Origin of the sequence: Streptomyces sp. NPDC017890, assembly GCF_044328675.1 — a bacterium.
GTDB lineage: Bacteria > Actinomycetota > Actinomycetes > Streptomycetales > Streptomycetaceae > Streptomyces.
In genome coordinates this window covers 272,310-387,652 of sequence record NZ_JBIRHU010000001.1, presented here as the reverse complement: position 1 = coordinate 387,652, position 115,343 = coordinate 272,310, and the positions used below count along the sequence as shown (strand labels likewise).

Sequence of the window (115,343 nt, the reverse complement as noted above, 5' to 3'; positions counted from 1 at the left end):
CCTGCGCATGCTGATGGGCCTGATCACACCGGACGGCGGCGAGATCCGCGTCTTCGGCCACGCCATCGCGCCCGGCGCCCCGGTGCTCTCCCGCGTCGGCGCGTTCGTGGAGGGCGCGGGCTTCCTGCCGCACCTGTCCGGCCGCGAGAACCTGGAGCTGTACTGGAAGGCCACCGGCCGCCCGCCCGAGGACGCCCACCTCGACGAGGCCCTGGAGATCGCCGGCCTCGGCGACGCGCTCGCCCGCGCGGTGCGCACCTACTCCCAGGGCATGCGCCAGCGCCTCGCCATCGCCCAGGCCATGCTGGGCCTGCCCGACCTGCTGATACTGGACGAGCCGACCAACGGCCTGGACCCGCCGCAGATCCGCGAGATGCGCGAGGTGATGATCCGCTACGCGGCGGCCGGCCGCACGGTGATCGTCTCCAGCCACCTGCTGGCCGAGGTCGAGCAGACCTGCACCCACCTGGTGGTCATGGACCACGGCAGGCTCGTCCAGGCCGGCCCGGTCGGCGAGATCGTCGGCTCCGGCGACACCCTGCTGGTGGGCACCTCCGCGCGCGTGGACACGCCGCTCGTCGAGAAGGTCGCCGCCCTGCCGGGCATCGCCTCGGCGACCGCCACCGACGGCGGCCTGCTGGTCCGGCTCGACGCCCAGGGCACCGCACGGGACCTGATCGCCGAACTCGTACGCCTGGACGTGCCCGTGGAGTCGGTGGGCCCCCACCGGCGCCTCGAGGACGCCTTCCTCACCCTGATCGGAGAACCGGCATGAGCACGCTGGCCGAACGCGCCGCGCCCGCCGGCCCCCAGGAGGTCGCCGAGGGCTACCGCGCGGGCCGCACACTGCCCGTCCGGGTCGAGCTGGTCCGGCAGCTGAAGAGGCGGCGCACCCTCGTCACGGGCGGCATCCTGTTCGCCCTGCCGTTCGTCCTGCTCGTCGCCTTCCGCGTCGGCGGCGAGCCGGGCGGCGCGAGCAACCAGGTCAGCCTCATGGACTCGGCCACCGCGTCGGGCGCCAACTTCGCCGCGGTCAACCTCTTCGCCTCCGCGGGCTTCCTCCTAGTCGTGCCCGTCGCCCTGTTCTTCGGGGACACGGTCGCCTCGGAGGCCGGCTGGTCGTCCCTGCGCTACCTGCTGGCGGCACCCGTACCCCGCGCCCGCCTGCTCTGGTCCAAGCTGGTCGTCGCCCTCATCCTCAGCCTGGCCGCGATCGTCCTGCTGCCGCTGACCGCGCTGGCTGTGGGCACGGCCGCCTACGGCTGGGGGCCACTGGAGCTGCCCACCGGCGGCAGCCTGGCCGGCGGCACCGCGGCCGAGCGCCTGGCCATCACGGTGGCGTACGTCTTCGTCTCGCAACTGGTCACCGCCGCCCTGGCGTTCTGGCTGTCCACCAAGACGGACGCGCCGCTCGGCGCGGTCGGCGGCGCGGTCGGCCTGACCATCATCGGGAACGTCCTGGACGAGGTGACCGCCCTCGGCGGCTGGCGCGACTTCCTGCCCGCGCACTGGCAGTACGCCTGGCTCGACACCGTCCGGCCCGAGATGGACTGGACCCGCCTGCTCCAGGGCGCGTCGCTGTCGGTGACGTACGCGCTCGTGCTGTTCGCCCTGGCCTTCCGGGGGTTCGCGGGCAAGGACGTCGTGTCCTAGTTCCAGGGGTGACGGGATGCCGCCGAGGTCACCGGAGGATCACCCACCGGTCTCGGCGGCCCGCCGCCGTGCCCACTTCGAGACGCACCCGTGACGCCCCGTGCCGCACGTTCCGCCCCGCCGCGCCGTCACAGTCACGTACACCGGCGTCAACGGAACCAGGGGGCACGGACGATGAAGCGGTACCGGACACGAAGGCCGATCGGCGCGCTGCTCGCGCTCACGGCGGCGGGCGGCCTGCTGCTCACCGGCTGTCAGGGCGGGGACGACACGGATCAGGGCGCGAAGGACGCCGCGGCCGACTCCCGGGGCGGCTCGGCCGCGCCGCCCGCGCCCGACCGCCCCCGCGGCGAGGGCGAACAGCGCTACGACGGCGGCACGACCACCGGCGGGACGGGGGAGACGGGGCAGACCGGGGACTCCCGCGATGTCGCCCCCGCCCCCGACCACCTCTCCACCTTCGCCCTCGACGTCGACACCGCCTCCTACGGCTACGCCCGCCGCACCCTCGCCGAGGGCCGGCTGCCCGACCCGTCGACGGTCCGCCCCGAGGAGTTCGTCAACAGCTTCCGCCAGGACTACGGCCGCCCCGACGGCGACGGCTTCACGGTGACCGTGGACGGCGCCCGCACCGACGCGGAGGACTGGTCGCTGGTACGCGTCGGCCTGGCCACGCGGAGTGCCGAGCGGGAGGACGAACGCCCGCCCGCCGCCCTGACGTTCGTCATCGACGTCTCCGGGTCCATGGCCGAACCCGGCCGGCTCGACCTCGCCAGGGAATCCCTCGGCACGATGACCGACCGCCTCCGTGACGACGACTCGGTCGCGCTCGTCACCTTCAGCGACGAGGCCGAGACCGTACTGCCCATGACCCGGCTCGGCGACCGCCGCGGCCGCGTCCACGACGCGATCGACAGCCTGGAGCCCGCCGAGTCCACCAACCTCGGCGCGGGCGTCGAGACCGGCTACGCGACTGCCGTCGAGGGCCGCCGGGAGGACGCCACCAACCGCGTCGTCCTCGTCTCCGACGCCCTCGCCAACACCGGCGACACCGACGCGGACGCCATCCTCGAACGCATCGCGGACGCCCGCCGCGAGCACGGCATCACCCTCTTCGGCGTCGGCGTCGGCAGCGACTACGGCGACGCCCTGATGGAACGCCTCGCCGGCAAGGGCGACGGCCACACCACGTACGTGTCGACCACCGAGGACGCCCGCGAGGTCTTCTGCGAGCAGCTCCCGCGCCACATCGAGCTGACCGCCCGCGACGCCAAGGCCCAGGTCGCCTTCGACCCGGAGACGGTCGCCGAGTTCCGCCTCGTCGGCTACGACAACCGCCGGGTCGCCGACGACGACTTCCGCGACGACCGCGTCGACGGCGGCGAGGTCGGCCCCGGCCACACCGTCACCGCCCTGTACGCCGTCCGCACCCGGCCCGGCGCCGACGGCCACCTCGCCACGGCCACCGTCCGCTGGCTCGACCCCCGCACCCGGGCCCCGCACGAGGAGTCCGGCGCCGTGGAGACCGACACCCTCGACGGCTCCCTCTGGGACGCGGACGACGACTCCGTCCGGGGCGCGGACCGCGGCCTGCGGGTCGCGGCCACCGCCGCCTACTTCGCCGACGCGCTGCGCGCCCCGTACGACGGTGACGGCTCCCTGCCCGGCGCACCGCGCCTGGGCGAACTCGCCGAACGCGCCGGCGCGCTGGCCGACCGCACGGAGGACCCGGAGATCGGGCAGCTCGCCGAGGCGGTCCGGCAGGCGGACCGGCTGACCTGAGCACCCGCCAACCAGTTACGCATCAGTAAGTTTACTTCCAAGTAAGTAGCGGGAAGAGGCAGCGCGACACCACTTTGATCCGCGACCGGGAGCCGACATGGGCGTACGCAGGGACCTGAAACGGGCGAGGAGGCGCGGAGACCTGGTCTCCCGCGCCCGGACCGAGACCGTCCGGGACGAGCACGGCACCGTCCGCGAGGCCCGCACCGCGCCCCTGGCGTCCCGCCCCACCACGGGCAGCACCGCCGACATCCCGTTCACCAACGCGGCCGAGGCCCCCGACGCGGTGGTCCTGCGCCGTGAGGTGAACGGCGTCTGGCGGCCCGTCACCGCCGCGGAGTTCGCCCGCGAGGTGACCGCCGTGGCCAAGGGCCTGATCGCCGCCGGCCTGGAACCCGGCGGGCGGGTCGCCGTCATGTCCCGCACCCGCTACGAGTGGACGGTCCTGGACTTCGCGATCTGGGCGGCCGGAGGCCGGACCGTCCCCGTCTACGCCACGTCCTCCGCCGACCAGGTCGAGTGGATCGTCCGCGACTCCGGTGCCCGCCACGTCGTCACCGAGACCGCCGCCGACACCGCCACCGTCCTGACCGGCACCGCCGCCCACCCCGAGCGCCCGCGCGTCTGGGAACTCGACGCCGGTGCGCTCACCGACCTCACCGCCCTCGGCCTGGGCGTGAGCGACGAGGAGGTCACCGAGCGCCGCACCGCCCTGACCCCGGACTCGGTGGCGACCGTCTGCTACACCTCCGGCACCACAGGCCGCCCCAAGGGCTGCGTCCTCACCCACGCCAACCTGCACGCCGAGGCCGCCAACACGGTGGAACTGCTGCACCCGATCTTCAAGGAGGTCACCGGCCAGGCCGCTTCGACCCTCCTCTTCCTCCCGCTCGCCCACATCCTCGGCCGCACCATCCAGATCGCCTGCCTGCTGGCCCGCATCGAGATCGGCCACTTCCCGAGCATCAGGCCCGACGAGCTCCGTCCGGCGCTGAAGACGTTCCGCCCGACCTTCCTGGTCGGCGTGCCGTACCTCTTCGAGAAGATCCACGACACGGGCCGCGCCACCGCCGAGAAGATCGGCCGCGGCGCCTCCTTCGAGCGGGCCCACCGCCTCGCCGTCCGCTTCGGCGCCGCGCACCTGGAGCGGTTCCTCGGCCGCGGCAAGGGCCCCGGGCCCGGCCTGTGGGCCGGCTGGGCCCTGTACGACCTGCTGGTCTACCGACGCGTCCGGGCGGAACTGGGCGGCCGTGTGCGCTACGCCATCAGCGGCGGCTCCCCGCTCGGGAGCGACCTCAACCTGTTCTTCTACGCCGCCGGAATCATGGTCCACGAGGGCTACGGACTCACCGAGACCACCGCCGCCGCCACCATCGTGCCGCCGCTGGGGCCCCGCCCCGGCACCGTCGGCCCGCCGGTCCCCGGCACGGCCGTGCGCATCGCCGACGACGGCGAGGTGCTCGTCAAGGGCGGGATCGTCTTCGGCTCCTACCGGAACAACCCGCAGGCCACCGACGCCGCCCTCGCCGACGGCTGGTTCGCCACCGGCGACCTCGGCTCCCTCGACGCCGACGGCTACCTCACCATCACCGGCCGCAAGAAGGACCTCCTGGTCACCTCCGGCGGCAAGAACGTCTCGCCGGCCGTCCTGGAGGACCGCCTGCGCAGCCGCCCGCCCGTCGCGCAGTGCCTCGTCGTCGGCGACAACCGCCCCTTCGTCGCGGCCCTGGTCACCCTCGACCCGGACGCCGTCGCCCACTGGCTGTCGGTGCGGGGGCTGCCCGCCGGCACCCCGATGTCCGAGGTCGTACGGGACGAGCGGATGCGCGCCGACGTGCAGAAGGCCGTCGACCACGCCAACGCGGCCGTCTCCCGGGCCGAGGCGGTCCGCGCCTTCCGGATCGTGGAGGGCGAGTTCACCGAGGAGAACGGGCTGCTGACCCCGTCGCTCAAGGTGAAACGGCACGCGGCGGTGGCGGCGTACGCGGACCAGATCGAGGCGCTGTACGCGTCGGGCCGCTGACGTCGGGCCGCTGACCGGGGCGGCACACCTTTTCCGCCTCCGCCCCCCGCGGCCCTCCGCGTGCCGTGCGGCATTCGGGTGAAATCGTCGGCGTTTCTCGTTTCTTCGTTTCTCCGGTCGTCGAATTCTCGTTGGCAGGCTGCAGGTCATGGTGCGAGCCGTCAACTCTGGGCTCGCGCGATTTCCGCGGTCGTTCACGTATGACCGCGGAGAAGGGAGAGTTCATGAAGAAGAACGTTGCTGCCGTCGGCTCCCCGGGGGCCCTCTCCGGCAACGCGGTCCAGGTTCCCGTGCGCATTCCCGCCAACCTGCGCGGCAACACCAACAACGTCGTGGGCCTGCTGAACGAGGCGTCCGACAACGTGTGCGTGAACGGCTGACGTCGTTTTGCACCAGCCGACCGGCTGCGTCACGGCCGGCCCGGGCCAACTCGTTTGGTTCAGGGCCGGCTTTCCTCCTTTTCGCAGCCGTTGTGCAGTTCATCCTTCAGTCATCTCTTCAAGTAGGAAGACAACCAGAGTGCGACAGACCCTGAGCAGGGGGATGGTCGCGGCTGCCGCCGCGACGAGCATCCTGACCCTGTGCGGCAGCCCCGCCCTTGCCACCTCGTCCGCGGACGGGGCGGCCAAGAACTCGTCGGGCGCCGCGTCCGGCGACGCCGTCCAGACCCCGGCCGACGCGCCCGCGACCGTCTGCGGCGACACCGCCGACGGCGCCGGCCTGTTCGGCGCGGTCTCCGGCAACGACTGCGAGAACCACTCGGACGAGGAGGCCGACGGCTCCGGAACCCACCGCGCGCCGCACGGCGACGACGTCTCGGGTTACGGCTCGGACACGGACGGCGGACACGACGGGAATCTCGGCGAGGACGGCAAGGCCCTGTCCGGCCTGTTCGGGTCCCACGCGAGCGGCGAAGCCGAGGACTCGTCCGGCACCGGCTCCGGCAACAACGCCAAGGCGGTGATCGAGATGCCGTTCGACTTCTGCGGCGAGACCGCCGGTGTGATCGCCGCGCTCAACCCCGTCTTCGGCGACCTCTGCGACCACGAGACCCCGGGCGGCTACGGCGAGGACGACACGCCTCAGACCACTCCGCCCGTCGAGGAGGAGAAGCCGCCCGTCAAGGAGGAGAAGCCGCCGGCCGAGGAGGAGAAGACCCCGCCGGCCCACGAGGAGAAGACCCCGCCGCACACGGGCAAGGAGCAGCCGCCCGTCCTGGCCGAGACCGGCAGCGAGGTCGCGCTGGGCACCGCGGCCGCCGGCGCCGCGCTGATGGCGGGCGGTGCGATCCTGTACCGCCGGGGCCGGGCCGCCTACCGCCGCTGACCCCGGGCCTCGCCCGTTTCCACCGCCCCCGGCCGACCCCCCTCGGTCTGCCGGGGGCGTCGTGGTGCCCGGTTGCTGGTGCCGGTGCCGGTGCCGGTGCTGGTGGTGTTGGTGGCGTGGCGGCGGTGGCGGGACGGCACCCGCCCGCGACCGTCCCGCCGGGCGGCCCGTCAGTGGCTGCCCGCCCTCTCGTCGTCCGGGCGGTCGGCACGGTCGGTGGCGGGAACGGTCGCCTGGCGGACCACGCGGGCCCGGGCCGGCCCCCCGGCACCCGGGCGCCGGCTCCTCGGGTGCAGGCGGTGCAGCAGCCGGGTGGTCACATGCCGGCCCCACAGGGTCCACAGGGCCCGGCCGGGGGCCCGGTCGTCCGCGGCGTGCCAGGCCAGTTCTCGTCCGTCGGGGGCCGGACGCAGGGCGCTCAGCGGCGCGTAGTTCTCCACCACGAACGTCCGCCCCGGCCGCGCCGCCCCCTCCGGCAGCGGGCGGCCGGTCAGGTCCAGGTGCAGGGCCCGTACGACGTCCAGCCCGGCGGTGTCGGTGAAGAGCCGGAACTGGGCGCCCGGACGGGGGTTGAAGTCGAGCAGGTGATAGCGGCCCGTCGTACCGCAGCGACGGAAGTCGAGGTCGAAGATGCCCCGGTAGCCCAGCTCCCCGGTGATCCGCTCGGCGAGCGCCCGCACCTGGGGGTTCGGCGTCCAGCGGCCGACCGCCGTCAGCCCGGCGCCGCGCGGTCTGGCGCGCGTCTTGCGGCCGGCACCGCCGGCCCGGACCGCGCCCGAGCGGTCGGCGTACCCGTGGAAGAACCAGTCGCGGTCCGTGCCCGGCGGCAGGAAGGCCTGGAGCAGCAGCCGGCTGCCCGCCTCGTCGGCCCGGCGGTACAGCTCCCCGGCCTCCCGCGCCGAGTGCACCAGCACGGTGCTGCGCAGTCCGCTGCCCGGGGGCACCAGCCACGGCCGGCTCCACTTCGCCACCAACGGCAGCCCCAGCCGCCAGGCGGCACGCGCGGCCTCGGCCGGGCCCTCCGGAACCAGCGTCTCGGGGTGCGGGACGCCCAGGGACGCGCACACGCCGGCCAGTTCCGCCTTGTCGGCCACCCGCTCGGTCAGCGCGCCGGGCAGGTCGGGCAGCAGATAGGCGGGCGCCGGCTCCGTACGCATCCGCCCCACCGCGACGGCGCTCGCGTCGTCCATCGGGATCAGCACGGCGGGACGTGCGATCCGCGCGGCGACGCGGCGCAGGACCGCCGCGATGTCGGCGGGCGACGCGCCGGGCGGCGGGGGAGTGTGCAGCCGGCTCACATAACGGGAGACACCCAGTGGGCTCCGAGCGCAGTCGGCGACCACGTGCACGTCCACCCCCGCGCGGCCGAGCGAACGCACGGCTCCCAGTGTTCCGTGGTGAAAGGGATTCCGGTCGATCCGCAGCAGTACGGCGGGGACGCGGGTGTCGAACAGCGACACGGGGAACTTCCTTCGTATTCGTTTCGGGTCACCGAAGCGGTCGATCGGCACACTCGAAAGCCGTAATGGCGGTGGCGTGATGGCATTTCATATGACTGAGTGTCAGTAGCTATTCGACGAGAAAGAGGAAAGAGGCCGGCATGGTCGTACGGCAGTCACGGGCCCGGTCCAGGCGGCGGCCGGCATGCGTAGCGGCGGCGGCGATCGCGGCGGCGGCGCTCCTGGCGGCCGGCCCGGGTGTCGCCGCCGGTGGACCGGTCACACCTCCGGCACCCCCGCCCGCCCCCGGTGCCCTGCCGGGAACCGCCGCGGGGGCTGCCCCGGGAACTGCCGCGGGGGCTGCCCCGGGAACTGCCGCGGGGGCCGCTGCCGGCGTCGCCCCCGCGTTCGGCGCGTACCTGGACTACGGCCCGCGCGGCGTGGTCCGGATGGAGCGGCTCAGCCACTGGCTGGGCGGCGCCGAACTGCGCGTCGGCCACACCTACCTGCCCGGTGACCGCTGGAGCAACATCGAGGGCGCCCCCGGCTTCCTCGACGTGTGGGCCGACTGGCGCACCAGCGAGCCCGACCGGACGCTCGTCCTCAACGTGCCCATGATGGAGCGCAACGAGGAGGGCGTCGGCGACGACGAGGTGCGCGAGCTCCTGCGCCGGGGCGCCGCCGGGCACTTCGACCACCACTTCAGGGCCCTCGCCGAACGGCTGGTCGAACTGAACGTGCCGGACACGGTCCTGGTGCTCGGCTGGGAGATGAACGGAGTCACCTACACCCACCGCTGCGGGCCCGACCCGGAGGCCTGGAAGACGTACTGGAACAGGATCGTCACCACCATGCGGGCGGTGCCGGGCCAGAAGTTCAGGTTCGACTTCGCCCCGAGCCGCGGCCGGGACGCCGTCCCCTGGACCCGGTGCTATCCGGGGGACGCCACGGTCGACATCATCGGCATGGATTCGTACGACCAGCCGCGCGGAATGACGTTCGACGAACAGGTGAGGGAACCGTACGGACTCCAGGCGCACGTGGATTTCGCCAGGGCCCACAAAAAGCCCATCTCCTATCCCGAATGGGGGCTCTTCCGCAACGGCGACAACGCCGAGTACATGCGGCGCATGCTCGCCTGGATGGACCAGCACAAGCCCGTGTACAACACGGTCACCGACTACTGCCCGCACGGCGTGTGGCAGTGCGACGACAATCCCCGGTCCACCGCGGTCTACCGGTCCGTGCTCTTCGGCCGCGCCGAGGAGCCGGCCCCCACCGTCCCGGTGCCGACCACGCCCACCGCACCCACCATGCCGCCCGTGCCGGCGGTGCCGTCCGCCACACCCGAGCCCTCGGCCGACTGCTCGCCGCTGGAGCTCGGCGACTGGGTCGAGTACTGGCTCGGCGGGAAGCTGTGCATGCGTCTCGCCTGGTTCTCGCGCGACGAGTAGCGGCTCGCGGTGGCGGCGGGGCCGGTCAGGTTCTGCCGCCACCACCGGACTCCTTCCGTTCCCGCCGGCGGTTCAGCAGCTCCTTGCCCCACCGCCGCGCGGCGACGTCGCACAGGGCCGCCGACAGCAGCGGGGCCGTGCGCCGGCGGGCCAGCAGCAGCCGCTGGTTCCACGCCGGCTCCGGGCGCCAGTGGTGCTTGTACGGCTCGTTGCCCCGCAGCAGGCTCAGCGTGCCGCGCTCCGGGGCGCGGGTGTGCTCGGCGCACGCGCCCAGCAGCATCACCGCCACGTCCGCCTTCCGCTCCCGCAGCCGGGGATGGGCGCCGTACAGGTAGCCGCCCGCCAGCCGCCGCGACAGCAGCGTCACGTCCACGGCCACCACCTCGTCGTCCATCCGGAACTCGGTGACCACCGCGTCCCCGGAACGCACCATCGGCCCCACCGCCCGCACCAGGTGCTCGCTGAACCGCGTCCGCAGGTGCTCACCGGTCACCTGCCGTCCCTGCCACTGCAGCCGGTGCAGCTCCAGCAGCCTGCGCAGCGCCGCGTCCACCTCGCCGGGGAGGACGGCCCGGCTGCTGACGCCGAGCGCGTCCAGCCGGCGCAGCTTGGCGCGCACCCGCTGCTGGGCCTTGGCCGAGGGCAGCCGGGTGATCAGCTCGTCCATCGGGAGGGCGGGCAGTTCCAGGCAGAGCGAGCCGGGCACCCGGCGCCGGGGTCCGCGCCAGTGGTCGTAGACCCGTTCGGCGGCGGCGCCCGGCCGTACCTCGCGCAGGTCGATCAGCGCGGTGCGGGCCGCCGCGGACAGGCCCTCGGTGAGCGCGGCCACCGCGTCCGGTCCGCGCTCGTCGTCCAGGAGGACGTCCCCGTAGTCGGAGATCGCCCCGCCCAGCGGCACCAGTGCCGGCACCGGACGCCGTACGAGCGTCAGCGGCGCGGCGGCTACCAGTTCGCGGCCGTCGCGGACCAGCAGCAGCCGCAGCCGGCCCCGCCCGCCGTACGACCGCCACCACGAGTGCAGCCAGGCGTGGCTCTGGAACGGCGTCGCGGCGGCGCACCGGCGGTACAGCCGCCCCCAGTCCGCCGCCAGCTCGGCGAAGCCGCGTTCGTCGGTGACCAGCTCGGTCGTGTACGTCGCCGGGGGCGGCGTCCGGCCCGCCTGCGGGTGCGCGCCCGGACACGTCGTCGGATGCGTTGCCGGACACGTCGTCGGGGACGTCGTCGGGGACGCCGGGGGGTACGTCACAGCTGTCCGCGGACGTCGGCCGCCGAGGCGGGTCCGGGTACGGCCGTCGCCGTGCGGCCGGGTCCCCGCGCGGCCCGGCGGGGCCGGACCAGCAGCGCCAGCCCGCCGAGCAGACCGCCCGCGCTCGCGCCCACCAGCCCCGTCACGGCGGGTGAGGCCGAGGACGCCTCGGTGGGCGCGGTGGCGCGCGCGAACTGCCGCAGCTCCACGTGGGTGTCGTCGGCGGAGGTCTCCGCGTGCCGGGTCAGTGCGCGGGAGACCGCGTTGGCCATGTCGGCCGCGTCGCCGGGCCGGGAGGAGGTGGCCGTCACCGAGACCATCGGCGCGTCCGGGGAGGTGGCCGTGCGGACGCTCTCCTTCAGCGTCGCCACGGGAACGCCCGCCCACATCTGCGCGTCCCCCAGTACCGCGAGCTGCGTGGCGACCCGGCCGTAGGCCTGCGCGAAGCCCAGCGCGGACGCCGGGTCGGACTCGTCGGTGGGGACGGCGACGACGTAACTGGTGGCTGTGTACTGCGGGACGGTGACCAGGCCGTAGCCGGCGCCGAGGAGTCCGCCGGCGAGGGCACCGGCCGCGAGCGCGGCCCCGGACGGGAGAGTCCGCGTCCGGGTCCGGACGCGGCGCAGGGCGGTGCGTGCGCGGGCCGGACGGGTGGGCCGGCCGGCGGGGATCGCGGCCGCCGGGTCGGCCGGTGGCCGGGTGAGGGGCTCGGTCATGCGGAACTCACTCCCTGGGATGCCGGGGACGACGGGTGCGTGAGGGTGGTCGCGTACACGCCCATCAGCTGGGCGGCGCTGCGGGTGACGCAGTAGTGGCGGGCGGCCTCGGGCACGGTGCGCGGGCCGGGGCCCGGACCGGCGGCCGCGCGGACCTCGGCGAGGGCGCGGGCGAACTCCTCCTCGCCGCCCCTGACCTGCCGGGCCGTGGGCGCGGCCGCCGGGGGCAGGTCCTCGATCGCCGGGCAGGAGGCGTACAGCACGGGCAGCCCGCAGGCCAGGCCCTCCACGGCCGCCAGGCCGAAGGCCTCCTCCGGCGACGGCGAGGCCAGGACGTCCATCGCGGAGGCGAGCGACGGCAGGTCGGGGCCCGGCGAGCCGTCGCCGGCGTAGGGGCGTTCGCCGGTGAGCAGGACCCGGTCGGCGACCTGGGCCTCGTGGGCGGTGCGGCGCAGGGCGTGTTCCTCGGGGCCGCCGCCGACCAGCAGCAGCCAGCAGTCGTCCGGCAGCCGGGCCAGGGCGCGGACCAGTACGTCGAACCGTTTGCCCTCGGTCAGCCGGCCGACGCCGCCGACGACGTACGCGCCTTCGGGCAGGCCGAGGCGGCGGCGGGTGCGCAGGCGGGCGACCGGGTCGAAGCGGAAACGGGCCAGGTCGATGCCGTTGGGGACGACCTCGATGCGGGGCGCGGGCACGCCCCAGCGCCGCAGCCGGCCGGCGACGGTGGGGGAGACGGCGACCGTGGCGCTGCCCAGCCGCTCCCCGGCCAGATACAGGGCGCGGACGCCCCGGGTGAGCGGACGGCCCTCCATCTGGGAGTCGCCGAGGGAGTGTTCGGTGGCGACGACGGCGCGGACGCCGGCCAGGCGGGCGGCGAGCCGGCCGTAGAGGCAGGCGCGGTAGAGGTGGGTGTGCACGAGGTCGTAGCCGCCGGTGCGGACGATCCGGGTCAGACGGGGCAGTGCGGCCAGGTCGCGGTTGCCGGTCATGCCGAGGTGGACGACCTTGACGCCGTCGGCCAGCAGCCCGTCGGCGACCGGGCCCGGGTTGGTGAGGGTCACGACGTCGCAGTCGACGGGGAGGTGGCGCAGCAGCAGCCGCAGTTGCTGTTCGGCGCCGCCCACGCCGAGGCCGGTGATGATGTGCAGGGCCTTCACTTCACACCCCCGTCGCGCAACGGCGGCGCAGGCGGTGCAGCCGGGTCTTCAGCAGCAGGCGTACGGTCGTGTCCCGCTGGCCGACGTGCACACGGGGCAGGGCGTGCGGGCCGGTCAGCGGGCCGGGGTCGATCGCGCAGCCGTAGGCGTATCCGGCTGCCCGTACGGCGTCGGCGGCGCGGGCGTCGACCGTGCCGTACGGGTAGCAGAAGCCGCTGACCGGAGCACTGATCAACTCCGAGAGCAGTGATCTGCTGTCGGCGGTCTCGGCCTTCAGCGCGGTGTCGTCCGCCTTCGTGAGGTCGACGTGGGTGAGCCCGTGCGAGCCGATCTCGATGCCCTCGGCGGCGGCGTACCGGATGCCGTCGGCGGTCAGCAGCGGCTTGCGCGGGCCCAGCGGGTCCCAGGCGTTGTCGCCGCCGAGCCGGCCCGGCAGTACGAAGAGGGTGGCCCCGCAGCCCCAGTGGCGCAGGCGGGGCAGCGCGTGCTCGATGAAGTCGGCGTACCCGTCGTCGAAGGTCAGCCCCACCAGATCGCGGCCACCGCCCCGGGCCCGGGCGGCCAGCAGCTCGGCGACCGACACCCCGCGCAGCCCGCGTCGCCGCAGCCAGCCGAGCTGCGCGTCCAGCCGGTCGGGCGTGACCGTGATGCGGTACGGGTCGTCCGAACAGTCGCCGACCGAGTGGTACATCGCGATCCAGGGGACGACGCCGGGGCGTGTGCGTGGGTCGGTGCGTGGGTCGGTGCGGGTGCGGGTGCGGGTGCGGGTGCCGGGGTGCGTGCGGGCGTCAGCGGAATCTACGGAATCGGGCGCGGGCGCGGGGACGGGGGCGGAGGCGGGGACGGGGGCGGAGGCGGATGCGGCCATGGGGGAGCCTTTGTGTGACGGAGCGGACGAAATCGAGGGCCGGCGCGACGCCTTGGACGCGCAGGACCCGGCCGAGCAGGACGAAGACGCCGACGACGGTCGCCACGCCGGCGGCGAGGGAGGCGGCCGGAGAACCGGCAGGAGCGGCGAAGCGGTCGGCGACCAGCGCGCCCGCGACGGTCGCCACGGCCGCCGCCACCACCGGCCTGCCCAGGTCGCCGAGGACGCGCCGGACGCGGACCGGGACGCTGCGCGGGCCCATCCCGGCGATCAGCAAGGCGGCGGTGACGGTGATGCCGGCGGCGTTGGCGGCGGCGATGCCGGTCACACCCCACGGGCCGACCGCGCACGCGCCGACGCCGGCGGTGGCGGCGATGCCGACGGCCATCGCGCCGAGCGGGTACCAGCTGGCGCGGCCCGCCGAGAAGTAGGAGCGGGCCAGCGCGCCCACCACGGTCTGCCCGAGCAGCCCGAGGGCGTACACGCGCATGACGCTCGCGGTCGCCGCCGTGTCGGCCGCCGTGAAGGCGCCGCGCTGGAAGAGGAGCCCGGCCAGCTGCGGCGCGCAGGCGACGACCGCGGCCGCGCCCAGCAGCACCAGGCCGGCCGCCAGCGCCACGTCCCGCTCGACGCGGTCGCGGGCCCGTTCGGTGTCGCCGTCGGCCATCGCCCGGGCCACCACCGGGAAGGTGACCGTGCACAGCATCAGCGACAGCGTCATCGGGATCTGGGCCACCTTCTGCGCGTAGTTCAGGTGCGAGATGGCGCCGGAGGGGAGCCCGGAGGCGAGGAAGCGCTCGATGAGGACCTGGGACTGCCGGCACAGGGCGAAGAGCAGGACGGTCGTGAACAGGGCGAGGGCCAGCGGACGGGCCTCTTCCCCGACGGCCGACGGCTGCTCGCCGCCGTCCCGGCGGCGCAGCTGCCGCAGCAGTGACGGCAACTGCGCCGCCACCATCAGGAAGCCGCCCGCCGCGACCCCGACCGCCGCCGAGCGCACCCCCCAGCGCCCGCCGAACAGGAACATCGCGGTGATGATGCCGGTGTTGTAGGCGACGTAGATCGCCGCCGGCGCCAGGAACCGGCGGTGCGCCCGCAGGGCGGCGCTGCAGTACCCGGCCAGCCCGAAGCTGACGACGCAGGTGGCGGTGAGCCGGGTGCAGTCCACGGCGAGGGCGTGGTCGGGCAGCCCCGGCGCCAGGGCCCCGACCAACTGGGGTGCGCAGGCGACGACCAGCGCGCCGACCGCGACGAAGGCAGGCGCCAGCCGGGGCAGGGTCGAGGCGACCAGTGCGCGGACCGGGTCGCCGGGGGCGCCCCGCGCGCGGCGGGCCAGGGCCAGGCTGAACATCGGGACCAGTGCGAAGGCCAGCCCGTCCTCGATCAGCAGCGTCGCCGCGAACTCCGGCACCGTCCACGCCACGAGAAAGGCGTCCGTCTCGCTGCCGGCCCCGAACAGCCGGGCCAGCGCCTGGTCCCGGGCCAGTCCGAGCACCGACCCGGCAACCGACAGTACGGCCGTGAGCAGCGCGGCCCGGGCGAGGAAGCCCTGGGAGGACCGGCCCTCGGCGGCCGCCGCGGTGTCCGCGGGCGGCGCGACGGCCCGGGCCGGGGGGACGGACGCCCCGCCCGCCGAGGGAAGCCGGGTCGCCTTCACCGCGCCGGCACCTCCTCCGCTCCGGACCCGTGACCGGACCCGGAGTCAGCGTCGTGCCCGGACCCGGAGTCAGTGCCGTGCCCGGCCCCGGAGTCAGTGCCGGAGCCGGCCCCGGAATCGGCGCCGTAACCGGTCCCGGACCCGAGCGCCCACCACGCCGCCAGCCCGAGACACACCGCCGTCAGCACGGTCGAGGGCCCACCGATGTCGGCGTACGCGAAGTCGGTCAGCTGCCACACCAGCAGCCCGCAGGCGACCAGGGCGCAGTCCGGCGCTCCGGGCCGCGCGGAACGCCGGACCGCACGGAGCCTGCGCAGCCCCAGGACGAGCAGCGCCAGCCAGCTCCCCGCGAGCGCCAGCAGCCCGAGCAGCCCCTGTTCGGCCAGGACCAGCAGGTACATGTTGTGCGGGGACAGCAGCGGCTGCCTGCGGTATCCGGCACCGGCGCCGTCGGTCTCGCTGCCCGAGGACAGCGCCAGCGACGCGTGTCCGTCCCGGTGTTCGGGGAAACCCTTCAGGCCCGTGCCGGTCAGCGGCCGCTCGCGCCACATGCCGGCCGCCGCCGCCCACATCGTGTAGCGGTCGGTCACCGACTGGTCGGGCGCGTCGGTGACCTGCGTGATGCTGCCGACCCGCTCCTGGAGCATCGCCGTACCCACCCCGAACCCGCCCACCAGCACCACCCCCGCCGCGACCACGGCAGCCCCCACCGTGAGCGCCCTGCGCACCCCGGCGAGCAGCAGCTGCGCCGCGCACGTCACCGCCGTGGCGATCCACGCCCCGCGGCTGAAGGACAGGGCGAGCGGCAGCAGCAGGGCGAGCGCGCACCCGGCGGCGAGCGCGCGCTGACGTACGGACGGCGTGAACGGTGTCGACGGCGTGGAGGACGCCGATGGTGTGGAGGGCGTGGAGGACGCCGATGGTGTCGACGGCGTGGACGGCGTGGAGGACATCGATGGTGTCGAGGGCGTGGACGGCGTGGAGGACATCGATGGTGCCGATGGAGTGGAGGGCGTCGATGGACCGGATGTCCCCGGATGCCGCCCCAGCGCCAGCCCGACCGCGCAGACGAGCCCCAGGGAGACCACGGTGGCCATCCCCATCACGTCCTGCGGCCCGAAGGTGCCCACGGCCCGGATCTGCTCGCCCTGGTACGAGGCACCGGTCCCGGTGACGTACTGGTGTACGCCGACCGCCCCCTGCCACACCGCCAGCCCCACCATCGACCAGGCGAGCAGCCGTACGTCGTCCCGGCCGCGGATCAGCAGCAGCACGGCGGCGGGGACGAGGACGAAGACCTGGAGGTAGCGGCCGAGCCCGGTGAGCCCGGCCCCCGGCGACACCGCGCCCATGGCGGCGACAGCCAGCCCGAGCACGGGCAGGCCCAGCACCACGGCCGCCGTGCGGGACAGGGGGCGCCGCCGGTCCCGTACCAGGCGCAGCGCGCAGTACAGCACCACCAGCGCGGAGACCGCGTCGGCCGGGTGCGCGCCGCCCACGCCGCCCGGTGCGACCGGCAGGGCGAGCAGCGCGACGACCGCGGCCACGGCCAGCACGGGCGGCAGCCGCCGTACGCGCGCGGCGGACCACCGGGGCAGGGCCTGGGACACCTCGCTCAGCTCCCGGTGGGGCGCACGAGCGCGACGGCCGTGCGCAGCAGGATGCAGACGTCCTGCCACAGGGACCAGTCGTCGATGTAGGCGTTGTCGAAGCGGGCCCGGTCCTCGATGGAGGTGTCGCCGCGCAGCCCGTTGATCTGGGCCAGGCCCGTGATGCCGGCCGGGGCCCGGTGACGGGCGGCGTAACCGGGATAGGTCCGGCTGAACTGCGTCACGAAGTAGGGCCGTTCCGGGCGGGGTCCGACCAGGCTCATGTCGCCCCGGAAGACGTTCCACAGCTGGAGCAGTTCGTCGAGGGACGTGCGGCGCAGGAAGCGGCAGAACCACGGCATCCGCCGTTCGTCCGCCACGCTCCACCGGGTCGCCGACTCGTGCTCGTCGGCCGGGCGGTGGGTCCGGAACTTCAGCAGCGTGAACGGCCTGCCGTCCATGCCGACGCGCTCCTGCCGGAACAGTACGCCGGGGCCGCCGACGACCCTGAGCACCGCCGCACACGCCACGAGCACCGGGCTCAGCAGCAGCAACAGCGCTCCGGACACCGTCACGTCCAGCACCCGCTTGCCGGCCCTGCCCGGCCGCCGCGCGCCCGGGTCCGGACACCGGAAGGAGAACCCGGCGATCCGGTCCCGGCCCGGGTACGCGGGGGTGTCCGCGTCGACCTCCCACACCACGCAGCCGGACTCGGCCAGCGCCCGCAGCAGCGGCCCCTGCCGGGACGGTACGGAAGGGTGCACGGCCAGTACGTGCCGTACGCCGTTCTGCACGACCGCCCGCCGCACCTCCTCTCCCGTGGTCAGCTCGGGCAGGCCGGTGGTGCCGCCCGGGTCGTCGGTGACGATCCCGACGGGGCGCACCCCGCAGCGCGGATGGCGCAGCACCGCCGAGGCCACGCGCTGCGCGGTCACGGCGGGGCCGACGACGAGGGCCGGGTGCGGGTGGTTCAGCAGCGCGGTACGCCGCCGCCGGTGCACGACACCCCGGCCGGCGCAGCCCGTCGCCGCGTGCAGCAGGAAACCGAGGAGCAGCGTGCGGGCGGACAACGCGTGCGGTGGGGCGTACGCCGCGACGAGCGCCGCCAGCGCCAGCCAGACCACCGCGATCCGGCCGCACAGGGCGGGCAGGTCGTCCAGCAGGCCCGGCAGCCGTCTGCGCGGGCGCGGTCGCAGCAGCAGCGCGGCGGCGACCAGCAGGGCCGCGAGCAGCGGTTGGTGCGGGACGCCGGTCAGGACCAGCGGGCCCGGCAGCGCGGCCGCCGTGCCGTCCGCGACGAGCAGGGGCAGCGGGGAGTCCGGCCGCGGTGCGGGGCGCCCGGCGGAAAACCGGAGGCCCGCGGCGCCGGCCCGCGGCGGCAGTACGGAGACGGGGGACGAAGAGCCCGGGTCGCCCGGCCGGCCGGCGGGGGCGGGGACGGTGCTTTCCGCGGTCATGGGTGCGTGGACTCCCTGTACTCGATGGGCACGACGGACGACCGCCCCACGGCCGCCGGCCGGTCGCCGGAGAGGTGGGGCGCCGTGGATGCCGGCCGGTGGCCGGGGAGGGGGCGCGGTCCGGCCGTCCGCCCGTCGCGGAGGAGGGCGCGGTACACCGCCGCGACGGCCCCGGCCGTGAGCCGTACGTCGTGCGTCGACAGGACGTGCGCACGCCCGCGGCGGCCGAGCGACGCACGCAGCGGAGCGTCGAGCAGCAGGCCGCTGACGGCGCCGGCCAGCGCCGTCGGATCCTCCGGCGGTACCAGGCAGTGCGGCGCGAGAGCGGGCGGCAGGCCCTCGCGGGCACCGTCCACGTCGGTCACCACCACGGGCCGTCCGCAGGCCATCGCCTCCAGCGGGGCCAGCGCCATGCCTTCCCAGCGGGAGGGCAGGACGACCAGGTCGGCGGCCCGGTACCAGGGGGCGGCGTCGGCGACGGCACCCGCGAACAGCACGGACGCCGCGGCGCTCGCACCCCCGTCGCCGAGGAATCCGTACGCCGAGGCACGCGCGGCGAGCCGGGCGTGCTCCGGTCCGTCACCGACCAGTACCAGGCGGGCTCCCGGCACGCGCGCGAGGACCGGCCCCCACGCAGCCAGCAGGACGTCCTGCCCCTTCTGCCGGCACAGCCGGCCCACGCAGACCACCAGCGGGCTGTGCGGGCCGGCGCCGGCCCGCAGCCGCGCCGGCTCCGCGTCCTTCGCGCCGCCCCGGCCTCCGACGGCGTCGTCGCGGAAGGCGGTGAGGTCGATGCCGTTCGGGATCACCGCCCACCGTCCGCGGATCCCGGCCCGCGCCCCTCGCAGCCGCTCCGCCTCGCTCACGCACACCGTCCGCGCCGCCCACCGCGTCCCCCACCGCTCCCAGCCGAGCGCGAGGGCCGCGGCGGGCCCTCCGACGGCCTCGAACGACCAGGCGTGCGGCTGGAAAACGGTCGGAACACGGCCTCGTACGGCGAGCCGGCCGGCGAGACCCGCCTTCGCGCTGTGCGCGTGCACCAGGTCGGGCCGCACGTCCGCGATCACGCCCGCGAGTCGCCGCACCTCCGGCACCAGCGGGGGGCCCGGTGACCGCGTCGCCGGCCAGTGCCGCACGTCGGCGCCCAGCGACCGGAGTCCGTCCGCGAGGGCCCCGTCGGGACAGGCGACCGTGACGCGCATCCCGGCGGCGACCTGAGCCCGTGTCAGGTCTTTGACGACTCGGGCGACCCCGCCGTCCACCGGCTGGGTGACGTGCAGAACCCGTGGCGGGGAGTCGGTCGGTGGCAGGTGCATACGCGTTTCCTCGCTCAGGGGAAATGCTCGGGGCGGGCGGGAACGCGTCTCACCGCAGGGCACCGGTCGCGACAAGGAGCTTCGGAGAGCCTTTCGGAGGGTGCCCTTGGCCGATGTCCCGCAGGGCTGCACGGGGTTGCGCCGGATGGTGTGGGACTCTAGCCGCTATCCGCGCCAATCCGGTGAAACCGGATGAGTGTGTTGGATCGGTGAATGTCGCCCTCCCCTGAGATCACTCGTTCGGCGGACGGCTCACGCCGGCGGCACGCGTCGGCGGCCGGTGCGCGTCGCCGCGCGGCGGCCGCCGCTCGGACGGCGGTGCGCTGCCCCGAATGGGGGGTGCGGGTGGCGACACGGCGCGCGGACCTTGACAGGGCGTCTCACCAGGTAGAACGCCGACACGGGGGAAATCGGGCCGACGCTCCCGGTCACCGCTCGGTTGCAGAGCGCCATGGGCGCTTCCACGGTGGGCACAACACCCGACGCACCACCGAAAGGAACCCCCATGCGTCTGTCCGCACGGCGAATCGCCACCTCCGCTCTCTGCGCCGGCCTGCTGATCGGCCTCTCCGGTCCGGCGGTGATGGCGGCCGACGGCGAATCGGTCCGGGAACACACCCGCGCGGCGTCCCAGGCCCCCCTCCCCGACACCGCGGAACTGCTGAACCAGGTCGGCAGTCTGGCCGGCCTCGGCGGAGTGATCACGCCGGTCACCGACCTGCTCAACGCCGTACTCCAGGCCGACGACGGCCGTCTGTCCACCGAGGAGGCGGACAAGCTCGCCGCCGCCGTGAAGGAGGCCCTCGCCAAGGCCGAGGGGGCGGACACGGACGCCGACGAGGTGGTGACCGCTCCGGGCACCACCACCCCCGGCACCACCACGCCGGGCACCACCACGCCGGCCCAGCCGCCGGCCGTGACCGCGCCCCAGACGCCGGTCACCCTGCCGGCGCCCGTCGCCGCGCAGAACAGTGACGGCACCGCGGCGGCGGCCGAGCTGACCGCCACCGCGAACGCTGCCCTGCAGGAGCAGATCGACGCCCTGCTCAAGGCGACCGTCTCCGGCACCGCCGCACAGGTGGGTCCGGCCATGGAGGAAGTGGTGACCGGCGTCGTCAACGTCGTCGCCGCCACGCTGGTCGGCAGCGGGCTGCCCGCCGCCGACCTGGCCGGGCTGCCCGCCCTGCCGAGCGCGCCGGAAGCCGCCGCGCCGGAAGCCGCGGTACCGGCGAACCCGCAGCCGGCGAACCCCTCCTGACGCCCGCACGGCGAACCGGGCCGTTGCGTCGCCCTTCCGGGGGCGGCGCAACGGCCTTCTCCGTTCCGGTGCCGGCGGTTCCCCGCACTCTGCGCAGTTCGATATCTCATATGTCTTCCGAGCACGGGGTTTCCACGCCCGACGGAGGTCGTTGGGCAGGGCGTCAGCATTTCCTCGGGCGACGTGAGTCGCCGAAGAAAGGAACACGATGAAGTCCCTCAAGGCCGTCGCTGTCGTTGCCGGGTCCCTGGTCATCGCCGGCTCCGCCGCGCCCGCGTTCGCCCACGGCACCGCCGACCACGCGCCCAGCAACCTCGACAGCGTCGTGAACGCGCTCACCGAGGACTCCACCGACGTGAAGCCGTCGAAGCGCCGGTCGAAGGCGCCCGACACCGAGAACAAGGACTCGGTGCTGCACGCCGTGAAGGACACGACCAAGCGGCTGAACTCCGGAAAGGGACTGCTCGGCGGCCTCCCGCTGGGCGGCTGACCCGCACGGCCCTGCGATCGGTGACCGCGGGGCCCGCCGCTCCGTTAACGGAACGGATCACCGGACCGGACGAGGAGCGAGCCATGATCGTCGACGTGGGCGGAGCAGTGAGCGGCGCGGAACGGGAGGCGGCGGGCCCCGCGAGAGGGGGTCCCGGGCACGGAACACGGCGCCGGATGCTGCGGGGGCTGCTCGCCCCGGCCCTCGCCGTGACACTGACGCCCCTGATCGCGGCGTCCCGCCCCTTCCCGCCGTCCGACGCCACCGAGTGCGCGGAGGGCACGGGAAGCACGGGAGGCACGAAGCCCGCCCCCGCCGGGGCAGGTGCGCGGCCCGAGCCGCACGCCGCCGAGCCGTCCGCGAGCGCCGAGTTCGACGAGACCTACCGCGGCCGCCGCATCCGGGGCACCAGGTCCACCACGGGGCACGCCGTCGGCGCCGGCACCTGGCACGTCACCGTGGACGGCCGGCCGCTGCACCTGATGCGCCGGGCGGACGGCGGCTGGCTGAGCATGATCGACCACTACCGGTCGTACCCCACCCCCCTTGCCGCGGCCCGAGGCGCCGTCGACGAACTCGGCCCCGGCGAGTACCCGCGCGACGCGCCGGCCGGTGGCGGCCTGCACCACTCCGGGGGGCGCCGTGGCGTACACGCGTAAGGACGTCAGCACACTGACCCGCACCGAGAAGCGGCGGTTCGTCGACGCGCTGCTGGAGACGAAAAGGCGCGGTGAGTACGACGAGTTCGTGCGCACCCACCTCGCGTACTACGTCTCCGACGGCGAGAACGGGCTGCGTACGGCCCACATGGCCCCGTCCTTCCTGCCCTGGCACCGCAGGTTCCTGCTGGATCTGGAGCAGGCGCTGCGCAGGGTCGACTCGTCGGTGACGGTGCCGTACTGGGACTGGACGAAGGACCGCACCACCTCGTCCTCTCCCTGGACCGCCGACCTCCTCGGCGGCACCGGGCGGCGCTCCGACCGCCGGGTGACCACCGGGCCGTTCGCCCACGCCGAGGGCAACTGGACCATCAGGGAGAACGTCACCGACACCGAGTACCTCACCCGGGACCTCGGACGCTCCGGCGATCCCATCGCGCTGCCCACGAGCAGCGACCTGAAGTGGGCGCTCGACGACCCGGTGTACGACACCGCGCCCTGGGACTCCACGGCGCGCGAGGGATTCCGGAACAAGCTGGAGGGGTGGGGGAGCGGCCGCGGCAGCGTCTCCTGGCGCAACCACAACCGGGTGCACCGCTGGGTCGGAGGGGCCATGGTCGGCGGTGCCTCCGTCAACGACCCGGTGTTCTGGCTGCACCACGCCTTCGTCGACCTCCAGTGGTCCCGCTGGCAGGCCCGGCACGCCGACACCCGCTACCTGCCGGCCGAGCCGCCCGGCCGGGGCGCCGCGCAGCACGGCCGGATCGTCGCGCGGCACGAGCGGCTGCCGCCGTGGGACGTGTCGCCGGACGACCTGGAGGACCACAGCCGGATCTACCGTTACGCCTGAGCGAACGGCGCGGACGCGGGAGCCCCGGGCCGGGAAGGCCGGGGCTGCTCAGGGCAGGCGGCGTACGGGCGAGCCCGCGAGGTAGGCCCGGATCGCCTCGACCGCCTGGCCGTAGTACGTGGCGTAGTTGGCGCGCGAGACGTAGCCGAGGTGCGGCGTCGCCAGCAGGCGCGGAGCCGTGCGCATCGGGTGGCCGGCGGGCAGCGGCTCGGTGTCGAAGACGTCGACGCCCGCGCCGGCGATCCGGCCCCCGTGCAGCGCGGCGAGCAGGGCGTCCTGGTCGACGATCGCCGCGCGCGAGGTGTTGACCAGGTAGGCGGTGGGCTTGAGCAGCGCCAGTTCCGCGGGGCCGAGCAGACCGCGGGTGCGGTCGCCGAGCGCAAGGTGGACGGAGACGAAGTCGGCGGCCCGCAGGAGCTCCTCCTTGGAAGGGGCGAGTTCCACGCCGACCTCCTCGGCGCGTTCCCGGGTGAGGTTCTGGCTCCACGCGCTCACCCGCATGCCGAAGGCGAGACCGACCTGTGCCACGCGGCTGCCGATCTTCCCCAGGCCGAGGAGTCCGAGCCGGCGACCGTGCAGGTCGGCGCCCACGGTCTGCTGCCAGGGCCCGCCCTGGCGCAGCGCGCCGCTCTCCTGGACGATGCCGCGGGCCAGCCCCAGCAGCAGGGCCCACGTCAGTTCCACGGGCGGGGCCGAGGAGGAGGCCGTACCGCACACGGTGACGCCGTGCGCGTCGGCGGCGGCGTAGTCGATGACGCTGTTGCGCATGCCGGAGGCGACGATCAGTTTCAGCCGGGGCAGCCGGGCGATCAGTGACCCGGGGAACGGCACCCGTTCGCGCAGCGTGACCACGATGTCGGCGTCGGCGAGCGCGGCGGCGAGGGCGTCCTCGTCGTCGAAATGGGTGTCGAAGGACACGACGTCCACGTCGTCGGCGACCGGGGACCAGTCGGCGGCCTCGGTCGCCACCCGCTGGAAGTCGTCGAGCACCGCGCAGCGCAGTCGCACGTCCTCCGGTCCCTCCCGCCAAACGGGCAGTGGCGCCCCCGGCAGGACTCGAACCTGCGGCCAAGCGCTTAGAAGGCGCCTGCTCTATCCACTGAGCTACGGGGGCCTGGTGTGGTGGCCTCGGTCGTGGTGCCCGGGTGCGGGCTGATCCGTGACGGTGCCGGGGACAAGGATAGGGCTCCCGGCTCCATGTCCCTGCTGCTTCCCCTCCGTGGCTCGATGTGGAGGTTCGGTGAAGCGGTCCTGATAATCGCAGGCAGGTACGAATCGTGCATCGCTTTTGGCGTCTCGCGCATCGGGTGTTGTGCACTCGTTATGCCTGGAGTCGTCTCACGTCCCAGTAGTCCCTTCCGTCCGAAGTGTCCGGTCGGCGCGCAGACATGCTCATATGCTTCAGAATTCCCCTGAAATTGGGCATTCTTCACATGTGGTGACCTTGGACGTACGGCCTCAGTTGCTCGACGCACTCTCCGCCCTGCGCGACCGTGTCGCGGCCGCACGCTTCCCGCTGCCCCTGGCGGGGGCCCCACGCGCGCGAGCCAACCGCGACGAACTGCTCGCACAGCTCGACGACTACCTGGTGCCCCGGCTGAAGGAGCCCGAAGCGCCCTTGCTGGCCGTGGTGGGCGGATCCACCGGCGCCGGGAAGTCCACGCTGGTGAACTCCTTGGTGGGGCGGCGGATCAGCGAGGCGGGGGTGCTGCGGCCCACGACCAGGACGCCGGTGCTGGTCTGCCATCCGGAGGACCACCACTGGTTCAGCGGCATGCGGGTGCTGCCCGACCTCACGCGCGTGTGGGTGCCCCACCGGGACCCGGACGACGACCTGCTCCTGCCGGGCGAGAACCCCGCGCGCGTGCTGCGCATCGAGACCGCCGACACCCTGCCGCCCGGCATCGCCCTCCTCGACGCGCCCGACATCGACTCCCTCGTCGCCGACAACCGCGTCCTCGCGGCCGAGCTGATCTGCGCCGCCGACATCTGGGTGATGGTCACCACAGCCGCCCGGTACGCCGACGCCGTGCCCTGGCAGCTGCTGCGCACGGCCAAGGAGTACGACGCCACCTTGGTCACCGTCCTCGACCGGGTGCCCCACCAGGTGGTGTCCGAGGTCTCGCGGCAGTACGGGGCGCTGCTCACCAAGGCCGGGCTCGGCGAGGTCCCCCGCTTCACCGTGCCCGAACTGCCCGAGTCGGCGTGGGGCGGCGGGCTGCTGCCGGCCAGCGCCGTGGCGCCGCTGCGGTCCTGGCTCGTCCACCGGGCACAGGACCTCGGAGCCCGGCACCACGCCATGGCCCGTACGGCGCACGGCATCCTGGACTCCCTCAAATCCCGGATGCCCGAACTGGCGGGCGCCACCGCCGCGCAGTACGCCGCCGCGCTGAGGCTCACCGCGGCCGTCGACGCCGCGTACGACGGCGAGCACGCGCGCGTGCGGGGGCGGTTGCAGGCGGGGGCCGTGCTCGCCGGGGACGCGCTGAAGCGGTGGCGGGCCTTCCCCCTCGACTGCTCCCCCGAGGAACTCCTCGACTCGCTGATGGAGAGCCTGAGCGCACTGCTGCTGTGCGCCGTCACCGCCGCCGACGAACGCGTCGACGACGCGTGGCGGCGCGAACCGGCGGCCGCCGCACCGGAACTCGCGGACCACGACCCGGCGCCGGAGAGCGCCGAGCACCGCATCGGGGTGGCCGTACGGCGGTGGCGGCGGGAGCTGGAGGAGTACGCCGAGGACGAGGTGCGCGAGCTCGACCGGAGCATGGCACCGGACCCGGGGGTGGTCGCCGCGCTGGTCGCCACCGTGCTGCTGGGCGGGCGGCGCGCGCGCAGCGCCGGGGAGCGGCTCGCCGAGCGGATCGGCGCCCACGGCGCGCTGCGGCTGCGCGACCGGGGCGGGCGTCTGCTCGACGAACAGGTGGACCGGGTCGTGCACATCGAGCGCGAGCGCCGGATGGCGCCGCTCGACGGGCTGGAGGTCCACCCCGAACCACAGGCCGAACTCATCGCCGCGCTGTCCGTACTGCAGAAGGAGAGGTGACCGCGGTGACCGCCGTCACTGACCAGGACCCCACCGAGCACACCGACCACACGACGGAGGAGGCAGGCCAGGCGGGCCAGGGAGGTTCCGGAGGCCAGGGGCGCAAGGGAGGTCAGGGAGGCCACGGGGGCACCGGGGGCGGCCGTGGTCCGCAGCGGGCCGCCGAGGAGGACGCCGCGCGACAGGACGCCACCAGGGACGCCGGGCAGGGACCGCGTCCGCGGGGCCGCGTGAGCGAGCGAGCACGCGTGCGGGACGGCGGGACGTCCCGCCGCACGGCCCGGGACCGGGACCGGGAACCCGGGGACGAGCGCGGGGATCGTACGGAGCGCAGAGCCGCCAAGGCGGACCCGGGGCGTGCGGCGGACCCGGGGCGTACGGCGGACCGAGACCGTACGGCGGGCCGGGACCGTACGGCGGGCCGGGACCGTACGGCGGACCCGGGGCGTGCGGCGGGCCGGGACCGTGCGGCGGGCCGGGAACGTACGGCGGACGTGGCCGGACGGGACCGTGCGGCGGGGTCGGAGCGCGCGCCCGGCGGTTCGTCCGGTTCCGCTACCGCCACCGCCACCGCCACCGCCCCCGGTTCCGGTTCCGTTACCGGGGACGGAGGAGGCGCCTGGGGTGACGGGCTGATCGCGCGGCGGGTGGACGAGAACGGCGGGGCGGAGCAGTTCGCCGTGGTGCCGAGCAGGCCCGCCAGTTCCGCGGCCCTGATGCCGTTGGCGTACGACGGACAGCTCAGGTCGCGGCTCGACGCGCTGCGCGAGCTGGTGGGGCTCTCCCGTACCCGGCTCGACAGCGGGACGCTGGCCGAGGCGGGCCGGGTCCTCGACGAGGCCGCCGCGCGGCGCAGGCTCTCCGGGCAGCACACCGTCGTCGCCATCGCGGGCGCGACCGGCAGCGGCAAGTCGCAGCTGTTCAACACGCTCGCCGGGGTGACGATCTCCGAGACGGGCGTCCGCCGGCCGACCACCGCCGCGCCCATCGCGTGCAGTTGGAGCGACGGCGCGGCCAGCCTCCTGGACCGGCTCGGTATCCCCGGCCGGCTGCGCCGCCGCCCGCTGCAGCACCCGGACGCCGACTCGCCGCTGCGCGGGCTGGTCCTGATCGACCTCCCCGACCACGACTCGGCGGCCGTGCAGCACCGCGAGCAGGTGGACCGCATCCTGGCGCTCGTCGACGCCGTCATCTGGGTCGTCGACCCGGAGAAGTACGCCGACGCCGTGCTCCACGAGCGCTACCTGCGGCCGATGGCCGGCCACGCGGAGGTCACCTTCGTCGTCCTCAACCAGGTCGACCGGCTGCCCGGGGAGGCCGCCGAACAGGTCCTCGACGACCTGCGGCGGCTGCTCGACGAGGACGGCATCGCCCTGGGGGAGTACGACGAACCCGGCGCGACCGTGCTCGCCCTGTCCGCGCTCACCGGCGACGGCATCGGCGAACTGCGCGAGACGCTCGGCCAGTTCGTCGCCGAACGGCAGGCCCCGGCGCGCCGGATCGCGGCCGACGTGGACGCCGCCGCCCGGCGCCTGCGGCCCGTGTACGTCACCGGGCGGCGGACCGGGCTCAGCGAGGAGGCGCGGGAGGAGTTCGCGGACCGGCTCGCGGACGCGGTCGGCGCCACCGCGGCCGGAGAGGCCGCCGAACGCGCCTGGCTGCGCAACGCCAACCGCGCGTGCGGCACACCCTGGCTGCGGCTGTGGCGCTGGCACCGCGATCGGCGCGAACCCCCCGCGCGACTGCTCTCCCTGCGCGCCCAGGCGGACGAGGAGGCCACGGCCCGGCAACGCGTCGAGCAGGCCGTGCGTACGGTGTCCGACCGGGCCTCGGCCGGGCTGCCGGCGCCGTGGGCGCAGGCGATGCGCGAGGCGGCCGTCCGGGGCGCCCAGGGGTTGCCGGAGGCCCTCGACGAGCTGGCGGTGCGCACGGGGCTGCCGCCGGGGCGTCCGCCGCGGCCGGGATGGTGGCCGGTGGCCGTACTGGCCCAGGCGTCCATGACCCTCCTCCAGGTGGTGGGCGGCCTGTGGCTGCTCGGCCAGATCATCGGCTTCATGTCGCCGAACCTGGGCGTGCCGGCGCTGCTGATGATGGCCGGCATCATCGGCGGGCCCCTCATCGAATGGAGCTGTCGCATCGCGGCACGCGGACCGGCACGGCGCTACGGCCACGAGGCGGAACGCCTGCTGCGGGAGGCGGCCGGGGGATGCGGCCGGGCCCGGGTGCTGGACCCGCTGGCGGCGGAACTGCTGCGGTACCGGGAAGTGCGGGAGCAGTACGGGCGGGTCGCGGGGGTGGGAGCCACGGCGAGATAGGTGGGGGCGGACACCCGCACGGGTGGCGGAGTTCTCCACAGGCGACGCGGTGGTCCACAGCCCTCGGCGGACCCGGCCCGGACGGGGGCAGTCTGGCCTCGCGGCGATCGCCACGGACGCGGTCGTCACGGGCGGTGGCGGTGCACTGGAACGTGGCACCGCCGCGCCGGACGCAGCCGTACGGGACGGGCCCGTACGGGAGGGAGGACTCGCGATGAACGAGACGATGATCTGCGCCGTGGGCAACGTGGCCACGCGGCCGGTGTTCCGGGAACTGGCCAACGGTCCGTCGGCGCGGTTCCGGCTCGCGGTCACCGCACGCTACTGGGACCGCGAGAAGAGCGCCTGGACCGACGGCCACACCAACTTCTTCACGGTGTGGGCCAACCGGCAGCTCGCCGCCAACGCTTCGGCGTCACTGGCGGTGGGCGAACCCGTCATCGTGCAGGGCCGGCTGAAAGTACGCACGGACGTGCGCGAAGGGCAGAACTGGACCTCCGCCGACATCGACGCGGTGGCGATCGGCCACGACCTCTCACGCGGCACCGCGGCGTTCCGGCGCACCGGCAGGGCGGAGACGGCGGTCTCCCCACCGCGGCCGGAGCCCGACTGGGAGACACCGGCCGGGCATCCGGACGACACGGACACCACCGAACAGCGGCCGGAACCCGCCGCAGCGGTGGCGTGAAGCCGACGGTCCGCCGGAACTGACCGAAGTGCGGCTTATCGACGAATGCGCCCCGGACGAACCCGGGTGGATTTGTCGATAAGCCCTGCTCACAGGCTTGTCGGCGATAACGATTCCGAGTCGGATCACCGTGTGGACGAACATCACCGGCAAGCGCGGCGCGTCACGTCCTTAGGATGCCGAACGAGCCCTGCGGGGCTGGTGATTCTGCTGGTGGGACCGTGCCCCCCACGTCAACGGGTCCTGCTCGAAGGGGAATTTGGTGTTTTCTTCGCTCGCTGCCCTGTCTCTGCCCGGTCGAGGGGTGGCGCGACTCGCCACCGCGGCACTGGTGTCCGCGCTCGCCGCCGCGGGCGTGGTGACCGGGGCAGGCCCGGCAGTCGCCGCCCAGGGCGCGGCGGCGCAGGGGCAGGGCGGAGCGACGGCCACCATCGGCGGACTCAAGACGCACGGCGTCGCGGTCGTCCACGGGGCGGACGGTGACCACGAGGTGCCGGCCGGCCTGTTCGAGATGTCCGTCGAGGGCGGCGGCATGCTGCAGACGTACTGCGTCGACCTACAGAACCCCACGCAGGCGGACGCCAGATACCACGAGACGCCCTGGAGCGGCACGTCGCTGGGCACCAACAAGGACGCCGGCCGCATCCGCTGGATCCTGCAGAACTCCTACCCCCAGGTCAACGACCTCGCCGCGCTCGCGAAGAAGGCGGGCGTCCGCGGCGCACTCACCGAGCAGGACGCGGCGGCCGGCACGCAGGTGGCCGTCTGGCGCTACTCGGACGACACGGACGTCGAGGCCGTCGACCCCCAGGCCGAGCGGCTCGCCGACTACCTGGAGAAGAACGCCCGCGACCTCGCGGAGCCCGCGGCGTCCCTCACCCTGGACCCGCCCGCGGTCTCGGGCCGCCCCGGTGAGCGGCTCGGCCCGGTGACGGTGCGTACCAACGCCGGCGGCGCGACGGTGACACCCCCGGTGGACGCCACCGCCGGGGGAGTGCGCATCGTCGACAAGCAGGGCCGGCCCGTCACCTCCGTCACCAACGGCTCCCAGATCTTCTTCGACGTGCCGGGTGACGCGGCGGCCGGCACCGCCGAGCTGGCCGTCCAGGCCTCGACGACCGTGCCGGTCGGCCGCGCCTTCGCCTCCGAGAGCCGCAGTCAGACCCAGATCCTGGCCGGCTCCAGCGAGTCCACGGTCGCGGCGACGGCCACCGCCTCGTGGGCCGACCGGGGAGCGATACCCGCCCTGTCCGCGACGGAGAACTGCGCCGAGGGCGCCCTGGACATCACCGCGGTCAACGAGGGCGACGAGCCCTACACCTTCGAGCTCCTGGACACCGAGTACACCATCGCGGCCGGTGAGACCCGGACGGTGACGGTCCCGCTGCCGGAGGACCGCGCCTACGACTTCACCATCCGCGGCCCGGCCGGCTTCGAGCGACGCTTCGCGGGCGTCCTCGACTGCCGCACCCGCAGCGCCGCCCTGGCCGACACCACCCGCCCCCTCGGCGAACCGGCCCCCGCCCCGGTCGTCACCCCCACCCAGAACCCCAACCTCGCCGAAACCGGCAGCTCCGGGGCAACGCCCCTGATCGGCGGCGCGGCCATCGGCCTGGTCGTGATCGGCGGCGCGGTCCTCCTGTTCCTCCGCAGGAAGAACGAACAGTGACAGCCGGGCGGCAGGCCGCGGGCAGGCTCCGGCGCTCCTGCCTTCCGCGACGGTCGTCAACTCACTTCTGCTCGACCGGCGGGCAGGTGCCGGTGTCCTCGCCGATGGAGTTGATCTCGGCGTTGGGGCGCGGGTCGCCCGTGTAGTCGAGCTGGTCCGTGCACTTCGTGTCGGGGTTCTTCGGTGTGCCGGTCGCCCCGTCGGACTTCTGGGCCGGCGGGCAGGTGCCGGTGTCCTCGCCGATGGAGTTGATCTCGGCGTTGGGGCGCGGGTCGCCCGTGTAGTCGAGCCGGTCCGTGCACTTCGTGTCGGACTTGGCGGGTGCGCCCGACGACTTGCCCTCCGCGGTGTCGGACTGCGCAGGGCTCGCGACCGCCGCCGATGAGCTGCTCGCAGAGGAGGAGGTGTTGCCGGCGCTGTCGCTGTCGCACGCCGTCAGCGCCAGGCTGAGGGCCACTGCGGTCATGGTCAGTACCGAGATCTTCCGAGTGCGCATGCTGGTGTCTCATTCCTCTGCGTGGGGCTTTCTGTCCTCTCGGACAGGGGGTGTGGTCGCCCCAGTTGCCTCTTGATCGCGCTCGGGACACGTTCATGACATGACAGTGACAGTGGCCGAGTCGTGGAGTCCGCACCGGCGAGCCGAGACGTGCCGCGGCGTAGGCGGAGCCATCACCGCAAGCTCATGTCACGCAAGGTCCTCGCCGCGCGCGGCGAGGCCACGCCGGGGCTTCGGCGACAGCACGAGGGGCTGCTCCGCTGTGCTGGTCACGGTCACCCGCTGAGCCGGCGCGGTGGGGGAGCGGCACCCGCGGGCTGGGTCGTCCCTGGGCCGTCCCCGGGGCGTGCGAGGGCGGACCGAGGCCGGCCGACGGCGACCGGCAGTGACAGGTGAGGCTCAGGCGCCATCCGGGAAACCCCAGGTCAGGGCCGCCGCGCCGAACGCGTTTCCTCCCAGGGGTGGCGGTGCGGCAAGATGGGGTGTATCTGCCCACTGCCTGATCAAGCTGCCGGACGGTTTCTCTTGGCTGAGTACATTTACACCATGCGCAAGGCGCGCAAAGCGCACGGCGACAAGGTGATCCTCGATGATGTCACCCTGAGCTTCCTGCCCGGCGCGAAGATCGGCGTGGTCGGACCGAACGGTGCCGGTAAGTCGACCGTTCTGAAGATCATGGCGGGGCTCGAGCAGCCGTCGAACGGGGACGCCTTCCTGTCTCCCGGTTACACGGTCGGCATCCTGCTGCAGGAGCCCCCGCTGAACGAGGAGAAGACCGTCCTGGAGAACGTCCAGGAGGGTGTCTCCGAGGTCAAGGGCAAGCTCGACCGGTTCAACGAGATCGCCGAGCAGATGGCGACCGACTACTCGGACGCCCTGCTGGAGGAGATGGGCAAGCTCCAGGAGGAGCTGGACCACGCCAACGCCTGGGACCTCGACGCCCAGCTGGAGCAGGCCATGGACGCGCTCGGGTGCCCGCCCGGCGACTGGCCCGTCGTGAACCTCTCCGGCGGTGAGAAGCGCCGCGTGGCGCTGTGCAAGCTGCTGCTCGAGGCGCCCGACCTGCTGCTGCTCGACGAGCCCACCAACCACCTCGACGCCGAGTCGGTGAACTGGCTGGAGCAGCACCTCGCCAAGTACGAGGGCACCGTCGTGGCCGTGACCCACGACCGGTACTTCCTGGACAACGTCGCCGGATGGATCTGCGAGGTCGACCGCGGCAGGCTGCACGGCTACGAGGGCAACTACTCCAAGTACCTGGAGACCAAGCAGACCCGCCTCAAGGTCGAGGGCCAGAAGGACGCCAAGCGCGCCAAGCGGCTCAAGGACGAGCTGGAGTGGGTGCGGTCGAACGCCAAGGGGCGGCAGGCCAAGTCCAAGGCGCGTCTCGCGCGGTACGAGGAGATGGCCGCCGAGGCCGACAAGATGCGGAAGCTGGACTTCGAGGAGATCCAGATCCCGCCGGGCCCGCGTCTGGGCAGCGTCGTCGTCGAGGTCAACAACCTCAGCAAGGGCTTCGGGGACAAGGTCCTCATCGACGACCTCTCCTTCACTCTGCCGCGCAACGGCATCGTCGGTGTCATCGGCCCCAACGGCGCCGGCAAGACCACCCTCTTCAAGATGATCCAGGGCTTCGAGGAGCCGGACTCCGGTTCCATCAAGGTCGGCGAGACCGTCAAGATCTCGTACGTCGACCAGAGCCGCGAGAACATCGACCCGAAGAAGACGCTCTGGGCCGTCGTCTCCGACGAGCTCGACTACATCAACGTGGGTCAGGTGGAGATGCCCTCGCGGGCGTACGTCTCCGCCTTCGGGTTCAAGGGACCGGACCAGCAGAAGCCGGCCGGGGTGCTCTCCGGCGGTGAGCGCAACCGCCTCAACCTCGCGCTCACCCTCAAGCAGGGCGGCAACCTGCTCCTCCTCGACGAGCCGACCAACGACCTCGACGTCGAGACCCTCAGCAGCCTCGAGAACGCGCTGCTCGAGTTCCCCGGGTGCGCCGTGGTCGTCTCCCACGACCGGTGGTTCCTCGACCGCGTCGCGACGCACATCCTCGCCTACGAGGGTGAGTCCAAGTGGTTCTGGTTCGAGGGCAACTTCGAGTCCTACGAGAAGAACAAGGTCGAGCGGCTCGGCGCCGACGCCGCGCGTCCGCACCGCGCCACCTACAAGAAGCTGACCCGGGGCTGATCTTGCGGCACATCTACCGCTGCCCACTGCGCTGGGCGGACATGGACGCGTACGGCCACGTCAACAACGTGGTCTTCCTCCGCTACCTGGAGGAGGCCCGTATCGACTTCCTGTTCCGCCCGGAGAAAGACTTCAAGCAGGGGTCCGTGGTGGCGCGCCACGAGATCGACTACAAGCGGCAGCTCGTCCACCGGCACCACCCGGTGGACATCGAGCTGTGGGTCACGGAGATAAGGGCCGCCTCCTTCACGCTCACCTACGAGGTCAAGGACGGCGACCAGGTCTACGTCCGCGCCTCGACGGTGATCGTGCCGTTCGACTTCGAGACGCAGCGGCCCCGCCGGATCACCGCGGAGGAACGGGAGTTCCTTCAGGAGTACACGGACGACAAGGAGGAGGCCGTCGCCGCATGACGGTGCTCCATCTGGCCGACGAGGGGGAGGCCGCGGATCTCGCGGCCTTCCTCTCCCGGCTGATCCATTACGACCGTTCGGCGGCGGTGCGTCTGCAGGCGGCCGGTACGGCCCTCGCCGTCTTCGGCCGGCCGCCCTCCTTCGAGGTCCTGGCCGTGCGTGCGGTGCGGCTGGCCAAACCGTACGAGGACGGACTCGACGTCACGCTGGACGTGACCGTGTCCGCCGGTGAGCTCCTGGAGACGGTGGATGAGCCGGCGGCCACCGCCGGTGTGCCGGGCGCGGTGACCGGGCCGCCGTGGGCCGGGGTGCTGCCCCCGCGCGGGGGCTGGCGGCCAGAGCCGGGGCTGCCCGGCCCGGACGCCCTGCGCGCGCTGGTCGCCGCGGCGGTGGCGGAGTTCCGCTCCCGCACGGCACAGCTGGCGCCCGAGCGGCGTACCAGGGCGGAGCTGGACCGGATCGGGCGGGAGATGTGGTCCCGGACGGTCGGGGACACGGGGCTGCCGGTGCGGGCCGTGCACGCGGCCCAGTCACTGGGGTTCCTGCGCCCCACGGGGGCGTCCGGCGAGGACGACGCCCCGAAGCTGTTCTCCTCGGGCGCGTGGCTGCGCCTGCGCACGCCCTACGGATCCGTCGCCCTGCGCCGGGCGGGGACCGGGGCGCTGGGCATCAGCGTGCGCTGAGCCTGCCGTGGCGCGTGGCGCGTGGCGCGTGGCGCGTGTGGCGTGTGGCGCGCGGTCGTCGACGTGCCTCCCGTCGTTCGGTCCCGGTCCCGGTCACTGTCGTCCGGGCGTACGGCGATGTGGTCGGGTTCCAGTTCGGGCGACCGGAACCCGTGCGTCACCTGCGCTGATCAGTGATCAGCGCAGGTGTACCGGTCAGCCGGGTGCGCCGGTCAGTCCGGGGTGTTGACCATCGAGGCCGCGGCGTACGTGAGGTACTTCCACAGCGTCTGCTCGTGCTCCTCGGAGAGCCCCAGCTCGTCGAGGGCGACCCGCATGTGCTTCAGCCAGGCGTCGTGCGCCGCCCGGTCGACGACGAAGGGGGCGTGGCGCATCCGCAGCCGCGGATGACCGCGGTTGTCGCTGTACGTCGTCGGGCCGCCCCAGTACTGCATCAGGAAGAGCGCGAAACGCTCCTCGGCCGGGCCGAGGTCCTCCTCCGGGTACATCGGCCGCAGAACCGGGTCCTCGGCGACCCCCTGGTAGAAACGGTGGACGAGCCGGCGGAAGGTCTCCTCCCCGCCGACCTGCTCGTAGAAGGTCTGCTCCTGAAGCGTGCCGCGCCGAATCTCATTCACGTCGTCCATGGTCTCAGACGCGTGGACATAGGACTTGAGGCTTAGGACCTCCCACCGTCCGCCACCGGGCCCGTACTGTGGAGGCATGGGCGGGCACCAGGATCTGGACGGCCTCGCCGCCTCCGCGCGGGCGGAGCTGGTGCGGGAGATCGAGCTGAGCGGCGCCTGGACGGCCGACCCGGTCTGGCGGGAGGCGTTCGAGAGGGTGCCGCGCCACCTCTTCGTGCCGTACTACTACGTCGGCGTCCTGGGTGGCTACGAACGCCGGTGGGGCGAGCATCCCGACCGTGAGGCCCGCGAACGCTGGGTGCGCGGCGCGTACGCCGACGCCCCGCTGGCCACCCGGCTGCGCGACGGCGAACTGCTCTCCTCCAGCAGCCAGCCGTCGCTGATGGCGATGATGCTGGTGGAGCTGGGAGTGACGGACGGCGACCGGGTCCTGGAGATAGGCGCGGGCACCGGCTACAACGCCGCCCTGCTCGCCCACCGGCTCGGCGACGACGACCTGGTCACCACCGTCGACCTGGACGCCGACATCACCGAGTCGGCCCGTCGGCACCTGGCCACCGCCGGGTACCATCCGGCCGTCGTCACCGCCGACGGCGCCCGAGGGGTGCCCGAGCGCGCCCCCTACGACCGGATCCTCGCCACCTGTGCGCTGCCCTCGGTCCCGCGCGCCTGGCTCGCCCAGTGCCGCCCCGGCGGCCGGATCCTGACCCCGCTCGCCACCGGGCTGGTCGTCCTCACCGTCCGCGACGCCGACCACGCCGAGGGGCGCTTCCTGCACACGCCCGCGTACTTCGTGCCGCTGCGCGGCGCGGACCGGGCCGAGCACGGGACGCCGGGCCTTGGCGGGGTGCCCCGCCGGGCCCGGGAGGACGACCTGTTCCGTTTCCTGCTCGCGCTGAGCCGGGGCCGGCTCGATCCGCAGGAGGCGTACGCGCTGTGGGACCGCGAGGACGCCCCGCGTCGCGAGCGCTACGGCATCACCGTCAGCGGCGAACGGGCCTGGGCCTGGCTGGACGACCCGGAGGGCCCGTACGCCTGGCCCTTCACCTGACGTACGGGGCGGGGACTAGCCCCGGCGGACCGTGATCGTCGTCCAGGCGCCGACGTGCACCCGGTCGCCGTCCTGGAGCGGCACCGGCACGAAGGGCTGGATCGGCTCGTCGCCGCCGTTGACCGTCGTGCCGTTCGTCGAGTTCTGGTCGACGACCGCCCAGGTGCCGTCCGGCTGCTGCACCAGCACGGCGTGCTGGTGCGAGACGCCCGGGTCCTCCGGCGGCACCGCCAGGTCGATGTCGGGGGTGTCGCCGGTGGAGTGCCGGCGGCGGCCGATGGTGATCTGGTTGCCGGTGAGCGTGCGCTGCTGCTCGGGCGAGTACGCGGGCAGGTTCAGGCCCGCGGCCTCGGGACCGGAGCGCTGCATCATCGCCATGAAGTAGTCGCGGTCCGGGCCGACGGTCGCCGTCCAGGTCGTCGGCTGCTGGGGCTGCTGGGGCTGCTGGGGCTGCTGCGGGAAGCCGTGGCCGGGCGGGGGCGGCGGGGCCTGGGTCGCGCCGGGCTGCGGGTAGCCGTAGCCGCTGCCCTGGGCCGGACCCGGGCCGTTCGGCCCACCGGGCCCACCAGGACCGCCAGGACCACTGGGACCACCAGGACCGCCACCCGGGCCTCCGTGGCCGGTGGACGACGGCGGGGAGATCATCCAGTCGTCGTCACCGCCGCCGAAGGCGGGACCGCCCTGCTGCGGCCGGTTGGTCTCCTGCGGGAAGGCGGGCGGGGCCGGCGGACCGGACTGCTGGTACCCCTGCGGAGCGCTCCCCGGCCCACCGGGACCGGGCGGCGGCGGAACGGGCCCGGGCGGGGGCGGGACCGGCCGTGACGGGTCGGCACCGAAGGCGGGCGGGGCCGGCGGACCGGAAGGCCCGTTCGGGCCGCCGGGGCCTCCGTATGCGCCAGGCCCGTTCGAGCCGCCGGGACCGTTGGGGCCACCAGGGCCACCGGGGCCACCGGGGCCGTTGGGGTTGAAGGGGCCGTTGGGGCTGTTCGGGCCGCCAGGCCCACCGGGACCGCCGCCAGGCCCACCGGGACCGCCGCCAGGCCCACCGGGACCGCCGCCAGGCCCACCGGGACCGCCGCCAGGCCCACCGGGACCGCCCTGGCCACCCGGTCCACCGGGTCCACTCGGTCCACCGGGTCCACCCGGTCCCGAGGGACCGCCGAAGGGCGGACCCGGTGGGATCGGCTCGGCGGGCCGGTTCATCTGGGACGGGCGGGAGCCCTGGTATTCGTACGAGTCACCGCCGCCGTACGACGGACCCGTCGGCGGCTGCTGGAAGTGCGGCGCCGGACCGCCGGGCGCCGGCGGGCGCGGGGCGGCCGGGGTGTAGGAGGTGGCGGTGTTGGTGAGGAAGTTCCACCGGCACTCCTCGCAGAACGGTGCCCCGCCCTCACGCGGCGTGCGGCACTGCGGGCACAGCTGCGGCTCGGCGCCGGGCGCACCGCCCGGACCACCGGGTCCGCCCGGACCGGCGGGCGGCGGGAAGCCGTAGCCGCCGCCGGGGGGCGGAGGCGGGGGAGGGGGCGGCACGGCACCGGCCATGCGGTGACCGCAGACCTCGCACCAGTCGTCGGAACCCGACTGGTGTCCGTTCGGGCAGGTCGGCATGTCGGTGCTTCCCCCTCTTGCGGGCTCGTGGAGCGCTCTTGTCCTGCGTCACTTCTTTACACGAACAGTCTTTGTCGACCGGGTCTCGAGAGTCATCTCGTCGGCCTCCTCGACCTTCGCTTTCAGTCGCACAGTACCTGCCGCCGCGTCGACCACGTCCACCACCTTCGAAAGCAGTTTCGCCGTATCGGCGTTTCCGGAGGCTCCGGCGAGCTGGACCGCACGGCCCAGTTTGGCCGTTGCGCCGTCGATGTCTCCCGCTTTGCGCAGATCCAGACCCTGTTGGATGACCTGTGCCAGTTCGGCCTGTCCGGTGTAGTGGGCCACTTGCGGGTTGATCGACGTGGATGCGGCCATGTCGTCCGTCCACACGGCCCGTACGAGACCCTGCGCCCCGAGGTCGCGGACGCTGCCCTCGGGCTCCGGGATGACCAGGGACACGCGGGCGGCCAGCATCTCCTGGCCCACGTTCGCGGCCGGTACCTCCACGCAGACGTGGTAGTCACGGGACTCGTCGCCCCAGGAACCGGTGGGGTAGTCCCCGGCGCGCGGGCCCGCCTCGGTGCGGCGGCCGGTCAGCTCCTCGACCGTGGGCGCGACCTGCTTGACGAACCTCACGGTGGTGCCGACCGGGGTCCACAGGCGCAGGGCGACGTCCGCGACCTCCTTGCCCATGGCCGTCTCCATCATCCGCGTGAAGTCGGCGGCGAGACCGGCCGGGTCGGCGACGATGTCGGCGGTCCCGAGCAGGGCGGAGGCGATGCCTGTGACTTCTTTCACTTCCCAGTCGGTGCCCACGCCACGGGTGTCACAGGTGAACCGCCCGGCGCAGGAGTCGAGTGCCGCCCTGAGGTCCTCGGGCGACTCGTGCTCGTTGCGGCCGTCGGTGAGGAGGATGCCGTGCCGGATGGCGACGTCCGCGGTGGACAGCAGCCGGTCGGCCAGCCGCAGCCAGGTGCCGATGGCGGTGCCGCCGCCCGCGCTCAGTTTGCGCAGCGCCTGCTTGGCCTGCTCCCGGGTGGTGGCGTCGGCGACCGCGAGCCGGCCGCCGCCCGGGTAGACCTCCTTGGCCACGTGGGTGCCGCCGACCACCGCGAAGTGCACGCCGTCGCGCAGGGAGTCGATCGCGGCGGCCGTCGCGTCGCGGGCATTGCGCATCTTGGTCGGCGGGTAGTCCATCGAGCCCGAGCAGTCGACCATGACCGCCACGGCCGCGGACGGGCCCTGGCCCGGCGAGTACAGGTGGGGCGCGGCCACCGCGCTCCCGATCGTGCCGCCGCCGGTCGCGGTGACCGTCACGATGGCGTTGACCTCACGGCCGCCCTCGGGCAGGTACTCGTTCTGGTAGACGTCCACCGAGAACTGCGGCACGTTCGACTTCGAGAAATTGGCCATGCCGGATCGCATCCCCCTCTACGTCCCCACGGTGGTGGGGCGATGGCTGCTGGCGCGGACCGCCCCCTGCGGCCCGCGAGACCGCCCCCGCGTGCGCACCCGTACCCGTGCCCGGGCGGGGGCCTCAGGCCGATCCTGCCCCCTGCGGCGGGGCGGGGAACGGCAGGAGGGCCACTGTTACGTTGTCGTGGCCCCCGCCGTCCAGGGCGTGGCCGACCAGGACGCGGGCGCTGTGCAGCGGGCGGGCGGCGGCGTCGAGGGGCGTGGCCTCGGCCATCTCCTGGGCCGACTCGGCGTAGTTCCACAGGCCGTCCGTGCAGACCACGACGACGCCCGCCCGGTCCGGCTTGAAGGACGCGGTGTGCGGCTCCAGTTCGTAGGCGTCGGCGCCGAGCCAGCCGGTGATCGCGTGGGCGCGCTCGTCGGCGTACGCCTCGGCCTCGCTCATCAGGTTGGCGGCGACCATCTGCGCCGCCCACGAGTCGTCCTCGGTGAGCCGGGCCGGCGGGGTGCTCCGGTCGGCCGGCACCCAGTAGACGCGGCTGTCGCCGACCCAGCCGACGACCAGCAGGCCCGCGGTCACCACGGCGCCGACCAGGGTGCAGGCGGGCGCGTTCTGGTGGGGGGCCTGCTCGCGGGCGGTGGCGGGTTCGTCCGCCAGCGCGTTGACGGCGTGCGAGGCGGCGACGATGGCGTCGTGCATGGCCTGCTGCGGGTGCGTGCCCCGCGGCAGGGCGGCGAGCAGCGACTCGCCGGCCGCCCGGGACGCGGCGAGCGAGGCGTCGTCGGGACGGGTCGCGGAGGAGACGCCGTCGCAGACGATCGCCATGGTCGCGGGGGCGCCGTCGGGCAGCGCGGTGCAGCCGACGGAGAAGGCGTCCTCGTTGCGGTGGTGGCGCAGGCCGCGGTCGCTGACCGCGGCGACCGGGCCGGACTCCTGCTCCATGTGGTCGCGTTCGCGGGGCTGGGCGTGCCCGCAGTTCTCGCAGTAGCCGTCGTCGTCGACCCGGCCCGCGCGGCAGGCCACGCAGACCTTCCCGTCGGCGGCCGGCGCGGAGGGCACCGGCGGCGCGGAGGGCACCGGCTCGGCGGCCAGCCGCGGGTCGGGCGCCTGCAGCGGGTACTCGTCGGGCTCCCGCGGGTGGTCGGGACGGTCGAACCGCACGCCGGACGCGGCCGGTTCCGGCGGTCCCGCCGGCATCGGCGGTGCCGCGGGCGGCGGCGGTGGTGGCGGCAGCGGGGAGCCGCCCGAGTCGGTGCCCGGCACTTCGGACGCCGGGTGCGCCGGGGCGGGCCGGCCGAAGCCGTCCGAGTCCCGGGCCACGGGCCAGTCCACGCCGCCGGGCGGCGACGCCGGTGCGGGCACCGAGCCGTTGACGGCGATCGGGCTGTCCACGGGCGGTGCGGGCACGGCGGACAGGTCGTATCCGCACGCACCGCAGAAACGGTCACCCGACTCGAGGGGTTCCTCGCAGCTCGGGCACTTCGGCACAGTGGCCTGCTGGGGCATCTGGGACATCAACTACACCCACGTCCGGGGGCGGTAACGATTGGCACGTTCCACCAGGTCGATCCTCTCCTCGCCGCCCCGCGCCAGCCGGGCCAGCGTGCGGTACGAACGCTCCAGGCCGAAACGCAGGCCGCGTTCGTCCAGGCTACTGCCGAGCAGCGTCCGTCCCCCGGCGGCATGGGGGTCCCCCCGCTCGGGCGAAGCCGAGGGCGGGGAAGGGACGGAACCCCGACCTCCGGAGAGTACCCAGTCCAGGGCACAGCCGAGGACCTCGGCCGACAACTGCTCGCGCCGCGCCGGATCCAGACCGTACACGTCCAACGCCTCGACCTGCCGCGCGGCGGCGACCAGATCGTCCAGGAACGCCGCGTCGCCCGCGCCCGCCGTGCGTTGCCGCAGCCGCGCCCGTACGGCCGCCACGCGCGCGGCCGTGCAGTGGACGGACGACTCCGGCACCGACTCCAGCGTCCGTACGGCACCGGTCCGGTCGCCGCCGGCGAGCTGGACGCGGGCCAGCCCGAACGCCGCGCTCACATGGCTCGGGTCGGACGACCACACCAGGCGGTAGTACTCGGCGGCGTTGTCGAGCTGCCCCAGCACCTCCGCGCACAGGCCGAGCGCCAGTTTGGGCGCGATCTCGCCGGGGAAGGCGTCGTAGATCGCGTCGAAGGCCAGCGCGGCGCCCTCGTGGTCGCCGGTCACCAGCGCGGCCAGCCCCCGGTACCAGACCACCCGCCAGTCGTCGGGCCGCTCGCCCTCCAGCGCCTCCAGAGCCTCCAGCGCGCCGGGCGCGTCGCCGTTCTCCAGCCGGGCCCGGATCTGCCGCAGCCCGGTCTCGGTCGACGGCGCCGGCGCGGCGGCCAGCGCGGTCAGCAGCTCACCCGGCGCGGACGCCATGAGGCCCGCGAGGAAACCCGCGTTGGGGTCGCCCGCGTCGACCCGGGGGACCGGCAGCGCGAGGGCGGCGACGGGCGCGTCGGCCGGCTTGACCAGGCCGCCGGAGACACCGGCGCCGGGACCGCCGGCCGCTCCGACCGCGCTCACCGCACCGACCGTGCTCACCGCGCCCGGCAGCGCGGCGCTCGCACCCGCTCCGCCGGGCTGCCGCCCGGCGCCCGTGCCACCGGAGGCCCCGTGGCCCGCGCCGGCCCCGCCCGGCGTTCCGACGCCCGCGCCGGCCCCGCCCGGCGTTCCGACGCCCGCGCCGGCCCCGCCCGGCGTTCCGACGCCCGTGCCCGTCCCGCCCGGTGCTCCGACCGCCGTGCCCGTCCCGCCCGGCAGTGCGGGCCCGGTGCCCGCGCCGCCCGGTGGCCGGGCGAGGGCCGTGCCGGCACCGCCGCGCCGCCTCGTACGGGTCGCCCGGGCCCCCAGCAGCGACACGTCGCCGTCCAGCCGGGGGAACAGCTCCGTGTCCGTCACCCTGACCTCGGGCCCGAACAGCGTGGACACGGCGGGCCGGGCGCGGCCCGTCTGCAGCGAGACGACCTCGCGCAGCACCCCCGTCAGCTGCTCGGCCATCTCCTGCGCGGAGGCGAACCGGCGGGCCGGATCGGGGTCGGTGGCCCGCACCAGCAGCCGGTAGAACGACTCGTACCGCCGGAAGACGTCGATGGTGTCGGGGTCCGGCAGGGAGTCGGCGTAGACGGTGGTGTAGCCCTGGAAGTCGAACGTCAGCACGGCGAGCGTGCGGCCGACGGTGTACAGGTCGGACGCCACCGACGGGCCGACGTCGGCGACCTCCGGCGCCTGGTAGCCCACCGTGCCGTAGATGGCCGACTCCTCGTCGTCCATCCGGCGCACCGCGCCCATGTCGATCAGCTTGAGCTGGTCCTCGGTCTGGATGGCGTTGTCGACCTTGAAGTCGCAGTAGAGCAGGTTGCGGCTGTGCAGGTGGCCGAGCGCCTCCAGCGCCTCGATGCCGTACGCGCAGGCCTGTTCGACCGGCAGCGGGTCGCGCCGTCCCTCGGGGGAGCGCCGGCCGTTGGCGATCTCCTTCAGCGACTTGCCGCCGACGTACTCCATGACGATGTACCCGTCCAGCGAACCCGTCCGCTGGTCGAGGTGCTCGACGAAGTTGTAGATCCGCACGATGTTGGCGTGCTCGATCTCGGCGAGGAAGCGCCGTTCGGAGATGGCCGCCGCCATCGCGTCCTGGTCGCCGGTGTCCAGCAGGCCCTTGAGGACCACCCAGCGGTCGGAGACCGCCCGGTCGACGGCGAGGTAGATCCAGCCGAGCCCGCCGTGCGCGAGGCAGCCCACCACCTCGTACTGGCCGTGCACGACGTCCCCGGCCTTCAGCTTGGGCACGAACGAGTACGGGTGGCCGCACTTGGTGCAGAAGCCCTCCGTGCGCCCCGGCCGCTCGCCGCGCGCCCGCCCGACCTGCGCCCCGCAGTCCGAACGCGAGCAGAACCGCTTCCGCTCGGGCACCTCGGGGTTGTCCAGGACCATCGCGCGCGGGTCGGGCCGCGGGATCGCCGGGACCTCGACCAGGCCGACGCCGAGGCGGCCGCGCGCGGAGGAACCGGCGGGCGAGCCCGAGCTGCGCACCGACACCGACCGGCTCGTCGACCGGCCCGACACCGACCGCGAGAGCCGCCCCGACACCGAACGCCGGGACTTCGACGACTGCGACGACGTGCGGGAGCTGCGGCTGCCGGACCGTGAACTCCCGCTGCCCGCCGAGCCGTGTGAACCGCGCGAGCCCCGGCCGCCGCCGGTGATCCCGGTCGGCGTCGAGCCCACCATGCCGTTGGACGCGACGACCGGCGCGAGACCGCACGTGTCGCAGTACAGCTCGCCGCCGCCCATGTCCTCGTAGGTGCCGCCGCAGCCGGGACGCTGACACGTCCGCTGTGCCTCACTCATGACGCTGCCTCCCCCTAGGGGGTGTCGTTCGGATCTTGCCGGGGTCGCGGGGTCTGACACGCGCATCTGCGGCGTTGTCGTCGGTTGCCAGGGCTCCGCCCTGTCGCCCTCCTCCGCCTTGCAGCTGCACGCACCAGACCCCGCTCGGGTCGGTCGCAGGGCACCGTTGCCTGGAGCCGGCCTGATCCGAACGACACCCCCTGTCCCTCACGCGCCGGGCCCCGTCCGGTCCACCGGCCCGCCCTGCCCGGGCACGCGCGGGGCGGAGCCGAGCAGTTCGGCCGCCGCGTGCTGGTAGCGCAGCACGGCCTGCCCGGCGACGCGCAGGTCGCACGGCGCGCTCCACAGCATGCGGCGTGCCTTCTCGTACTTCTCGACCAGCTCGGGGTCCTCGGCGTGGCCGAGCCGGGCCATCTTCGCCTTGTACGCGTCGAGCCGGCCGCGCAGCTCGGCACGGACCGCCAGTGGCGCGGTGACCGCCGTCAGCGACTCGCGGGCGCGCAGCAGTTCGTCCTCCGCCTTCTCCTCCAGGGACTCCAGGAGGGGGGACAGGCGGTGCCACTGCGCGTGTCTGCGGTACTCGGCGGCCGCCGCCAGCTGCTCCTGCAGCACGGTCGGCGGTCCGCTGACGACCGGCACCTCCGTCGCGGCGATCTTCGCCAGCACCTCGCCGCGCGCGGTACGGGCCTCGGCGAGCGTGCGGTCCGCGCGGGAGAGCACGTCCCGCAGCCGTACGATCCGCTGCTCGGCGTCCTGGCGCACGGCCAGCACGGCGTCGATCTCGCGTCGCACCTCCTCCAGGGCGCGCGCCTCCCGGTCGTACACCGTGGTGTCCGGCCGGCCGCCGCCCGGCGCCGAACTGCCCTCCGCGGGCAGCCAGAAGGCCAGCGGGTCGGACACGACCTGCTCGCGCAGTTTCGTCAGGGTGCGGGTGATCCGCTCCAGGTCGTCGCCGGCCGGGTGCTCGCCGGGGCGGACGCCCACGGAGTGCGCGAGTTCCCGGGTGCGTCTCAGCTCGGCGGCGAGTAAATCGATCCGCGCGGGCAGCGCCGACCACACGGCGTCGGCGGCGACCACCATGTCGAGGGAGGTCGCGTACAGCTGGTTCATCCGGTCCACCAGCGTCACCAGCGAGTACCGCTCGCTCAGGCGGCCCGGACCGCCGGTCGGGGTGGGCGCCGCGGCCGTGGCGGTGGCGCCGCCGGCCACCGTGACGGCCTCGCCGCGCAGCAGCTCGGTCAGCTCGGCCAGGTCCTCGCGGCTGGACCAGCGGCGCCGGGAGCGGATCTCCCGGGCCGTGCGCAGCGCGCCCGTGTACGCGTCGAAGTAGGTCCACAGCAGCGTGATCGACGCCTCCGCGGCGGCCCAGCGTTCACCGGTCACCCCCGTGAGCTCGGCGCCTTCGAGGAGTCTGCGGCCCGCGTGGTCCTGCAGGGCGAGGAGCGAGGTCTCGACCGCCTCGTGCTCCGCGCCGAGCCGCGCCAGCGCACGGTCCACCTCGTCCCGGTCCATCACCGGCCCGGTGGGTCCCGTGTCGCCCATCGATCACCTCTCGCTGTCGCGGACTCGTGCGTGCTCTTTCTTGCGGTGTGGCGGCCTTGCGGTGTGGCGGTCCTGCGGTGTGGCGGCCTTGCGGTGCGGCGGTCGTTCAGCTCGTGCGCAGGTACTGCGGGGGCGGGGGCGCCGACTTCCCCGCATCCCTGCGCATGGTCTCCGACAGCCACTCGTCGTACGAGTACTGCCAGCCCCTGGCCTTGTCCGCGCGCCACTCCACCAGGATCTGGTTGACCCGGCGTACCAGATCGTCGGCGTCCTTCTTCATCGCCACGCCGTAGTACTCGGTGGTGAAGGCGTCACCCTTCAGTTCGACCGTGGGGTCCTGTGCGGCCTGGCTCGCGGCGAGCGCGTCGTCGGTGACGACCGCGTCGACCTCGCCGAGCTGCAGCCGTACCAGGCAGTCCAGTTGGTTGGGCACGGTGGTGCCGAGGTCGGCGTCGGCGGCCAGTTCGCCGTCCCGCTGGTCCTGTTCCAGTGTGCTGAACGCCGTCGAGCCCGTCGCCGTGCAGATCTTCTTGCCGGCCAGCGTGTCGTTGTACCCGGTGATGGGCGAGGACTTGGGCGCGAGCAGTTGCTGACCGGTCTTGAAGTAGGGAGCGGAGAAGGCGACTTCCGTCAGCCGGGCGCAGTTGATGGTCATCGTGCGGACCACCATGTCGACCCGGCCGTCCTGGATCGCGGGGATGCGCTGGTCGGTGGGGATCGCCTTGAACTGCACGGCGTCCGGGTCGCCGAGGATGTCCTCGGCGATGCGGTGCACCAGGTCGATGTCGAAGCCCTCCAGCTCGGCGTCTCCGCCGCTGTTCGGGTCGCGGTAACCCCAGCCGTAGCTGTTCTGGTCGACGCCGACGACCAGCTTGCGCTTCTCGCCCTCGCGGCTGCGGATCTCGTCGATGGTGGGCCCGTCGGCATCGTCCGGGGGGAGGGTCTGCTTCTCCGGGTCCGTGCACTCCTCGGCGGCGCGCGCCTGGCTGCCGTGGGCGACACCGTGGCCGCCGGTGCCGGATCCGCCGCTCTCGCCGTGCGAGCGGACCACCGGCAGCAGCAGGGCGAAGAGCACGGCGAGGGCGCAGGCGCAGGCCATCGCCCCCACACCGCCCCAGCCCTTCAGGCCGCCCCGCAGTCGTCGTGCACGCATCCTCGCGCCTCCTTCCACGCGTATCCCTTCCCACCCGTCCGCCGGGTCCGCGCCCCGCTTCACCGGTACTCCGAGAGCCTGCGGCCGACACCCAGCAGCGCACCTGCCGCGCCGAGCCCGGCGAGGACGCCGGCGCCCTGCGGCAGGTAGCCCATGGCGTCCAGGCCGTCGCCCGCCGCCTGCCTGAACTCCCGCTTCTCGTGGTCGAGGGCGGCGGCCAGCGAGGTGTCGACGCCGTCGAAGCACTCGACCGTGGGCTCGACCGTGCTGTCCTCGCCGCCGATCACCAGGTCCAGCGCCTGCTGGTAGTTGCCGTTCTCGTCCTGCTCACGGGCCGCCGCGTGGCGCTTCTTCCACTCCGCCATGTTGCCGTTCGCCGCCGTGACCGGACGCTCGCCCGCCTCGTCGTCCGCGAGCCGCGCCGCCTCGGCCAGGCCCTTGCCGAGGGTGTCCATGTTCCTGCCGAAGTCGAAGTCGTAGGCGTCGTACGTCCTGCCGTCCACCTTCTTCGTCTCCGCGCCGCGTGCCACCAGCGTGAGGTTCTCGTTGCCCCGGGCCTTGAGGGAGGCGATGCGGGCGTCGTGCAGCACGTTCAGCGAGCGCACGCCGTGGTCGTAGGAGTCGCCCAGGTGCGACCGCGCGACGCTGTGGCCGACGACCAGCCACAGCAGGACGACCGCGGCGGTGGCCGTGGCGGCGACCAGGCCGTGGTTCAGGACGCGGTTGGTGCGCCGGTAGTTGCGGTGCTGCGCCCAGGCCAGGGCGGCGAGCGCGAGGACGCCGAGGGCCAGCGCGGCCCAGGGGTAGGGCCTGGCGTCGGCGTAGTCGGCGCGCAGCCGCTGGTTCTCCGTCGTGTAGAGGTCCTCCGCCGCCGGGAGCATCTCCTTGTGCATCTTCTCGTTGGCGTAGCGCAGATAGGCGCCGCCGACCGGGAAGCCCTGGCGGTTGTAGGTGCGGGCGCGCTCGATGAGGCCCTTGTACTCGGGCAGGAGGCGGTTGAGCTCGGTGATGGTCGCCGCGGACGGGGAGTCGGCGTCCGAGTTGGCGGCGGCCTTCACGAGCCCCTCGGCTGCGGTGCGGATGTCCTTCTCGTACCGGTCGCGGGATGCCTTGGTCTCCTGGCCGCCGGCGAGGAACCCGCTGGAGGCCGCGGTGTTGGCGTCGGCGAGGGAGCGGTAGACGTCGGCCGCGTCGGAGGTGAGCGGCTGGCTGCGGTGCAGCACGTCGTCGGCCGCCACGGACCGGTCGTGCATCTGCCAGGCGGTGACGGTGCCGAAGGCGATGACGAGCGCGGCGAGCAGCGCGCCGATGATGCGCAGCCGCCCCGGCTCGGTGACGGCCGCCGCGCGCAGCCGGTCCACGCCCTCGGCGAACGCGGTGCGCCGGGTCGACGATGGCTCGGGTGCGACGGGGGCGCCGCCGCCCGGCCGCTGCCGGGGCAACGGGTGGGGCTGCGGCTGTGGCGGTACGGCGGGCAGGGTGGGCACGCCCGCGCCCGGCGGTGGCACCGCGCTGCCCTTCGGCGGTCGAGTCACTGCTGACCTCCCCCATGGTCATCCGTCGCCGCAAGTATCGCTGCCCGCAGCGACATTCGCACGGGCCTTCACCGATCTTGGTCCGACCCAGGCGTCCGACCGAGGCGTCCGACCCCGGCGTCCGGCTCCGGGTGTTCCGATGCCGGTGTCCGGCACCCGTGCGCCGATGCCGGTGCAACGCCCCACCCCTTCCCATGAACACGCCATCGGAACCGGTCCGGTTCCCGCCCGGCCCGCCCGCTCAGACGGTGAAATGCGCCCGTGCCCGTGTGTGGGCCCCGGGGACCGCTCCCGCCCGGTCGAGTCCCAGCAGCACCGCGCCCAGCACGGGCCGTGCCGTCACCACCCGTGGTACGGCCTTGGGGGCGCGGGCGGCCAGCAGTTCCCGTATCCGGTCGTCGAGCCGCGGATGCCGTGCCGTCAGGACGCCGCCCCCCAGCAGGACCGGTGTCTCCTGAGCCAGCAGGTCCAGCCGGGTCAGCGCGACCGTGGCCATGGCCACCACCTCGTCGGCCTGCCGGTCGACGACCGCCCGGGCGAGCGGGTCGCCGTCCGCCGCCGTGGCGAACAGCACGGGCGTCAGCTCGTGGCGCCGGGCGGGCTCGATGTGCCGCAGGTGCAGGGCCTCGATGAGGGCGTGCATCGAGCCGAGCCCGAAGTGGGCCGGCAGGGTACGGGCCAGTTCCGTGGGCTGTCCGCGGCCGTCCTCCGCCCGCGCCGCGTGCCACAGCGCCTCCTCGGCCAGCGCCCAGCCGCCGCCCCAGTCGCCGGAGAGGCGCCCGATGGCGGGGAAGCGGGCGGTGCGGCCGTCGGGGCGCATGCCGACGCAGTTGACGCCGGCCCCGCACACGACGGCGACGCCCCGCGGCTCGTCGATGCCCGCCCGCAGGAGGGCGAAGGCGTCGTTGCGTACGTCCACACTCGCGCCCCACGCGCGCGCGTGCAGCGCGGCGGCCAGCTGCTCCTCCTCCACGGGCAGGTCGGCGTTGGCCAGACATGCCGAGACGTGCTCGACGGAGGTGACGCCGGCCGCCTCGAAGGCCGCCGTGACCGCCTCGGCGAGGGCGTCCACGGCGCGTTCGACGCCCACGGCGGGCGGCCGGAAGGCCCCGCCGCGCGCCGCGGCGAGCACCTCCCCGCCGGCCGTCACGACCGCCACGTCGGTCTTGCTGTTGCCCGCGTCGACGGCGAGCAGGCTCGCGGTCAGGCCCACGCCAGGTGCTCCCGGTTGTGGGCGATCAGCCGGTCGGTGAGCTGTTCGGCGTACGTGTACTGGCCGACGAGGGGGTGGGCGAGCAGCGCCCGCAGCACCCGGTCCCGGCCGCCGCGCAGGGCCGCGTCCAGGGCCAGGTCCTCGTACGCCGTCACGTTCGCGATCAGCCCCGCGTACAGCGGGTCCACGGCCGCCACCGGCAGCGGGGCGGCGCCCTTGGCACCCACCGCCGCCGGCACCTCGATCACCGCGTCGTCGGGCAGGAAGGGCAGCGTGCCCCGGTTGTACGTGTTCACCACCTGGTACGGGGAGCCCGCGCCGCCGAGCAGGGCGGCGGCCAGGTCCACGGCCGCCTCCGAGTAGTAGGCGCCGCCGCGCTCGGCCAGCAGGGCGGGCTTCTCGTCCAGGGCCGGGTCCCCGTACATCTCCAGCAGCCGCCGTTCCATCGCCGCCACCTCGGCGGCCCGTGACGGCCTGGTGCGCAGCTCGCCGACGACCTCGTCGTGCGCGTAGTAGTAGCGCAGGTAGTAGGAGGGGACGACGCCCAGGCGGTCCAGGAGGGGCCGGGGCAGGCGGAGGTCTGCGGCGACGGCGTCCCCATGATCGGCCAGCAGCCGGGGCAGGACGTCCTCGCCCCCGGGGCCGCCGAGGCGGACGCCGGTCTCCCACGTGAGGTGGTTGAGGCCCACGTGGTCCAGGTGGACATCGGCGGGGGCCACCCCGAGCAGCGCGGCGAACTTGCGCTGCAGTCCGATCGCCACGTTGCACAGGCCGACCGCCCGGTGCCCGGCCCGGAGCAGGGCGCGGGTCACGATGCCGACCGGGTTGGTGAAGTCGATGATCCAGGCGTCCGGGCTGGCCCGGCGGACCCGCTCGGCGATGTCCAGCACCACCGGCACGGTGCGCAGCGCCTTGGCGAGGCCGCCCGCGCCGGTCGTCTCCTGGCCGACGCAGCCGCACTCCAGGGGCCAGGTCTCGTCCTGTTCGCGGGCCGCCTGGCCGCCGACGCGCAGCTGGAGCAGTACGGCGTCGGCGCCGTCGACGGCCGCGTCCAGGTCGGAGGTGGTGACGACGCGGCCTTCGTGGCCCTGCCTGGCGAAGATGCGGCGGGCGAGGCCCCCGACCGGCTCCAGCCGGTCCGCGGCCGGATCTACGAGGACGAGTTCCTCGACCGGCAGGGCGTCCCGCAACCGGGCGAAGCCGTCGACGAGTTCGGGCGTGTAGGTCGAACCGCCGCCGACCACGGTGAGTTTCATGCGGTCATCAGTCCTTTGCTCATCCCTCGACTCCGGTCGGGCGTACGGGACGGGGCGGTGGTGCGGGGGAGCGGAGCCGAGGGCAGGGGTGGGGTCGACGCGGGGGAGGCAGCGAGAGGGGGCGGGGTCAGCGCGAGGTGTCGAAGACCTCGTCGCGGGTGGTCGCCAGCGCGCTCTCCAGCGCGCCGCGCAGTACGGGATGCTCGGTCACGTCACCGACGACGAGCCGGGGCCTGGACGCGGCCAGCTCCTCCAGCTCGTCCTGGACCAGGGCGCGCAGCGCCTCACCGCCGGCGGTGAGCGAGGTGCCGCTCAGGACCACGAGCTCGGGGTCCAGGACGGAGACGAGGGAGGCGAGACCGGTGGCGAGGCGGGTGGCGTAGGTCCGCAGCAGCCGGCGGTGCGGGTCGTTGTCGTCGTCGGCCTGCGCGGCCCGGGCGACGAGGGCGGCGGCGGCCTCGGGATACGGCCCCAAGCGCACGGACGTGATGCCGAGCTCCCGGGCCAGTCCCGGCAGGGCCTGGGAACCGGCCAGCTCCTGGAAGCCGCCGCTGCCCGTCCGGCTGACCTTGCGGACCAGCGGGGCGCCCGGCACGGGCAGGAACCCGACCTCGCCGGCGCCGCCGGTCCAGCCGCGGTGCAGCCGGCCGCCGAGGACCAGGGCGGCGCCCAGGCCTTCCTGGTTCCACAGCAGGACGAAGTCCTCGTGGCCCCGGGCCGCGCCGAGACGCTGCTCGGCCACGGCGGCGAGGTTCACGTCGTTCTCGTACTCGACCGGCATCGGCAGGGCGGCGGCGAGTTCGTCGAGGAGGGTGGGGGAGTGCCAGCCGGGCAGGTGGGAGGCGTAGCGCAGCCGCCCGGTGCCCGGGTCGAAGGCGCCCGGGGTGCCGATGACCAGGCGGTGCACGTCGGCCCGGGCGAGTCCGGCGGCCTTCACCGCGCCGTCGAGCGCGTCGGTGACCTGCTGGACGACCGGGGTGGCGGCGCGCCGCCCAGGGGCGGGCAGCTCGTGCCGGCCGACCGTGCGCCCGGTGATGTCGGCGACCGCGGCGAGGACGCGGTCCGGGGTGACGTCGATTCCGGCGGCGTACGCGGCGGCCGGATCGACCTCGTACAGCTGGGCGCCGGGCCCCGGGCGTCCCTCGGTCGTTCCGCCGGCCAGGACGAGTCCCGCCGCCTCCAGGCGGGCCAGCAGCTGGGAGGCGGTCGGTTTGGACAGGCCGGTGAGCTTCCCGATCCGGGTGCGGGACAGCGGCCCGTGCTCCAGCAGGAGGTCCAGGGCGGCCCGGTCGTTCATGGCGCGCAGGACGCGCGGGGTGCCGGGCATGCCGGCGGGTCCTGCCATGCGTTGTCCACACCTGCCTCTCGGCCGCTCGGCTTCTCAGTGCCCGGCGGGTGAGTCCGCCGGGTACTGGGCCCTGGGAAGATCTGTCAGGAAAGTTTCCTGTTGACTGAGGAACGTAGGGCTGCCGGGGAGGTGCCGTCAAGAGCCCGCCCCCGGGGCGACGCGGTCGTCACCTCGGGGGCGGGCGGAAAGAACGCCGGGTCCGCTACTTGGTGGTGCTCGGCGGGGTGATCGGGGACGCCGCGACGGACTGCGGCGACACGGTGCTCGCGTACGCCGACGGTGCCGCGACGCCGGCTGCCGGGTCGGGTGTCGCGGCAGCCTGCCCCGGGACCTCCGGACCGCCGACGATCTGGATGTCGGCCGCGTCGAAGGCCCGCTTGATGCGCCAGCGCAGCTCGCGTTCGACGGTGAGGGACTTGCCGGGCATGGTCTTCGCGGAGACCCGCACCACCATGGAGTCGAGGAGTACGGAGTCCAGGCCGAGGACCTCGATCGGGCCCCAGAGCATCTCGTTCCAGGGCTCCTCCTTGCTCATCCGCTCGCCGACCGCGCCGAGCGTCTCCCTGACCTTGTCCAGGTCCTCGTCGGAGCGGACGGTCACGTCCACGCCGGCCGTCGACCAGCCCTGGGAGAGGTTGCCGATCCGCTTGACCTCGCCGTTGCGGACGTACCAGATCTCGCCGTTCTCGCCGCGCAGCTTGGTCACCCGCAGTCCGACCTCGATCACCTCGCCACAGGCCACGCCCGCGTCGATGCTGTCACCGACGCCGTACTGGTCCTCCAGGATCATGAAGACGCCGGAGAGGAAGTCGGTGACCAGGTTGCGGGCGCCGAAGCCGATCGCCACACCGGCCACACCGGCGGACGCCAGCAGCGGGGCCAGGTTGATCTGGAAGGTGCCCAGCACCATCAGGGCCGCGGTGCCGAGGACGAGGAAGCTGGCCACCGAGCGCAGTACAGAGCCGATGGCCTCCGAGCGCTGACGGCGCCGCTCGGCGTTGACCAGCAGACCGCTCAGCGCGGTGCCGCCGCCCGACCCGGTCCTGCGGTTCATGCGGTCTATCAGCTTGGTGATGGCCCGCCGCACCACCGCTCTGAGTACCGCCGCTATCACCACGATCAGCAGTACCCGCAGCCCGATCGCGAGCCACGTCGACCAGTTCTCCTCGACCCAGCCGGCGGCGTTCGACGCGCTCTCCTGGGCGTCCTGGAACGAGGGCACCGCCGGGGCCGTCGGGGACGGCGTCGGGGACGGAGACGAACCGGCGGCCAGTAGGACGGCGGCGGACAGGGACACGGCGGATACCTCCAGGTGCAGCGGCCGCCCACCGCCGGTGCGGTCGGCGGTCGGTCCAAGGTCACGGACTGGTCACCGGACGGGCGGAATCACCACACTAACGGGGCACGGTGTGCGGAACGGCGCGAAGTTCACAAGAGAGACCGTCCTCACCCGTGCTTGAACTGGTCACGGTCCTGGGGATGCATTCCGTGTGGTCGAAAACACTCCCAGCCCGTTACCGGGACATGGTGGCGCTTCCACCAGGCATGAGGGGAGACTGACTACGGATCGTCCCGGCGCGAGCCACGCGCCGCCGGCGTACAAGGAGGCATCCGTGCCGCATGTCCTGGTCCTCAACGCGTCGTACGAGCCACTGGGCGTCGTACCGCTCCGCCGCGCGCTCGTCCTCGTCCTCGAGAACAAGGCCGTATGTCTCGAGGAGTCCGGCGCCTATCTGCACAGCACGACCGTGACCGTGCCCGCACCCAGCGTGGTCCGGCTCAAGCGGTTCGTGCGGGTTCCCTACCGGGGGCCCGTCCCGCTCACCCGCCGGGCGCTCTTCGCCCGCGACGGAGGCCGCTGCATGTACTGCGGCGCAGCCGCCACCAGCGTCGACCACGTCATCCCGCGCAGTCGCGGGGGCCTGCACGTGTGGGACAACGTGGTGGCGTCCTGCCGCCGCTGCAACCACGTCAAGGCCGACCGCCACCTCGGTGAGATCGGCTGGCGCCTGCGCCACAAACCCGCCCCGCCCACCGGCCTGGCCTGGCGCATCATCGGCACGGGCCACCGGGATCCGCGCTGGCTGCCGTACTTGCAGCCGTACGGCGCGGAGGACGCCATGGCCCGGATCGACGGCATTTCCGCCTGACGGTCCGGGCCTTCGTCCGCCGTGCGGCCGGGGCGGTGGGTCAGCGCACCCAGTTCTTCAGCGGCTCGGTGTCCAGGGTGATCCCGACGGGATCGGGCAGCGCGACCAGGTCCCGCCGTTCCACGCCGGAGGGCATCCGTGCATCACGGGCCCGTTCACCGTCTTGTCGTTCAATGAGACCGAGGCGATGGATGTGGTCCAGGCCGACACCATCGCGTCCAGTGTGTGGGTGGAGGACGAAGCGGCGAGCAGCGAGTACGGCGATCTCTTCGATCGCACGGCCCGACGGAGCCTCGCTCAGCGTGACTCCATCCAGCTCATCGAGGCTGTCCGACGGGAGATTCGACCGGTGTCCGAGTTCGACCGGCCGAGACCGTCGCCGTGCGCGACTCCAAGGACTCCGGCGATGGCCCGATACTCCGTCTCGGGCCGGAAGCCTGGGGGCAGTTCACGGACTGCCTCGGCTGAGCTTGGGCGACGTACCTTCCCCAAAAGCGTGAACACTTCCCCTGTTCCCGTCCTCGGCCCGCTCGTTTGAGCGCCAGAAGGACATTCGCCCGCGTCTGTTCACGCTTTTCGGAGAGGTACCCACCCCCGGCCCCGTAGCAGAACGGTCATCGGCCGGCAGGCGGGGCGGCTGCGAGGCATGCGGTCGCCCTGCGGAGCAGCGAGGCCACGGGGATGGTCCGGCCACCCTGATCAGAGGACGTCCGGCGTCCCCCGTCCGACTCGGTCCGTCACGTGTACCGCAGCTCCCCCGGCCGCACCGAGCGCCCCAGCAGCGGCAGTGCCGTCGCCGTCACCAGCAGGCAGGACGCGTACACGGCGGGCGCGACCAGCAGGGCGGTCCAGGGGAGCGAGCCGTCGCTGCCGAGGGACGAGTACCAGACGCCGACCGCCAGACCGCCGGCACCGGCCAGCAGCAGGGCGGGCGCGAGCGGGACGGCGGTTTCCATCAGCAGGGCCCGGTTCAGGACCGTACGCGGCACTCCCGCGGCGACCTGGGCGGCCAGGGTGCGGCGGCGGGTGGTCAGGGACTCGGCGGTGCCGACGGCGAGGCCGGAGAGGGTGATCGCGAGGGCGACGAGGAGGGCGGCGCCGGTCAGGTCGAGGCCCGTGGTGTAGTACGCCACGTCGGCGCCGAGGTGCCACTCCCTGGAGTGCAGCTCGGTGAGCATCGCGTGCCGGACGCACAGGAACGCCGTCCCGGCCACCGTCACCACCAGGACGGCGGCGTGGGTGCGGGCCGGGGCCCACGGGTCGTCGCGCAGTCGTTCCGCCGCGAGCAGCGGGGCCGCCGTCCGGGCCCGCGCGGACAGGAGCCGGCCGGTGAGGCGAGCGGTGGCCCCCGCCAGCCACACCGCGCCCGCGCCGAGCGCGACGACGAGGGCGAAGACGGTCAGCGGACCCTGCCAGTGCACCCGGTTGCCCGCGCTGCGACCGCCGCTCATGGCGAGCGGGGCCACCGCGACCAGCAGGACCAGCCCGCCGAGGAACAGCGTCCCCGGGCCGCGCCCCGTTCGTGGTCCCACCCGGCGCACCCACCCCAGAGGCGACGCCACGACCCGGCGCAGCGCCAGCGCACCCGCCACCGCGCCCAGCACCGGTACGCCGACGGCGACCAGCGCGACGCCCGTCCAGGTCAGCGCCGTCGGCCCGGTCCACAGGCGCAGCAGAAGCAGCACCGAGAAGACGGTCGTCACCGCCGAGCCCACCAGGCAGGCGAGCCCGGTCTCCAGCGCCGCGATCCGCCGCACCTGCCAGGGAGTCGCCCCGGCCAGCCGCAGACCGGCGAGGCGGCGGTCCCGGTGGACCGCTCCGATCCGGGTGCACTGGCCGAGGAAGGCCAGCACCGGCACCAGCAGCAACAACAGACCGGCGATCACCCCGGAACGGGTGCCGGGCTCGCTCACCAGGCCGTGGAAGACGGAGACGGTGTGACCGCCCGGGATCGAGGCCAGGGTGACCGCCGCCAGCGCGAAGCCCGTCGCCAGTGCCGCGCCCGCCGCCGTGAGCGCGATCCGCCACCACTCCCGCCGGTCCGACCCGCGCACCAGCTGCCGGGCCAGCCGGACATCCGAAGCCAGCGTGCTCACGCCGTCACCTCCACCGGCGCCACGGCACCGTCCCGCAGCCGGACCTCGCGGTCCGCGTACGCCGCCACCTGGGCGTCGTGCGTGACCAGCAGGACCGCCGTGCCCGACTCCCGGGCCGTGTGCGCGAGCGCCGCCATCACCTGCTCGCCCGCCAGCGAGTCCAGCGCCCCGGTCGGCTCGTCCGCGAACACCACCTTCGGTGCCGTCACCAGCGCGCGGGCCAGCGACGCCCGCTGCGCCTGCCCGCCGCTCATCTCGCCCGGCCGCAGCTCCTCATGCCCGCGCACCCCGAACCGTTCCAGCCACTCGACGGCCCGCGACCGCGCCTCGGCGCGCCCGGCGCCGGCCAGCATCAGCGGCAGTGCCACGTTGTCCAGCACCGTCAGTTCCGGGATCAGCTGCCCGAACTGGAAGACCACCCCGAAGTCGGTGCGGCGCAGCTCGCTCAGCCGCTTCTCGGGCAGTTCCTCCAGCCGCTGACCGGCGTACGTCACCGAACCGGCGTCCGGCCGGACGATCCCGGCCAGGCAGTGCAGCAGCGTGGACTTGCCGCTGCCGCTGGCACCGGTGAGGGCCAGAATCTCACCGGCCCGCAGGTCGACCGAGGCGCCGCGCAGGGCCTCCGTCCTGCCGTGTGCCTTCACCAGGCCGCGGGCCGTGAGCAACGGCTGTGCCACGGTCCCGTTCGTGTCCCCGTTCGTCATGGTGTGCGGACCTCCGCGGTCAGGGTGGTGAGTCGGGCCGCCGTGGTCGTCATCCAACGGAGGTCGGCGTCGAGGTGGTCGATGGCGTAATCGGCCGACAGCACGGTCGTCAGGTCCGTGTCCGGGGCCGTCTTGACCGCCGTGAGCTCCCGCATCCGGCCCATGTGCGCGGCGCGCTGGGCCAGCAGATAGGCGCCCGCGTCGCCGCCGGCGAGGATCGAGACGACGACCTTGGCGAAGATCTCGTTCGTCACGAACGGCGCGGGCGGTGCGATCTCGCCCGCCCACCGCGCCAGTTCACGCGCGCCCTCGTCCGTCGCGCGATACACGGTCCGCTCCGGACCGCCGTCGGACGCCGTGCCGTCGACCTCCGCGAGACCGTCCCGGACCAGGCGTTGCAGGGTCGTGTAGACCTGCCCGTAGGCCAGCGGGCGGGCCTGGGGGAAGCGTTCGTCGTGGCGTCGCTTCAGGTCGTAGCCATGGCTCGGCCCCGAGGCGAGCAGCCCCAGCAGGATGTGACGGGTGCTCATGAGGGCCAGTATTCACCGAATACATGTACTGAGTGAATAGCTGGGTGGTGTTCCGGAGGTCGCCGCCACCGGTTCGGGTGATCCTGGGACGGGTCAGGTGATTCTTTTGCGCTGGTTGGCGGGGATTTCGTCGACGTGAAGCGTGACCAGGGTCACCTTCTCGGTGTCTGGGCGTCTGTCCTCGCGCGGACTGGGTAGGGCTGCCGTAACCCGCCAAAAGCGTGCTCGGCACAAGTCGACGAATCTCGACGAAGCTCGACGAAGTACTACGAAGGAGACCCCCGTGGCTGCACTGGCACCGCTTCTGCTCCCGGCCCCGTCCAAACCCGTGGCGGAGCCGTCCACCCCCTGGGCGGAGCCCTCCGCCGCCTCCGACACCCCGCACTACTGCGTCTTCGGCGCCACCGGCAGCTGCGCCGAGACACCGCTCACCAGTGAACCGCCGCTGCCCGACGCCGAGCCCCTCACCAGTGAGTCGCCGTTCGCCGACGCCGTACCGCTGACCAGCGAGTCCTCGCCCGAACTCACGGCGGACGTACCGGAGCAGGGCGGTCCCTCCTTCGCCGTCCCGGAACCCACGAGGTCGTAGAGGTCACAGATGCCAGCAGCCCGGCCGGCCGAGCCCCCCACCGAGGACCTTCCCGAGGATCTGACCCGGCTCGCCGCCCTGCACGGCGTCGCCACCTCCTACAGCCCGTCCCCGGACCGCACCGTCACGGCCTCGACCACCGCCGTCACCCTCGCGCTGGCCGCCCTCGGGGTGGACACGAGCACTCCCGGGGCCGTGCGCGCCGCGCTCGCCGCCCGCGAGGACGAGGTGCGCGCACGCCTGCTGCCGCCCACCGTGGTCGGCCGGCAGGGCGGCGGCGCACCGGCCGCCCTGGCCGCCCTCCCCGAGGGCACCCGGCTGCGTGTGGACACCGAGCAGGGCGAGACCCGCGCCGACGCCGGCGGGCTCCCGGCCGGCGTCCACCGACTGACCGCCGTCGCGCCCGACGGCCGCACCGCCCGCGCCCACCTGATCGTCGCGCCCGCCCGGCTGCCCGCCCCCGCCACCCGCTCCTACGGACTCCTCGTCCAGCTCTACTCCCTGCTCTCCCGCCGCTCCTGGGGCATGGGCGACCTCGGCGACCTCGGCGAACTGGCCGCCTGGGCCGGACGCGCCCTCGGAGCCGGGTTCGTCCAGGTCAACCCGCTGCACGCGGCCGTGCCCGGAGCCCCCACCGACCCCTCCCCGTACCGGCCCTCCTCGCGCCGTTTCCCCGACCCCGTGCACCTGCGGATCGAGGACGTGCCCGAGTTCGCGTACGTCACCGACCAGGCGCGCACCCGGGCCCTCGCGGAGCGGGCCGGGCGGCTGCGCGAGGCCGTCCTGGAGAAGGGCGCCCTGATCGACCGGGACGCCGTGTGGGAGCTCAAGCGCGACGCCCTCGAACTGCTCCACGAAGTCCCCCTCGGGCCCGGCCGCCGCGCCGCCTACTGCGACTACCTCGCCGAACAGGGCACCGCCCTGGAGGACCACGCCACCTGGTGCGCGCTCGCCGAGGTCCACGGCTGCGACTGGCAGCAGTGGCCCGCCGGCCTGCGCGACCCCCGCTCGGCCGACACCGACCGGGCCCGCACCGAGCTGATGGACCGCGTCGACTTCCACTCCCGCCTCGCCTGGCTCACCGACACCCAGCTCACCGCCGCCCAGCGCACCGCCCGCGAGGCCGGCATGCCGGTCGGCATCGTCCACGACCTCGCCGTGGGCGTGCACCCCCGCGGCGCCGACTCCTGGGCCCAGCAGGAGTACTTCGCCGCCGGCATGTCGGTGGGCGCACCGCCCGACGCCTTCAACGCCCGCGGCCAGGACTGGGGGCTGCCGCCCTGGCGCCCCGACCGCCTGGCCGAGTCCGGCTACGCGCCCTTCCGGCACCTGCTGCGGGGCCTGTTCCGCTACGCAGGAGCCCTGCGCATCGATCACGTCATGGGCCTGTTCCGGCTCTGGTGGGTCCCCCAGGGCCACCCGCCCACCGAGGGCACCTACGTCCGATACGACGCCGAGGCCATGCTCGCCGTCCTCGTCCTGGAGGCGTCCCGCGCCGGCGCCGTGGTCATCGGCGAGGACCTGGGCACCGTGGAGCCCGGCGTGCGCGAGGCGCTGCGCGAACGAGGGGTGCTCGGCACCTCCGTGCTGTGGTTCGAACGGGACTGGGCGGGCGACGGCCGCCCCCTGCCCCCCGAACGGTGGCGCGCCGACTGCCTGGCCACCGCCACCACCCACGACCTGCCGTCCACCGCCGCCCGCCTCACCGGCGAACACGTCGAACTCCGCGACCGGCTCGGCCTGCTCACCCGCCCGCTCGAGGAGGAACGTGCCGAGGCGTCGGCGGACGCGGCGGAGTGGCTGGACGTGCTGGCCCGGCTCGGTCTGCTGCGGGGCACCGGCGGCGACACCGGCGCCCCCTCCGAAGAGGCCGGCATCCAGGCAGTCCACCGCTTCCTGCTGCGCACCCCCGCCCGCATGACCGGCATCTGGCTCCCGGACGCCGTCGGCGACCGCCGCCCGCAGAACCTCCCCGGCACCTGGGACCAGTACCCGAACTGGCGCCTGCCCGTCGCCGACGCCGAAGGCCGTCCCGTGACCCTGGAGGACCTGGCCGTCTCGCCCCGGCTGCACGGCCTGATCGACGCCGTACGGGACCGCGCCGGCGACTGAGCGGCCCACCCGGGGTGCCCGCACGGTCCCCGTACGGGCACCCCGGGCGCGCGTCCCCTCCGGCCGTTCGCTAACTTTGCACCGTGGACAAGAAGAACGCCCTGCGCGCCGGCGCCCTGGCAGCCGGTACGACGCTGATGATGCTGCTCATGTCGTCCCCCGCGCTCGCGCTGACCCGCGACGACGGCGACGACCCCGGTCCCGGCCTCAGCGTCATCGAGACGGTCGGCCTCTACGTCGTGGCCCCGATCGCGCTGTTCGCGATCATCGCCGCCCTGGTCATGGTCCTGGACAGGTCCAAGGAGGAGCACCGCGTGACCTCCCGGAACATCAAGACCCGGCCCAAGGCCGACGCCAAGGTCTGACGGGTCCGAGGCCTGACGGGTCCACAGCCTGACGGGTCCACAGCCTGACGGCGCTCACCTCAGCTTCACCGAGGGCGCCGGTCCCACCGCACGCACGCGCGTCAGCCGTGCCCGGGCGGGACCGGCGCCCTCGGCATGTGGTGGCACCGTCGGCCGCTGGGGCCGCCGCCTACTTCTCGGTGCCGGCGAGGAGTTCCCGCAGCAGGCCCGCCAGTTGGCCCGCGCGTTCGTCGTCGAGGGCGGACAGCGCCTCCGTCTGCGCGGCCAGTCCCGCGCCGACCGCCTCGTCGATCAGCTCCAGCCCCCGGTCGGTGAGCGTGACGTGCAGTGCCCGGCGGTCGTGCGGGTCGGGGGAGCGGCGCAGCAGCCCGGCCCGTTCGAGCTTGTCCAGCCGGCCGGTCATACCGCCGGTGGTGAGCATCAGCGTGGCCGAGAGCTGCCGGGGGGAGAGCGTGTAGGGCTCGCCGGAGCGGCGCAGGGTGGCCAGGGCGTCGAACTCCCCGCGGGAGATCCCGAAGGGTGTGTACGCCTTCTCCATCCGGTCGCCCATCGCGCGTGCGAGCCGGAAGACGCGGCCGAACACCTCCATGGCGGCCGTGTCCAGGTCGGGCCGCACCGCCGCCCACTGGCCGATGATCGCGTCGACGGGGTCCTTGCGCGGTTCGGGCCGCTGCTCGGGGCGTTCAGTCATGGCACGAGTATCGGGACGGTTCCGCTCGGTCGCAAGAAAGTAGCTTGACGGAAACTTGCTTGGAGCTAAGCTACTTGCCATTGAGCTTTCGCGCCGTCTTCCCTGAACGGAGCCCTCATGGCCGCCGGCCGCCCCGCCCTCATCGCGCTCACCGCCCTCGCCCCCGTCTCCTGGGGCACCACCTACGCCGTGGCCACCGAGTTCCTGCCGGCCGACCGGCCCCTGTTCACCGGGCTGATGCGCGCCCTGCCCGCCGGTCTGCTGCTGCTCGCCCTCGCCCGGGTGCTGCCGCGCGGCGCCTGGTGGTGGAAGGCGACGGTGCTGGGCGCGCTGAACATAGGGGCCTTCTTCCCGCTGCTGTTCCTCTCCGCCTACCGGCTGCCGGGCGGTACGGCCGCCGCGGTCGGCTCGGTCGGCCCGCTGTTCGTCGTCGGCCTCTCGGCGCTGCTGCTCGGGCACCGGCCCACCATGCGGTCCGTACTCACCGGCGTCGTCGCCGCGTTCGGCGTCAGCCTGGTGGTGCTGAAGGCGGCCGGGGCGCTGGACGCGCTCGGCGTGTCGGCGGCCCTCGCATCCACCGCGTCCATGTCGGCCGGCACCGTGCTCACCCAGCGGTGGGGCCGGCCCGACGGTGTCGGCCCGCTCGCGCTCACCGGCTGGCAGCTGACCGCGGGCGGCCTGCTCATCGCGCCGCTCGCCCTCCTGGCCGAGGGTGCCCCGCCCGCCCTGGACGGCCCGGCGGTCGGCGGCTACCTCTACCTGGCCCTGGCCAACACGGCGCTGGCGTACTGGCTCTGGTTCCGTGGCATCGGCCGGCTCTCCGCCACCCAGGTCACCTTCCTCGGCCCGCTCTCGCCGCTGACCGCCGCCGTCGTAGGCTGGGCGGCACTCGGACAGGAACTGACGCCGGTGCAACTGGCGGGCATGGTCCTGGCGTTCGGGGCGACGGCCGCGGGGCAGCTCGCGTCGCGCGCACGGGCGGCGGACCCCTCGGAACCTTTCAGTTCTCCTTCACGGAACGGTCGAAAAGATTCGATGGACCTGACGGGTCCGGCGCTGCGACGGTAGTTCCGCCGAGATCGCCGCCCCGCCGAAAGGGACCTCCGTGGCCGTAGCCGACCGCCGGACCACACCCCCCGCACCCACCCCCGCCACCCTCGTACCCACCTCCGCCGCCCCCGCCACCTCCGCCGCCCCCGCCACGCCCGTCGTCCTCGGCATCGGGCTCGCCGTACTCGCCACCCTCGTCTGGTCCGGCAGCTTCGTCACCTCCCGCGCCCTCGGCGACAGCGTCCCGCCCGTCCAGCACGCCTTCTGGCGCTGGGTGGTGGCCCTTGCGGTCGTCGCCCCCTTCGGCGCCCGGCGGGCCTGGCGGCAACGCGACCTGATCCGGCGCCATCTCGGCTTCGTCCTCCTCGCCTCCCTCCTCGGCGTGACCGTCTACAACACCCTGGTCAACCAGGCCGGAGTCACCACCCCCGCCGCCAACATGGGCATGATCATGGCGGCGTCCCCGGTGCTGATGGCCGTCTTCGAACGGGCGGGCGGCGTACGGCTCGGCCCCCGCCGGGTCGCCGGGCTGCTCCTCGCCTGCGCGGGCGTGCTGCTGCTGGTCGGAGGCGGAACGTCCTTCTCGGCCGGCGACCTGTGGATGATCGCCGCCGCCTGCTGCTTCGGGTCGTACAGCGCGCTGCTGCGCCGCAGGCCCGCCGGTCTGGACGGAACGGGGTTCCTGTTCACCACGTTCCTGTTCGGCACCGTCCTGCTGCTGCCCGCCCAAGGCGTCAGCCTCGCCGTCCAGGGCGGCTTCAGCCCGGCACCGGGCAACGTCCTGCCCCTCCTCTACGTCGGCGTCGCCTCCTCCGCGGTCGCCTTCTTCGCCTGGAACAAGGCGATCTCCCTGATCGGACCGTCCCGGGCCGGCATCGTCTACTACCTCCAGCCGGTGTGCGTCGCCCTGCTCTCCTGGGCCCTGCTCGCCGAGCCGACCGGCTGGGCGCAGGCCGCGTGCATGGCGCTGATCCTCGGCGGCGTCGTCCTCGGCGCCGCCTCGGGGACAGGGCCGCGCCGGTGAGGGGGGCGGCCCGCGGATAGGTTGCCGTCATGGCCGACTGGGACATCCGCAAGCTGCAGATCCTGCGGACGCTGCGCGAACGGGGCACGGTGACCGCGACGGCCGAGGCGCTGCACATGACGCCGTCCGCCGTGTCCCAGCAGCTGACGAACCTCTCCAGGCAGCTCGGCGTGGAGCTGCTCCAGGCGCAGGGCAGGCGGGTCCGGCTGACCGACGCCGCCCGGCTGGTACTGCGGCACGCCGAGGCGGTGTTCGAGCGACTGGAACGCGCCGACGCCGAGTTGGCGGCCCACGTCCGCGGGGAGGCCGGCGAGGTGCGGGTCGGCGCCTTCTCCACCGCCGTACCCGCCCTCGTCGTACCGGCCGTGACCGCGCTGCGGGCGACGCACCCCGCGATCACGGTCCGGGTGCGGGAGGCCGAGGCGCAGGAGGCGTACGAGCTGCTGGCCGCCGGTGAGGTCGACCTCGCGCTGTCGCTGGCCGCGCAGGCGCCGAGCGCCGTCGACCCGCGTTTCACCCGCCTTCCGCTCCTCGCCGACCCGCTGGACGTCGCCCTGCCCGGCGACCACCCGCTGGCCCGCGCGGACGGGCTGCGGCTGGCCGACCTCGCCGCCGAACCGTGGATCTTCGGAGGCAGCGGGCCCTGGTCCGACATCACGCGCGGCGCCTGCGAGGCGGCCGGGTTCCGGCCCCACCAGGGGCACGCGGCGGCCGGCTGGACGGCGATCCTCGCGATGGTCGAGGCGGGCATGGGCGTGGCCCTGGTGCCGCGCATGGCGGCCGTACCGCGGGACGGGGTCGTGATGCGCGAGCTGCGCGCGGACCGCCCGGTGCGGCACGTGGTCGGCGCGGTGCGCAAGGGGGCCGAGGAGAGCGCGGCGGTGGGGCGGGTACTCGACGCCCTCCGGACAGCCGCGGCCTCCGCCCCCGGCGGAGCCCACACGGGAAGGGGGCGCCCGGTGCGACACCGGACGCCCCCAGGGACGTGACGCCTACTCGCCGGCCGCCGCCGCGTCCGCCGCCTGCGCCTTCAGGGCGCGCTCGACACCCGAGCGGGACTCCGACACCAGTCGCCGCAGGGCCGCGTTCGGCTCGGCGGAGGACAGCCAGGCGTCCGTGCGGTCCAGCGTCTCCTGCGACACCTGCACCGCCGGGTACAGGCCGACCGCGATCTGCTGCGCCATCTCGTGCGAACGGGACTCCCAGACGCTCTTCAGCACCTCGAAATACCGTTCCGTGTACGACGCCAGCAGCTCACGCTGGTCGGTCTGGACGAAGCCGCCGATGACCGCCTCCTGCACGGCGTTCGGCAGCTTGTCGGACTCCACGACCGACTCCCAGGCCTCCGCCTTGGCCGCCTCGGTCGGGCGGGCGGCACGCGCGGTGGCGGCGTGCCGCTCACCGGCCGCGGTCCTGTCCCGCTCGTACTCGCTCTGGATCTCCGAGCCGCCGAACCGGCCCACGGCCGCCAGCCGCTGCACGAACGCCCAGCGCAGCTCCGTGTCGACGGCCAGGCCCTCGATCGTCTGCGTGCCGTCCAGCAGGGCGTCCAGCAGGTCCAGCTGCTCCGGCGTCCTGGCCGTCGCCGCGAACGCGCGCGCCCACGCCAGCTGGTGGTCGCTGCCCGCCTCGGCGGCCCGCAGATGGGCCAGCGTGGCGTCCGTCCAGCGGGCCAGCAGCGCCTCGCGGGCGGCCGGGGCGGAGTACCGGTCGACGGCCAGCTTCACCTGGGCGTGCAGCGACTGCACGACACCGATGTCGGACTCCTTGCCGATGCCGGACAGCACCAGCGCCAGATAGTCGCGGGTCGCGAGCTCCGCGTCCCGGGTCATGTCCCACGCCGACGCCCAGCACAGGGCGCGCGGCAGCGACTCGGCGAAGTCGCCCAGGTGCTCGGTGACGACGGCCAGCGACTGCTCGTCCAGGCGGACCTTGGCGTACGACAGGTCGTCGTCGTTGAGCAGCACGACCGCCGGGCGGCGCTTGCCGACCAGCTGCGGTACGGCCGTCAGCTCGCCGTCGACGTCCAGCTCGACGCGGTCGCCGCGCACCAGCTTGCCGTTCGCGTCCAGGTCGTAGGCGCCGATCGCGATGCGGTGCGGGCGCAGCGTCGGCTCACCCTTGGCACCCGCGGGGAGCGCCGGGGCCTCCTGGCGGATCGCGAAGGACGTGATGACGCCGTCGGCGTCCGTCTCGATCTCGGGGCGCAGGACGTTGATGCCGGCCGTCTCCAGCCACGCCTTCGACCAGGTCTTCAGGTCGCGGCCGGAGGTCTCCTCCAGGGCGCCCAGCAGGTCGGACAGGCGCGTGTTGCCGAACGCGTGCCGCTTGAAGTACGCCTGCACGCCCTTGAAGAACGCGTCCTCACCGACGTACGCCACGAGCTGCTTGAGCACGGAGGCGCCCTTGGCGTACGTGATGCCGTCGAAGTTGACGAGCACGTCGTCGAGGTCGCTGATGTCCGCCATGATCGGGTGCGTGGACGGCAGCTGGTCCTGCCGGTACGCCCAGGTCTTCATCTGGTTGGCGAACGTCGTCCACGAGTGCGGCCACTTCGAGCCGGGCGCGTCGGCCTGGCAGGCGGCCTCCGCGTAGGTGGCGAACGACTCGTTCAGCCACAGGTCGTTCCACCACTCCATGGTGACCAGGTCGCCGAACCACATGTGCGCCAGCTCGTGCAGGATCGTGGCGGCCCGCACCTCGTACGCGGCGTCCGTCACCTTCGAACGGAACACGTACTGGTCGCGGATGGTCACCGCGCCCGCGTTCTCCATCGCGCCCGCGTTGAACTCCGGCACGAACAGCTGGTCGTACTTCTCGAACGGGTACTGGTAGTCGAACTTCTCCTGGAACCACTCGAAGCCCTGCCGGGTCACCTCGAAGACGGCGTCCGCGTCGAGGTGCTCGGCGAGCGACGGCCGGCAGTAGATGCCGAGCGGCACCGACTGGCCGTCCTTCTCGTACACGCTGTGCACCGAGTGGTACGGGCCGACGATCAGCGCCGTGATGTACGACGAGATGCGCGGGGTCGGCTCGAAGACCCAGACGTTGTCCTGCGGCTCGGGGGTCGGCGAGTTGGAGATGACCGTCCAGCCCTCGGGCGCCTTCACGGTGAACTGGAAGGTCGCCTTGAGGTCCGGCTGCTCGAAGGACGCGAAGACGCGACGGGCGTCCGGCACCTCGAACTGCGTGTACAGGTAGGCCTGGTCGTCGACCGGGTCGACGAACCGGTGCAGGCCCTCGCCGGTGTTGGTGTACGCGCAGTCGGCGACCACGCGCAGGATGTTGCGCCCCGGCAGCAGCCCCGGCAGGGCGATCCGGGAGTCCTGGAACACCTCGGCGGCGTCGAGGGAGTCGCCGTTCAGCGTCACCTCGTGGACCGTCGGCGCGACCAGGTCGATGAAGGACTCGGCGCCGGCGTCGTCGCCGGTGCGAGCGACGTCGAAGCGCACCGTGGTCACGGACCGGTAGGTGCCGCCGTCCTGCGCGCCGGTGAGGTCGAGATCGATCTCGTACGAGTCAACGGTCAGCAGCTTCGCCCGCTGCTGCGCCTCTTCGCGAGTCAGGTTTGTGCCAGGCACGCGGTCATCTCCTCGTTATGTGTGGGTTGCGCCATCCTTCCACGTGGCCGGTACGGAACGCGATGTCCATTTCCCGCCGGTGCGGGGACCGGGCGCGCGCGAGCCTGGGGGCATGCAGCACTACACCGCACGGCCGATCCCGCCGGCCGCCCTGAAGGAACTGCGCACCACCGACGACGCGGGCCGCGCACCCGCCCCGTTCACCGACGACGAGGGCGGCGCACCCCTGCGCTGCTGCCTGCGCCGCAGCCGCCCGGGGGAGAGGATCGCGCTCGTCTCGTACGCACCGCTGCGGCGCTGGGCCGCCGGGACCGGCGCCGACCCGGGCGCCTACGACGAACAGGGCCCGGTCTTCGTCCACGCCGAGGAGTGCGCGGGACCGGAGACCGACGGCCTTGCCTTCACCGACTCGCACCGCACCCTGCGCCGCTACTCCGTCGACGGGCACATCCTCGGCGGGCGGCTGATCGGGGACCCCGGCGCCTTCGCCTACGCCCTCCGGGAAGCGTTCGACGACCCGGCCGTGGCGTTCGTCCACGTCCGGGCCGTCGAGTACGGCTGCTTCCTCTACGAGGTCAGGCGGGGCTAGCCCTTCAGCTCCGCCGCCACCAGCTCCGCGATCTGCACCGCGTTCAGGGCCGCACCCTTGCGCAGGTTGTCGTTGGACACGAACAGGGCGAGGCCGTTGTCCACGGTCTCGTCCTGGCGGATGCGGCCCACGTACGACGGGTCCTGGCCGGCCGCCTCCAGCGGCGTCGGCACCTCGGTGAGCGCGACACCGGGGGCACCGGCCAGCAGCTCCTTGGCGCGTTCCACGCTGAGGGGCCGGGCGAAGCGGGCGTTGATCTGGAGGGAGTGGCCGCTGAAGACGGGCACGCGCACGCAGGTGCCGGAGACCTTCAGCTCCGGGATCTCCAGGATCTTGCGGGACTCGTTGCGGAGCTTCTGCTCCTCGTCCGTCTCGTGCAGGCCGTCGTCCACGATGGAACCGGCCAGCGGCAGCACGTTGTACGCGATCGGCGCCACGTACTTGTCCGGCTTCGGGAACTCCACCGCCGAACCGTCGTGGGCGAGCTTGGGCGCGTCCGCGCCGACCTTCTGGACCTGCTCGAACAGCTCGTCCACGCCGGCCACGCCGGAACCGGACACCGCCTGGTAGGTGGCGACGACCAGCGCCTGAAGGCCCGCCTCCGCGTGCAGCGGCCGCAGGACCGGCATCGCGGCCATCGTGGTGCAGTTCGGGTTGGCGATGATGCCCTTGGGGCGGTCGGTGATCGCGTGCGGGTTCACCTCGGACACCACCAGCGGGACCTCGGGGTCACGGCGCCAGGCGGAGGAGTTGTCGATCACGACCGGCCCCTGGGAGGCGACCTTCTCGGCCAGCGCCTTGGACGTGGCGCCGCCCGCGGAGAACAGCACGATGTCCAGCCCGGAGTAGTCGGCGGTGGCCGCGTCCTCCACCGTCACGCCGTCCAGCTCCTTGCCGGCGCTGCGGGCCGAGGCGAACAGGCGCAGCTCGGTGACCGGGAAGTTCCGTTCCGTGAGGATCCTGCGCATGACCGTGCCCACCTGACCGGTGGCTCCGACGATTCCGACCCTCACGGTGACTCCTTCTCCGTTGGTACGCGTGTCTTCACGCGCGCTCTGCTCGGCCGAGACTTTTCCATCATGGGGCGAAGCCCGGCCCACCTGTCCAATCCTTTGCGCGCGGTGCCCGCACCCTGGGACGCGGCGGCTCGGCCGGCGGACGCGGTCCTTCGGCGGCAACCCGTGCTGAGCTGCAGAAATTCACCTCCACCGGGCTCCGCGCCGCAAGCTGTGCTGTTCCGGCCCCTGCCCATCCCTTCCCTCCTCACACGACGATGTGACGCATGCCTCGCGCACCTCCCGCCGAAGCGGGGCCGGCCGGGCGAACGTTCCGGGCCCCGCCGGCGTCATAGGGGAAACGCGGCCGGGCCCTCGGGCCCGGGGGAGGGGTGGCTGTGCTGCGCGGAAAGGCCCGCCGCGGCCAGGGGGACGCCGTACGCGACGACCCCCTGGACGCGGCCCAGGAACGCAGGGTGCGGGCGGTGCTCGCGCTCGGCGGGGTGCCGCAGGCGGACCTGCCGGACGGGGTGCAGCAGGTCCGCCTGCGGCTGCTGGAACGGACGGCGAGCGGCCAGGAGGCGCCGCGTGACGTGTCCGCGTGGGCGGCCGTCGTCGCCTCCAACCTGGCCATGGACTGGCACCGGGCCAGGCGCCGCCAGGACCGGCTCGGTGAACGCCTCGCCGCCCTGCGCCAGGCGGAGCAGCCCTCCGGGGAGGACACCAGCGTGATCTCCCTCGCCGTCGCGCAGGGCCTGGACGAGCTGCCCGACGCCCAGCGCCAGGTCCTCGTCCTGCGTTTCTACGCCGACCTGCCGGTGCGCGGCATCGCCGAGGAGCTCGGCATTCCCGAGGGCACGGTCAAGAGCAGGCTGCACACGGCGGTACGGGCGCTGCGGGCCCGCCTGCACGAGGACGAGGTGGTGTGAGATGGCCGCCGAACAGCATCCCGGTGGACACGACGCGCTGATGGCCGCGATCACGGGCGAGCCGATGCCGCCCGGGGCGGACCCGGACGCCGACGCCGAGTACCGGTCGGCGACGGCCGACGTGGCGCTGCTGCGGGAGCATCTGGGGTTCATCGGACGGTCGCTGAGCGAACCGCTCCCCGCCCCCCGGCCCTCCGCGCCGGGCGAACCCGCCCCCCGGCCCCGCCGCCGTCCGTTCGCGCTCGCCTTCGGTGCCCTCGCGGCGGCCTGCGCCGCCGCGGTGGTGACGGGCCTCGGATGGCTGGTGGTCCAGGGCGGGAGCGGAGCCTCGGACGACACGGCGAGCGGCAGTGCCGAGGCGAGCGACAAGCAGGCGGCCTCCGCCGGGGCCGGCGGCGTCGCCTTCGGCAGCCCCCGCTACCTCGCCTGCGCCCGTCTGGTGGCCGAGGGCACGGTGACCGGCGCCGAACCGCTGCCGGAAACCGGGCGGCACCGGATCACCCTCGACGTGACCCGCTCCCACAAGCCGCAGGAACGGCCGGGGAAGGCGGGCGAGCGGATCACGTTCGTCCTGGACGACACCACCGCCCGGCTCGCCGAGGGCGACCGCGCGCTGATCGGCGTCCCCCTGCACGGCGACGGCCCGGACGCCGTGATCACCGGCGAGGACGCCATCGCCGCCGAACGCGCCTGGATCACCGCGTCCCTGGCCGAGTCCCGCACCCTCACCTGCGACTGACCCCGGCACGCGGAAAGGGCGGGCGCTCCGCGGAGCGCCCGCCCTCCTGGAGTGCCGTACCGGACTACGGCACGACCGTCCCGATCCGTACGCTGCCGAGGCCCGCGGCCGTGCCGTGGGCGTTCACCAGCTGGACCTGCCCGAAGAACTCACGGCCCTCGGGCGCGGCGGCCAGCGCCGTGACGCCGGCCGAGACCGTCGCCGAGTCGCCCGTGCCGAGCTTCACCGTCGCCGAGCCGTCCACGGTGACCGAGCCGAGGGACGCGGCGAAGTACACGTCCCGGTAGTCGTACTCCGTGGTGCCCGACGGCACCGAGTAGCCCACGACCTCGACGGTGTAGGCGCCGGCGGCCGGCTTCGGCACGGAGACCGACTCCTCGGAGTCGCCGTCGGCGGACTGGCCGACGACGTTGCCGTCCTTGTCGTAGACCGTCAGGTCCAGGTCGGAGGCCGCGTCGGAGACGCCCCCGATGGCCACGTCCAGCGACTCGGCGCCCTCGGGCACCTCGACCGTCGACGTGGACGTCTCACCCTGCTCGATCGACGGGCGGGACGTCTCGGCCGAGCCGAGCGGGCCGCCGACCAGCTTGCCGTCGATCGGGCCGTACCGGTTCGTCACCTTCCAGGAGGCGTCGGCGGGGGTGCCCACCTTGGCCTCGGGCACGGTCACGACCTCCGGGTCGAAGCCGGCGCCGAGGACGGTGACGTCCAGCTTGTACGGGTTGTCCAGCAGCGGCGAGGTGCGCCGCGACTCGACCTCGATCTCCCAGACGCCGGGCTGCGGGTCGGCGTACGCGCGCACGTCGGGCCGGCAGCCGTTGCCGTCGAGGTAGTTGTTGTAGCAGTACGGCGTGGACGTGTTGTCGACCGGCACGCCGTACGGGTGGAGGGCGATGAACCGGGTCTGGCTCCCGTCCTTCAGGCCGCTCATCGCCACCTCCAGCGTCTTCGCGCCCTCGGGGACGGTCACGAAGTACGACTCGGTGTCGTTGCGCTGCACGGAGTCCTTCGTGGAGAAGGCGTACTCCAGCGGGGCCGAGGCCACGACCGTGGTCAGGACCAGCTTGTCGGTGCCCTCGGTGCGCGGGTCATTGACCTCGAGGATCGCGCTCTTGAGGCCCTGGGACCCCGGCTTTGCCTGCACCTTGACGGTCACCGGCTCGTTCAGCGGCAGCTTCACCTCGTCGGAGCCGACGATCCGGAAGGTGCGGTCGGTGTTGTTCTCGAAGTGCAGCTCGTGCCGGATCGCGCGGTCCGCGCCGGAGGTACGGGTGAGCGTGATGTCGTACGTCCTGCTCTCGCCGGCCTTCAGGCCGCCCTCGCGGTCGTAGAGGCCGGTGCCGTGGCCCGGCTTCTTCAGGAGCTGGTCGATCGCGGTGTCGACCGGCGCCTCGACCGTGTACTCGTGGGCGGTGGCGCCCTTGCGGATCGCCCGCCAGGCGTCGGGGACGTTGATCAGGCCCGCGCCCTCCTCGTACGCCTGCACGCCCTTGATGTGGTCGGCGGTGGAGGTCAGCGCCGTGCGCAGCTTGGCCGGGGTGAGGTCGATACCGGCCTGCTCGGCCGCGGACAGCAGCAGCGCGGAGGCGCCGGCGGCCTGCGGGGACGCCATCGACGTGCCCTGGAGCATGCCGTAGCCGGCGGGGAGCTCGTAGCCCGCCTCCGGGACCGGGGCGCCGGGCACCCAGGTCTGGATGGTGTTGACCGCCGCGCCGGGCGCGGTCAGCGTCGGCGTGAAGCCGCCGTCCTCACGCGGGCCGCGCGAGGAGAACGGCATCATCGCGTACTCGGTCCGCACCGCGGAGCCGTAGTTGGCGGCCCAGGTCTCGCGGGAGATGGACGCGCCCACCGAGATCACCTTGTCCGCGAGGGACGGGTCGCCGATGGTGTTGGCGCCGGGGCCGGAGTTGCCCGCGGAGATCACCAGCTGGACGCCGTAGGTGTCGATGAGGCGCGTGTACAGCAGGGCGCGTGCGTTGGCGCCGTCGTTGAGGGCTGGCAGGCCGCCGATCGACATGTTGACGATGTCGACGCCCCGGTTGACGACGAGGTCGGCCATGCCCTCGGTGAGTGCGACGTTGGTGCAGCCGCCGCTCCAGGTGCAGGCACGGGACGAGACGATCTTCGCGCCGGGCGCGGCACCGTCCATCCGGCCGCCGAACAGGCCGTTGGCGGCGGCGAGGCCGGCCACGTGCGAGCCGTGCGAGCCCTCGATGACGCCGATGTTGACGAAGTCGGCCTTCGCGCCGGCGGAGTTGTGGACGACGTCCTCGCGGATCTCGACGACGAACGGCTGGCGCTCGGCCACGTCCGTCTTCGGGTCGTCGGTGCCGAAGTACCCGATCTGGAAGCCGTCCTTGTAGGGCTTCATCGGGGTGTCGTCGGCGAAGTCGTGGTTGCCGTTCAGGTCGACGCGGACCGTGCCGGCCGCCGCGTCGTACAGGACGCCCCAGGAGTCGGTGGTGTCGCCGTCCCGGTTGGCGTCGCCCCCGGCGTCACCGCCGGTCGTGTACGACTCCAGGAAGGTGCTGACCTGGTAGGAACCGGCGGGCGCCGTCCACGTCGCGCCACCGTAGGTGAAGGTCGGCCCGGAGACGGAGGTGGTCATCGGGCGCCAGGTGCGGTCGCCGTCGACGACCGGGTCGGTCGCGGTGACCCAGTCGACGATCTTGCGCTCGCCGGTGGTGGTCTTCTGCAGCGCCGGGTGGGCGAGGTCGACGCCCGAGTCGAGGATGCCGATGGTGATGCCGCGGCCGTCCGCCTTCGGGTTCTTCTTCACGAAGTCGACGGCGCCCGTCTCGAAGGACGGGTTGTACGGGTTCTCGGCGGGGGTGCGGCGGTCCGGCGCGGGGTAGGCGCGGCCCTCGTGGGGCGCGGCGCCCTTCGCCCGGTCCGCGCCCGGCGTCGGGTCGTCCAGCGGGATCTCGTCGCGCAGGTCGATGCCGTGCACGGAGGAGAGCTTGGCGGCGGCGGCGATGGCCGCGTCCGCCTTGTCGGTGGGAACGGTGGCGCGGACGTAGCCGAGCTCGTCGTAGGTCCGGCCGACCGAGCCGCCGCCGACCGCGTCCAGCTTCTTCGCCACCTGCTCGGTCTCGCCCGGCGCGGTGGCGACCATCATCGTGACGTTCTTCGTGCCGTCGGCCTTCGCCTCGGCGAGCAGGTCCGCGTCGTGGGAACCGAGCTTGTCGGGCCCGGACTTGACGGAGGCGTCGGCGGGAGTGGTTCCCGGGCCGTCGGCGGCGAAGGCCACGGGTATCGGTCCGACCGCGCAGAGCGCGGCGGCGAGGCCCGTGGCCACGGCTATGCGGGCCGCGCGTCTCGCGCCCGGTATCGGTTCGCGCTGGGGGCTGTGGGTCATCGGCATCCCTTGTAGGTGAAGGAACGTGCGAGAACGACCGGGGCCGATCGGTCCTGGCCGCAGCAGTCCGGAATCCGATCCCGGACGACCGCTCAGCTTTACGCAAGGGATCATTGTTTGTGGAGAGTTGTCCGAGACGGGATGGAGCCATGGCGTACTTCCGCCATACGCCATCGGGGACACAAGGGGCGTGCTGTGACAATCCCGTGAGTCGCGCCGCCACCCGCGCCCCGCGGGTTAACGTCCCGGAGTGCTCCGCAAGCTGAGGGTGGCGGCCTACGCCATATGCGTCCGTGACGGACAGGTACTGCTCGCCCGGTCACCGGGTCCGGGCGGAGTCCCCGAGTGGGTGCTGCCGGGCGGCGGCACGGAACACGGCGAGGACCCCCACGACACCGTCGTGCGCGAGGTCGAGGAGGAGACCGGCTACCGCGTCGAGCCCACCGCGCTGCTCGGCGTCGACTCCCTCCGCCTCACCCGCCCGAGCCGCCTCGGACCCGGGCGGCTCCTGCGGCGGACCGTGGACCATCACGGCGTACGGCTCGTCTACGAGGCCCGGGTCGCCGGCGGCGACCTGCGGTTCGAGACCGGCGGTTCCACGGACCTGGCGGCCTGGCAGGACCTGACCGCCGTCCCCGGGCTGACCCGGGTGCCGCTGGTCGACACCGGTCTGCGGCTGTGGCGGGAGCGGCCGCCGGCGGGACGGGCAACGCCCCTGCGCGGCGAGGAAGGCTGACGCACGCCCAACGCCCCGGGACACGAGGCGGAGTCCCCACGGCGGGCAGCGCCGGGCGGGAGGGACCGGACACGAGGAGGGGCCGCCACGCGGGCGGCCCCTCCTCTCCCCTCCTGGTGTCACCCGGTCCGTCAGTACCTCGGCAACACCACGACATGGGTGGCGGGTGCCCGGTCCCCGGCCGCCATCAACGCCGTACGGACGACGGTCGCCTGGTGTTCCGCGCTGTCCCGCAGCTTGCGCGGTGTGAGGTGCACGACCGTGATGCCCAGTCGTTCCAGGTGCTCGCGCTTGCGCGCGTGTTCCGCCCACACCGCGTCGTCGTCCTGCTGCCGGTGGGCGCGGGTGTCCAGCTCCATCGCCACCCCGTGCTCGGGCCAGTAGGCGTCCACGCCGCCGAGGCGGGTTCCGCCGGGCAGGCTCAGGCCGACGTTCCACACCGGTTCCGGCAGGCCGTGCTCGCGCACCATCCGGTACAGGCGCTGCTCGGCCAGCGCCCGCCCCTCGGCGGCCAGCGAGTCCACCGCGTCCACCACGTGCGGGCGGCTGAGCAGCCGGGCCCGGTTCAGTTCCCGTACCACCGCCGCCGGTTCGCAGTGCCCGCCGCGCACCGCCTCCGTCAGCAGCCGGCGCACGGCACCCGCGTCCGTCAGCTCCGCCACCGCGTCGGCCAGGGCCCGTGCCACCGGGGCCACCGGAACACCGGTGACCTGCACGGGGGTGGGCAGCGCGGTCGTGCGGACGATCCGCGCGCAGCCCGTCGTACGCAGCCGGCGCAGCCTCGGGACCAGGACGTCGATGGCGTCCAGGGACGGCAGCGGGGGAGCGGCGGAGAATCCGTGCAGCGTCAGCGCGGCCAGTCCCGTGATCATCGCCTCCGCGTAGGCGGGGGCGGGCGGCGTCTCCTCCCGTCCCGGCTGGACCGGCACCGAGGTGGTGAGACCCCCGGCCGCACCGCCGTTCACACCGGAGGTCCGCTCCCGTGCCGCGTACAGCAGCACCGCGTGCAGGCGCTCCTCGCTGGTCGGCGGGCCAGGGTGGAGCAGGACGACGTTCGGGAGAAGCTGCTGCCAGGGTCCGCCGGGCCGGCACTGTTCGTTGGTCTCGGCGGCCAGGACACCGTGCGCCCGCAACTGCGCCGCCGTCATCAGCCGGCGCCGGCCGACGGCCAGGTGGTGGAGAGTGCGGGGGGAGAGCGGGGTGTTGTGCGTCATGACCGGGACTTTCCCGTGTCCGACGTGCTCTTTAACCGCTGTTACAAGCTCATCGACGAATCCGGACAAGACCGCCCTAAAGGACGGGTGTTCGGATGCCGAAAACCCCTGGTCCGCCCGGTGCGGGCCAGGGGTTACGGCTGCTGTTGCCTGAATTCCGTAACGATGACGGAGCGCTCAATCGTTGGCCATGGATCGGCGGTGGCTCAGCGACCGGCCGCCGCGTCGCACGCCTGAGCCCGCAGCGCCCGCGCCAGGTCGTCCCGCGCCTCCAGCACCAGCCGGCGCAGCGCGGGCGCGGCCCCCTCGTGCGCGGACAGCCACGCGTCCGTCGCGTCGAGGGTGTCCTGGGAGTCCCGCAGGGACGGGAACAGGCCCCGGACCACGTCCATCCCGATCTGGATGGACCGCTCGGCCCACACCCGCTCGATCGCCGCGAAGTACTTCTCGGCGTACGGGGCGATCAGCTCCCGCTGCGAGCCCTGCGCGAAGCCCGCGATGGTCGCCTCCACCAGCGCGTTCGACAGCGCGTCCGACTCCACGACCTGCGCCCAGGCCTGCGCCTTCACCGCCTGCGACGGGCGGGCCGCCAGGCAGCGCACCTGGTGGCGCTTGCCGGAGGCCGTGTCGTCCCGGGCCAGCTCGGCGGCCAGCACACCCTCGTCGGCGTCACCGTGCGCGGCGAGCGGCTCCAGGAACGCCCAGCGCAGCTCCTGGTCCACGTCCAGACCGTCGATCTTCTCCGTGCCCTCCAGCAGCCCGCGCAGCAGCCGCAGTTCCGCCTCGTCCGAGGCCACCGCCGCGAGGAACCGCGCCCACGCCAGCTGCTGCTCGCTGCCCGGCGCCGCGTCCCTCAGCTCCCGCAGCGCGCCCTCGCCGAGCAGCCGGCCGCCGGTCTCGCGCCAGTCGGGGGCCGCGTAGTGGGTCAGCGCCGAGTTCGCCCAGGCGTGCAGCATCTGGAGCACGCCGATGTCCGACTCGCGCCCCGCGAACCGCAGCACCAGCCCGGCGAAGTCCCGCGCCGGGAGCAGCGCGTCCCGGGTCATGTTCCACAGCGCCGACCAGCACAGGGCGCGGGCCAGCGGGTCGGTCAGGGCGCCCAGGTGGTCGCGGAGCGTCGCCAGCGAGGCGGCGTCGAAGCGCGTCTTGCAGTACGTCAGGTCGTCGTCGTTGACGAGGACCAGCTCGGGCGCCTCGGCGCCGGCCAGCTCCGCCACCACCGTGCGCGGCCCGTCGACGTCCACCTCGGCGCGCGCGTACCGCTCCAGGGCGCCCTCGCCCGTACGCCGGTAAAGGCCCACCGCCACCCGGTGCGGACGCAGCTCGGGGTGCCCCGCCGACGGAGTCGGCTGATGGAGCGCAGCGGCGGCCTCCTGCACCACCGCCAGCTCGTCGACGCGGCCGTCGGCGCTCAGCAGCACCTGCGGGGTCAGCGAGTTGACGCCCGCCGTCTGGAGCCAGGAACGCGCCCAGGCCGCCATGTCCCGCCCGCTGGTCTCCTCCAGCACCGACAGCAGGTCACCGAGGCGCGTGTTGCCGTACGCGTGCCGTTTGAAGTAGCGCCGGGCACCCTCCAGGAACGCGTCCCGGCCGACGTACGCCACGAGCTGCTTGAGCACCGAGGCGCCCTTGGCGTAGGTGATGCCGTCGAAGTTGAGCTTGGCGTCCTGGAGGTCGCGGATGTCGGCGGTGACGGGGTGCGTGGACGGCAGCTGGTCGGCGCGGTAGGCCCACGCCTTGCGCCGGTTGGCGAAGGTGATCCAGCCGTCGGTGAAGCGGGTCGCGCCGACCAGCGAGAAGGCGCCCATGAAGTCCGCGAAGGACTCCTTCAGCCACAGGTCGTCCCACCACTCCATGGTGACCAGGTCACCGAACCACATGTGCGCCATCTCGTGCAGGATGACGTTGGCGCGGCCCTCGTACGACGCCTGCGTCACCTTCCCCCGGAAGACGAACTCCTCCCGGAAGGTGACCAGTCCCGGGTTCTCCATCGCGCCGAGGTTGTACTCCGGCACGAACGCCTGGTCGTACTTGCCGAACGGGTACGGGTAGTCGAAGTGGTCGTGGAAGAAGTCCAGGCCCTGCTTGGTGACCAGGAAGACGTCGTCGGCGTCGAAGTGCGGTGCCAGGCCCTTGCGGCACATCGCGCCGAGCGGGATCTCCAGCCGCGTACCGTCCTCGAACACCCGCTCGTAGGAGTCCGTGACGTAGTGGTACGGCCCGGCCACCACACATGTGATGTACGTCGAGATCGGCTTCGTCTCCGCGAACCGCCACACCCCGTCGGCGCGTTCACCGGTGCCGTTGCTCCACACCGTCCACTCCTCGGGCGCCCGCACCTCGAAGCGGAAGGGCGCCTTGAGGTCCGGCTGCTCGAAGCACGCGAAGACCCGGCGGGAGTCGGCCGGCTCGTACTGCGTGTACAGGTACACCTCGCCGTCCTCGGGGTCGACGAAGCGGTGCAGGCCCTCGCCGGTGCGGGAGTAGGCGCACTGGGCGTCGACGACCAGCTCGTTGTCGGCGGCCAGGTCCTCCAGAGCGATCCGGGAACCGTCGAAGACCTCGCTCGGGTCGAGGTCGCGGCCGTTGAGGGAGACCGCGGTGACGCTCGGTGCGATCAGGTCGGCGAAGCTGCCCGCGCCGGGCTCGTTGCAGCGGAAGCGGACCGTGGTGACGGACCGGAAGGTTCGCGGGCCGTCGCCCCGCGCCTCACCGGTGGCCGAACGCACGTCGAGGGACACCTCGTACCCGTCGACGGACAGCAGCGCGGCCCGCTCCCGGGCCTCGTCGCGGGACAGATTCTCACCGGGCACGGGCGGCACTCCCTCGGGTGGTGTTCAGTATGCGGACAGCACCGATCCTGCCATGTGCCCCTGACGCACGGCAGTCGGGAATGGCCGGGGCGTCCGGTCGGTTCCCTGGAGAAACGCTCGGCACCGCCGCCCCATGAGGAGAGACATGTCGGTCAAGACGCCCGTCGACTTCTGGTTCGACCCGCTGTGCCCCTGGGCCTGGATGACCTCCCGCTGGGTCCTGGAGGTGGAGAAGGTCCGGGACATCGAGGTCCGCTGGCACGTGATGAGCCTCGCCGTCCTGAACGAGGACAAGATCGACGAGCTGCCCGAGGAGTACCGGGAGATGCTCCGGACCAAGGCCTGGGGCCCGGTCCGCGTCGTCATCGCGGCCCAGGAGGAGCACGGCGCCGAGATCCTCGGCGACCTCTACACCGCGCTCGGCACCCGCTTCCACAACCAGGGCGAGGGCCCGGAGAAGGAGACGGTGGCGGCCGCCCTCAAGGACGTCGGCCTGCCCGAGTCCCTCATGGACCACTGGGACGACACGCCCTACGAGCCGCAGCTGCGCGCCTCCCACAAGGAGGGCATCGACAAGGTCGGCCAGGAGGTCGGCACCCCGGTCATCGCCGTCCCCGGCGCCGACGGCGAGCAGCTCGCCTTCTTCGGCCCGGTCGTCACCCCGGCCCCCAAGGGCGAGGACGCCGCCAAGCTCTGGGACGGCACCCTCGCGGTCGCCTCGGTCCCCGGCTTCTACGAGATCAAGCGCACCCGCACCAAGGGCCCGGACTTCAGCAACCTGTAGGGGGCGGTGGCCGCCTGAGGTCACTTCTCCCCGTCGGCGGCGGCCTGCCTCCGGAACCTCTCCGGGAGCAGGCCGCCGTCGCGCTGCTTGTCCCAGCGCTGGAACCGCACGCAGCCGGCGACGTCGCAGCGCCAGTAGTCGTGCACGTACGGGATCTTCAGCTGCTCCTTCACGGCCGCCTTCTCGGCGTCGTCGAGCGGGCGGAAGTCCTGCATCCCCCCGCAGGTGGGGCAGGCCAGGCTTTTCCTCATCGGCTCCTCCGCGGTGCCCGTGGGACCGGGACGCCCGACGCCACGGCGCCGGTCCCGGGACGGCAGTACAGCGCGTGGCGGACGCGCCGCGCCAGGGGGAGGAGCGGAGGAACAGAGGCCCGGACGGCGCGCGGTGCGGGCACGCACGCCGGTGGCCGCCGCCCCGGGCGGGCGATCGGCCGCGGCCCACGCGCGTCCCGTTCCCGGGAGCGGAACGCCCGCCCAACGCCCAACGCCCAACGCCCAACGCCCAACGCCCAACGGCCCCGCGACCCCACGGAAAGCCCCCGCGAGTCACGTCCTCGCGGGGGCTCTCCTCTGTCCGCCTGCCGCCGTGAAGGGTGAGAAGACGATCACGAGGCAGGATGTCTCGGGGACTCAGGGACTCAGGGACTTGAGGACTCCAGGACTCAGGGAGCCAGCAGCAGCGTGTTCGTACGGGACCTCGCGGCCTCGTACCGCTTCGCCACGTCCTGCCAGTTGACGACGGCCCACATGGCGTCGATGAAGTCGACCTTCTGGTTCTTGTACTGGAGGTAGAAGGCGTGCTCCCAGGCGTCGAAGACCAGGATCGGGGTGGCGCCCTGGCCGACGTTGCCCTGGTGGTCGTAGACCTGCTCGACGATCAGCCGCCCGCTCAGCGGCTCGTAGGCCAGCACACCCCAGCCGGAGCCCTGGGTGGTGGCGGCGGCCTTGGTGAGCTGCGCCTTGAAGCCGGCGAAGGAGCCGAACGACTCGGCGATCGCGTCGGCAAGCTCGCCCACGCCGTCCGCCTCCAGCGGTTCGCCGCCACCGTCGCCGGTCATGTTGTGCCAGTAGATCGAGTGCAGGATGTGGCCGGAGAGGTGGAAGGCCAGGTTCTTCTCCAGGCCGTTGACCGAGCCCCACGACTCCTTGTCCCGTGCCTCGGCGAGCTGCTCCAGCGTGTCGTTGGCGCCCTTCACGTAGGCCGCGTGGTGCTTGTCGTGGTGCAGCTCGATGATCTCGGGGCTGATCACGGGGGCCAGCGCGGAGTAGTCGTACGGCAGTTCAGGAAGCGTGTAGACGGACATGGCGGATCCCCTCCGACCTCTTATTGCAAAAGGCTTGCAAGTGCACGCTAGCAGCAAGAAGGCTTCGGGGGGTCGAGGGGTGGACCGGCGTGCCGGGGCACGCGAAAGGGCCCCCGCACGGACCGTCTCCGTGCGGGGGCCCTCGAAGAGCTCCGGGCGGTGGCTAGCCGCGCGCCCGCCGCCGCTGCCGGGCGTAGCCGACGGCCGCCAGGGCCAGCGTCATCCCGCCCGTCGAGTACAGCTGCACCCGGGTGTCCGGCTCGCGGGCCATCAGTACGAACACCGTGGCCATGCCCGCCAGCGCCACCCAGGTCAGCCACGGGAAGCCCCACATGCGCACGACCAGCTTCTCGGGCGTCTCCCGCTCCAGCCGGCGCCGCAGCCGCAGCTGGGAGACGGCGATGAAGATCCAGACGACCAGGATGACCGCGCCGATCATGTTCAGCAGCCAGGAGAAGACGTCGTCCGGCCGCCAGTAGCTCAGCAGCACGCAGCCGAAGCCGAAGAGGGAGGAGACGAGTACCGCGATCCGCGGCACGCCGCCCGACACCCGGCCCAGCGCCTTCGGGCCCTGGCCGCGCTCGACCAGCGAGTAGCCGATGCGCGAGGCGCCGTAGATGTTGGCGTTCATCGCGCTGAGCAGTGCGACCAGCACGACGACGTTCATGAGCTGGCCGGCGCCCGGGATGCCCAGCTCGTCGAGGGCGGCGACGTACGGGCCCTTCTCGACGACCTCCGGGGAGTCCCAGGGGACCAGGGTGACGATGACCGCCATCGAACCGATGTAGAACAGCGCGATCCGCCACATCGCCGTCCGCACGGCGCTCGCCACGCCCTTGACCGGGTTCTCCGACTCGGCCGCCGCGATGGTCACCGTCTCCAGGCCGCCGTAGGCGAACACCGAGGCGAGCAGGCCGATGATCAGGCCGTCGCCGCCGTTCGGCAGGAAGTCGCCCAGGTGCGAGGTGCCGGGGGAGTCGGTGCCCGGCAGGACGCCGGTGATCGCCAGCACGCCCAGCACCAGGAACAGCGAGATCGCGCCGACCTTGAGGGCGGCGAACCAGAACTCGAACTCGCCGAAGTTCTTCACGGCGGCCAGGTTCGTCCCGCAGAACACCACCATGAACAGCGCCACCCAGACCCACTCGGGCGTGCCCGGCAGCCAGCCGTGGACGATCTGCGCGGCGCCGATGCCCTCGAGACCCACGGCCGTGCACAGCAGCACCCAGAACGCCCAGCCCGCGGTGAAACCGGCCCAGGGGCCGATCGCCCGCTCGGCGTGCGCGGAGAAGGAACCCGACGACGGATACGCGGCCGACATCTCGCCCAGCATCCGCATCACCAGCATCACCAGGAGGCCGGAGAGGGTGTAGGCGACGACGATCGACGGCCCGGCGGCGGCGATGCCGGCTCCGGAGCCGACGAACAGCCCGGCGCCGATCACCCCGCCGAGGGCGATCATCGACAGATGGCGCTGCTTGAGGCCGTGCGACAGGGAAGCGTCGTCCGACTGCGGCGGCGTACTGGTGGTGGTGCTGTTGGACATGGGGCGGTTCGTCCAATGCGTGGGGGGCGGGGGCAGGGCAAAAACGCCCACAGTCTCCGGTCTCGCGCCGGTCGGCGACACCGCCTGCCCACGATACGGACGGTCCCGATACGGAACGTGATCATCCGAATACGTCGCTCCGCTTCCGGGTGACGTCCGCCTCCCCGCCCCGGTGACCGGTGTCACGCGCAATCGCGTGTAGTCCGCTTCTTTGTCGGGAGCCCACCAAGCCGCCGATCGAGCCTTTGTCGAGCGCTGCTGGTGATCGCGCCCGACCCGCTGGGATAGCGTCGCGGTGTCCCGACATGTCCACACCACCGCGGAGTCCCCATGAGCACCGCTGCCGTCCCCGCCCGCCCCGGGCAGGTCCTCGCCGACCTCCTCCCCTCCTCCCGAGTCCGGGATGTCGCGCTCGTGGCCGGCGGCGCCGTGCTCACCGGCATCGCGGCCCAGATCGCGGTGCCCGTCCCCGGCTCCCCGGTTCCGGTGACCGGCCAGACCTTCGCCGCGCTGCTCGTCGGCACCTCGCTCGGCGCCCGCCGCGGCCTCCTCTCGCTCGCGCTGTACGCGCTGGTCGGCATGGCGGGCGTGCCGTGGTTCGCGGAGGGCGGCTCCGGCACCGGCGCCCCGTCGCTGGGCTACGTCTTCGGCATGCTGCTCGCCGTCACCGTCGTGGGCGCGCTGGCCCGCCGCGGCGCCGACCGCTCGGTGCTGCGCACGGCCGGCACGATGCTGCTCGGCGAGGCGGTCATCTACGCCGTCGGCGTCCCGTACCTGGCCCTCGCCGCCGACATGTCCCTCACCGCCGCGATCGCGGCCGGCCTCACCCCGTTCCTGATCGGTGACGCGCTGAAGGCCGCCCTGGCGATGGGCGTACTGCCGACCGCCTGGAAGCTGGTCGGCAAGCGGTAGCACCGCGCCCGTGCCGCGGCGCCGCCGCGGTTGTGCCACCGAGAAGAGGCTCGCCGGATCGCAGCTGCGACCCGGCGAGCCTCCTTCGCGTCCCGGCGACCGTCAGCCCTTGCCGGCGGCGTCCCGCTGCGCGGCGGCCTTCTGCTTGACGGCCTTCTGCTGGACGGCCTTCTGCTGGACGACCTTCTGCTTGACGAAGGCGACGGCGAGGACGAGTGCCGCGACGAGCAGCGACAGCAGCACGGTGGTGCGCCCGTTGTGCTCGGTGTCGGTCAGCATGTAGCCGAGCACGAAGACGATCACGGCGGCGGCCGCCCAGGTCAGGTACGGGAACAGCCACATCCGCACCACCAGCTTCTCCGGCGCCTGAGCCTGGATGATCTTCCGCATCCGCAGCTGGGAGAAGCAGATCACCAGCCACACGAAGAGGGCCACGGCGCCGGAGGAGTTGACGAGGAAGAGGAAGACGGAGTCGGGGAACTCGTAGTTGAAGAACACGGCGACGAAGCCGAACACCACGGAGACGAGGATCGCCGTCCGCGGCACACCGCGCCGAGTGGTCCGGGCGAACGCCTTCGGCGCGTCACCGCGCTCACCGAGCGAGAAGGCCATGCGGGAGGCCGTGTAGAGCCCGGAGTTGAGGCAGGACAGCACGGACGTCAGCACGATGAAGTTCATGATCTGACCGGCGTTCGCGATGCCGAGCGAGTCGAGGGCGGCCACGTAGGAGCCCTGGTCGATGATCGACCGGGAGTCCCAGGGCAGCAGCGCGACGACGACGAAGATCGAGCCGAGGTAGAAGACCGCGATACGCCAGATGATGCTGTTGGTCGCCTTGGTGACGGCCCGCTGCGGGTCCTCGGACTCGCCTGCGGCCAGGGTGGGGATCTCGCTGCCCATGAAGGAGAAGACCACGAGCAGCACGCCGGTGAGGATGGCCCCGGCCCCGTTCGGCAGGAATCCACCGTGCTCGGTCAGGTTGGCCAGCCCCGCCTGCTCGCTGTCGACGCCGGGCAGCACCCCGAAGACGGCCAGCCCGCCGACGACGATGAACGCGGCGATCGCGACGACCTTGATCCCGGCGAACCAGAACTCGAACTCGCCGTAGGAGCCGACCGAGACCAGGTTGGTGGCGGTCAGCACGACCATCACGATCAGGGCCCAGCCCCACTGCGGGACGGCCGGTATCCAGCCTTCGAGGATCTTGGCCCCGGCGGTCGCCTCCACCGCCAGCACCACCACCCAGAAGAACCAGTACAGCCAGCCGATGGAGAACCCGGCCCAGGGCCCGAGCGCCCGGTCGGCGTGCGCGGAGAAGGAGCCCGAGGTCGGGTTGGCGACGGACATCTCCCCGAGCATCCGCATCACCAGCACCACGAGCGTGCCGACGAGGGCGTACGAGAGAAGGATGCCGGGCCCGGCGGTGGCGATTCCCGAACTGGATCCCACGAACAGCCCGGCCCCGATGACGCCGCCGATGGCGATCATCGAAAGATGGCGGTTCTTGAGCCCGGCCTGGAGTCCGGACCCGGGTTCTTTGGGTCCTCGGGCCCCGTCCTCGGGCTTGGTGAGGGTCGGCTGCGAAGTCATGGGGGGTGTTTCCTTTGCGCCGGTCGAACAGTTTCCCGTACGAGGGGGAGTACGAGCTGGACCAGTGAAACGGAGGTGAAAGAATTCAGGAACCTCTGATTCCGGATTGTTACTTGAGCTTTCCCTGAGCTTCCATAGTTTTACTCGCTCTTTCCCGGACCTCGACACCCGACGCTGCTGCCCCGCGCTCCGCGTGTCACACTCAATCCATGCGCGTGTATCTCGGCTCCGACCATGCGGGCTACGAACTCAAGAACCACCTCGTCGAGTGGCTCGAGGCGGCGGGTCACGAGCCCGTCGACTGCGGCCCGCACATCTACGACGCCCAGGACGACTACCCGCCCTTCTGCCTGCGTGCCGCCGAGCGGACGGCCGCGGACCAGGGTGCCCTCGGCATCGTGATCGGCGGCTCCGGCAACGGCGAGCAGATCGCGGCGAACAAGGTGAAGGGCGTGCGCGCGGCGCTCGCCTGGAGCGAGGAGACGGCGTCCCTCGGCCGGCAGCACAACAACGCCAACGTCGTCGCGGTCGGCGCCCGCATGCACACGCAGGAGGAGGCGACGAAGTTCGTCGAGACCTTCCTCGCCACCCCGTTCTCCGGCGACGAACGCCACATCCGCCGCATCGACATGCTCTCGTCCTACGAGACGACGGGCGACCTTCCCCCCGTCCCGCCCCACCACCCCCAGCAGTAGGCCGCCGCCCGGCAGCGGGCCCCTGCCCGGCGGTCGCCAGGCCCTCGTCAGGGCGCGGCGCCGGACGCTCGGCAAGAGCGCGGGGCAGCGGGCCCGCACGGGGCGTTTCAGGCAGCAGGGCGCCCGCACGGGGCAGGGGCGCACACCCCCGCCGGGGTGCGGGCGGAGCCCTGAGCGCGTCCCGCCTCCCGGCCGGCCGGCCGAGCGGGCGGGCGGGCAGAACGCAGGAAGGACCACCCCGTGCCGGAAGGGCACACGATCCACAGACTGGCCAAGGACTACGCCGCCGCCTTCGCCACCGGCGCGCCCCTGCGTGCCACCAGCCCGCAGGGCAAGTTCTCCGACGCCGCCGCCCTCCTCACCGGCACCCCCCTCACCCGCACCGAGGCCCACGGCAAGCACCTCTTCCTGGGCTTCGGGGACGCCGACTGGATCCACATCCACCTCGGCCTCTTCGGCAAGGTCACCTTCGGACAGACCCCCGCGCCGCCCCCCACGGACACCGTCCGCCTCCGCCTCGCGGGCGACACCGCCTACGTCGACCTGCGCGGCCCCACCATCTGCACCCTGATCACGGACCCCGAGAAGCGGGCGATCCACGACCGCCTCGGCCCCGACCCCCTGCGCGAGGACGCCGATCCCGGGGCCGCGTACCGCCGCGTCTCCCGCAGCCGCACCACCGTCGCCGCCCTGCTCATGGACCAGAAGGTCATCGCCGGCGTCGGCAACGTCTACCGCGCAGAGGTCCTCTTCCGCCACGGCATCGACCCGTACCGCCCGGGCCGGGACATCACCCCCGCCGAATGGGACGCGATCTGGCAGGACCTCACGGAACTGATGCGCGAGGGCGTCCGGAACAACCGCATCGACACCGTCCGCCCCGAACACACCCCCGAGGCCATGGGCCGCCCGCCCCGCGTCGACGACCACGGCGGCGAGGTCTACGTCTACCGCCGGGCCGACCAGCCCTGCCACCTCTGCGGCGAGACCGTCCGCACCGCCGACCTCGCCGCCCGCAACCTCTTCTGGTGCCCGTCCTGCCAGCGGGGGCGGAACTAGGCCACGGCCGTCAGAACCCGTGCGGCAGCCACGGTGCGACGTCCGACCCGAACGCCGGCGACGCCTCCGCCAGCGCCCCCGGCCGCACCTGGCGCACCCGCCCGGCCGCGCCCAGCGAAGCCAGACTCACGCCGCCGAGGTACGCCGCCCCCAACTCCCGTACGGACAGGGCGAGCTCCGCCGCGTCGGACGTACGTTCGCAGGACGCCCCCTTCGCGTCCCCGGACAGCCGCCAACGCCCCGCGTTCCAGGGGCAGAAGGCGTCCTCCACCTCGAACACGACGTCCACCGGCGCCTGATAGGTCCGCGCCGCGAGCGCCGCCCCCACGTCCACCAGCCGCACGTACAACGCGTCCCGCAGCCCCGGCCGGCACCGCCGGATGTCCGACACCTGGTACTGCCACGCCTCGTCGACCGGCCGCCCGCGCACGGTCAGCGTCGTCGTCAGGTCGATGCCCCACAGGAAGCGCCACAGCGCCGCCTCGGTCGCCGGGTCCAGCCCCGCCAGGTCGTCCAGGACCACCGTGCCCTCGGGACCCCCGGACCCCCACCCCGGCCGCACCCGGAACCGCGCGTACCCGGTGACCTCGCCGTCCCGCCGGGCGACCACGCACTGCAACGGCGACGCCCCCTCCCGCTCACCGGCCGGGTCCAGCAGCCCCACCCGCTCCCAGCCGGGCCGCCGGGCCAGCATCCCGGGCCGCCCCGGCACCAGCCGTGCGTACACCGCCTCGCACGCGTCGAGGACGTCCGCGGGCGCCGCGTACCGCAGCCGTACGTCATCCGTGCCGTCCGGCACCGACAGACGGACCCGGTCCGTATCGATCTCGGCGTTGAGCTGGAAGGTCGCGGCGCCGTACCCGAACCTGCCGTAGATCGCCGGTTCGGAGGCGGTCAGCACGGCCAGCGGCTCGCCCCAGGACCGTACGTCGTCCAGCTGCCGGCGCATCATCGACGTCAGCACACCCCGGCGCCGGTGCGTGGCGGCGACGCCCACCATCGTCACGCCCGCCGTGGGCACCCGGGCACCGCCCGGCACGTTCATCCGGAAGCTGAACGCCCCCGCCGTCCCCACGCACTCGTCGCCCTCCCAGACGCCGAGCGAGCGGTCGGCCTCGGTCAGGGACTCGTACAGCTCCATCCCCTCGTCCGACTCCGGAACCCCGCTGAAGGCACGGACCAGGGTCCCGTACCACGTCTTCCACTCGTCCCGCCGCAGTACCCGCAGTTCGGTCGTCGGACCGCCGCCGTCATCGCCATTGCCCATGGACCATGCGTATCAGGGCCGCACGGGACGGGCGAGGGAATTTCCGCCAGGTTGCGGCGCGACGGCCGTTCGTGAAGTTCACTGTGAAGTCGGGCCTCTCACGGGGGACAAGTAGGACCTCCCGTGCCAAGCGCCCGGTCCGATGGATAGGGTCCCGAACTAATGGCAGCAGGACGACAGCGGCGCGCGGAAGCCGAGACGTTCACGGCCCGGTGGAAGAAGCAGTGGCACCGGGCCCGCGTCGGCATGCGCAGATCCGCCGTCGACTACTTCCGCGGCGACGGCTCCGACTGGATCGCCCTGGCCGGACTGCTGCTGATGATCCCCGTCATCGCGGCCACCACGATGGTGAACTCCGTATGGTGCTCACCGGCCGCACTGGTCCTGCCGATCGTCGCGGGCGGCCTGCTGCTGCGCCCGGCCAGCCTGCTCGGCCTGTACGCGGCGGCGGCCACGGCGCTGATCGTGGAGTCGGTGCAACTGGGCCCGTACACGGAGGGCCCCTCCCGGGTCACCCCGGGCGTGGTCCTGGTCGTCGCGGCCTGCGGCTTCTTCGGACTGCTGGTCGCCCAGTTCCGCAGCCGGGTGGGCGTGCCCTGGCGACGCGGCGGCACCATGCTCTTCGACCTGCGTGAACGCATCCGCGTCCAGAGCAAGCTGCCGGGGCTGCCGACGGGCTGGCACCGGGAGATGGCGCTGCGCCCCGCCGGCGGACAGTCCTTCTCCGGTGACTTCGTCGTCGCGGCCCGCACCAACGGCGGACGGACGCTCGAGGTGGTCCTCACCGACGTCTCCGGCAAGGGCATGGACGCGGGCTCGCGCGCCCTGCTGCTGTCGGGCGCGTTCGGCGGACTGCTGGGGAGCCTCCCCCCGCACGCGTTCCTGCCGGCCGCCAACGGCTACCTGCTCCGCCAAGACTGGGACGAGGGCTTCGCCACCTCCATCCACCTCGTCCTGGAGCTCGACTCCGGCGACTACGAGCTGTACTCCGCCGGACACCCACCGGGCCTCCAGCTCAGCGCGGGCACCGGACGCTGGGAGGAGAAGTCGGCCGAGGGACCGCTGCTGGGTGTGTACGACGGGGCGCAGTTCGACCCGGTGAAGGGCTCGCTGCGGCCCGGCGACGTGCTGATGCTGTTCACGGACGGTCTGGTGGAGACCTCCGAGCGCGACATCGCCGAGGGCATCGACCGCCTCACCGGCGAGGCCGACCGCTATGTCGCGGGTGGCTTCCACGGCGCCGCCTGGCACCTGATCGAGGCGGTGGCCAAGGACGTCAACGACGACCGCGCGCTCCTGCTGATCTGCCGGGAGGGCCCGACGGCCCAGACCCCGACGGCTGCGGACTGACACACTGGGCCGCGTGTCCCACATCCAGTCACACGCCCCCGAGCCCACCCCGCGGCCTGCCTCCGAGGCCTCCGGCGAAGCCGCCACCGAGCCCCGCACCGAGCTCACCTCCGTGGCCGCCACCGAGCCCGCCCCGCGGCTCTCCCTGGCCGACGTGGAGGCCACCGCCCGTGCCGCCCACGCCGGACAGACCGACAAGGCGGGACGGCCGTACACCGAACACCTGCGGGCCGTCGCCGAGGGTGTACGACGGCGCGGCGGGGACGACGAGCAGATCGCGGCGGCCTGGCTGCACGACGCCGTCGAGGACGACGCGCTGTCCGAGCGGTGGCTGCGAGAGGCCCCGCTGAGCCGCCGTACCAAGGACATCGTCCTCGCCCTCACCAAGCGGGCCGGGGAGCCGCCCGAGGCGTACGCCGCACGCATCCTCGACACGCCCGGCGCGCCGCTGGTCAAGGAGGCGGACCTGGCGCACAACGCCGATCCGGCACGGCTCGCGGTCCTCGACGAGGCCACCCGCACACGACTGACCGAGAAGTACACGCGGATGCGCGCGCTTCTCGGTCCGGTCGGGCCGTCCTGACGCACAGGCGCAGGGCCCCTAGACGGAGACTTTCTCGCCGGCCTCGCTCGACGCCCGCGCGTCGCGCACCTCGTGCTCCTCCCGCCGCTCGCGGACCCGGGCGGCCTCGCCGGGGTCCCGTTTGAACGCCCAGTCCATCCTCGGCTCCACCACGCACCGCAGGACCCGTTGGACGGGCTTGGTGCACAGCAGGGTGATGACGGAGGCCGCGAGGACGGTCAGTACGACCGCGCCGAGCGGCTCGTCCCACACGGGGTCGTGGAACCAGCCCGCGAAGGTGCCCTCCTTCGACAGGAACCCGTGCAGCAGGTAGCCGTAGATCGTGCCCGCGCCGAGCGCCGTGAACCACATGCGCCGGCCCGGCACCCAGGCGAAGAAGCACGCGGTCAGCACCAGCGAGCAGCCGAAGAGCGCGAGCGTCAGGACCGGCCCGGACCACCAGGGGGCGCCCGAGTCCTGCACGGCGGCGTTGCGGTAGAACCAGCCGGTCTCCATGCGCGGCACCGACCACCAGCCGATGACCACGGCCGCCGCGACCACCGGCACGGACAGGATCCGCACCGAGCGGCGCCGCACCAGCTGGAAGTGCTCGGGGCGCAGCACCAGGCCCAGCACGAAGCACGGCAGGAACTGCAGCACCCGCTGCATGTTCAGGTCGTTCCCGATGGTGGGTGTCACGGAGGCCAGCGCGGCGATGCCCAGGGCGATGGGCAGCGGCCAGCGGACCGTCCGCCAGATGGGGGTGGTCAGCCGCCAGACGAACAGCGCGCACAGGAACCACAGCAGGTAGGTGGGGTCCAGCAGGCTGATGTCGTTGGCCGGGTCCTCGCTGAAGCGGCGGTGCAGCGCGTAGGCGACCTCGAAGACGACGTACGGGACGGCGACACCGGTGATCAGCCGTTTGACGCGCTTGGGGCTCAGGTCGAAACTGCGCGAGAAGTAGCCGGAGATGATGATGAAGGCCGGCATGTGGAACGTGTACAGGACCCGGTACAGGGTCTCCACGGTCCGGTTCCCGTCCAGGATCTGTCCCCAGGCGTGACCCACGCCGACCAGCACGATCGCCAGGTACTTGGCGTTGTCGAAGAACGCGTCGCGCTGCCGGCCGGGCTGTGTCCGCCGACCGGACCGAGCCGGCCGACTGGACTGTGTCTGCTGGCCCGATGCCGGCCGGCCCGATGTCTGCTGGTCCGGTGGGGGCGGCGTCTTCCGGTCGCCGTGCGGTCGCAGCGAGCTCGTCATGCGACCCCCCGCCAAAAACTCGGCGGGACGTCGCGGGACCTCGCTGCTCTGGTGGGGGACGAGGCAGCGTAGAACATCTGAGGCACCCTAGCGTTCTCGGCGGGATTCCGTAAAACCTTCGAAGTCATTCCCGTATTCGGATCCCGAGTGCCTCGCGACTACCCCGCATTTCGGGGAACTCGACCTCTCCGGTCGCGTGACTGCCCCCACACCGTTGCGTGTGACAGCACACCGGAGCGACCCCTGGGCCGTCCTGCTTGTCATGACTCATCCTGACTAAACAGGGCATAAGTCCGGTGGGCGACTCCGCTGCAATGTCCGCTTCAATGAGTTCACGAGGGCCTGCCGGGAATCCTGTGATCTCCCTGTGTTGTCCCCGTCGGTGTGTGTCCCGCGACAATTCGAAATATCTGCGAACGCGTTGTGTGGGCATCGAAACGGAGCGCCCGTAATTCCCCGAGCGAGTGCCCTGTCGAAATTCTGTACGGGATGTGATGGCCGGATACGTCCATGTGTGCGGGGAGTGCGTCACCCCAGGATCCGGCCGGATGATGTGTCACCTGCCGCATGACGGGGCCCGGTTGGTGGCACGATGGTTCTGGCGGGGGTGTGAGGGCTGCACCTCCGGGCCGGGAGAGCGGACCGACCGAGGGTGTGATCAGTTGTGGCCATTTCACTGTCAGTGGTGCTGCTGTTGGCAATCATCCTGGTGGTGCTGCTGCGAGGAGGGTCACTCAAGGCGGGCCCGGCGATCGTCGCGGTCCTCTTCGGCTTCTTCCTGGCCTCGACCGGCATGGCCGACGACATCCAGCGGTTCCTGGACTCGATAGCGGAGACGCTCAACTCCATCCAGTTCTAGCCGGGCCGCACAAAGGCCTCCGGCCCGGTCCCCTCGAAGGGACCGGGCCGGAGGCCTCTCGGAGCGGGCGACGGGAATCGAACCCGCGTAGCTAGTTTGGAAGACTAGGGCTCTACCATTGAGCTACGCCCGCACAGCGCGCGCCGCCGGTCGCCGACCGCGGCACTGCAGGCATCTTAGCGGGTCGTCGTCCCTCACCGCGAACCCCTTCCGGTCCGAGCCGGTCCTTCACGGACGCCCGGGTAATCCGGCGGTCCCCGGTGCCCGGCGGCATGTACCCTACGTGTCGCACCAGACGGGGTGTGGCGCAGCTTGGTAGCGCGTCCGCTTTGGGAGCGGAAGGCCGTGGGTTCAAATCCCGCCACCCCGACCAATCACCGGCCGCCGCCGGCCCCGGCCCGCTGCTGTACCGGCCGCCGCGGGGTGTCGTACCGGCCGCCGCGGGGTGTCGTACCCGCCGCCCCGCGGTCTCGTCCGGGCCGGTCACCGGCGCTCGCGGCCTTTCGACGGGCCCTCCGGCGGGTCGTCCCGGGTGATCGACCCGTGATTCCCGTGATCGCCTTTTGGGCCGTGTAGTCGCTGCCGTTACTATGCAAGCTGCACGCCCGTGTGTCTCAGTGTATGAAGTCTCCGGGCGGCGAAATTTGCCGGACGCCCTCTGTTTCCGGCAGAACCCAAGAAGTCAGCCACCAAGGAGACCGAACCGTGAAGAGCGCCGTGGAGACCCTGAACCCGACCCGGGTTCGGCTCACTGTCGAGGTGCCCTTCGAGGAGCTCAAGGACAGCCTCGACGCGGCGTACAAGAAGATCAACCAGCAGGTCACGGTGAAGGGCTTCCGCAAGGGCAAGATCCCGGCCCGGGTCATCGACCAGCGGTTCGGCCGCGGTGCGGTTCTGGAGGAGGCGGTCAACGACGCGCTTCCGAAGTTCTACACCGACGCGGTCAACGAGGCCGAGCTGAACCCGCTCGGCCAGCCCGAGGTCGACATCACGGAGCTGAAGGACGGCGAGACGCTGAACTTCACCGCCGAGGTCGACATCCGCCCGGCCATCGAGATCCCGGACTACTCCGGCATCGAGGTCGAGGTCGACGCCGTCGAGATCAGCGACGAGGACGTCGAGAAGTCGGTGGAGCAGCTGCGCGAGCGCTTCGCCTCCACCACCCCCGTCGAGCGTGCCGCCGAGGACGGCGACGTCGTCACCCTCGACCTGCAGGCCAAGGTCGACGGCGAGGTCCTCGAGGACGGCGTCGCCGACGGCGTCTCCTACACGATCGGCTCCGGCGAGCTGCTGGACGGCATCGACGACGCCGTGAAGGGCGTGGAGGCCGGTGGCGAGGCCACCTTCACCTCCGAGCTCAAGGGCGGCTCGGCGGCCGGCAAGGAGGCCGAGGTCACCGTCAAGGTCACCCAGGTCGCCAAGCGCGAGCTGCCCGAGCTGGACGACGACTTCGCGCAGCTCGCGTCGGAGTTCGACACCCTGGAGGAGCTGCAGGCCGACAGCCGCAAGCGCCTGGCCAACATGAAGCAGTACGACCAGGCCACGCAGGCCCAGGAGCGCGTGCTCGACAAGCTCCTCGAGCTGGTCGAGGTGCCCGTCCCCGAGAAGCTCCTCGAGGACGAGGTCAACACCCGCAAGCACAACCTGGAGCACCACCAGCTCGGCCAGATGGGCCTGGACCTCGACAAGTACCTGGAGCTCCAGGGCAAGACCGCCGAGGAGTTCGAGACCGAGACCCGCGAGGCCGCGGTCAAGGGCATCAAGACCCAGTTCGTCCTCGACGAGCTGGTCAAGCAGGAGAAGCTCAACGTCAGCCAGGAGGAGCTCACCGAGCACCTCATGCGCCGCGCCGCCTCCTCCGGCATGTCCCCCGACCAGTTCGCGCAGGCCGTCGTCGAGCAGGGCCAGGTCCCGCTCCTCGTCGGCGAGGTCGCCCGCGGCAAGGCCCTGGCCGTCGTGGTCGAGAAGGCCACGGTCAAGGACACCAACGGCGAGGTCGTCGACCTGGAGGACGAGGAGGAGGAGACGGAGGCCACGGAGGCCGCCGCCGAGTCCGCCGAGTCCGGTGACGACAAGGCCGAGGAGAAGTCCGAGGAGAAGACCGAGGGCTGAGCCCCACGGCACCCCTGACGCAGTAACGACGGGCCCCGAGACGCGGTAAGCGCTTCGGGGCCCGTCGCGCTCACGTCCCGGCGACGCGGGGGCCGTCCCGGGGCGGCTCCACCGCGGGCGCGGCCCGCCCTCCCACGGGCCCGCGGCCGCGGACGTACCGAGCCGCCCACGGTGCCGGCGAGCCGCCGCTCACCCAGCGGAGCGACATGCGCTCACAGCGAACACCGCGAGAACCGGGATGGCACCGCAGGGCCTGCGCGTTAGGGTCCATGAATACGAGGGCAGGGGAGTCCCCGAAACCGGCCGGACGGCCCCGCGCCCCGGCAGAACACGTGAGACGGCCCGGCGCCGTCGTAAGACGAGCAGGTGGATACGTGACGAATCTGATGCCCTCCGCCGCCGGCGAGCCCTCCATCGGTGGTGGCCTCGGCGACCAGGTCTACAACCGGCTGCTCGGCGAGCGGATCATCTTCCTCGGCCAGCCGGTCGACGACGACATCGCCAACAAGATCACCGCGCAGCTGCTGCTCCTTGCCGCCGACCCGGACAAGGACATCTTCCTCTACATCAACAGCCCCGGCGGATCGATCACGGCCGGCATGGCGATCTACGACACCATGCAGTACATCAAGAACGACGTGGTGACGATCGCGATGGGCCTGGCGGCCTCGATGGGCCAGTTCCTGCTCAGCGCCGGCACCCCGGGCAAGCGCTTCGCGCTCCCGAACGCCGAGATCCTGATCCACCAGCCCTCCGCGGGCCTGGCCGGCTCCGCCTCGGACATCAAGATCCACGCCGAGCGGCTGCTGCACACCAAGAAGCGCATGGCGGAGCTGACCTCCCAGCACACCGGTCAGACGATCGAGCAGATCACCCGCGACTCGGACCGTGACCGCTGGTTCGACGCCTTCGAGGCCAAGGAGTACGGCCTCGTCGACGACGTCATCACCACGGCCGCCGGCATGCCGGGCGGCGGCGGCACGGGGGCCTGAGCCGCTCCCCGCGGGCCCCCGGGTCTCCCCGGGCCCCGCGGAGCCGAGCCCAGCCCTCCGCGGGCCCAGCGCGCCCGTCCAGCCGGCCCCGAGCCGACCGCCTCAGCCCCTTTCCAGGAGACACTGTGAACGACTTCCCCGGCGGCCTGTACGACCACTCGCGTGCCGAGTACACCGGCCCCACCGCCGAGTCCCGCTACGTGATCCCGCGCTTCGTCGAGCGCACCTCCCAGGGCGTCCGCGAGTACGACCCGTACGCGAAGCTCTTCGAAGAGCGTGTGATCTTCCTCGGCGTCCAGATCGACGACGCCTCCGCCAACGACGTCATGGCGCAGCTGCTGTGCCTGGAGTCGATGGACCCCGACCGGGACATCTCGATCTACATCAACAGCCCCGGCGGCTCCTTCACGGCGCTCACGGCCATCTACGACACGATGCAGTTCGTGAAGCCGGACATCCAGACGGTCTGCATGGGCCAGGCGGCCTCCGCCGCCGCGATCCTGCTGGCCGCCGGCACGCCGGGCAAGCGCATGGCGCTGCCGAACGCGCGCGTCCTGATCCACCAGCCGTACAGCGAGACGGGCCGCGGCCAGGTCTCCGACCTGGAGATCGCCGCCAACGAGATCCTCCGGATGCGCGCGCAGCTGGAGGAGATGCTGGCCAAGCACTCCACCACGCCGGTCGAGAAGATCCGCGAGGACATCGAGCGCGACAAGATCCTCACGGCCGAGGACGCCCTGAACTACGGCCTGGTCGACCAGATCATCTCCACCCGCAAGATGAACAACGAGTCGGTTCGCTGACGCGGAGCGAGTATCGTCTGCTGCTCCTTGGCACGGTGCACGTCAAAGTGAACCGTGCCAAGGGGGGCCCGGACGGGGGGCTCAGCAAGGTACCGTCGGACATAAGGCAGCACCAGGAGTCCGCCGGCCGTTGACGTGACGTCGACGGCTGAGCGTCTCCCAGGCGAAGGGGAAGCACACCGTGGCACGCATCGGTGACGGCGGCGATCTGCTCAAGTGCTCGTTCTGCGGCAAGAGCCAGAAGCAGGTCAAGAAGCTCATCGCAGGGCCCGGTGTGTACATCTGCGACGAGTGCATCGACCTCTGCAACGAGATCATCGAGGAGGAGCTCGCGGAGACCAGCGAGGTGCGCTGGGAAGAGCTTCCCAAGCCCCGCGAGATCTACGAGTTCCTCGACGGGTACGTCGTCGGGCAGGAAGCCGCCAAGAAGGCGCTCTCCGTCGCGGTGTACAACCACTACAAGCGCGTCCAGGCCGGTGAGAACGGCGGCGGCCAAGGCCGCGAGGACGCCATCGAGTTGGCGAAGTCCAACATCCTGCTGCTGGGCCCCACCGGCTCCGGCAAGACCCTCCTCGCCCAGACCCTGGCGCGCATGCTGAACGTCCCGTTCGCGATCGCCGACGCCACGGCGCTCACCGAGGCGGGGTACGTCGGTGAGGACGTCGAGAACATCCTGCTCAAGCTGATCCAGGCGGCCGACTACGACGTCAAGAAGGCCGAGACCGGGATCATCTACATCGACGAGATCGACAAGGTCGCGCGGAAGAGTGAAAATCCGTCGATCACACGAGACGTCAGCGGCGAAGGCGTCCAGCAGGCCCTGCTGAAGATCCTCGAGGGCACCACGGCCTCGGTCCCGCCGCAGGGCGGCCGCAAGCACCCGCACCAGGAGTTCATCCAGATCGACACGACGAACGTGCTGTTCATCGTGGGCGGTGCCTTCTCGGGCCTGGAGAAGATCATCGAGGGCCGGGCCGGCGCCAAGGGCATCGGCTTCGGCGCGACGATCCGGTCCAAGCGGGAGCTGGAGTCCAAGGACCAGTTCGAGTCCGTCATGCCCGAGGACCTGGTCAAGTTCGGCATGATCCCCGAGTTCATCGGCCGGCTCCCCGTCATCACCTCGGTCCACAACCTCGACCGCGAGGCCCTGCTCCAGATCCTGGTCGAGCCGCGCAACGCACTCGTCAAGCAGTACGAGCGCCTCTTCGAACTCGACGGCGTCGAGCTGGACTTCGAGCGCGAGGCCCTGGAGGCCATCGCCGACCAGGCCATCCTCCGCCAGACCGGCGCCCGCGGCCTGCGCGCCATCATGGAGGAAGTCCTCCAGGGCGTCATGTACGAGGTCCCCTCCCGCAAGGACGTCGCCCGCGTCGTCATCACGGCCGACGTGGTCCTCTCCAACGTCAACCCGACCCTCATCCCGCGCGATTCGCGGGGTCGGGGCCCGGGGGAGCAGAAGACGGCGTAGCCGCAGCTACCGTAAGAAAGCCGAAGGGGCCCGGTCGACCGACCGGGCCCCTTCCGTGCCACCGTGCGGCGTCAGGCCTTGACGCGGACTTCCTTGCGGAACTTGGCGGTGAGGTCGGCCGCCTTCTCCGGGTCGCCGCCCTTGCCCGCCGCGATGTCGAGAAGGTCCATCGGCATGACCCAGCCGAGCGTGCTGTGGTCACCCCAGATGCAGTACGTCATCGTCATCTTCTTGGGCTCGTTCTCGCCGCCGGTGGAGTTGTCGTACTCGGCCTGCTGGCACTTGATGATCGCGCCGTCCAGGGAGTCCGGCTTGTACTCCTTCGGGTCACCCTGCAGCGTGACCTCCTCGTCGCCGCCGCCCTTCTCGCTCTCCTTCTTCATGTGCGCGAACATCGCGTCGACAGCCTTCTCCGGGTCGTCGATGGTGCCGTAGACGCCGGCGAACATGAGCTGCTTGGAGGCCAGTGGGTTCTCCTCGTTCTTCGCCTCGTAGGCGGCGCTGGCGTCCTTGGCGCCCTTCACCCCCCAGGTCTCGGCGTCCTTCATGTCGCTCTCGTCCATGGTGCTGCCGCCGCCCTCGGCCTTCGTGTAGTCCGTGAGCACCGTCGCCGGAGTCGTCAGCTTGTGCGGGCCGTCGTCGGCGATGTCCGAGCCGCCGCCCCCGCCGCCGCCGCCGAACACGAAGTACGCCCCCACGCCGATCGCCGCCACGACGGCGACCGCGCCGATGATCAGGCCCGTCTTCTTCTTGCCACCGCCCGGCGCGGGAGGCTGGGGCATGCCGTACGGGGCCTGGCCGGGCGGCTGCTGGCCGTACGGGGGCTGCTGGCCGTACGCGGGCTGCTGGCCGTACGGGGGAGTCTGCGGCGGGACGCCGCCCTGCTGCGGCTGCTGCGGGTAGCCGTAACCCGGCTGCCCGGGCGGCGTCTGCTGGGGGTAGCCATAGCCGGGCTGGGGAGCCTGCGGCGGCTGCTGGCCGTACGGCCCCGGCTGGCCGTACGGTCCGGGCTGCTGGGGCTGCCCGCCGTACGGGCCCGGCTGGTTGTGGCTCATTCTTGGGTTCCCCTCCGGATGTTTACGTGGTGCTGACATCCTGACTCAGACCTGGCGTGCGCAGGTCACCGGGGGCCGCACCGTTACAAAGGAAACGCGTTTCGGGACAGGGACGTGACGCCCTTAAACTGACCCCCGTGACCGAGAACTCTCAGCAGCCGCAGCCAGCACCCACCACCGAACTGCCGACCCAGTACGCGCCGGCCGAGGTAGAGGGGCAGCTGTACGAGCGCTGGGTGGAACGGGGTTACTTCGAGGCGGACGCGGACAGCGACAAGCCGCCGTACACCGTCGTCATCCCGCCGCCGAACGTCACCGGCAGCCTGCACCTCGGGCACGCCTTCGAGCACACGCTCATCGACGCCCTGACCCGCCGCAAGCGCATGCAGGGCTTCGAGACGCTGTGGCAGCCCGGCATGGACCACGCCGGCATCGCCACGCAGAACGTCGTCGAGCGGGAACTCGCCAAGGAGGGCAAGTCCCGGCACGACCTCGGCCGTGAGGCGTTCGTCGAGCGGGTCTGGCAGTGGAAGGGCGAGTCCGGCGGGCAGATCAGCGGCCAGATGCGCCGCCTCGGCGACGGCGTCGCCTGGTCCCGTGAGCGCTTCACGATGGACGAGGGCCTGTCCCAGGCCGTCCAGACCATTTTCAAGCGGCTCTACGACGACGAGCTGATCTACCGCGCCGAGCGCATCATCAACTGGTGCCCGCGCTGCCTGACCGCGATCTCCGACATCGAGGTCGAGTACCAGGACGACGACGGCGAGCTCGTCTCCATGAAGTACGGCGACGGGGACGAGACGATCGTCGTCGCCACGACCCGCGCCGAGACGATGCTCGGTGACACCGCCGTCGCCGTCCACCCCGAGGACGAGCGGTACAAGCACCTGGTCGGCAAGCTCATCAAGCTGCCGCTGACCGACCGCTCCATCCCGGTCGTCGCCGACGAGCACGTCGATCCCGAGTTCGGCACCGGCGCCGTCAAGGTGACCCCGGCGCACGACCCGAACGACTTCGAGATCGGCCGGCGCCACGACCTGCCCGCCATCACGGTCATGGACGAGCACGCGGTCATCACCGCCCACGGCCCCTTCCAGGGCCTGGACCGGCTGGAGGCGCGTTCCGCCATCGTCGCCGCGCTGCGCGCCGAGGGCCGGATCGTCGCCGAGAAGCGGCCCTACGTCCACTCCGTCGGCCACTGCTCGCGCTGCAAGACCACCGTCGAGCCGCGCCTGTCCATGCAGTGGTGGGTCAAGGTCGGCCCGCTGGCGAAGGCGGCCGGCGACGCCGTCCGTGACGGCAAGGTCAAGATCCACCCGCAGGAGATGGAGAAGCGGTACTTCGACTGGGTCGACAACCTCCACGACTGGTGCATCTCGCGCCAGCTGTGGTGGGGCCACCGCATCCCCGTCTGGTACGGCCCCGAGGGAGAGGTCGTCTGCGTCGGACCGGACGAGGAGCCGCCGAGCGGCGAGGGCTGGTACCAGGACTCCGACGTCCTGGACACCTGGTTCTCGTCCGGCCTGTGGCCCTTCTCCACGCTGGGCTGGCCGGAGCAGACCGACTCGCTCGCGAAGTTCTACCCGAACTCCGTCCTGGTCACCGGCTACGACATCCTCTTCTTCTGGGTCGCCCGGATGATGATGTTCGGCCTCTACGCGATGGACGGCACCCCGCCGTTCCACACCATCGCCCTGCACGGCATGGTCCGTGACCAGAACGGCAAGAAGATGTCCAAGTCGTTCGGGAACGTCGTGAACCCGCTGGACTGGATGGACAAGTACGGCTCCGACGCGCTCCGCTTCACCCTCGCGCGCGGCGCCAACCCCGGCGTCGACGTCCCGATCGGCGAGGACTGGGTCCAGGGCTCCCGGAACTTCACCAACAAGATCTGGAACGCCACCCGCTTCGCGCTGATGAACGGCGCGACGGTCGAGGGCCCGCTGCCGGACGCGTCGAGGATGTCCTCGACCGACCGCTGGATCCTCTCCCGGCTCAACTCGGTGGTCGCCGAGGTCGACGCGTACTACGAGGACTACCAGTTCGCGAAGCTCTCCGACGCCCTGTTCCACTTCGCCTGGGACGAGGTCTTCGACTGGTACGTCGAGCTGTCCAAGACGACGTTCCAGGCGGGCGGCGAGGCCGCCGAGGTCAGCAAGCGCGTCCTGGGCGAGGTCCTCGACGTGACGCTGAGGCTGCTGCACCCCATCGTCCCGTTCGTCGCCGACACGCTGTGGACCACGCTCACCGGCGGTGAGTCGGTCGTCATCGCCGAGTGGCCGTCCGACTCGGGCTTCCGGGACGCCGACGCCGAGCGGGAGATCGAGACCGTCCAGTCCGTCGTCACCGAGGTCCGCCGCTTCCGCCACGAACAGGGTCTGCAGCCCGGCCAGCGGGTCCCGGCCCGGCTCACCCTGGCGGGCAGCGCGCTCGCGGCGCACGAGGCGGCCGTCCGGCAGCTGCTGCGGCTCCAGCCGGAAGGTGACGCCTTCGCGGCCACGGCGACCCTGCCGGTCGCGGGCGTCGAGGTCGCCCTCGATCTCTCCGGCGTCATCGACTTCGCCGCCGAGCGCAAGCGGCTGGCCAAGGACCTCGCCGCCGCCGAGAAGGAGAAGGCCCAGGCGGGCGGCAAGCTCGGCAACGAGGCGTTCCTCGCCAAGGCGCCGGACCACGTCGTGGACAAGATCCGGGGCCGGCTGGCCAAGGCGGACGAGGACATCGCCCGCATCCAGGCCCAGCTGGAGAAGCTGCCGCAGGCGTAGCCCGCTGACACGCGGAGGAAGGCTCCCGGGGCCGACACGGCACCGGGAGCCTTCCTCCGCCCGGGGCGCGGGGCCGCATCGATGTGCGGCTCCGACGCGTGGGCGTGACAAGCCACGCCGGGCCCGCACACGCCACGGGACCTCAGCCGCCCCACCATCGGCGACCTCCGTAGACTGGTCCCCGTGAGCGACATCCCCGGCGAGAACGACCAGCCCGACCCCTCCGACCCCCTCGACTCCTTCGACGAGATCATCGACGCGGAGACCACCCGCGACCCCGACCTCGCCGTCATCGAGGCCGGCAGCCGCACCCTGCGCACCCAGGGAGGCCCGCCGGAGGCCGACGTGCCCGCGCGCCCCGAGGACCCCGAGGTCGACAAGGCACTGCGCGAGGTCGAGGCCGAGCTCGCGACCCGCTGGGGCGAGACCAAGCTGGAGCCGTCCGTCGCCCGCATCGCCGCGCTGATGGACGTACTGGGGGAGCCGCAGCGCTCGTACCCCTCCATCCACATCACGGGGACGAACGGCAAGACCTCCACCGCCCGCATGATCGAGGCCCTGCTCGGCGCCTTCGACCTGCGTACCGGGCGGTACACCTCGCCGCACGTGCAGTCGGTCACCGAGCGGATCAGCCTGGACGGCGCCGCGATCTCCGCCGAGCGGTTCATCGAGACGTACGAGGACATCAAGCCGTACGTCGGGATGGTCGACGAGCAGCAGGACTACCGGCTGTCCTTCTTCGAGGTACTGACCGGCATGGCCTACGCCGCCTTCGCCGACGCGCCCGTCGACGTGGCCGTCGTCGAGGTGGGGATGGGCGGCTCCTGGGACGCGACCAACGTCATCGACGGGGACGTCGCCGTCGTGACCCCCATCGACCTGGACCACACCGACCGGCTCGGCGGGACGACCGGCGCGATCGCGGCCGAGAAGGCCGGGATCGTCAAGCAGGACGCCACCGTGATCCTGGCCCAGCAGCCGGTGGACGCGGCGCAGGTGCTGCTGAAGAAGGCCGTGGACGTCAACGCCACCGTGGCGCGCGAAGGCCTGGAGTTCGGGGTCGTCGCCCGGCAGGTCGCCGTCGGCGGACAGCTGATGACCCTGCGCGGGCTCGGCGGCGAGTACACCGAGGTCTACCTGCCGCTGCACGGCGCCCACCAGGCGCACAACGCGGCCGTCGCGCTCGCCGCCGTCGAGGCGTTCTTCGGCGTCGGGGCGCAGCGGCCGGAGCCGCTGGACATCGACACCGTGCGCAAGGCCTTCGCCGCCGTCGCCTCCCCGGGGCGGATGGAGGTGGTGCGGCGCTCGCCGACCGTGGTGCTGGACGCCGCGCACAATCCGGCCGGGGCCCGCGTCACCGCCGAGGCGGTCGGGGAGGCGTTCCAGTTCAGCCGGCTCATCGGCGTGGTCGGCGCGAGCGGCGACAAGAACGTGCGGGGGCTGCTGGAGGCCTTCGAACCGGTCTTCGCCGAGGTCGTCGTCACCCAGAACTCGAGCCACCGCGCGATGGACGCGGACGAGCTGGCGTCCGTCGCCGTCGAGGTGTTCGGCGAGGACCGCGTCCAGGTCGAGCCGCGGCTGCCGGACGCCCTGGAGGCCGCGATCACGCTGGCCGAGGAGGAGGGCGAGTTCGCGGGCGGCGGGGTGCTCGTCACCGGTTCCGTCATCACCGTCGGCGAGGCCCGACTGCTCCTCGGGAGGGGCTGAGAAACGTGCGTACGCTCTGTGCTTCGACTCTGATCGGCGAGGTCTTCGTGATCGGCTTCGCCGGGCTGGTCGCCATGAAGGACCCGGACCTGTCGATGGGGACGGTGTGGACGGTCAGCAGCATCGCGATGTTCCTGTGCGTCGCGCTGTGCGGCGTGGTCACCCGGCCCGGCGGCATCGCCTTCGGGTGGGCCCTGCAGATCGCCCTGATCGCCTCCGGTTTCGTCGTGCCGACGATGTTCTTCCTGGGCGTGATCTTCGCCGCCCTGTGGTGGGCCTCCGTGCACTACGGGCGGAAGATCGACGAGGCGAAGGCGAGGTTCGCGGCCCAGGCCGACGCCGCCGCGCCCGACGCCGCCTGACGAGCGCCTGACGCTGCGTGACAGGCGCTGCGACACGCCCGGTAACCTCAGTCATCACTTCGTACCACCGCACGTTCGCACACCCGCACAAACGCACCTCTCCAAGGAGCCCGTCGTGACCCAGCGCAGCCTCGTCCTCCTCAAGCCCGACGCCGTCCGTCGTGGCCTGACCGGCGAGATCATCAGCCGTATCGAGCGCAAGGCCGGCTGGCAGATCACCGCGCTGGAACTGCGCACCCTGGACGCCGGGACACTGGAGCAGCACTACGGCGAGCACAAGGGCAAGCCGTTCTACGAGCCGCTGGTCGAGTTCATGGCGTCCGGCCCGGTCGTCGCCATGGTCGTCGAGGGCGAGCGGGTCATCGAGGGCGTGCGCGCGCTGGCCGGCCCGACCGACCCGATCGCCGCCGCTCCCGGCTCCATCCGCGGCGACTTCGGCGTCATCGTCCGGGAGAACCTGATCCACGCCTCCGACTCCGAGGAGTCCGCCGAGCGCGAGCTGAAGATCTTCTTCCCGGGCCGGGTCTGAGTCTGTTCCCGGACACGCCGGACGGGTCTTTTTTCTGACGCAGCGTCAGCCGAATGGCCCGCAGCAGCCCAGGGCGGTCGCGTAAAAGCGACCGCCCTGTGGCATATGCGCGCCTGTTCGGGGGAACGGATGCCTCCGTTGGCCCGTCTCCACAAGCGAGGCGATGCGCCATCTGCTGACAATGGCGAAGACCCTCGCGCAGTGTTCGCGAAAGCGCGTCTACGATGGAAGCCTCCACGCGTCACTGCACCCACCTCGCCTACCTGAAAAGCCCTCAAAAGCTCATGGGAAGGCCAGTCGAATCCTGATGGGGAACTCAATGTCGTTCATCGGCCGTGACATGGCTGTCGACCTCGGGACCGCCAACACGCTGGTGTACGTCAGGGGTCGCGGGATCGTACTCAACGAGCCGTCCGTCGTCGCGATCAACACCAACACCGGTGGCATCCTCGCGGTCGGCGCCGAAGCGAAGAAGATGATCGGGCGCACGCCCGGCAACATCGTTGCCGTGCGCCCGTTGAAGGACGGCGTCATCGCCGACTTCGAGATCACCGAGCGGATGCTCCGCTACTTCATCCTGAAGATCCACAAGCGGCGGTATCTGGCTCGCCCGCGGGTCGTCGTCTGTGTGCCCTCGGGCATCACCGGCGTCGAGCGCCGCGCCGTCATCGAGGCGTCGTCCCAGGCCGGCGCCCGTCAGGTGCACATCATCGAGGAGCCCATGGCCGCGGCCATCGGCTCCGGCCTGCCGGTCCACGAGGCCACGGGCAACATGGTGGTGGACATCGGCGGCGGCACCACGGAGGTCGCGGTCATCTCGCTCGGCGGCATCGTCACCGCCCAGTCCATCCGCGTCGCGGGTGACGAACTGGACAACGCGATCATCCAGCACGTGAAGAAGGAGTACAGCCTTCTGCTGGGTGAGCGCACGGCCGAGCAGATCAAGATCACGGTCGGTTCGGCGTACGACCTCGACACCGACGAGCACACCGAAATCCGCGGCCGGGACCTCGTCTCCGGGCTGCCCAAGACCGTCGTCATCTCCGCCGCCGAAGTGCGCAAGGCGATCGAGGAGCCGGTCAACGCGATCGTCGACGCCGTCAAGACGACCCTCGACAAGTGTCCGCCGGAGCTGTCCGGCGACATCATGGACCGGGGCATCGTCCTGACCGGCGGCGGCGCGCTGCTGCGCGGGCTCGACGAGCGGCTGCGCCGGGAGACCGGAATGCCGATCCACATCGCCGAGGACCCGCTGGACAGCGTGGCGCTCGGCTCCGGCAAGTGCGTCGAGGAGTTCGACGCGCTCCAGCAGGTGCTGGACGCCCAGCCCCGCAGATGACGTGACACTTCGGTTCCGCCGTACGAGACGATCTTCTCTCGTGCGGCGGATCGTTGATATAGAGGGTGTGGTACCGCGCGTGTACCCCGAGTACCGAATCACCTGAATTCCTGAACACCGCCACGTAATTCCCGAATTCGACGAGGAAGGCACGGCCGCCGCACGTGAGGGACACGAAAGAGAGCCGGCTGCTCCTGGTGCTGCTGATCGCCATCGCGTTCGCACTGATCACGGTGGACATCCGCGGCGGGGAGGACTCACCGGTCGACGGTGCCCGGCAGGCCGCGGCCACCGTCTTCGGCCCGATCGAGAACGGGGTGTCGTCCGCGGTCGACCCGGTGGGCAACGCCATCTCCGCGGTCCGCGACTCCGGCGACCGGCACGACCGCCTCTCCGAACTGGAGACGCAGAACGCGGCGTTGAAGGCGAAGCTCGGCAGCGACGAGCGCGGCCGCAGCCGGCTGAAGCAGTTCGACAAGATGCTCGGACTCGCCGGCGCCGGCCAGTACGGCATCAAGGGCGCCCAGGTCATCGCCATAGGAGCCGCGCAGGGCTTCTCCTGGACCATCACCATCGACGCCGGCGCCAATGACGGCATCAAACGCGACATGACCGTCCTCAACGGCGACGGCCTCGTGGGCCGCGTGACCACGGCCGGTCCGGACACCGCCACCGTGCTGCTCGCCAACGACCCCGACTTCACCGTCGGCACCCGGATGGAGGCCGGCGACGAACTCGGCTTCGCCTCCGGCCAGGGCGGCCGCCCCCTGCGCGTCGAACTCCTCAACGGCAAGGCCGACGTCAAGAAGGGCGACCGCCTGGTCACCTTCGGCTCCCAGGCCGACAAGCCGTTCGTGCCCGGCGTGCCCGTCGGTGTCGTCTCCCGCGTCGACCCCTCCGGCGGCGGCCTGACCCGCACCCTCGACGTCACCCCGTTCGTCAGCTTCACCAAGCTCGACATCGTCGGCGTCGTCGTCCAGGCCCCGCAGAAGGACCCGCGGGACACGGTGCTCCCCGACAAGCCGAAGCCGGAACCCAAGCCGACCGTGACGGTGACCGTGACCCCGTCCGCCGGGGCCCCCGTCGACGGCCAGGCGCAGGACGAGCAGGGCGGGCAGGACGAGCAGAGCGGGCAGACCCAGCAGGACGACGGGCAGACCCAGCAGGACGGGCAGGGCGGGCAGAACCAGCAGACCGAGCAGAACCAGCAGACCGAGCAGTAGGAGCTTTCACCCCATGCGCGTCAACCGGATCCTGCTCTCCGTCTCCCTCGTCGTCGTCGCCCTGGTCATCCAGGTGAGCGTCCTCGCCCGCCTCCACCTGCCCGGCGCCGTCCCCGACCTGCTGCTCCTCACCGTCCTCGGCCTCGCCCTGGTCTACGGCCACGTCGGCGGCGCCCTCGTCGGCTTCGGCGCCGGACTCCTCGCCGACCTCGCCCCGCCCGCCGACCACGCCGCCGGCCGCTACGCCCTCGTGCTCTGCGTCGTCGGATACCTCGCCGGGCTCGCCAAACCGGAGAACGGCCGGCTCAGGTCGGCCACCGGCCCCATGGCCGTCGTGGTCGTCGCCGCCATCGGCACCACCCTGCTGTACGCCGGCGTGGGCGCCCTCGTCGGCGACACCGCCGCCCGCCATGTCGGCCTGCCCGGCCTGCTGTTCACGGCCTCCCTGTACGACCTGCTGCTCGCGCCCTTCGTCGTGCCCGGCATCATGGCCCTGGCCAGGCGCGCCGAGAACGACCCGCTGGCCGAGACCAACTCCGCGGGGCAGAAGACCGACATCGCCTCCGGCTGGCTCTCCGGCGGCACCGGGCTGCGCATCGGCAGCCAGCGCAACGGACTGCGGGCCAAGGCGGCGCGGGCGCGGGTCGCCCGGGCCGGACGCATCAAGGGGGTCAAGCGGCTGTGACGACGACCTCTCGGCCGTACGACCGCTTCGACACGTACACCCACTGAGCGGGGGAGGCAGCCGCAGTGACCGACTCCCGCCCGTCGCCCACCACCACCCTCAACGGAATGGGCTGCTCCCATGAGTAACATTCCGGAGACCGGCCGCAGCACACGCGTCCAGACCCGGCTCGTCGTCATCCAGATCCTCGTCCTCTCCCTCCTCGCCACCCTCGGTGGCCGGCTCTGGTACCTCCAGATCCGCCAGGGCGACGAGTACGCCGAGGAGGCCTCCGGCAACCACGTCCAGCAGGTCGTCCAGCCCGCGACCCGCGGCTCGATCCTGGATGCCCGCGGCGTGGCGCTCGCCGACAACGAGACCCGGCTCGTCGTCTCCGCCTCCCGTACCGACCTGCTGAAGATGAAGGACGACGGCAAGGCCGTCCTCACCAAGCTCGCCGGCGTCCTGGGCATGGAGCCCGAGGAAGTCATGGACAAGGTCCGGCTGTGCGACGCCGAGACCCCCCAGCCCTGCTGGAACGGCTCGCCCTACCAGCCGATCCCCGTCACCGACGAGGCCACCCCCAAGCAGGCCCTCCAGATCCGCGAGCGCGCCGAGGACTTCCCCGGCATCACCGCCGAACCCGAGGCCCTGCGCCGCTACGCCGGACCCGGCGGATCCAACACCGCGCAGGTCCTCGGCTACCTCTCGCCGGTCACCGACGAGGAGATCCAGAAGGCCCAGGACACCGACTCGCCCTTCCTGCGCTCGGACCAGGTCGGCCGCTCCGGCCTGGAACGCCAGTACGACGCGGCGCTGCGCGGCAAGGCCGGCGTCACCCGCTACGAGGTCGACAACCTCGGCCGGGTCATCGGCGAGGCCGAGTCCGACGCCGGAGTGCCCGGCTCCAACCTCGTCACCAGCATCGACGCCCGCGTCCAGCGGGTCGCCGAGTACGAGCTGAACGAGGCGATGAAGGAAGCCCGCAAGGTCCACGACGACAACACCGGCGAGAACTACAAGGCCGACGCAGGCGCCGTCGTGGTGATGGAGGCCAAGACCGGCCGCGTCGTCGCCATGGCGTCCAACCCGGCGTACGACCCCAACGCCTGGGTCGGCGGCATCTCCGCCGCCGACTACAAGAAGCTCACCGGCAAGGACTCCAACTACCCGCTGCTCAACCGGGCCACCCAGGGGCAGGCCGCCCCCGGCTCCATCTTCAAGGTGATCTCCTCGTCCGCCGCGGTGGAAGCCGGCTACGACTTCGACGGCAGCTACGACTGCTCCAGCTCCTACTCCGTCGGCGGCCAGGTCTTCAAGAACTACGAGTCCGCCAGCTACGGCCCGATCGACCTCGGCCGAGCCCTGGAACTCTCCTGCGACACCGTCTACTACCGCCTGGCCCACCAGGAGTGGAAGAAGGACGGCGGCATGAAGCCGAAGAACCCCGACGACTACTTCTACAAGGCCGCCCACGAGTTCGGCCTCGGCAAGAAGACCGGCATCGACCTCCCCAACGAGGTCACCGGCCGCGTCCCCGACCGCGAGTGGAAGCAGGAGTACTGGGAGGCCAACAAGGACGCCTGGTGCAAGACCGGCAAGAAGGGCGGCTCCTACGTCGAGCAGATCGCGTACGAGAACTGCCTCGAGGGGAACAAGATGCGCGCCGGTGACGCCATCAACTACTCCATCGGCCAGGGCGACACCCTCACCACCCCCATCCAGATGGCCACCATCTACGCGGCCATCTCCAACGGCGGCACCCTCTACGACCCGAGCATCGGAAAGGCGGTCATCAGCCCCGACGGCAAGGAGATCCGCCCGATCGAGCCCAAGGCGCACGGCAAGCTGCCGATAAGCAAGACCACACTCGCCAAGATGGACGACGCCCTCGAGGGCGTCGCCACCCGCGGCACCGCCGCCTGGCGCTTCGCACAGGTCGGCTGGCCGCAGGAGAAGATCCCGATGCACGCCAAGACCGGCACGGCCGAGGTCTACGGCAAGCAGACCACCTCCTGGTTCGCCACGTACACCGACGAGTACGCGATCGTCATGACGATCTCCCAGGGCGGTACGGGCTCCGGTGCCTCCGGCCCGGCCGTCCGCAACATCTACGACGCGCTGTACGGCGTCTCGGACGACGGGGAGATCGACACGAAGAAGGCGCTGCTGCCCCGGCCGCAGGCGAAGCTGCCGACGATCAAGGCGGACGGGACCATCCCCGCGCCGAAGATCTCCAAGGACGTCGTCAAGGACCTCCTTCCCAAGAAGAAGGCATCCCCGGAGGACGAGTACGCCCCCGTCGACGGACAGGAACAGGGAGCGACGGCACCGGCCCAGAACGGGGACAACCGCGACACCCGCCGCCACCGACGACGCGGCGGCGGGACCCGCCGCGGCAGCCGAAGCCGCGGTGCGGGCAGCAGCGGAAGCCGGAGGACACGCGCATGACCGGAGCCAACAGCTTCCAGGTTTCCGGGTACGGCCCCGAAAAGGCCGGCTGGACCCGGCTCCTCGCCCGCGACTCGATGGCACGCCGGCTCGACTGGCCGATACTGCTGGCCGCCGTCGCCCTCTCGCTGATGGGCTCCCTGCTCGTCTACTCCGCGACCCGCAACCGCACCGAGCTCAACCAGGGCGACCCGTACTACTTCCTCACCCGGCACCTGCTGAACACCGGCATCGGGCTCGCCCTGATGGTCGCCACCGTCTGGCTCGGCCACCGCACCCTGCGCACCGCCGTGCCCGTCCTGTACGGCTTCTCCGTGCTGCTGATCCTGCTGGTGCTCACCCCGCTCGGCTCGACCATCAACGGCGCCCACTCCTGGATCAAACTCCCCGGCGGCTTCTCCCTGCAGCCCTCGGAATTCGTGAAGCTCACGATCATCCTCGGCATGGCGATGCTGCTGGCCGCCCGCGTCGACGCGGGCGACCGGACCCACCCCGACCACCGGACCGTCCTCCAGGCCCTGGGCCTGGCCACCGTGCCGATGCTGATCGTGATGCTCATGCCCGACCTCGGCTCGGTCATGGTCATGGTCATCATCGTGCTGGGCGTGCTGCTCGCCTCCGGCGCCACCAACCGGTGGGTCTTCGGACTGATCGGCGCCGGAACGGCCGGCGCGCTCGCCGTCTGGCAGCTCGGCATCCTCGACGACTACCAGATCGCCCGCTTCGCCGCCTTCGCCAACCCGGAACTCGATCCCGCGGGCGTCGGCTACAACACCAACCAGGCACGCATCGCGATCGGCTCCGGCGGCCTGACCGGCTCCGGCCTCTTCCACGGCTCACAGACCACCGGCCAGTTCGTGCCGGAACAGCAGACCGACTTCGTCTTCACGGTCGCCGGTGAGGAACTGGGCTTCCTCGGCGCCGGCCTCATCATCGCCCTGCTCGGCGTGGTGCTCTGGCGCGCCTGCAGGATCGCCCGCCAGACCACCGACCTGTACGGGACGGTCGTCGCCGCCGGGATCGTCGCCTGGTTCGCCTTCCAGACCTTCGAGAACATCGGCATGACCCTCGGCATCATGCCGGTCACCGGCCTGCCCCTGCCCTTCGTCTCTTACGGAGGCTCCTCCATGTTCGCCGTGTGGATAGCGGTGGGCCTGCTCCAGTCGATCACGGTGCAGCGACCGATGTCGGCCTGACCGGGCACCGACGGGCCGAGCGGTACGGGGGACCGTCCACGCCGGGTTAGGCTGGATGGTCCCCCTTGTCAGCAACGAAGGTTCCGTGAGATGCCTGCCGAAGCCGCCGAGTCTGTGTCTTCCGTGTTTCCGCAGCTCGAAGCGCTGCTCCCGCATGTGCAGAAGCCGATCCAGTACGTCGGCGGAGAGCTCAACTCCACGGTCAAGGACTGGGAATCCTGCGACGTCCGCTGGGCCCTGATGTACCCGGACGCGTACGAGGTCGGTCTGCCCAACCAGGGCGTCATGATCCTCTACGAGGTCCTCAACGAGCAGGAGGGCGTCCTCGCCGAGCGCACCTACAGCGTGTGGCCGGACCTTGAGGCGCTGATGCGGGAACACACCGTCCCGCAGTTCACGGTCGACAGCCACCGCCCGGTCAAGGCCTTCGACGTGTTCGGCCTCTCCTTCTCCACCGAGCTCGGCTACACGAACATGCTGACCGCCCTGGACCTGGCCGGCATCCCGCTGGAGTCCAAGGACCGCGGCATCGACGACCCGGTCGTCCTGGCCGGCGGACACGCGGCCTTCAACCCCGAGCCGATCGCCGACTTCATCGACTGCGCGGTCATCGGCGACGGCGAGCAGGCCGTCCTGGAGATCACCGCGATCATCCGCGCCTGGAAGGCCGAGGGCCGCCCCGGCGGCCGCGAGGAGCTCCTGCTGCGCCTGGCGAAGACCGGCGGGGTCTACGTCCCCGGCTTCTACGACGTCGAGTACCTCCCCGACGGCCGTATCGCCCGCGTCGTGCCCAACCGCTCGGGCGTCCCGTGGCGCGTCTCCAAGCACACGGTGATGGACCTCGACGAGTGGCCCTACCCCAAGCAGCCCCTCGTCCCCCTCGCCGAGACCGTCCACGAGCGCATGTCGGTGGAGATCTTCCGCGGCTGCACCCGCGGCTGCCGCTTCTGCCAGGCCGGCATGATCACCCGCCCGGTGCGCGAGCGTTCCATCACCGGCATCGGCGACATGGTGGAGAAGGGCCTGAAGGCGACGGGCTTCGAGGAGGTCGGCCTGCTGTCCCTCTCCTCCGCCGACCACTCGGAGATCGCCGACGTCGCCAAGGGCCTCGCCGACCGGTACGAGGAGGACAAGATCGGCCTGTCCCTCCCCTCCACCCGCGTCGACGCCTTCAACATCGACCTCGCCAACGAGCTGACCCGCAACGGCCGCCGCTCCGGCCTGACCTTCGCTCCCGAGGGCGGCTCGGAGCGCATCCGCAAGGTCATCAACAAGATGGTCTCGGAGGACGACCTCATCCGGACCGTCGCCACGGCCTACGGCAACGGCTGGCGCCAGGTGAAGCTGTACTTCATGTGCGGCCTGCCCACCGAGACCGACGACGACGTCCTCCAGATCGCCGACATGGCCACCCGCGTCATCGCCAAGGGCCGCGAGGTCTCCGGCTCCGGCGACATCCGCTGCACGGTGTCGATCGGCGGCTTCGTCCCCAAGCCCCACACCCCCTTCCAGTGGGCCCCGCAGCTCTCCGCCGAGGAGACCGACGCCCGGCTGCAGAAGCTCCGCGACAAGATCCGCGGCGACAAGAAGTACGGCCGCTCCATCGGTTTCCGCTACCACGACGGCAAGCCCGGCATCGTCGAGGGCCTCCTCTCCCGCGGCGACCGCCGCATCGGCGCCGTCATCCGCGCCGTCTACGACGACGGCGGCCGCTTCGACGGCTGGCGCGAGCACTTCTCGTACGACCGCTGGATGGCCTCGGCCGACAAGGCCCTCGCGCCCTTCGGCGTCGACGTCGACTGGTACACCACCCGCGAGCGCGGCTACGAGGAGGTCCTCCCCTGGGACCACCTCGACTCCGGCCTCGACAAGGAGTGGCTCTGGGAGGACTGGCAGGACGCCCTCGACGAGACCGAGGTCGAGGACTGCCGCTGGACGCCGTGCTTCGACTGCGGCGTGTGTCCTGCCATGGACACGGAGATCCAGATCGGCCCGACCGGCAAGAAGCTGCTGCCCCTGACGGTCAAGGACAACGCTCCCACCGGCTGAAACGGGTGGGGGAGGGGAGGGGCAGTCGAAGAGGTCTGGGCGGAAGTGCCTCGCGACGTGGTGAATAACCGCTGTCCGTGGCTCTCGGGGCGAACTAACGTCCGTCCCATGACAGCTTCCGATCTTCCCCCGCGTCTTGGCAGTCTGACCTTCCACGGGCCGCTCTCCGAAGTCCGCGCCGGGCGCATCGTCGCGCGGCTCGCCGCCGTCTCGCCCGCCACCGTCCTCGACATCGGCTGCGGCTGGGGCGAACTGCTGCTCCGTGTGCTGGAGTCCGTCCCGGGTTCGACGGGCGTGGGCCTCGACATCAACGCCGAAGACCTGGCCAGGGGGAGGGACCTCGCGAAGGAGCGCGGACTCGCCGAGCGGGTCGAGTTCGCGGAGGAGTCGGCCCTGGGCACGTCACGCGGACCCGTGGACGCGGTGCTCTGCCTGGGGGCCGGTCAGGCGCTGTGCGACCCCGGACAGCCGTACGATCCCGGTGTCGTCCTGCGCGAGCTGCGCCGCCTGGTCCGCCCGGGCGGACGGGTCGTTCTCGGCGAGGGCTTCTGGGAACGTCCCCCGACGGACGGGGAACTCGCGTCGATGTGGCCCGGGGCGCACGCGGGCGACCACCTGAGGCTCGGACCGCTTGTCGACCTGGCCGTCGAGTCGGGCTTCCGGCCGGCCTGGATCGAGTCGGCGAGCCGTGAGGAGTGGGAGGAGTTCGAGTCCGGCTACCGCCATGACACAGAGCTCTGGCTGGCCGGTCATCCGGACCACGCCCTCGCCGCCGAGACCCGCGATCGAGTCGACCGCCAGCGCTCGTCCTGGGCCAACGGCTACCGCGACGTCCTCGGCATCGCGTATCTGACTCTGGTACCGGTCGCCAGCACCTGAGCGCCGCGGCGTTGCCGTTCCAGGCGTCGTATCCGCGCCGGTGTGTCGGGATCCGGGCGGGGCGTTCCGGCGTCTGTGTCGGTATGGAGCTCGAAAAACGGTCCCCCGCGGGGGATCCGGCGGAGCCGCGCCCGCGGTCGGACGCCGAGGGGTGTCTTGCCGTGGCGGTCCGGCTTCCGGTGCGGATCGTCGTCCTGGTGCTGGTCGTGCCGGTGCGGATGGTGTGGGACGCGCTGGTCGTGGGCGGGCGTTTTCTGCGGGACACGGTGCTGCGGCCGTTCGGGCGGGCGCTGGCCTGGCTCGGGCGGGCCGTCTTCGTGTGGCCGCTGGTCGGGGTGTGGCGGTATGTCGTCGTGCCGCTGGCCAAGGGCGTGGCCTGGCTCGGGAACGTGCTGCTCGTCGTGCCGGCGGTGTGGGTCCACCGGTGGGTGCTGACGCCGGTCGGGCAGGGGCTCGCCTGGTTCCTCAGGGGTGTGGGCGCCGTGTTCGCCGCCGTCGGGCGCGGGCTGTACGCCGGTCTGGCCTGGCTCGCGCGGTACCTCGTCGTCGTACCGGCGTCGTGGTTCTACGCCTGGGTGCTCACCCCGGTCGGGCACGCGCTCGCCTGGTGCGGCCGGGGGCTGGCCTGGTGCGGCAGGGGCGTGCTCTGGTGCGGCAGGGGAGTGCTCTGGTGCCTGGGCATGATCGTCACCGGTGTCGGTACGGCCCTGTACTGGATCGCCCGGGTGCTGCTGGTGCTGCCGGCCCTCGCCGTGTGGCGGTGGGTGCTCACGCCGGTCGGCCGGGTGCTCGCCGTCATCGGCAGGGAGGTCCTGGACGCTTTCGGACACGCCTGGCGGATCGCGGGGCACGTCTCGCGCGCCGTCGGACGGTTCCTCGGCACCCTCTTTCGGTGGACCGTGGCGGAGCCGGCGAGATGGGTGTACCGGAGCCTTCTGACGCCGGTGGGGCACGCCGTGCGGGACACCGTCCTGCGGCCGCTCGCCGAGGCCGCGCGCGGTGCCGGGCGGGCTGCCCGGCAAGCGCTCGCCTCCGCCCGGCTGTCCGTGCGGGAGGCCCGCGCCGACGTGCGCCGGATGCTTTTCGGGGGGCCCGCGAAGGCGCGTCCGGTGGCCCGCCGGGAACCATCCGCCGACGAGGCACGTACTCTTGGTAGCAGTACGACCGCTCTCACGAAGGACTGAACGACACTGGGCAAGCGACAGCCCGAAGGCCCGCCGCCCGTACCCGCGGTGCAGCGCATCCGACTGCGTTACACCAAGCGCGGCCGCCTTCGGTTCACCAGCCACCGTGACTTCCAGCGCGCCTTCGAGCGTGCGCTGCGCCGCGCCGAGGTGCCCATGGCGTACTCGGCGGGGTTCACCCCGCATCCGAAGGTGTCGTACGCCAATGCCGCACCCACCGGCACGGGCAGTGAGGCGGAGTACCTGGAGATCGCGCTCACCGAGGCGCGTGACCCGGAGCGGCTCCGGCTGCTCCTCGACGAGTCGCTGCCCGCCGGGCTGGACATCGTCGAGGCGGCCGAGGCCAGGACCTCCGGGCTCGCGGACCGGCTGACGGCTTCCGTGTGGGAGCTGCGGCTGGACGGCGTGGCGTCCGCGGACGCGGAACGCGCCGTGGCGGCCTTCAACGCGGCCCCGGCCGTGGAGGTCCAGCGCAGGACGAAGAACGGCGTCCGTACCTTCGACGCCCGCTCCGCCGTCGCGCACCTCGAGAGCGTCACCACGCACGGTTCGCCGGCTGATAGGCCGACCGACCGGCCCTGTGCGATACTGCGGCTGGTTGTTCGGCACGTGACGCCTGCCGTACGACCCGACGACGTCCTGTCCGGTCTTCGCGCCGTGGCCGACCTGGCGCCGCCGGTCCCCGCAGCGGTGACCAGGCTGGCGCAGGGGCTGTTCGATGAAGAGACCGGTGCGGTGACCGACCCGCTCGCGCCCGACCGCGAGGCAGAAGCGCCCGAGCCGCAACCGGCCGCCGCTTCCGCCGCCGCGAAGGCGCCGGCGTAAGGAAGGTTCCGCGTAGGGACGGACGTCGTAGCGCCGCCCTCGAACTCGGGAGCCACCTGGGTCGGGCAGCGCACCGACCACAAGACTTTCGCCAGGCCGTGCACGACAAGGGGTACGGAACCGGCGAGACAAGACACGGAGAGCTCCCGAGCGGCGCCCGCGCCCCGGACGGCGGCGACCGCGCATCGCGCGAGCCGCGGACGTCACCGGCGGTCGACATGGTCGATGCCGGACCAGGCGCGGCGCCCGGGAGCCTGACGGGAGAAACCCCCGCATGCTCGAACCGACCGAACCCACAGGGTCCTCGACCACCTCGACGGACGCCGAATCGAACACCCCCAGCGACACCCTGCCGCCGCGTCGCCGGCGCAGGGCCGCGTCCCGGCCGGCGGGTCCGCCGTCCGGTGCCGCCGGAGCGCCGGCGGAGACCGTCGCGCCGGCCGAGGTGAGCGCCGCGGCCGAAGAGCCGGAGGAGACGGAAGCCGAGGAGGCCACCGTGGCCGAGGCGGCTGTGGAGCCCGTGACCGCGGGCCGGCCGCGTCGCCGTGCCGTGCGCCGCGCCTCCGCGCCCGTCGGGACTCCGGCGTCGGCGGAGACCGCCGAGACCGTCGTTCCGGCTTCCGCCGCCGCCGAGACGCCCGAGCCGGCCGCCGCGCCCGAACCGAGCCCCGAGCCCGTCGAGGACGCCGCTCCGCGCCGTTCCCGCCGTCGTGCCACGCGCAGTGTGACCTCGCCCGTCGAGCCGG

The 115,343-nt window shown here is 72.7% G+C and carries 92 protein-coding genes, 3 tRNA genes and 4 pseudogenes (1 of these 99 only partly in view); 58 read left to right on the top strand and 41 right to left on the bottom strand.

Annotation, left to right across the window (positions count from 1 at the left end):
* From ACH4F2_RS01645 to ACH4F2_RS01620, 6 genes and pseudogenes are all read left to right on the top strand, one after another.
* Positions 1–775 carry the 3' portion of an alpha/beta fold hydrolase gene (locus ACH4F2_RS01645; RefSeq protein ID WP_398130672.1) on the top strand. It extends 1,877 nt beyond the left edge of the window, so 775 of the gene's 2,652 nt are visible here — the last part of the coding sequence; the start codon falls outside the window, past its left edge; its stop codon occupies positions 773–775.
* Entirely contained in the window at positions 772–1,653 is an 882-nt protein-coding gene (locus ACH4F2_RS01640) for an ABC transporter permease (RefSeq protein WP_398130671.1), read from the top strand. Before ACH4F2_RS01645 ends, ACH4F2_RS01640 begins: the two co-directional genes overlap by 4 nt.
* A gap of 174 nt (positions 1,654–1,827) precedes the next feature.
* Complete coding sequence (locus ACH4F2_RS01635; RefSeq protein ID WP_398130670.1) at positions 1,828–3,435, top strand: von Willebrand factor type A domain-containing protein; 1,608 nt, start codon at positions 1,828–1,830, stop codon at positions 3,433–3,435.
* A 97-nt stretch (positions 3,436–3,532) separates the two neighbouring features.
* Positions 3,533–5,458, top strand: a complete 1,926-nt coding sequence (locus tag ACH4F2_RS01630; RefSeq protein ID WP_398130669.1) for an AMP-dependent synthetase/ligase — start codon at positions 3,533–3,535, stop codon at positions 5,456–5,458.
* Between the two features lie 239 nt (positions 5,459–5,697).
* A pseudogene (locus ACH4F2_RS01625) lies at positions 5,698–5,838 on the top strand (chaplin); the annotation flags it as partial.
* 139 nt (positions 5,839–5,977) lie between these two features.
* Positions 5,978–6,784, top strand: coding sequence for a chaplin (locus tag ACH4F2_RS01620; protein WP_398130668.1), 807 nt, complete (start codon positions 5,978–5,980; stop codon positions 6,782–6,784).
* Positions 6,785–6,954: 170 nt separating this feature from the next.
* Here ACH4F2_RS01620 and ACH4F2_RS01615 read toward each other — a convergent pair whose 3' ends face one another.
* Positions 6,955–8,244 (bottom strand): ATP-grasp domain-containing protein, encoded by a 1,290-nt coding sequence (locus tag ACH4F2_RS01615; protein ID WP_398130667.1) that lies wholly within the window; start codon positions 8,242–8,244, stop codon positions 6,955–6,957.
* 140 nt (positions 8,245–8,384) lie between these two features.
* Here ACH4F2_RS01615 and ACH4F2_RS01610 point away from each other — a divergent pair, with 140 nt between their 5' ends.
* The gene (locus tag ACH4F2_RS01610) at positions 8,385–9,677 is read left to right on the top strand and encodes a glycoside hydrolase family 26 protein (protein ID WP_398130666.1); all 1,293 of its coding nucleotides are present in this window, start codon (positions 8,385–8,387) and stop codon (positions 9,675–9,677) included.
* Between the two features lie 25 nt (positions 9,678–9,702).
* On the opposite strand, the gene ACH4F2_RS01605 is transcribed toward ACH4F2_RS01610, so the two are convergent.
* The 8 genes from ACH4F2_RS01605 to ACH4F2_RS01570 form a co-directional block, all read right to left on the bottom strand.
* On the bottom strand, positions 9,703–10,797 hold the full coding sequence (locus tag ACH4F2_RS01605; RefSeq protein WP_398130891.1) for a GNAT family N-acetyltransferase: 1,095 nt from the start codon (positions 10,795–10,797) through the stop codon (positions 9,703–9,705).
* A gap of 122 nt (positions 10,798–10,919) precedes the next feature.
* Positions 10,920–11,639 carry a lipopolysaccharide biosynthesis protein gene (locus ACH4F2_RS01600; RefSeq protein ID WP_398130665.1) on the bottom strand — a complete coding sequence of 240 codons (720 nt, stop codon included), beginning with the start codon at positions 11,637–11,639 and terminating at the stop codon, positions 10,920–10,922.
* Positions 11,636–12,796 (bottom strand): glycosyltransferase, encoded by a 1,161-nt coding sequence (locus ACH4F2_RS01595; protein WP_398130664.1) that lies wholly within the window; start codon positions 12,794–12,796, stop codon positions 11,636–11,638. The genes ACH4F2_RS01600 and ACH4F2_RS01595 overlap by 4 nt, the downstream gene beginning before the upstream one ends.
* 1 nt (position 12,797) lies before the next feature.
* Positions 12,798–13,487 (bottom strand): polysaccharide deacetylase family protein, encoded by a 690-nt coding sequence (locus ACH4F2_RS01590; RefSeq protein WP_398130663.1) that lies wholly within the window; start codon positions 13,485–13,487, stop codon positions 12,798–12,800.
* A gap of 97 nt (positions 13,488–13,584) precedes the next feature.
* Positions 13,585–15,321, bottom strand: coding sequence for a murein biosynthesis integral membrane protein MurJ (gene murJ / locus ACH4F2_RS01585; protein ID WP_398130662.1), 1,737 nt, complete (start codon positions 15,319–15,321; stop codon positions 13,585–13,587).
* Positions 15,318–16,931 carry an O-antigen ligase family protein gene (locus ACH4F2_RS01580; RefSeq protein WP_398130661.1) on the bottom strand — a complete coding sequence of 538 codons (1,614 nt, stop codon included), beginning with the start codon at positions 16,929–16,931 and terminating at the stop codon, positions 15,318–15,320. The genes murJ and ACH4F2_RS01580 overlap by 4 nt, the downstream gene beginning before the upstream one ends.
* Positions 16,932–16,936: 5 nt before the next feature.
* On the bottom strand, positions 16,937–18,367 hold the full coding sequence (locus tag ACH4F2_RS01575) for an exopolysaccharide biosynthesis polyprenyl glycosylphosphotransferase (protein WP_398130660.1): 1,431 nt from the start codon (positions 18,365–18,367) through the stop codon (positions 16,937–16,939).
* Positions 18,364–19,683: a glycosyltransferase gene (locus ACH4F2_RS01570; RefSeq protein WP_398130659.1), complete on the bottom strand. Its 1,320-nt coding sequence runs from the start codon at positions 19,681–19,683 to the stop codon at positions 18,364–18,366. The genes ACH4F2_RS01575 and ACH4F2_RS01570 overlap by 4 nt, the downstream gene beginning before the upstream one ends.
* A 505-nt stretch (positions 19,684–20,188) precedes the next feature.
* On the opposite strand from ACH4F2_RS01570, the gene ACH4F2_RS01565 reads away from it, so the two are divergent.
* The 4 genes from ACH4F2_RS01565 (at position 20,189) to ACH4F2_RS01550 (ending at position 22,940) form a co-directional block, all read left to right on the top strand.
* Entirely contained in the window at positions 20,189–20,941 is a 753-nt protein-coding gene (locus ACH4F2_RS01565) for a hypothetical protein (protein ID WP_398130658.1), read from the top strand.
* 208 nt (positions 20,942–21,149) lie between these two features.
* The gene (locus tag ACH4F2_RS01560) at positions 21,150–21,431 is read left to right on the top strand and encodes a hypothetical protein (protein WP_398130657.1); all 282 of its coding nucleotides are present in this window, start codon (positions 21,150–21,152) and stop codon (positions 21,429–21,431) included.
* Between the two features lie 83 nt (positions 21,432–21,514).
* Positions 21,515–22,090, top strand: a complete 576-nt coding sequence (locus ACH4F2_RS01555) for a tyrosinase cofactor (protein ID WP_398130656.1) — start codon at positions 21,515–21,517, stop codon at positions 22,088–22,090.
* Positions 22,074–22,940, top strand: a complete 867-nt coding sequence (locus ACH4F2_RS01550; RefSeq protein ID WP_398130655.1) for a tyrosinase family protein — start codon at positions 22,074–22,076, stop codon at positions 22,938–22,940. Before ACH4F2_RS01555 ends, ACH4F2_RS01550 begins: the two co-directional genes overlap by 17 nt.
* Before the next feature lie 48 nt (positions 22,941–22,988).
* Here the strand turns inward: ACH4F2_RS01550 and ACH4F2_RS01545 are convergent, their stop codons facing one another.
* Both ACH4F2_RS01545 and ACH4F2_RS01540 read right to left on the bottom strand, forming a co-directional pair.
* A complete protein-coding gene (locus ACH4F2_RS01545) occupies positions 22,989–23,948 on the bottom strand; it encodes a D-2-hydroxyacid dehydrogenase family protein (protein ID WP_398130654.1) in 960 nt (319 codons plus the stop codon).
* A gap of 30 nt (positions 23,949–23,978) precedes the next feature.
* A tRNA-Arg gene (locus ACH4F2_RS01540) sits at positions 23,979–24,054 on the bottom strand.
* A gap of 321 nt (positions 24,055–24,375) precedes the next feature.
* On the opposite strand from ACH4F2_RS01540, the gene ACH4F2_RS01535 reads away from it, so the two are divergent.
* The 4 genes from ACH4F2_RS01535 to ACH4F2_RS01520 all read left to right on the top strand — a co-directional run bounded on the left by ACH4F2_RS01535 (position 24,376) and on the right by ACH4F2_RS01520 (position 30,655).
* Positions 24,376–25,983: a dynamin family protein gene (locus ACH4F2_RS01535; protein WP_398130653.1), complete on the top strand. Its 1,608-nt coding sequence runs from the start codon at positions 24,376–24,378 to the stop codon at positions 25,981–25,983.
* Positions 25,984–25,988: 5 nt separating this feature from the next.
* On the top strand, positions 25,989–28,298 hold the full coding sequence (locus ACH4F2_RS01530; RefSeq protein WP_398130652.1) for a GTPase: 2,310 nt from the start codon (positions 25,989–25,991) through the stop codon (positions 28,296–28,298).
* A gap of 214 nt (positions 28,299–28,512) precedes the next feature.
* Entirely contained in the window at positions 28,513–28,986 is a 474-nt protein-coding gene (locus ACH4F2_RS01525; RefSeq protein ID WP_398130651.1) for a single-stranded DNA-binding protein, read from the top strand.
* Positions 28,987–29,248: 262 nt separating this feature from the next.
* The gene (locus tag ACH4F2_RS01520) at positions 29,249–30,655 is read left to right on the top strand and encodes a Cys-Gln thioester bond-forming surface protein (RefSeq protein ID WP_398130650.1); all 1,407 of its coding nucleotides are present in this window, start codon (positions 29,249–29,251) and stop codon (positions 30,653–30,655) included.
* A gap of 61 nt (positions 30,656–30,716) precedes the next feature.
* On the opposite strand, the gene ACH4F2_RS01515 is transcribed toward ACH4F2_RS01520, so the two are convergent.
* On the bottom strand, positions 30,717–31,151 hold the full coding sequence (locus ACH4F2_RS01515) for a hypothetical protein (protein ID WP_398130649.1): 435 nt from the start codon (positions 31,149–31,151) through the stop codon (positions 30,717–30,719).
* Positions 31,152–31,676: 525 nt separating this feature from the next.
* On the opposite strand from ACH4F2_RS01515, the gene ettA reads away from it, so the two are divergent.
* Genes ettA through ACH4F2_RS01500 form a run of 3 tightly spaced genes read left to right on the top strand, consistent with a single transcriptional unit; the run spans position 31,677 to position 34,437 of the window.
* Positions 31,677–33,341: an energy-dependent translational throttle protein EttA gene (gene ettA, locus ACH4F2_RS01510; protein WP_398130648.1), complete on the top strand. Its 1,665-nt coding sequence runs from the start codon at positions 31,677–31,679 to the stop codon at positions 33,339–33,341.
* Positions 33,342–33,343: 2 nt separating this feature from the next.
* On the top strand, positions 33,344–33,754 hold the full coding sequence (locus ACH4F2_RS01505; RefSeq protein WP_398130647.1) for an acyl-CoA thioesterase: 411 nt from the start codon (positions 33,344–33,346) through the stop codon (positions 33,752–33,754).
* Positions 33,751–34,437: a hypothetical protein gene (locus tag ACH4F2_RS01500; protein ID WP_398130646.1), complete on the top strand. Its 687-nt coding sequence runs from the start codon at positions 33,751–33,753 to the stop codon at positions 34,435–34,437. Before ACH4F2_RS01505 ends, ACH4F2_RS01500 begins: the two co-directional genes overlap by 4 nt.
* A 212-nt stretch (positions 34,438–34,649) precedes the next feature.
* On the opposite strand, the gene ACH4F2_RS01495 is transcribed toward ACH4F2_RS01500, so the two are convergent.
* A complete protein-coding gene (locus ACH4F2_RS01495) occupies positions 34,650–35,063 on the bottom strand; it encodes a globin (RefSeq protein ID WP_398130645.1) in 414 nt (137 codons plus the stop codon).
* Between the two features lie 76 nt (positions 35,064–35,139).
* On the opposite strand from ACH4F2_RS01495, the gene ACH4F2_RS01490 reads away from it, so the two are divergent.
* On the top strand, positions 35,140–36,114 hold the full coding sequence (locus ACH4F2_RS01490; RefSeq protein WP_398130644.1) for a methyltransferase domain-containing protein: 975 nt from the start codon (positions 35,140–35,142) through the stop codon (positions 36,112–36,114).
* A gap of 15 nt (positions 36,115–36,129) precedes the next feature.
* Here ACH4F2_RS01490 and ACH4F2_RS01485 read toward each other — a convergent pair whose 3' ends face one another.
* The 11 genes from ACH4F2_RS01485 to ACH4F2_RS01435 all read right to left on the bottom strand — a co-directional run bounded on the left by ACH4F2_RS01485 (position 36,130) and on the right by ACH4F2_RS01435 (position 52,839).
* Positions 36,130–37,722: an FHA domain-containing protein gene (locus ACH4F2_RS01485; protein ID WP_398130643.1), complete on the bottom strand. Its 1,593-nt coding sequence runs from the start codon at positions 37,720–37,722 to the stop codon at positions 36,130–36,132.
* Between the two features lie 48 nt (positions 37,723–37,770).
* Complete coding sequence (locus tag ACH4F2_RS01480) at positions 37,771–39,117, bottom strand: VWA domain-containing protein (protein WP_398130642.1); 1,347 nt, start codon at positions 39,115–39,117, stop codon at positions 37,771–37,773.
* Between the two features lie 124 nt (positions 39,118–39,241).
* Positions 39,242–40,636 carry a PP2C family serine/threonine-protein phosphatase gene (locus tag ACH4F2_RS01475; protein ID WP_398130641.1) on the bottom strand — a complete coding sequence of 465 codons (1,395 nt, stop codon included), beginning with the start codon at positions 40,634–40,636 and terminating at the stop codon, positions 39,242–39,244.
* A gap of 3 nt (positions 40,637–40,639) precedes the next feature.
* Entirely contained in the window at positions 40,640–43,495 is a 2,856-nt protein-coding gene (locus ACH4F2_RS01470; protein ID WP_398130640.1) for a tetratricopeptide repeat protein, read from the bottom strand.
* Between the two features lie 207 nt (positions 43,496–43,702).
* Positions 43,703–45,037: a hypothetical protein gene (locus ACH4F2_RS01465; RefSeq protein WP_398130639.1), complete on the bottom strand. Its 1,335-nt coding sequence runs from the start codon at positions 45,035–45,037 to the stop codon at positions 43,703–43,705.
* Positions 45,038–45,143: 106 nt separating this feature from the next.
* Positions 45,144–46,190, bottom strand: coding sequence for a glutamate ABC transporter substrate-binding protein (locus tag ACH4F2_RS01460; RefSeq protein ID WP_398130638.1), 1,047 nt, complete (start codon positions 46,188–46,190; stop codon positions 45,144–45,146).
* A 59-nt stretch (positions 46,191–46,249) separates the two neighbouring features.
* Positions 46,250–47,725 (bottom strand): hypothetical protein, encoded by a 1,476-nt coding sequence (locus ACH4F2_RS01455; RefSeq protein WP_398130637.1) that lies wholly within the window; start codon positions 47,723–47,725, stop codon positions 46,250–46,252.
* 241 nt (positions 47,726–47,966) lie between these two features.
* Positions 47,967–48,938 carry an N-acetylglucosamine kinase gene (locus ACH4F2_RS01450; RefSeq protein ID WP_398130636.1) on the bottom strand — a complete coding sequence of 324 codons (972 nt, stop codon included), beginning with the start codon at positions 48,936–48,938 and terminating at the stop codon, positions 47,967–47,969.
* On the bottom strand, positions 48,929–50,194 hold the full coding sequence (locus ACH4F2_RS01445) for a 6-phospho-beta-glucosidase (RefSeq protein WP_398130635.1): 1,266 nt from the start codon (positions 50,192–50,194) through the stop codon (positions 48,929–48,931). The genes ACH4F2_RS01450 and ACH4F2_RS01445 overlap by 10 nt, the downstream gene beginning before the upstream one ends.
* A 127-nt stretch (positions 50,195–50,321) precedes the next feature.
* Positions 50,322–51,539: an ROK family protein gene (locus tag ACH4F2_RS01440; RefSeq protein ID WP_398130634.1), complete on the bottom strand. Its 1,218-nt coding sequence runs from the start codon at positions 51,537–51,539 to the stop codon at positions 50,322–50,324.
* A gap of 205 nt (positions 51,540–51,744) precedes the next feature.
* Entirely contained in the window at positions 51,745–52,839 is a 1,095-nt protein-coding gene (locus ACH4F2_RS01435) for a mechanosensitive ion channel family protein (RefSeq protein ID WP_398130633.1), read from the bottom strand.
* Between the two features lie 316 nt (positions 52,840–53,155).
* Here ACH4F2_RS01435 and ACH4F2_RS01430 point away from each other — a divergent pair, with 316 nt between their 5' ends.
* The 3 genes and pseudogenes from ACH4F2_RS01430 to ACH4F2_RS01420 all read left to right on the top strand — a co-directional run.
* Entirely contained in the window at positions 53,156–53,692 is a 537-nt protein-coding gene (locus ACH4F2_RS01430) for an HNH endonuclease (protein WP_398130632.1), read from the top strand.
* A 163-nt stretch (positions 53,693–53,855) separates the two neighbouring features.
* Positions 53,856–53,957 (top strand): annotated as a pseudogene (locus ACH4F2_RS01425) (XRE family transcriptional regulator); the annotation flags it as partial.
* Between the two features lie 92 nt (positions 53,958–54,049).
* Positions 54,050–54,160: pseudogene (locus ACH4F2_RS01420) on the top strand (DUF397 domain-containing protein); the annotation flags it as partial.
* A gap of 269 nt (positions 54,161–54,429) precedes the next feature.
* On the opposite strand, the gene ACH4F2_RS01415 reads toward ACH4F2_RS01420, so the two are convergent.
* From ACH4F2_RS01415 to ACH4F2_RS01405, 3 genes are read right to left on the bottom strand one after another with little or no spacing between them, the layout of a single operon-like run.
* Positions 54,430–55,788, bottom strand: coding sequence for an FtsX-like permease family protein (locus ACH4F2_RS01415; RefSeq protein WP_398130631.1), 1,359 nt, complete (start codon positions 55,786–55,788; stop codon positions 54,430–54,432).
* Complete coding sequence (locus ACH4F2_RS01410; RefSeq protein WP_398130630.1) at positions 55,785–56,492, bottom strand: ABC transporter ATP-binding protein; 708 nt, start codon at positions 56,490–56,492, stop codon at positions 55,785–55,787. The genes ACH4F2_RS01415 and ACH4F2_RS01410 overlap by 4 nt, the downstream gene beginning before the upstream one ends.
* The gene (locus ACH4F2_RS01405; protein WP_398130629.1) at positions 56,489–57,022 is read right to left on the bottom strand and encodes a PadR family transcriptional regulator; all 534 of its coding nucleotides are present in this window, start codon (positions 57,020–57,022) and stop codon (positions 56,489–56,491) included. The genes ACH4F2_RS01410 and ACH4F2_RS01405 overlap by 4 nt, the downstream gene beginning before the upstream one ends.
* Before the next feature lie 283 nt (positions 57,023–57,305).
* Between ACH4F2_RS01405 and ACH4F2_RS01400 the strand changes: the two genes are divergently transcribed.
* The 3 genes from ACH4F2_RS01400 (at position 57,306) to ACH4F2_RS01390 (ending at position 60,088) form a co-directional block, all read left to right on the top strand.
* Complete coding sequence (locus tag ACH4F2_RS01400; protein WP_043372889.1) at positions 57,306–57,611, top strand: hypothetical protein; 306 nt, start codon at positions 57,306–57,308, stop codon at positions 57,609–57,611.
* A 9-nt stretch (positions 57,612–57,620) separates the two neighbouring features.
* Positions 57,621–59,723 carry a 4-alpha-glucanotransferase gene (gene malQ, locus ACH4F2_RS01395; RefSeq protein WP_398130628.1) on the top strand — a complete coding sequence of 701 codons (2,103 nt, stop codon included), beginning with the start codon at positions 57,621–57,623 and terminating at the stop codon, positions 59,721–59,723.
* A gap of 83 nt (positions 59,724–59,806) precedes the next feature.
* Positions 59,807–60,088, top strand: a complete 282-nt coding sequence (locus ACH4F2_RS01390) for a hypothetical protein (protein ID WP_398130627.1) — start codon at positions 59,807–59,809, stop codon at positions 60,086–60,088.
* Positions 60,089–60,257: 169 nt separating this feature from the next.
* Here the strand turns inward: ACH4F2_RS01390 and ACH4F2_RS01385 are convergent, their stop codons facing one another.
* The gene (locus ACH4F2_RS01385; protein WP_398130626.1) at positions 60,258–60,779 is read right to left on the bottom strand and encodes a MarR family winged helix-turn-helix transcriptional regulator; all 522 of its coding nucleotides are present in this window, start codon (positions 60,777–60,779) and stop codon (positions 60,258–60,260) included.
* Positions 60,780–60,896: 117 nt separating this feature from the next.
* On the opposite strand from ACH4F2_RS01385, the gene ACH4F2_RS01380 reads away from it, so the two are divergent.
* The 3 genes from ACH4F2_RS01380 to ACH4F2_RS01370 are packed head-to-tail and all read left to right on the top strand — an operon-like array spanning position 60,897 to position 63,842.
* Entirely contained in the window at positions 60,897–61,847 is a 951-nt protein-coding gene (locus ACH4F2_RS01380) for an EamA family transporter (RefSeq protein WP_398130625.1), read from the top strand.
* 37 nt (positions 61,848–61,884) lie between these two features.
* The gene (locus ACH4F2_RS01375; protein ID WP_398130624.1) at positions 61,885–62,853 is read left to right on the top strand and encodes a DMT family transporter; all 969 of its coding nucleotides are present in this window, start codon (positions 61,885–61,887) and stop codon (positions 62,851–62,853) included.
* A 29-nt stretch (positions 62,854–62,882) separates the two neighbouring features.
* Positions 62,883–63,842: a LysR family transcriptional regulator gene (locus ACH4F2_RS01370; protein ID WP_398130623.1), complete on the top strand. Its 960-nt coding sequence runs from the start codon at positions 62,883–62,885 to the stop codon at positions 63,840–63,842.
* Between the two features lie 3 nt (positions 63,843–63,845).
* Here ACH4F2_RS01370 and pepN (ACH4F2_RS01365) read toward each other — a convergent pair whose 3' ends face one another.
* On the bottom strand, positions 63,846–66,434 hold the full coding sequence (gene pepN / locus ACH4F2_RS01365; protein WP_398130622.1) for an aminopeptidase N: 2,589 nt from the start codon (positions 66,432–66,434) through the stop codon (positions 63,846–63,848).
* A gap of 112 nt (positions 66,435–66,546) precedes the next feature.
* Between pepN (ACH4F2_RS01365) and ACH4F2_RS01360 the strand changes: the two genes are divergently transcribed.
* A complete protein-coding gene (locus tag ACH4F2_RS01360; protein ID WP_398130621.1) occupies positions 66,547–67,023 on the top strand; it encodes a DUF1203 domain-containing protein in 477 nt (158 codons plus the stop codon).
* On the opposite strand, the gene ACH4F2_RS01355 is transcribed toward ACH4F2_RS01360, so the two are convergent.
* Positions 67,020–68,036, bottom strand: a complete 1,017-nt coding sequence (locus ACH4F2_RS01355; RefSeq protein ID WP_398130620.1) for an aspartate-semialdehyde dehydrogenase — start codon at positions 68,034–68,036, stop codon at positions 67,020–67,022. The genes ACH4F2_RS01360 and ACH4F2_RS01355 overlap by 4 nt on opposite strands.
* 374 nt (positions 68,037–68,410) lie before the next feature.
* Between ACH4F2_RS01355 and ACH4F2_RS01350 the strand changes: the two genes are divergently transcribed.
* Entirely contained in the window at positions 68,411–68,947 is a 537-nt protein-coding gene (locus ACH4F2_RS01350; protein ID WP_398130619.1) for an RNA polymerase sigma factor, read from the top strand.
* A gap of 1 nt (position 68,948) precedes the next feature.
* On the top strand, positions 68,949–69,686 hold the full coding sequence (locus ACH4F2_RS01345) for a hypothetical protein (protein ID WP_398130618.1): 738 nt from the start codon (positions 68,949–68,951) through the stop codon (positions 69,684–69,686).
* Between the two features lie 64 nt (positions 69,687–69,750).
* On the opposite strand, the gene ACH4F2_RS01340 is transcribed toward ACH4F2_RS01345, so the two are convergent.
* The gene (locus tag ACH4F2_RS01340) at positions 69,751–73,044 is read right to left on the bottom strand and encodes a S8 family serine peptidase (protein WP_398130617.1); all 3,294 of its coding nucleotides are present in this window, start codon (positions 73,042–73,044) and stop codon (positions 69,751–69,753) included.
* A gap of 250 nt (positions 73,045–73,294) precedes the next feature.
* On the opposite strand from ACH4F2_RS01340, the gene ACH4F2_RS01335 reads away from it, so the two are divergent.
* Positions 73,295–73,780 carry an NUDIX hydrolase gene (locus ACH4F2_RS01335; RefSeq protein WP_398130616.1) on the top strand — a complete coding sequence of 162 codons (486 nt, stop codon included), beginning with the start codon at positions 73,295–73,297 and terminating at the stop codon, positions 73,778–73,780.
* 131 nt (positions 73,781–73,911) lie between these two features.
* Here ACH4F2_RS01335 and ACH4F2_RS01330 read toward each other — a convergent pair whose 3' ends face one another.
* Entirely contained in the window at positions 73,912–74,994 is a 1,083-nt protein-coding gene (locus ACH4F2_RS01330) for a hypothetical protein (protein WP_398130615.1), read from the bottom strand.
* Between the two features lie 206 nt (positions 74,995–75,200).
* A complete protein-coding gene (gene pepN, locus ACH4F2_RS01325) occupies positions 75,201–77,807 on the bottom strand; it encodes an aminopeptidase N (RefSeq protein WP_398130614.1) in 2,607 nt (868 codons plus the stop codon).
* Between the two features lie 145 nt (positions 77,808–77,952).
* Between pepN (ACH4F2_RS01325) and ACH4F2_RS01320 the strand changes: the two genes are divergently transcribed.
* Positions 77,953–78,591, top strand: a complete 639-nt coding sequence (locus tag ACH4F2_RS01320; RefSeq protein WP_398130613.1) for a DsbA family protein — start codon at positions 77,953–77,955, stop codon at positions 78,589–78,591.
* 20 nt (positions 78,592–78,611) lie between these two features.
* On the opposite strand, the gene ACH4F2_RS01315 is transcribed toward ACH4F2_RS01320, so the two are convergent.
* The 3 genes from ACH4F2_RS01315 to ACH4F2_RS01305 form a co-directional block, all read right to left on the bottom strand.
* Complete coding sequence (locus ACH4F2_RS01315) at positions 78,612–78,842, bottom strand: hypothetical protein (protein WP_398130612.1); 231 nt, start codon at positions 78,840–78,842, stop codon at positions 78,612–78,614.
* A gap of 410 nt (positions 78,843–79,252) precedes the next feature.
* Positions 79,253–79,894 carry a superoxide dismutase gene (locus ACH4F2_RS01310; protein ID WP_398130611.1) on the bottom strand — a complete coding sequence of 214 codons (642 nt, stop codon included), beginning with the start codon at positions 79,892–79,894 and terminating at the stop codon, positions 79,253–79,255.
* Between the two features lie 163 nt (positions 79,895–80,057).
* The gene (locus ACH4F2_RS01305; RefSeq protein ID WP_398130610.1) at positions 80,058–81,440 is read right to left on the bottom strand and encodes an amino acid permease; all 1,383 of its coding nucleotides are present in this window, start codon (positions 81,438–81,440) and stop codon (positions 80,058–80,060) included.
* A gap of 330 nt (positions 81,441–81,770) precedes the next feature.
* Between ACH4F2_RS01305 and ACH4F2_RS01300 the strand changes: the two genes are divergently transcribed.
* A complete protein-coding gene (locus ACH4F2_RS01300) occupies positions 81,771–82,352 on the top strand; it encodes a biotin transporter BioY (protein ID WP_398130609.1) in 582 nt (193 codons plus the stop codon).
* A 102-nt stretch (positions 82,353–82,454) separates the two neighbouring features.
* Here the strand turns inward: ACH4F2_RS01300 and ACH4F2_RS01295 are convergent, their stop codons facing one another.
* Positions 82,455–83,942, bottom strand: coding sequence for an amino acid permease (locus ACH4F2_RS01295; RefSeq protein ID WP_398130608.1), 1,488 nt, complete (start codon positions 83,940–83,942; stop codon positions 82,455–82,457).
* 209 nt (positions 83,943–84,151) lie between these two features.
* Here ACH4F2_RS01295 and ACH4F2_RS01290 point away from each other — a divergent pair, with 209 nt between their 5' ends.
* Together ACH4F2_RS01290 and ACH4F2_RS01285 are read left to right on the top strand one after the other, a co-directional pair.
* The gene (locus ACH4F2_RS01290; protein ID WP_398130607.1) at positions 84,152–84,637 is read left to right on the top strand and encodes a ribose-5-phosphate isomerase; all 486 of its coding nucleotides are present in this window, start codon (positions 84,152–84,154) and stop codon (positions 84,635–84,637) included.
* A 240-nt stretch (positions 84,638–84,877) separates the two neighbouring features.
* Positions 84,878–85,696: an Fpg/Nei family DNA glycosylase gene (locus tag ACH4F2_RS01285; protein WP_398130606.1), complete on the top strand. Its 819-nt coding sequence runs from the start codon at positions 84,878–84,880 to the stop codon at positions 85,694–85,696.
* 10 nt (positions 85,697–85,706) lie between these two features.
* Here the strand turns inward: ACH4F2_RS01285 and ACH4F2_RS01280 are convergent, their stop codons facing one another.
* Positions 85,707–86,963, bottom strand: a complete 1,257-nt coding sequence (locus tag ACH4F2_RS01280; protein ID WP_398130605.1) for a GNAT family N-acetyltransferase — start codon at positions 86,961–86,963, stop codon at positions 85,707–85,709.
* Positions 86,964–87,125: 162 nt separating this feature from the next.
* Between ACH4F2_RS01280 and ACH4F2_RS01275 the strand changes: the two genes are divergently transcribed.
* Both ACH4F2_RS01275 and ACH4F2_RS01270 read left to right on the top strand, forming a co-directional pair.
* A complete protein-coding gene (locus tag ACH4F2_RS01275; RefSeq protein WP_398130604.1) occupies positions 87,126–88,313 on the top strand; it encodes a PP2C family protein-serine/threonine phosphatase in 1,188 nt (395 codons plus the stop codon).
* Positions 88,314–88,425: 112 nt separating this feature from the next.
* Positions 88,426–88,896, top strand: coding sequence for an HD domain-containing protein (locus ACH4F2_RS01270; RefSeq protein ID WP_398130890.1), 471 nt, complete (start codon positions 88,426–88,428; stop codon positions 88,894–88,896).
* An 18-nt stretch (positions 88,897–88,914) separates the two neighbouring features.
* On the opposite strand, the gene ACH4F2_RS01265 is transcribed toward ACH4F2_RS01270, so the two are convergent.
* Positions 88,915–90,138 (bottom strand): acyltransferase family protein, encoded by a 1,224-nt coding sequence (locus tag ACH4F2_RS01265; RefSeq protein ID WP_398130603.1) that lies wholly within the window; start codon positions 90,136–90,138, stop codon positions 88,915–88,917.
* A gap of 664 nt (positions 90,139–90,802) precedes the next feature.
* Here ACH4F2_RS01265 and ACH4F2_RS01260 point away from each other — a divergent pair.
* On the top strand, positions 90,803–90,997 hold the full coding sequence (locus ACH4F2_RS01260; RefSeq protein WP_398130602.1) for a hypothetical protein: 195 nt from the start codon (positions 90,803–90,805) through the stop codon (positions 90,995–90,997).
* Between the two features lie 62 nt (positions 90,998–91,059).
* On the opposite strand, the gene ACH4F2_RS01255 is transcribed toward ACH4F2_RS01260, so the two are convergent.
* Positions 91,060–91,130, bottom strand: a tRNA-Gly gene (locus ACH4F2_RS01255).
* 163 nt (positions 91,131–91,293) lie between these two features.
* On the opposite strand from ACH4F2_RS01255, the gene ACH4F2_RS01250 reads away from it, so the two are divergent.
* From ACH4F2_RS01250 to clpX, 5 genes are all read left to right on the top strand, one after another.
* Positions 91,294–91,370, top strand: a tRNA-Pro gene (locus tag ACH4F2_RS01250).
* A 332-nt stretch (positions 91,371–91,702) separates the two neighbouring features.
* Positions 91,703–93,109 carry a trigger factor gene (tig, locus tag ACH4F2_RS01245; RefSeq protein ID WP_398130601.1) on the top strand — a complete coding sequence of 469 codons (1,407 nt, stop codon included), beginning with the start codon at positions 91,703–91,705 and terminating at the stop codon, positions 93,107–93,109.
* A 386-nt stretch (positions 93,110–93,495) separates the two neighbouring features.
* Entirely contained in the window at positions 93,496–94,101 is a 606-nt protein-coding gene (locus ACH4F2_RS01240) for an ATP-dependent Clp protease proteolytic subunit (protein WP_031040345.1), read from the top strand.
* Positions 94,102–94,226: 125 nt separating this feature from the next.
* Positions 94,227–94,904, top strand: a complete 678-nt coding sequence (locus ACH4F2_RS01235) for an ATP-dependent Clp protease proteolytic subunit (RefSeq protein WP_398130600.1) — start codon at positions 94,227–94,229, stop codon at positions 94,902–94,904.
* Positions 94,905–95,085: 181 nt separating this feature from the next.
* Positions 95,086–96,372, top strand: a complete 1,287-nt coding sequence (gene clpX / locus ACH4F2_RS01230; RefSeq protein ID WP_398130599.1) for an ATP-dependent Clp protease ATP-binding subunit ClpX — start codon at positions 95,086–95,088, stop codon at positions 96,370–96,372.
* Between the two features lie 71 nt (positions 96,373–96,443).
* Here clpX and ACH4F2_RS01225 read toward each other — a convergent pair whose 3' ends face one another.
* Entirely contained in the window at positions 96,444–97,427 is a 984-nt protein-coding gene (locus tag ACH4F2_RS01225) for a hypothetical protein (RefSeq protein WP_398130598.1), read from the bottom strand.
* 137 nt (positions 97,428–97,564) lie between these two features.
* Here ACH4F2_RS01225 and ACH4F2_RS01220 point away from each other — a divergent pair, with 137 nt between their 5' ends.
* From ACH4F2_RS01220 to ACH4F2_RS01155, 14 genes and pseudogenes are all read left to right on the top strand, one after another.
* The gene (locus ACH4F2_RS01220; RefSeq protein WP_398130597.1) at positions 97,565–100,189 is read left to right on the top strand and encodes a valine--tRNA ligase; all 2,625 of its coding nucleotides are present in this window, start codon (positions 97,565–97,567) and stop codon (positions 100,187–100,189) included.
* A gap of 183 nt (positions 100,190–100,372) precedes the next feature.
* Positions 100,373–101,896 (top strand): bifunctional folylpolyglutamate synthase/dihydrofolate synthase, encoded by a 1,524-nt coding sequence (locus tag ACH4F2_RS01215; protein WP_398130596.1) that lies wholly within the window; start codon positions 100,373–100,375, stop codon positions 101,894–101,896.
* Between the two features lie 5 nt (positions 101,897–101,901).
* Positions 101,902–102,258, top strand: a complete 357-nt coding sequence (locus tag ACH4F2_RS01210) for a DUF4233 domain-containing protein (RefSeq protein WP_398130595.1) — start codon at positions 101,902–101,904, stop codon at positions 102,256–102,258.
* A gap of 115 nt (positions 102,259–102,373) precedes the next feature.
* Entirely contained in the window at positions 102,374–102,787 is a 414-nt protein-coding gene (gene ndk / locus ACH4F2_RS01205; protein WP_398130594.1) for a nucleoside-diphosphate kinase, read from the top strand.
* A 319-nt stretch (positions 102,788–103,106) separates the two neighbouring features.
* A complete protein-coding gene (locus ACH4F2_RS01200; protein ID WP_398130593.1) occupies positions 103,107–104,126 on the top strand; it encodes a rod shape-determining protein in 1,020 nt (339 codons plus the stop codon).
* 164 nt (positions 104,127–104,290) lie between these two features.
* Entirely contained in the window at positions 104,291–105,349 is a 1,059-nt protein-coding gene (gene mreC, locus ACH4F2_RS01195) for a rod shape-determining protein MreC (protein WP_398130592.1), read from the top strand.
* Positions 105,350–105,362: 13 nt separating this feature from the next.
* The gene (gene mreD, locus ACH4F2_RS01190; protein WP_398130591.1) at positions 105,363–106,034 is read left to right on the top strand and encodes a rod shape-determining protein MreD; all 672 of its coding nucleotides are present in this window, start codon (positions 105,363–105,365) and stop codon (positions 106,032–106,034) included.
* 120 nt (positions 106,035–106,154) lie between these two features.
* Complete coding sequence (gene mrdA / locus ACH4F2_RS01185) at positions 106,155–108,464, top strand: penicillin-binding protein 2 (protein WP_398130590.1); 2,310 nt, start codon at positions 106,155–106,157, stop codon at positions 108,462–108,464.
* Positions 108,461–109,660, top strand: coding sequence for a rod shape-determining protein RodA (gene rodA / locus ACH4F2_RS01180; RefSeq protein WP_398130589.1), 1,200 nt, complete (start codon positions 108,461–108,463; stop codon positions 109,658–109,660). Before mrdA ends, rodA begins: the two co-directional genes overlap by 4 nt.
* A 90-nt stretch (positions 109,661–109,750) precedes the next feature.
* Positions 109,751–111,709 carry a TIGR03960 family B12-binding radical SAM protein gene (locus ACH4F2_RS01175; RefSeq protein WP_398130588.1) on the top strand — a complete coding sequence of 653 codons (1,959 nt, stop codon included), beginning with the start codon at positions 109,751–109,753 and terminating at the stop codon, positions 111,707–111,709.
* A gap of 108 nt (positions 111,710–111,817) precedes the next feature.
* Positions 111,818–112,588 carry an SAM-dependent methyltransferase gene (locus ACH4F2_RS01170; protein ID WP_398130587.1) on the top strand — a complete coding sequence of 257 codons (771 nt, stop codon included), beginning with the start codon at positions 111,818–111,820 and terminating at the stop codon, positions 112,586–112,588.
* Positions 112,589–112,671: 83 nt separating this feature from the next.
* Positions 112,672–113,772 carry a hypothetical protein gene (locus ACH4F2_RS01165; protein WP_398130586.1) on the top strand — a complete coding sequence of 367 codons (1,101 nt, stop codon included), beginning with the start codon at positions 112,672–112,674 and terminating at the stop codon, positions 113,770–113,772.
* Between the two features lie 48 nt (positions 113,773–113,820).
* Positions 113,821–114,597: a TIGR03936 family radical SAM-associated protein gene (locus ACH4F2_RS01160; RefSeq protein ID WP_398130585.1), complete on the top strand. Its 777-nt coding sequence runs from the start codon at positions 113,821–113,823 to the stop codon at positions 114,595–114,597.
* A gap of 274 nt (positions 114,598–114,871) precedes the next feature.
* Positions 114,872–115,343: pseudogene (locus ACH4F2_RS01155) on the top strand (ribonuclease E/G); the annotation flags it as partial.

What these genes read in the sequence shown, in the direction of transcription:
- ACH4F2_RS01405 (WP_398130629.1), bottom strand. Translation starts at nt 57,022, where the DNA reads ATGAGCACCCGTCACATCCTGCTGGGGCTGCTCGCCTCGGGGCCGAGC.
- ACH4F2_RS01305 (WP_398130610.1), bottom strand. Translation starts at nt 81,440, where the DNA reads ATGTCCAACAGCACCACCACCAGTACGCCGCCGCAGTCGGACGACGCT.
- ACH4F2_RS01345 (WP_398130618.1), top strand. Translation starts at nt 68,949, where the DNA reads ATGGCCGCCGAACAGCATCCCGGTGGACACGACGCGCTGATGGCCGCG.
- ACH4F2_RS01630 (WP_398130669.1), top strand. Translation starts at nt 3,533, where the DNA reads ATGGGCGTACGCAGGGACCTGAAACGGGCGAGGAGGCGCGGAGACCTG.
- rodA (WP_398130589.1), top strand. Translation starts at nt 108,461, where the DNA reads ATGACCGGAGCCAACAGCTTCCAGGTTTCCGGGTACGGCCCCGAAAAG.
- ACH4F2_RS01265 (WP_398130603.1), bottom strand. Translation starts at nt 90,138, where the DNA reads ATGACGAGCTCGCTGCGACCGCACGGCGACCGGAAGACGCCGCCCCCA.
- ACH4F2_RS01495 (WP_398130645.1), bottom strand. Translation starts at nt 35,063, where the DNA reads ATGGACGACGTGAATGAGATTCGGCGCGGCACGCTTCAGGAGCAGACC.
- ACH4F2_RS01640 (WP_398130671.1), top strand. Translation starts at nt 772, where the DNA reads ATGAGCACGCTGGCCGAACGCGCCGCGCCCGCCGGCCCCCAGGAGGTC.
- ACH4F2_RS01610 (WP_398130666.1), top strand. Translation starts at nt 8,385, where the DNA reads ATGGTCGTACGGCAGTCACGGGCCCGGTCCAGGCGGCGGCCGGCATGC.
- ACH4F2_RS01315 (WP_398130612.1), bottom strand. Translation starts at nt 78,842, where the DNA reads ATGAGGAAAAGCCTGGCCTGCCCCACCTGCGGGGGGATGCAGGACTTC.
- ACH4F2_RS01590 (WP_398130663.1), bottom strand. Translation starts at nt 13,487, where the DNA reads ATGTACCACTCGGTCGGCGACTGTTCGGACGACCCGTACCGCATCACG.
- ACH4F2_RS01290 (WP_398130607.1), top strand. Translation starts at nt 84,152, where the DNA reads ATGCGCGTGTATCTCGGCTCCGACCATGCGGGCTACGAACTCAAGAAC.
- ACH4F2_RS01470 (WP_398130640.1), bottom strand. Translation starts at nt 43,495, where the DNA reads ATGAGTGAGGCACAGCGGACGTGTCAGCGTCCCGGCTGCGGCGGCACC.
- ACH4F2_RS01275 (WP_398130604.1), top strand. Translation starts at nt 87,126, where the DNA reads ATGGCAGCAGGACGACAGCGGCGCGCGGAAGCCGAGACGTTCACGGCC.
- ACH4F2_RS01225 (WP_398130598.1), bottom strand. Translation starts at nt 97,427, where the DNA reads ATGAGCCACAACCAGCCGGGCCCGTACGGCGGGCAGCCCCAGCAGCCC.
- ACH4F2_RS01475 (WP_398130641.1), bottom strand. Translation starts at nt 40,636, where the DNA reads ATGTCCCAGATGCCCCAGCAGGCCACTGTGCCGAAGTGCCCGAGCTGC.
- mrdA (WP_398130590.1), top strand. Translation starts at nt 106,155, where the DNA reads ATGAGTAACATTCCGGAGACCGGCCGCAGCACACGCGTCCAGACCCGG.
- ACH4F2_RS01300 (WP_398130609.1), top strand. Translation starts at nt 81,771, where the DNA reads ATGAGCACCGCTGCCGTCCCCGCCCGCCCCGGGCAGGTCCTCGCCGAC.
- ACH4F2_RS01165 (WP_398130586.1), top strand. Translation starts at nt 112,672, where the DNA reads ATGGAGCTCGAAAAACGGTCCCCCGCGGGGGATCCGGCGGAGCCGCGC.
- ACH4F2_RS01515 (WP_398130649.1), bottom strand. Translation starts at nt 31,151, where the DNA reads ATGCGCACTCGGAAGATCTCGGTACTGACCATGACCGCAGTGGCCCTC.
- ACH4F2_RS01370 (WP_398130623.1), top strand. Translation starts at nt 62,883, where the DNA reads ATGGCCGACTGGGACATCCGCAAGCTGCAGATCCTGCGGACGCTGCGC.
- ACH4F2_RS01175 (WP_398130588.1), top strand. Translation starts at nt 109,751, where the DNA reads ATGCCTGCCGAAGCCGCCGAGTCTGTGTCTTCCGTGTTTCCGCAGCTC.
- ACH4F2_RS01340 (WP_398130617.1), bottom strand. Translation starts at nt 73,044, where the DNA reads ATGACCCACAGCCCCCAGCGCGAACCGATACCGGGCGCGAGACGCGCG.
- ACH4F2_RS01360 (WP_398130621.1), top strand. Translation starts at nt 66,547, where the DNA reads ATGCAGCACTACACCGCACGGCCGATCCCGCCGGCCGCCCTGAAGGAA.
- ACH4F2_RS01570 (WP_398130659.1), bottom strand. Translation starts at nt 19,683, where the DNA reads ATGCACCTGCCACCGACCGACTCCCCGCCACGGGTTCTGCACGTCACC.
- ACH4F2_RS01240 (WP_031040345.1), top strand. Translation starts at nt 93,496, where the DNA reads ATGCCCTCCGCCGCCGGCGAGCCCTCCATCGGTGGTGGCCTCGGCGAC.
- ACH4F2_RS01280 (WP_398130605.1), bottom strand. Translation starts at nt 86,963, where the DNA reads ATGGGCAATGGCGATGACGGCGGCGGTCCGACGACCGAACTGCGGGTA.
- ACH4F2_RS01310 (WP_398130611.1), bottom strand. Translation starts at nt 79,894, where the DNA reads ATGTCCGTCTACACGCTTCCTGAACTGCCGTACGACTACTCCGCGCTG.
- malQ (WP_398130628.1), top strand. Translation starts at nt 57,621, where the DNA reads ATGCCAGCAGCCCGGCCGGCCGAGCCCCCCACCGAGGACCTTCCCGAG.
- ACH4F2_RS01460 (WP_398130638.1), bottom strand. Translation starts at nt 46,190, where the DNA reads ATGCGTGCACGACGACTGCGGGGCGGCCTGAAGGGCTGGGGCGGTGTG.
- ACH4F2_RS01295 (WP_398130608.1), bottom strand. Translation starts at nt 83,942, where the DNA reads ATGACTTCGCAGCCGACCCTCACCAAGCCCGAGGACGGGGCCCGAGGA.
- ACH4F2_RS01480 (WP_398130642.1), bottom strand. Translation starts at nt 39,117, where the DNA reads ATGGCCAATTTCTCGAAGTCGAACGTGCCGCAGTTCTCGGTGGACGTC.
- ACH4F2_RS01445 (WP_398130635.1), bottom strand. Translation starts at nt 50,194, where the DNA reads ATGAAACTCACCGTGGTCGGCGGCGGTTCGACCTACACGCCCGAACTC.
- ACH4F2_RS01385 (WP_398130626.1), bottom strand. Translation starts at nt 60,779, where the DNA reads ATGACTGAACGCCCCGAGCAGCGGCCCGAACCGCGCAAGGACCCCGTC.
- ACH4F2_RS01560 (WP_398130657.1), top strand. Translation starts at nt 21,150, where the DNA reads ATGAAGTCCCTCAAGGCCGTCGCTGTCGTTGCCGGGTCCCTGGTCATC.
- ACH4F2_RS01555 (WP_398130656.1), top strand. Translation starts at nt 21,515, where the DNA reads ATGATCGTCGACGTGGGCGGAGCAGTGAGCGGCGCGGAACGGGAGGCG.
- ACH4F2_RS01525 (WP_398130651.1), top strand. Translation starts at nt 28,513, where the DNA reads ATGAACGAGACGATGATCTGCGCCGTGGGCAACGTGGCCACGCGGCCG.
- ACH4F2_RS01635 (WP_398130670.1), top strand. Translation starts at nt 1,828, where the DNA reads ATGAAGCGGTACCGGACACGAAGGCCGATCGGCGCGCTGCTCGCGCTC.
- ACH4F2_RS01575 (WP_398130660.1), bottom strand. Translation starts at nt 18,367, where the DNA reads ATGACCGCGGAAAGCACCGTCCCCGCCCCCGCCGGCCGGCCGGGCGAC.
- ACH4F2_RS01330 (WP_398130615.1), bottom strand. Translation starts at nt 74,994, where the DNA reads ATGACGCACAACACCCCGCTCTCCCCCCGCACTCTCCACCACCTGGCC.
- ACH4F2_RS01170 (WP_398130587.1), top strand. Translation starts at nt 111,818, where the DNA reads ATGACAGCTTCCGATCTTCCCCCGCGTCTTGGCAGTCTGACCTTCCAC.
- ACH4F2_RS01465 (WP_398130639.1), bottom strand. Translation starts at nt 45,037, where the DNA reads ATGGGCGACACGGGACCCACCGGGCCGGTGATGGACCGGGACGAGGTG.
- ACH4F2_RS01320 (WP_398130613.1), top strand. Translation starts at nt 77,953, where the DNA reads ATGTCGGTCAAGACGCCCGTCGACTTCTGGTTCGACCCGCTGTGCCCC.
- ACH4F2_RS01500 (WP_398130646.1), top strand. Translation starts at nt 33,751, where the DNA reads ATGACGGTGCTCCATCTGGCCGACGAGGGGGAGGCCGCGGATCTCGCG.
- ACH4F2_RS01440 (WP_398130634.1), bottom strand. Translation starts at nt 51,539, where the DNA reads ATGGCAGGACCCGCCGGCATGCCCGGCACCCCGCGCGTCCTGCGCGCC.
- ACH4F2_RS01490 (WP_398130644.1), top strand. Translation starts at nt 35,140, where the DNA reads ATGGGCGGGCACCAGGATCTGGACGGCCTCGCCGCCTCCGCGCGGGCG.
- ACH4F2_RS01380 (WP_398130625.1), top strand. Translation starts at nt 60,897, where the DNA reads ATGGCCGCCGGCCGCCCCGCCCTCATCGCGCTCACCGCCCTCGCCCCC.
- ACH4F2_RS01565 (WP_398130658.1), top strand. Translation starts at nt 20,189, where the DNA reads ATGCGTCTGTCCGCACGGCGAATCGCCACCTCCGCTCTCTGCGCCGGC.
- ACH4F2_RS01600 (WP_398130665.1), bottom strand. Translation starts at nt 11,639, where the DNA reads ATGACCGAGCCCCTCACCCGGCCACCGGCCGACCCGGCGGCCGCGATC.
- ACH4F2_RS01485 (WP_398130643.1), bottom strand. Translation starts at nt 37,722, where the DNA reads ATGCCGACCTGCCCGAACGGACACCAGTCGGGTTCCGACGACTGGTGC.
- mreD (WP_398130591.1), top strand. Translation starts at nt 105,363, where the DNA reads ATGCGCGTCAACCGGATCCTGCTCTCCGTCTCCCTCGTCGTCGTCGCC.
- ACH4F2_RS01200 (WP_398130593.1), top strand. Translation starts at nt 103,107, where the DNA reads ATGTCGTTCATCGGCCGTGACATGGCTGTCGACCTCGGGACCGCCAAC.
- ACH4F2_RS01410 (WP_398130630.1), bottom strand. Translation starts at nt 56,492, where the DNA reads ATGACGAACGGGGACACGAACGGGACCGTGGCACAGCCGTTGCTCACG.